The 99,573-nt window shown below is 65.9% G+C and carries 92 protein-coding genes, 1 tRNA gene and 2 pseudogenes (1 of these 95 only partly in view); 53 read left to right on the forward strand and 42 right to left on the reverse strand.

Going from position 1 to position 99,573, the window contains the following annotated elements; genetic code table 11:
- The 3 genes from ACFOM8_RS02510 to ACFOM8_RS02520 all read left to right on the forward strand — a co-directional run.
- Positions 1–34: the 3' end of a hypothetical protein gene (locus ACFOM8_RS02510; RefSeq protein WP_377758995.1), read on the forward strand. It extends 179 nt beyond the left edge of the window; only the last 34 of its 213 coding nucleotides appear in the window; the start codon falls outside the window, past its left edge; its stop codon occupies positions 32–34.
- A 99-nt stretch (positions 35–133) separates the two neighbouring features.
- Positions 134–2,131, forward strand: coding sequence for an acetyl-CoA carboxylase biotin carboxylase subunit (locus tag ACFOM8_RS02515; protein ID WP_377758996.1), 1,998 nt, complete (start codon positions 134–136; stop codon positions 2,129–2,131).
- Positions 2,128–2,805: a hypothetical protein gene (locus ACFOM8_RS02520; RefSeq protein ID WP_377758997.1), complete on the forward strand. Its 678-nt coding sequence runs from the start codon at positions 2,128–2,130 to the stop codon at positions 2,803–2,805. The genes ACFOM8_RS02515 and ACFOM8_RS02520 overlap by 4 nt, the downstream gene beginning before the upstream one ends.
- A gap of 89 nt (positions 2,806–2,894) precedes the next feature.
- Here the strand turns inward: ACFOM8_RS02520 and ACFOM8_RS02525 are convergent, their stop codons facing one another.
- A complete protein-coding gene (locus ACFOM8_RS02525) occupies positions 2,895–3,398 on the reverse strand; it encodes a DUF4174 domain-containing protein (protein WP_377758999.1) in 504 nt (167 codons plus the stop codon).
- Between the two features lie 57 nt (positions 3,399–3,455).
- On the opposite strand from ACFOM8_RS02525, the gene scpA reads away from it, so the two are divergent.
- The 5 genes from scpA to ACFOM8_RS02550 all read left to right on the forward strand — a co-directional run bounded on the left by scpA (position 3,456) and on the right by ACFOM8_RS02550 (position 8,883).
- A complete protein-coding gene (gene scpA / locus ACFOM8_RS02530; protein ID WP_377759001.1) occupies positions 3,456–5,591 on the forward strand; it encodes a methylmalonyl-CoA mutase in 2,136 nt (711 codons plus the stop codon).
- A gap of 132 nt (positions 5,592–5,723) precedes the next feature.
- Positions 5,724–6,539, forward strand: coding sequence for a glycosyl transferase (locus ACFOM8_RS02535; protein WP_377759003.1), 816 nt, complete (start codon positions 5,724–5,726; stop codon positions 6,537–6,539).
- 1 nt (position 6,540) lies between these two features.
- Complete coding sequence (locus ACFOM8_RS02540; RefSeq protein ID WP_377759004.1) at positions 6,541–7,062, forward strand: hypothetical protein; 522 nt, start codon at positions 6,541–6,543, stop codon at positions 7,060–7,062.
- On the forward strand, positions 7,062–7,505 hold the full coding sequence (locus tag ACFOM8_RS02545) for a methyltransferase family protein (protein ID WP_377759006.1): 444 nt from the start codon (positions 7,062–7,064) through the stop codon (positions 7,503–7,505). Before ACFOM8_RS02540 ends, ACFOM8_RS02545 begins: the two co-directional genes overlap by 1 nt.
- Before the next feature lie 73 nt (positions 7,506–7,578).
- Positions 7,579–8,883 (forward strand): homoserine dehydrogenase, encoded by a 1,305-nt coding sequence (locus ACFOM8_RS02550; RefSeq protein ID WP_377759008.1) that lies wholly within the window; start codon positions 7,579–7,581, stop codon positions 8,881–8,883.
- 80 nt (positions 8,884–8,963) lie between these two features.
- Here ACFOM8_RS02550 and ACFOM8_RS02555 read toward each other — a convergent pair whose 3' ends face one another.
- The gene (locus ACFOM8_RS02555; RefSeq protein ID WP_377759010.1) at positions 8,964–9,587 is read right to left on the reverse strand and encodes a lytic transglycosylase domain-containing protein; all 624 of its coding nucleotides are present in this window, start codon (positions 9,585–9,587) and stop codon (positions 8,964–8,966) included.
- A 170-nt stretch (positions 9,588–9,757) separates the two neighbouring features.
- On the opposite strand from ACFOM8_RS02555, the gene ssb reads away from it, so the two are divergent.
- Positions 9,758–10,255, forward strand: coding sequence for a single-stranded DNA-binding protein (ssb, locus tag ACFOM8_RS02560; RefSeq protein ID WP_377759012.1), 498 nt, complete (start codon positions 9,758–9,760; stop codon positions 10,253–10,255).
- A 9-nt stretch (positions 10,256–10,264) separates the two neighbouring features.
- Here the strand turns inward: ssb and ACFOM8_RS02565 are convergent.
- From ACFOM8_RS02565 to ACFOM8_RS02575, 3 genes and pseudogenes are all read right to left on the reverse strand, one after another.
- A pseudogene (locus ACFOM8_RS02565) lies at positions 10,265–11,057 on the reverse strand (IS5 family transposase).
- Positions 11,058–11,210: 153 nt separating this feature from the next.
- Positions 11,211–12,503, reverse strand: a complete 1,293-nt coding sequence (locus ACFOM8_RS02570) for an NAD(P)/FAD-dependent oxidoreductase (RefSeq protein WP_377759014.1) — start codon at positions 12,501–12,503, stop codon at positions 11,211–11,213.
- Between the two features lie 14 nt (positions 12,504–12,517).
- A complete protein-coding gene (locus ACFOM8_RS02575; RefSeq protein WP_377759016.1) occupies positions 12,518–13,135 on the reverse strand; it encodes a helix-turn-helix domain-containing protein in 618 nt (205 codons plus the stop codon).
- Between the two features lie 93 nt (positions 13,136–13,228).
- Here ACFOM8_RS02575 and ACFOM8_RS02580 point away from each other — a divergent pair, with 93 nt between their 5' ends.
- The 4 genes from ACFOM8_RS02580 to ACFOM8_RS02595 all read left to right on the forward strand — a co-directional run bounded on the left by ACFOM8_RS02580 (position 13,229) and on the right by ACFOM8_RS02595 (position 16,330).
- On the forward strand, positions 13,229–13,990 hold the full coding sequence (locus ACFOM8_RS02580; RefSeq protein WP_377759018.1) for an ABC transporter substrate-binding protein: 762 nt from the start codon (positions 13,229–13,231) through the stop codon (positions 13,988–13,990).
- A gap of 107 nt (positions 13,991–14,097) precedes the next feature.
- Positions 14,098–14,706, forward strand: coding sequence for an amino acid ABC transporter permease (locus ACFOM8_RS02585; protein WP_377759177.1), 609 nt, complete (start codon positions 14,098–14,100; stop codon positions 14,704–14,706).
- The gene (locus ACFOM8_RS02590) at positions 14,703–15,437 is read left to right on the forward strand and encodes an amino acid ABC transporter ATP-binding protein (RefSeq protein ID WP_377759020.1); all 735 of its coding nucleotides are present in this window, start codon (positions 14,703–14,705) and stop codon (positions 15,435–15,437) included. The genes ACFOM8_RS02585 and ACFOM8_RS02590 overlap by 4 nt, the downstream gene beginning before the upstream one ends.
- 2 nt (positions 15,438–15,439) lie before the next feature.
- On the forward strand, positions 15,440–16,330 hold the full coding sequence (locus tag ACFOM8_RS02595) for a 2-hydroxyacid dehydrogenase (protein ID WP_377759021.1): 891 nt from the start codon (positions 15,440–15,442) through the stop codon (positions 16,328–16,330).
- An 815-nt stretch (positions 16,331–17,145) separates the two neighbouring features.
- On the opposite strand, the gene ACFOM8_RS02600 is transcribed toward ACFOM8_RS02595, so the two are convergent.
- On the reverse strand, positions 17,146–17,874 hold the full coding sequence (locus ACFOM8_RS02600; RefSeq protein WP_377759023.1) for a GntR family transcriptional regulator: 729 nt from the start codon (positions 17,872–17,874) through the stop codon (positions 17,146–17,148).
- Between the two features lie 113 nt (positions 17,875–17,987).
- On the opposite strand from ACFOM8_RS02600, the gene ACFOM8_RS02605 reads away from it, so the two are divergent.
- The 5 genes from ACFOM8_RS02605 to ACFOM8_RS02625 are packed head-to-tail and all read left to right on the forward strand — an operon-like array spanning position 17,988 to position 25,056.
- Positions 17,988–20,084: a TRAP transporter permease gene (locus ACFOM8_RS02605; RefSeq protein ID WP_377759025.1), complete on the forward strand. Its 2,097-nt coding sequence runs from the start codon at positions 17,988–17,990 to the stop codon at positions 20,082–20,084.
- A gap of 29 nt (positions 20,085–20,113) precedes the next feature.
- On the forward strand, positions 20,114–21,106 hold the full coding sequence (locus ACFOM8_RS02610; protein WP_377759027.1) for a TAXI family TRAP transporter solute-binding subunit: 993 nt from the start codon (positions 20,114–20,116) through the stop codon (positions 21,104–21,106).
- A gap of 7 nt (positions 21,107–21,113) precedes the next feature.
- Positions 21,114–22,469, forward strand: a complete 1,356-nt coding sequence (locus tag ACFOM8_RS02615; RefSeq protein ID WP_377759029.1) for a class-II fumarase/aspartase family protein — start codon at positions 21,114–21,116, stop codon at positions 22,467–22,469.
- Positions 22,470–22,471: 2 nt separating this feature from the next.
- Positions 22,472–23,890, forward strand: a complete 1,419-nt coding sequence (locus ACFOM8_RS02620; protein WP_377759031.1) for a class II fumarate hydratase — start codon at positions 22,472–22,474, stop codon at positions 23,888–23,890.
- On the forward strand, positions 23,890–25,056 hold the full coding sequence (locus ACFOM8_RS02625; protein ID WP_377759033.1) for a mandelate racemase/muconate lactonizing enzyme family protein: 1,167 nt from the start codon (positions 23,890–23,892) through the stop codon (positions 25,054–25,056). The genes ACFOM8_RS02620 and ACFOM8_RS02625 overlap by 1 nt, the downstream gene beginning before the upstream one ends.
- Positions 25,057–25,140: 84 nt before the next feature.
- Here the strand turns inward: ACFOM8_RS02625 and tnpB are convergent, their stop codons facing one another.
- The 5 genes and pseudogenes from tnpB to ACFOM8_RS02650 form a co-directional block, all read right to left on the reverse strand.
- On the reverse strand, positions 25,141–25,383 hold the full coding sequence (gene tnpB, locus ACFOM8_RS02630) for an IS66 family insertion sequence element accessory protein TnpB (RefSeq protein ID WP_377759035.1): 243 nt from the start codon (positions 25,381–25,383) through the stop codon (positions 25,141–25,143).
- Complete coding sequence (gene tnpA / locus ACFOM8_RS02635; protein ID WP_377759037.1) at positions 25,383–25,790, reverse strand: IS66-like element accessory protein TnpA; 408 nt, start codon at positions 25,788–25,790, stop codon at positions 25,383–25,385. Before tnpA ends, tnpB begins: the two co-directional genes overlap by 1 nt.
- 326 nt (positions 25,791–26,116) lie before the next feature.
- Positions 26,117–26,464, reverse strand: a pseudogene (locus ACFOM8_RS02640) (IS3-like element ISMtsp5 family transposase); the annotation flags it as partial.
- Between the two features lie 325 nt (positions 26,465–26,789).
- Entirely contained in the window at positions 26,790–27,905 is a 1,116-nt protein-coding gene (gene aroB / locus ACFOM8_RS02645; protein ID WP_377759039.1) for a 3-dehydroquinate synthase, read from the reverse strand.
- The gene (locus ACFOM8_RS02650; RefSeq protein WP_377759040.1) at positions 27,902–28,453 is read right to left on the reverse strand and encodes a shikimate kinase; all 552 of its coding nucleotides are present in this window, start codon (positions 28,451–28,453) and stop codon (positions 27,902–27,904) included. Before ACFOM8_RS02650 ends, aroB begins: the two co-directional genes overlap by 4 nt.
- A gap of 127 nt (positions 28,454–28,580) precedes the next feature.
- On the opposite strand from ACFOM8_RS02650, the gene ACFOM8_RS02655 reads away from it, so the two are divergent.
- The 3 genes from ACFOM8_RS02655 to ACFOM8_RS02665 are packed head-to-tail and all read left to right on the forward strand — an operon-like array spanning position 28,581 to position 31,164.
- Positions 28,581–28,745: a hypothetical protein gene (locus ACFOM8_RS02655; protein WP_377759042.1), complete on the forward strand. Its 165-nt coding sequence runs from the start codon at positions 28,581–28,583 to the stop codon at positions 28,743–28,745.
- Complete coding sequence (locus tag ACFOM8_RS02660) at positions 28,742–30,214, forward strand: hypothetical protein (RefSeq protein ID WP_377759043.1); 1,473 nt, start codon at positions 28,742–28,744, stop codon at positions 30,212–30,214. Before ACFOM8_RS02655 ends, ACFOM8_RS02660 begins: the two co-directional genes overlap by 4 nt.
- Positions 30,211–31,164 carry a site-specific tyrosine recombinase XerD gene (locus tag ACFOM8_RS02665; RefSeq protein ID WP_377759045.1) on the forward strand — a complete coding sequence of 318 codons (954 nt, stop codon included), beginning with the start codon at positions 30,211–30,213 and terminating at the stop codon, positions 31,162–31,164. The genes ACFOM8_RS02660 and ACFOM8_RS02665 overlap by 4 nt, the downstream gene beginning before the upstream one ends.
- Here ACFOM8_RS02665 and ACFOM8_RS02670 read toward each other — a convergent pair.
- Entirely contained in the window at positions 31,161–31,814 is a 654-nt protein-coding gene (locus ACFOM8_RS02670) for a phosphatase PAP2 family protein (RefSeq protein WP_377759047.1), read from the reverse strand. The genes ACFOM8_RS02665 and ACFOM8_RS02670 overlap by 4 nt on opposite strands.
- A 173-nt stretch (positions 31,815–31,987) precedes the next feature.
- Between ACFOM8_RS02670 and ACFOM8_RS02675 the strand changes: the two genes are divergently transcribed.
- The 3 genes from ACFOM8_RS02675 to ACFOM8_RS02685 all read left to right on the forward strand — a co-directional run bounded on the left by ACFOM8_RS02675 (position 31,988) and on the right by ACFOM8_RS02685 (position 34,881).
- Positions 31,988–32,893 carry a DMT family transporter gene (locus ACFOM8_RS02675; protein ID WP_377759049.1) on the forward strand — a complete coding sequence of 302 codons (906 nt, stop codon included), beginning with the start codon at positions 31,988–31,990 and terminating at the stop codon, positions 32,891–32,893.
- Positions 32,890–33,762 carry a lysophospholipid acyltransferase family protein gene (locus ACFOM8_RS02680; RefSeq protein ID WP_377759051.1) on the forward strand — a complete coding sequence of 291 codons (873 nt, stop codon included), beginning with the start codon at positions 32,890–32,892 and terminating at the stop codon, positions 33,760–33,762. The genes ACFOM8_RS02675 and ACFOM8_RS02680 overlap by 4 nt, the downstream gene beginning before the upstream one ends.
- A 99-nt stretch (positions 33,763–33,861) precedes the next feature.
- Positions 33,862–34,881 carry an LLM class flavin-dependent oxidoreductase gene (locus tag ACFOM8_RS02685; protein ID WP_377759052.1) on the forward strand — a complete coding sequence of 340 codons (1,020 nt, stop codon included), beginning with the start codon at positions 33,862–33,864 and terminating at the stop codon, positions 34,879–34,881.
- Here the strand turns inward: ACFOM8_RS02685 and ACFOM8_RS02690 are convergent.
- Both ACFOM8_RS02690 and ACFOM8_RS02695 read right to left on the reverse strand, forming a co-directional pair.
- Positions 34,878–35,234 (reverse strand): YigZ family protein, encoded by a 357-nt coding sequence (locus ACFOM8_RS02690; RefSeq protein WP_377759054.1) that lies wholly within the window; start codon positions 35,232–35,234, stop codon positions 34,878–34,880. The two genes, ACFOM8_RS02685 and ACFOM8_RS02690, sit on opposite strands and share 4 nt — an antisense overlap.
- Positions 35,235–35,289: 55 nt before the next feature.
- Positions 35,290–35,706 carry a Fur family transcriptional regulator gene (locus ACFOM8_RS02695; RefSeq protein WP_377759055.1) on the reverse strand — a complete coding sequence of 139 codons (417 nt, stop codon included), beginning with the start codon at positions 35,704–35,706 and terminating at the stop codon, positions 35,290–35,292.
- Positions 35,707–35,820: 114 nt separating this feature from the next.
- Here ACFOM8_RS02695 and ACFOM8_RS02700 point away from each other — a divergent pair, with 114 nt between their 5' ends.
- From ACFOM8_RS02700 to ACFOM8_RS02765, 14 genes are all read left to right on the forward strand, one after another.
- Complete coding sequence (locus tag ACFOM8_RS02700; protein ID WP_377759057.1) at positions 35,821–36,699, forward strand: metal ABC transporter substrate-binding protein; 879 nt, start codon at positions 35,821–35,823, stop codon at positions 36,697–36,699.
- Entirely contained in the window at positions 36,692–37,537 is an 846-nt protein-coding gene (locus tag ACFOM8_RS02705; RefSeq protein ID WP_377759059.1) for a manganese/iron ABC transporter ATP-binding protein, read from the forward strand. Before ACFOM8_RS02700 ends, ACFOM8_RS02705 begins: the two co-directional genes overlap by 8 nt.
- 73 nt (positions 37,538–37,610) lie before the next feature.
- On the forward strand, positions 37,611–38,462 hold the full coding sequence (locus tag ACFOM8_RS02710) for a metal ABC transporter permease (RefSeq protein ID WP_377759179.1): 852 nt from the start codon (positions 37,611–37,613) through the stop codon (positions 38,460–38,462).
- A complete protein-coding gene (locus ACFOM8_RS02715) occupies positions 38,459–39,286 on the forward strand; it encodes a metal ABC transporter permease (RefSeq protein WP_377759061.1) in 828 nt (275 codons plus the stop codon). The genes ACFOM8_RS02710 and ACFOM8_RS02715 overlap by 4 nt, the downstream gene beginning before the upstream one ends.
- 24 nt (positions 39,287–39,310) lie before the next feature.
- Entirely contained in the window at positions 39,311–40,624 is a 1,314-nt protein-coding gene (locus tag ACFOM8_RS02720; RefSeq protein ID WP_377759062.1) for a GH1 family beta-glucosidase, read from the forward strand.
- A 67-nt stretch (positions 40,625–40,691) separates the two neighbouring features.
- The gene (locus ACFOM8_RS02725) at positions 40,692–40,856 is read left to right on the forward strand and encodes a hypothetical protein (protein WP_377759064.1); all 165 of its coding nucleotides are present in this window, start codon (positions 40,692–40,694) and stop codon (positions 40,854–40,856) included.
- Complete coding sequence (locus ACFOM8_RS02730; protein WP_377759066.1) at positions 40,856–42,037, forward strand: vWA domain-containing protein; 1,182 nt, start codon at positions 40,856–40,858, stop codon at positions 42,035–42,037. Before ACFOM8_RS02725 ends, ACFOM8_RS02730 begins: the two co-directional genes overlap by 1 nt.
- Before the next feature lie 256 nt (positions 42,038–42,293).
- Positions 42,294–42,980, forward strand: coding sequence for a M48 family metallopeptidase (locus ACFOM8_RS02735; protein WP_377759068.1), 687 nt, complete (start codon positions 42,294–42,296; stop codon positions 42,978–42,980).
- A gap of 72 nt (positions 42,981–43,052) precedes the next feature.
- Positions 43,053–44,246 (forward strand): hypothetical protein, encoded by a 1,194-nt coding sequence (locus ACFOM8_RS02740; protein WP_377759181.1) that lies wholly within the window; start codon positions 43,053–43,055, stop codon positions 44,244–44,246.
- Entirely contained in the window at positions 44,243–45,598 is a 1,356-nt protein-coding gene (locus ACFOM8_RS02745) for a cytochrome P450 (protein ID WP_377759070.1), read from the forward strand. Before ACFOM8_RS02740 ends, ACFOM8_RS02745 begins: the two co-directional genes overlap by 4 nt.
- Positions 45,599–45,632: 34 nt before the next feature.
- Positions 45,633–45,708 (forward strand) — tRNA-Ala (locus ACFOM8_RS02750).
- Between the two features lie 529 nt (positions 45,709–46,237).
- Complete coding sequence (locus tag ACFOM8_RS02755; protein WP_377759072.1) at positions 46,238–46,471, forward strand: hypothetical protein; 234 nt, start codon at positions 46,238–46,240, stop codon at positions 46,469–46,471.
- Between the two features lie 45 nt (positions 46,472–46,516).
- Complete coding sequence (locus ACFOM8_RS02760; protein ID WP_377759074.1) at positions 46,517–46,948, forward strand: hypothetical protein; 432 nt, start codon at positions 46,517–46,519, stop codon at positions 46,946–46,948.
- Between the two features lie 104 nt (positions 46,949–47,052).
- Positions 47,053–47,643: a sce7726 family protein gene (locus tag ACFOM8_RS02765; protein WP_377759075.1), complete on the forward strand. Its 591-nt coding sequence runs from the start codon at positions 47,053–47,055 to the stop codon at positions 47,641–47,643.
- Here the strand turns inward: ACFOM8_RS02765 and ACFOM8_RS02770 are convergent.
- Positions 47,594–48,694, reverse strand: a complete 1,101-nt coding sequence (locus ACFOM8_RS02770) for a beta family protein (protein ID WP_377759182.1) — start codon at positions 48,692–48,694, stop codon at positions 47,594–47,596. The two genes, ACFOM8_RS02765 and ACFOM8_RS02770, sit on opposite strands and share 50 nt — an antisense overlap.
- A 449-nt stretch (positions 48,695–49,143) precedes the next feature.
- On the opposite strand from ACFOM8_RS02770, the gene ACFOM8_RS02775 reads away from it, so the two are divergent.
- Positions 49,144–49,278: a hypothetical protein gene (locus ACFOM8_RS02775; RefSeq protein WP_377759076.1), complete on the forward strand. Its 135-nt coding sequence runs from the start codon at positions 49,144–49,146 to the stop codon at positions 49,276–49,278.
- A 98-nt stretch (positions 49,279–49,376) separates the two neighbouring features.
- Here ACFOM8_RS02775 and ACFOM8_RS02780 read toward each other — a convergent pair whose 3' ends face one another.
- From ACFOM8_RS02780 to ACFOM8_RS02790, 3 genes are all read right to left on the reverse strand, one after another.
- Positions 49,377–49,907, reverse strand: coding sequence for a tyrosine-type recombinase/integrase (locus tag ACFOM8_RS02780; protein WP_377759078.1), 531 nt, complete (start codon positions 49,905–49,907; stop codon positions 49,377–49,379).
- Between the two features lie 227 nt (positions 49,908–50,134).
- The gene (locus ACFOM8_RS02785; protein ID WP_377759079.1) at positions 50,135–51,646 is read right to left on the reverse strand and encodes an NCS1 family nucleobase:cation symporter-1; all 1,512 of its coding nucleotides are present in this window, start codon (positions 51,644–51,646) and stop codon (positions 50,135–50,137) included.
- Positions 51,647–51,761: 115 nt separating this feature from the next.
- Entirely contained in the window at positions 51,762–53,171 is a 1,410-nt protein-coding gene (locus ACFOM8_RS02790; protein WP_377759080.1) for a class II 3-deoxy-7-phosphoheptulonate synthase, read from the reverse strand.
- A 143-nt stretch (positions 53,172–53,314) separates the two neighbouring features.
- Here ACFOM8_RS02790 and ACFOM8_RS02795 point away from each other — a divergent pair, with 143 nt between their 5' ends.
- Entirely contained in the window at positions 53,315–54,292 is a 978-nt protein-coding gene (locus ACFOM8_RS02795; RefSeq protein ID WP_377759082.1) for a GlxA family transcriptional regulator, read from the forward strand.
- 52 nt (positions 54,293–54,344) lie between these two features.
- Here ACFOM8_RS02795 and ACFOM8_RS02800 read toward each other — a convergent pair whose 3' ends face one another.
- From ACFOM8_RS02800 to ACFOM8_RS02825, 6 genes are all read right to left on the reverse strand, one after another.
- Complete coding sequence (locus tag ACFOM8_RS02800) at positions 54,345–54,794, reverse strand: F0F1 ATP synthase subunit epsilon (protein WP_377759084.1); 450 nt, start codon at positions 54,792–54,794, stop codon at positions 54,345–54,347.
- A gap of 9 nt (positions 54,795–54,803) precedes the next feature.
- Entirely contained in the window at positions 54,804–56,228 is a 1,425-nt protein-coding gene (gene atpD / locus ACFOM8_RS02805) for a F0F1 ATP synthase subunit beta (RefSeq protein ID WP_377759086.1), read from the reverse strand.
- Positions 56,229–56,246: 18 nt separating this feature from the next.
- Complete coding sequence (locus ACFOM8_RS02810) at positions 56,247–57,125, reverse strand: F0F1 ATP synthase subunit gamma (RefSeq protein ID WP_377759087.1); 879 nt, start codon at positions 57,123–57,125, stop codon at positions 56,247–56,249.
- A 12-nt stretch (positions 57,126–57,137) separates the two neighbouring features.
- A complete protein-coding gene (gene atpA, locus ACFOM8_RS02815) occupies positions 57,138–58,673 on the reverse strand; it encodes a F0F1 ATP synthase subunit alpha (protein ID WP_377759088.1) in 1,536 nt (511 codons plus the stop codon).
- Positions 58,673–59,239, reverse strand: a complete 567-nt coding sequence (locus tag ACFOM8_RS02820) for a F0F1 ATP synthase subunit delta (protein WP_377759089.1) — start codon at positions 59,237–59,239, stop codon at positions 58,673–58,675. The genes atpA and ACFOM8_RS02820 overlap by 1 nt, the downstream gene beginning before the upstream one ends.
- Before the next feature lie 469 nt (positions 59,240–59,708).
- Complete coding sequence (locus tag ACFOM8_RS02825; protein WP_377759091.1) at positions 59,709–60,539, reverse strand: class I SAM-dependent methyltransferase; 831 nt, start codon at positions 60,537–60,539, stop codon at positions 59,709–59,711.
- 58 nt (positions 60,540–60,597) lie between these two features.
- Between ACFOM8_RS02825 and gloB the strand changes: the two genes are divergently transcribed.
- Positions 60,598–61,344: a hydroxyacylglutathione hydrolase gene (gene gloB / locus ACFOM8_RS02830; protein ID WP_377759093.1), complete on the forward strand. Its 747-nt coding sequence runs from the start codon at positions 60,598–60,600 to the stop codon at positions 61,342–61,344.
- Positions 61,345–61,555: 211 nt separating this feature from the next.
- On the forward strand, positions 61,556–63,877 hold the full coding sequence (gene clpA / locus ACFOM8_RS02835; protein WP_377759094.1) for an ATP-dependent Clp protease ATP-binding subunit ClpA: 2,322 nt from the start codon (positions 61,556–61,558) through the stop codon (positions 63,875–63,877).
- A 195-nt stretch (positions 63,878–64,072) separates the two neighbouring features.
- On the opposite strand, the gene ACFOM8_RS02840 is transcribed toward clpA, so the two are convergent.
- The 4 genes from ACFOM8_RS02840 to ACFOM8_RS02855 are packed head-to-tail and all read right to left on the reverse strand — an operon-like array spanning position 64,073 to position 69,848.
- Entirely contained in the window at positions 64,073–64,717 is a 645-nt protein-coding gene (locus tag ACFOM8_RS02840; RefSeq protein ID WP_377759096.1) for an aminotransferase class IV family protein, read from the reverse strand.
- Positions 64,678–65,796, reverse strand: coding sequence for an aminodeoxychorismate synthase component I (locus ACFOM8_RS02845; protein ID WP_377759098.1), 1,119 nt, complete (start codon positions 65,794–65,796; stop codon positions 64,678–64,680). The genes ACFOM8_RS02840 and ACFOM8_RS02845 overlap by 40 nt, the downstream gene beginning before the upstream one ends.
- Positions 65,793–69,239 carry a transcription-repair coupling factor gene (gene mfd / locus ACFOM8_RS02850; protein ID WP_377759099.1) on the reverse strand — a complete coding sequence of 1,149 codons (3,447 nt, stop codon included), beginning with the start codon at positions 69,237–69,239 and terminating at the stop codon, positions 65,793–65,795. Before mfd ends, ACFOM8_RS02845 begins: the two co-directional genes overlap by 4 nt.
- A gap of 36 nt (positions 69,240–69,275) precedes the next feature.
- Positions 69,276–69,848 carry a hypothetical protein gene (locus ACFOM8_RS02855; protein ID WP_377759101.1) on the reverse strand — a complete coding sequence of 191 codons (573 nt, stop codon included), beginning with the start codon at positions 69,846–69,848 and terminating at the stop codon, positions 69,276–69,278.
- Positions 69,849–69,937: 89 nt separating this feature from the next.
- On the opposite strand from ACFOM8_RS02855, the gene hemB reads away from it, so the two are divergent.
- Together hemB and ACFOM8_RS02865 are read left to right on the forward strand one after the other, a co-directional pair.
- Complete coding sequence (gene hemB, locus ACFOM8_RS02860) at positions 69,938–70,942, forward strand: porphobilinogen synthase (protein WP_377759103.1); 1,005 nt, start codon at positions 69,938–69,940, stop codon at positions 70,940–70,942.
- Positions 70,943–71,056: 114 nt separating this feature from the next.
- Positions 71,057–71,692, forward strand: coding sequence for a lipid-binding SYLF domain-containing protein (locus ACFOM8_RS02865; protein WP_377759105.1), 636 nt, complete (start codon positions 71,057–71,059; stop codon positions 71,690–71,692).
- A gap of 158 nt (positions 71,693–71,850) precedes the next feature.
- Here ACFOM8_RS02865 and ACFOM8_RS02870 read toward each other — a convergent pair whose 3' ends face one another.
- On the reverse strand, positions 71,851–72,498 hold the full coding sequence (locus ACFOM8_RS02870) for a GntR family transcriptional regulator (RefSeq protein ID WP_377759107.1): 648 nt from the start codon (positions 72,496–72,498) through the stop codon (positions 71,851–71,853).
- 31 nt (positions 72,499–72,529) lie between these two features.
- Entirely contained in the window at positions 72,530–73,228 is a 699-nt protein-coding gene (locus ACFOM8_RS02875) for a M48 family metallopeptidase (protein ID WP_377759109.1), read from the reverse strand.
- Between the two features lie 111 nt (positions 73,229–73,339).
- Here ACFOM8_RS02875 and ACFOM8_RS02880 point away from each other — a divergent pair, with 111 nt between their 5' ends.
- Together ACFOM8_RS02880 and ACFOM8_RS02885 are read left to right on the forward strand one after the other, a co-directional pair.
- On the forward strand, positions 73,340–73,654 hold the full coding sequence (locus ACFOM8_RS02880) for an FYDLN acid domain-containing protein (protein ID WP_377759111.1): 315 nt from the start codon (positions 73,340–73,342) through the stop codon (positions 73,652–73,654).
- A 602-nt stretch (positions 73,655–74,256) separates the two neighbouring features.
- Positions 74,257–74,601 (forward strand): TA system antitoxin ParD family protein, encoded by a 345-nt coding sequence (locus ACFOM8_RS02885; RefSeq protein WP_377759112.1) that lies wholly within the window; start codon positions 74,257–74,259, stop codon positions 74,599–74,601.
- Between the two features lie 322 nt (positions 74,602–74,923).
- Here ACFOM8_RS02885 and guaB read toward each other — a convergent pair whose 3' ends face one another.
- Positions 74,924–76,372, reverse strand: coding sequence for an IMP dehydrogenase (gene guaB / locus ACFOM8_RS02890; protein ID WP_377759114.1), 1,449 nt, complete (start codon positions 76,370–76,372; stop codon positions 74,924–74,926).
- A 249-nt stretch (positions 76,373–76,621) separates the two neighbouring features.
- Here guaB and ACFOM8_RS02895 point away from each other — a divergent pair, with 249 nt between their 5' ends.
- From ACFOM8_RS02895 to ACFOM8_RS02920, 6 genes are all read left to right on the forward strand, one after another.
- On the forward strand, positions 76,622–77,776 hold the full coding sequence (locus ACFOM8_RS02895; RefSeq protein ID WP_377759116.1) for an OmpP1/FadL family transporter: 1,155 nt from the start codon (positions 76,622–76,624) through the stop codon (positions 77,774–77,776).
- 99 nt (positions 77,777–77,875) lie between these two features.
- Positions 77,876–78,736, forward strand: a complete 861-nt coding sequence (locus tag ACFOM8_RS02900) for an ATPase (RefSeq protein WP_377759117.1) — start codon at positions 77,876–77,878, stop codon at positions 78,734–78,736.
- A 4-nt stretch (positions 78,737–78,740) separates the two neighbouring features.
- Positions 78,741–79,667, forward strand: coding sequence for a homoserine O-succinyltransferase (locus tag ACFOM8_RS02905; RefSeq protein ID WP_377759119.1), 927 nt, complete (start codon positions 78,741–78,743; stop codon positions 79,665–79,667).
- A gap of 4 nt (positions 79,668–79,671) precedes the next feature.
- Complete coding sequence (gene ppk2, locus ACFOM8_RS02910; protein ID WP_377759120.1) at positions 79,672–80,550, forward strand: polyphosphate kinase 2; 879 nt, start codon at positions 79,672–79,674, stop codon at positions 80,548–80,550.
- A gap of 9 nt (positions 80,551–80,559) precedes the next feature.
- Positions 80,560–81,282 carry an SDR family NAD(P)-dependent oxidoreductase gene (locus ACFOM8_RS02915; RefSeq protein ID WP_377759122.1) on the forward strand — a complete coding sequence of 241 codons (723 nt, stop codon included), beginning with the start codon at positions 80,560–80,562 and terminating at the stop codon, positions 81,280–81,282.
- A 95-nt stretch (positions 81,283–81,377) separates the two neighbouring features.
- On the forward strand, positions 81,378–82,418 hold the full coding sequence (locus tag ACFOM8_RS02920; protein ID WP_377759124.1) for an ABC transporter substrate-binding protein: 1,041 nt from the start codon (positions 81,378–81,380) through the stop codon (positions 82,416–82,418).
- 81 nt (positions 82,419–82,499) lie between these two features.
- Here the strand turns inward: ACFOM8_RS02920 and metH are convergent, their stop codons facing one another.
- The 7 genes from metH to xdhA all read right to left on the reverse strand — a co-directional run bounded on the left by metH (position 82,500) and on the right by xdhA (position 93,708).
- Complete coding sequence (metH, locus tag ACFOM8_RS02925) at positions 82,500–85,226, reverse strand: methionine synthase (protein ID WP_377759126.1); 2,727 nt, start codon at positions 85,224–85,226, stop codon at positions 82,500–82,502.
- Complete coding sequence (locus ACFOM8_RS02930; protein WP_377759127.1) at positions 85,219–86,262, reverse strand: homocysteine S-methyltransferase family protein; 1,044 nt, start codon at positions 86,260–86,262, stop codon at positions 85,219–85,221. Before ACFOM8_RS02930 ends, metH begins: the two co-directional genes overlap by 8 nt.
- Positions 86,263–86,420: 158 nt before the next feature.
- Positions 86,421–87,854, reverse strand: a complete 1,434-nt coding sequence (locus ACFOM8_RS02935) for a mannose-1-phosphate guanylyltransferase/mannose-6-phosphate isomerase (protein WP_377759129.1) — start codon at positions 87,852–87,854, stop codon at positions 86,421–86,423.
- Between the two features lie 73 nt (positions 87,855–87,927).
- Positions 87,928–89,211, reverse strand: a complete 1,284-nt coding sequence (gene guaD, locus ACFOM8_RS02940) for a guanine deaminase (protein ID WP_377759130.1) — start codon at positions 89,209–89,211, stop codon at positions 87,928–87,930.
- A complete protein-coding gene (xdhC, locus tag ACFOM8_RS02945) occupies positions 89,199–89,939 on the reverse strand; it encodes a xanthine dehydrogenase accessory protein XdhC (protein ID WP_377759132.1) in 741 nt (246 codons plus the stop codon). The genes guaD and xdhC overlap by 13 nt, the downstream gene beginning before the upstream one ends.
- Positions 89,936–92,254, reverse strand: a complete 2,319-nt coding sequence (gene xdhB, locus ACFOM8_RS02950) for a xanthine dehydrogenase molybdopterin binding subunit (RefSeq protein ID WP_377759134.1) — start codon at positions 92,252–92,254, stop codon at positions 89,936–89,938. Before xdhB ends, xdhC begins: the two co-directional genes overlap by 4 nt.
- Before the next feature lie 2 nt (positions 92,255–92,256).
- On the reverse strand, positions 92,257–93,708 hold the full coding sequence (xdhA, locus tag ACFOM8_RS02955) for a xanthine dehydrogenase small subunit (RefSeq protein WP_377759136.1): 1,452 nt from the start codon (positions 93,706–93,708) through the stop codon (positions 92,257–92,259).
- Positions 93,709–93,822: 114 nt separating this feature from the next.
- Between xdhA and ACFOM8_RS02960 the strand changes: the two genes are divergently transcribed.
- The gene (locus ACFOM8_RS02960) at positions 93,823–94,716 is read left to right on the forward strand and encodes a LysR family transcriptional regulator (RefSeq protein ID WP_377759137.1); all 894 of its coding nucleotides are present in this window, start codon (positions 93,823–93,825) and stop codon (positions 94,714–94,716) included.
- A gap of 46 nt (positions 94,717–94,762) precedes the next feature.
- Here ACFOM8_RS02960 and ACFOM8_RS02965 read toward each other — a convergent pair whose 3' ends face one another.
- From ACFOM8_RS02965 to ACFOM8_RS02980, 4 genes are all read right to left on the reverse strand, one after another.
- On the reverse strand, positions 94,763–96,025 hold the full coding sequence (locus ACFOM8_RS02965; protein WP_377759138.1) for a urate hydroxylase PuuD: 1,263 nt from the start codon (positions 96,023–96,025) through the stop codon (positions 94,763–94,765).
- A gap of 3 nt (positions 96,026–96,028) precedes the next feature.
- Positions 96,029–96,382 carry a hydroxyisourate hydrolase gene (gene uraH / locus ACFOM8_RS02970; RefSeq protein ID WP_377759140.1) on the reverse strand — a complete coding sequence of 118 codons (354 nt, stop codon included), beginning with the start codon at positions 96,380–96,382 and terminating at the stop codon, positions 96,029–96,031.
- A gap of 186 nt (positions 96,383–96,568) precedes the next feature.
- Positions 96,569–97,909, reverse strand: a complete 1,341-nt coding sequence (locus tag ACFOM8_RS02975) for an 8-oxoguanine deaminase (protein WP_377759142.1) — start codon at positions 97,907–97,909, stop codon at positions 96,569–96,571.
- A 74-nt stretch (positions 97,910–97,983) separates the two neighbouring features.
- On the reverse strand, positions 97,984–99,462 hold the full coding sequence (locus tag ACFOM8_RS02980; protein ID WP_377759143.1) for a nucleobase:cation symporter-2 family protein: 1,479 nt from the start codon (positions 99,460–99,462) through the stop codon (positions 97,984–97,986).
- Between the last annotated feature and the right edge of the window lie 111 nt (positions 99,463–99,573).

Consider the following 99,573-nt stretch of genomic DNA (forward strand, 5'->3'; position numbering starts at 1 on the left):
CGTCCTGTGCGACGACGTCGGCCTGTGCCAGTGACCGTCTGATCCCGGCGCGCCCGGCGCGCCGCGGCCTGCCTTTCGCCGCCCGGGGCCCTGCGCCCCTGGGCGGCTTTTTCATGCCTGGCCGGGGGGAGCCATGTTCAAGAAAATCCTGATTGCCAACCGGGGCGAGATCGCCTGCCGCGTCATCAAGACCGCCCGCAAGATGGGCATCGCCACCGTCGCCGTCTATTCCGACGCCGACCGCAACGCGCTGCATGTGAAAATGGCCGACGAGGCCGTCCATATCGGCCCGCCCCCCGCGAACCAGTCCTATATCGTGATCGACCGGATCATGGACGCGATCCGCCAAACCGGCGCCGAGGCCGTCCACCCTGGCTATGGCTTCCTGTCCGAGAACATGAGGTTCGCCGAGGCGCTGGAGCGCGAAGGCGTGGTCTTCGTCGGCCCGCCGTCCCCGGCAATCGAGGCCATGGGCGACAAGATCACCTCGAAGAAGATCGCGCAGGAAGCGGGCGTGTCCACCGTTCCCGGCTACATGGGCCTGATCGCGGATGCCGAGGAAGCTGTCAGGATCAGCGACCAGATCGGCTATCCGGTGATGATCAAGGCCAGCGCGGGCGGCGGCGGCAAGGGGATGCGGATCGCCTGGACCGCGCAAGAGGCGCGCGAGGGCTTTGAAAGTTCCCGCAACGAGGCCGCCAGCAGCTTCGGCGACGACCGCATCTTCATCGAGAAGTTCGTGACGCAGCCGCGCCACATCGAGATCCAGGTTCTGGCCGACAAGCACGGCAACGCGGTCTATCTGCACGAACGCGAATGCTCGATCCAGCGCCGCAACCAGAAGGTCATCGAGGAAGCGCCCTCGCCCTTCCTGGACCCGGCCACGCGCCGCGCCATGGGCGAACAGGCCGTGGCCCTGGCGAAGGCCGTGGGCTATACCAGCGCCGGCACGGTGGAATTCATCGTGGACGGCGCGAAGAACTTCTACTTCCTGGAGATGAACACCCGGCTGCAGGTGGAACATCCCGTCACCGAGCTGATCACCGGCATCGACCTGGTGGAACAGATGATCCGGGTCGCGGCGGGCGAGCCGCTGCCCTTTGCGCAAGGCGACCTGACGATCAACGGCTGGGCGATGGAAAGCCGCCTTTACGCCGAGGATCCGTATCGCAACTTCCTGCCCTCGATCGGGAGGCTGACGCGCTACCGCCCGCCTGCCGAGGTCGCGGACGAGGCTCATGTCGTGCGCAACGACACCGGCGTCTTCGAGGGCGGCGAGATCAGCATGTTCTACGACCCGATGATCGCCAAGCTGTGCACCTGGGCGCCGTCGCGCGGCTCGGCCATCGAGGCGATGCGCGTGGCGCTGGACGAGTTCGAGGTCGAGGGGATCGGCCACAACCTGCCCTTCCTGTCGGCGGTCATGGACCATCCGAAGTTCGTCGCGGGCGACATCACCACCGCCTTTATCGCCGAGGAATACCCCGAGGGCTTCGGCGGCGCGGTTCTGCCCGACGACGAGCTGGCCCGCGTGGCGGCGGCGGCATCGGCCATGCATCGCGTGGCCGAAATCCGCCGCACACGGATCAGCGGACGGCTGGACAACCACGAGCGCCGCGTGGGCGAGAACTGGGTGGTCTTCGTCGATGGCCGGGAAATCCCGACGCGGATCCGCGCCGACCGCGACGGCGCCACGGTTGCCGTGAACGGCCGCGACCTGCGCGTCGAAAGCGGCTGGAAGCCCGGCCAGACCCTGGCGCGGCTGGTGGTCGATGGCCGCCCGCTGGTCCTGAAGGTGGACAAGATCCCCGCCGGTTTCCGCCTGCGCACCCGCGGCGCCGATCTCAGGGTCCATGTCCGCCGCCCCCGCACCGCCGAGCTGGCGCGCCTGATGCCGGAAAAACTGCCGCCCGACACCTCGAAGTTCCTGCTGTGCCCGATGCCGGGGCTGGTGGTGAAGGTGAACGTGGCCCCCGGGGACGAGGTGCAGGAAGGCCAGGCGCTTGCCACGGTCGAGGCGATGAAGATGGAAAACATCCTGCGCGCAGAACGCCGGGGCGTCGTCAAGGCGGTGAATGCCGAGGCGGGCCAGAGCCTCAAGGTCGATGACGTGATCATGGAGTTCGAATGACCTTTGCCGCCACCCTGACCGACCCGCGCGTCGTTGCCGCCATGATCGGCGGCGCGGTGGTGGCGGGTGGCTGGGTGGTGACGCATCTTCTTAGCGCGCGGCGGGACCGGGCGGCGCGGGCCGAACGGGTCCGCGACGTGCAGGGCGCGCTTTACGCCGAAATCCGCGTCCATGTCGCCACGCTGAAAGGCCAGAACCTGCCCCGCTATGGCGCCGAGATCGAGGCGCTGATCCTGAAGGGCGGCGGCTATTTCCCGGTGATCCCGACCGAGCACAACGACCGCCTGTTCGCCGCCATCGTCGAGGACATCCACGTCCTGCCCTTCCGGGTGGTCGATCCGGTGGTGCAATATTACAACCAGCTTGCCACCATCGGCGCGATGATCGCTGATCTGCGGAAACTGCGGCTGGACCGCATCGACCCGAGCCGCGCGGCGCGGATGTATCGCCATTACATCGAGATGAAGATCGAGGCGATCGACCTGGGCGAGGAAGCGATGGCCTATCTGCTGGCCCATCTGACCGGCGGCAGCGAGGCCGTCGCGCGCCTGAGCGATTCGCGTCAAAAAGCCCGCCTTGAGGAAACCAAAGCGGGCGTCGCATCGTGGATCGAGGCCGAAAAGGCGCGGCTCAGCGCCGGGAATAGCCCGGCATCGGGCCGGTTCGGCCAGTGATCGGGCGGGGGTTGTAGGATGTCGTGCTCATGTCGAACCTCCTTGTCCTTGGGCCTGAATATAGGCGGGGCCGCTTCGGTTTTCAATGCTCATGGCACCAGCCCCGCCCGGCCGATTTCCTGGCGGCGCAAGGGCAGCTTGTCGATGGCCCGGCTGATCTCGCGCACATCCCAGGGCAGTGGGCGGCGCTGCTTCACCTGGCCGTCCTTGTCGATGATGACCAGCGAAAAGCCGCGCGGATGCAACTGCTGCCGCCAGGCGCTGTTCGCACCCGGGTCGCTGTCGACGATCACCACCACGTCGCGGTCGACCAGGGCCGCGCCCCCTGCCTCCAGGGCGCGCATCTGTTCGCGGAAGGCCGGATCGTTCGGCGTATCGGCAAAAACCGCGACCGGGCGGGCCGTCCACAGGAAATCCGCCGGATCGGTGTCGGACGCAGACAGGATGCGCAGTTCGGGACGCGCGGGTTCCGGCTCGGGCGCCGCGACTTCCTCGGGGCTGGCAGGCTGCGCGGGGGCCGCCGGCGGAGGAGCCTCGCGCGCCGGGCCCATCCCCGCGATCAACATCGCAACCATCAGCATTTTCAACTTCATCGGCACCCCTTCCTGCCTTGAATATAGGGCGGCGCGCGCCGTGCGAAAGGATCGAACATGACGAAACCCACGCTGGACGATTGGCGAAAGCTGGCGGCAAAGGAACTGGGGGGCAAGGATCCCGACAACCTGACCTGGAACACGCTGGAAGGCATTCCGGTCAAGCCGCTGTATACCGAGGCCGATCTGGAGGGCCTGGACCACCTGGGCAGCCTGCCCGGCATCGCCCCCTTCACGCGCGGCCCGCGGGCCACGATGTATGCGGGTCGTCCCTGGACCATCCGCCAATACGCGGGCTTTTCCACCGCCGAGGAATCGAACGCCTTTTACCGCAAGGCCCTGGCCGCCGGGCAGCAGGGCGTGTCGGTGGCCTTCGATCTGGCAACCCATCGCGGCTATGACAGCGATCACCCGCGCGTGGTGGGCGACGTGGGCAAGGCGGGCGTCGCCATCGATTCGGTCGAGGACATGAAGATCCTGTTCGACGGCATTCCGCTGGACCGCGTGTCGGTGTCGATGACCATGAACGGCGCGGTGATCCCGATCCTGGCGAACTTCATCGTCACCGGAGAGGAACAGGGCCATTCCCGCGCGGTGCTGTCGGGCACGATCCAGAACGACATCCTCAAGGAGTTCATGGTCCGCAACACCTATATCTATCCGCCCGAACCCTCGATGCGGATCATCGCGGACATCATCGAATACACCTCGAACGAGATGCCCCGGTTCAACTCGATCTCGATTTCCGGCTATCACATGCAGGAAGCGGGCGCGAACCTGGTGCAGGAACTGGCCTATACGCTGGCCGACGGGCGTGAATACGTGCGCGCGGCCTTGAGCGCGGGCATGGATGTGGACCAGTTCGCGGGGCGGCTGTCGTTCTTCTTCGCCATCGGCATGAACTTCTTCATGGAGATCGCCAAGCTGCGCGCGGCGCGGCTCTTGTGGCACCGGATCATGTCGGAGTTCAACCCCAAGAAGGCCGGCAGCCTGATGCTGCGGACGCATTGCCAGACCTCGGGCGTCAGCTTGCAGGAACAGGATCCCTACAACAACGTGGTCCGCACCGCCTACGAGGCGATGTCGGCGGCGCTTGGCGGCACGCAGTCGCTGCACACCAACGCCCTGGACGAAGCCATCGCCCTGCCGACCGAGTTCTCGGCCCGGATCGCGCGCAATACCCAGCTGATTCTGCAGGAGGAAACCGGCATCACCCATGTCGTCGATCCGCTGGCGGGGTCCTATTACATCGAGAGCCTGACCGCCGAACTGGCCGAAAAGGCCTGGGCGCTGATCGAGGAGGTCGAGGAACTGGGCGGCATGACCAAGGCCGTCGCCACCGGCATGCCCAAGCTGCGGATCGAGGAAACCGCTGCCCGCCGCCAGGCCCAGATCGACCGGGGCGAGGAGGTGATCGTCGGCGTCAACAAGTACCGCAAGGACCGCGAAGACCCGATCGACATCCTGGACATCGACAACATGAAGGTCCGCGACGCCCAGATCGCCCGGCTGGACCGGATCCGCGCCACCCGCGACGAGGCCGCAGCTCAAGCCGCCCTGGCCGAGATCACCCGCCGCGCCCGCGAAGGCGGCAACCTGCTGGAGGCCGCCGTCGAGGCCGCCCGCGCCCGCGCAACCGTCGGAGAGATCAGCATGGCGATGGAAAGGGAATGGGGCCGCCACCGGGCCGAGGTGAAGACCCTGGCCGGCGTTTACGGCGCGGCCTACGAAGGCGACGAGGGCTTCGCGCAAATCCAGCGCGACGTGGAGGCATTCGCCGAACAGGAAGGCCGCCGTCCCCGGATGCTGGTGGTCAAGATGGGCCAGGACGGCCACGACCGGGGCGCCAAGGTGATCGCCACGGCATTCGCCGACATCGGCTTCGACGTGGACGTCGGCCCCCTGTTCCAGACGCCCGAGGAAGCGGCCCAGGACGCGGTGGACAACGACGTGCATGTGGTGGGCATCAGTTCGCAGGCGGCGGGCCACAAGACGCTGGCCCCCAAGCTGATCGAGGCGCTGAAGGCCCAGGGCGCGGGCGACATCCTGGTCATCTGCGGCGGCGTGATCCCGCAGCAGGACTACGATTACCTGCGGCAGGCGGGGGTCAAGGCGATCTTCGGGCCGGGCACCAACATTCCTTCGGCTGCCGCCGACATTCTGCGGCTGATCCGGGAAAACCGCGCCGCCTGAGTTTTGCGTCCCGCGACGGCCGGGGGGCTGTCTGCCCCCCGGCACCCCCCGAGGATATTTGTGCAAAGGTGAAGGACATTGCCTTGGCCCGGCGGCTGTGAAACCCTGCGGCCGACAGCAAGGGGAAAGCAGATGGACGCGCCGGACATCAAGCAGATCATCTGCATCAAGTGGGGCACGAAGTTCGGGCCGGAATACGTCAACCGCCTTTACGGGATGATCGGGCGCAACATCACCCCGCCCTTCAGGCTGTTCTGCTTCACCGACAACGCGGCGGGTTTGCATCCCGACATCGCGGTCAGGCCGCTTCCGGTCTTCGACTATCAGGCCCCCGTCACGAACCGGGGCCAATGGCCCAAGTCGCGGCTGTGGGGCGATCTGGGCGACGTGACGGGCGTGGTGCTGTTTCTGGATCTGGACGTGATCATCACCGGCAACCTGGATCCCTTCTTCACCCATGGCGATCCCGACGACACCATCCTGGGACGCAATCCCAATACCCCGTTCGAGAAGCTGGGCCAGACCTCGGTTTATCGGATGCGGGTGGGCAAGCTGAAACCGCTGCAAGACATCTTTCGCGCCGATCCGCAGGCGGCGGCGGACACCTATAGGTTCGAGCAGCGCTTTGTCACCCGCAATGCGCCGGGGGGCGTCAAGTTCTGGCCGCGCGGCTGGCTGGCGCATTTCCGCATGCACTCGATCCCGCCTTTCCCGCTGAACTATGTCCGCGAGCCGAAGGTGCCGCGAAACAGCCGGATCGTGATCTTCGCGGGTCATCTCAACCCGCCCGAAGCCATCGCCGGACGCTGGAGGGACGATCACGAACACCGACCACCGCTGGATCACCTGCGCGCCGCCTTCGGAAGCGGGCGCCGCGAAAGCCTGTCCCGGCACCTGCGCCATTATCTGCTGCCCGCGACATGGGTAAAGGATCTGTGGCGCGAATAGCATGAGCGGCCGACCCGCCCCCGTTCGCCTGACCGACGACATGGCCGCGGCCATCGGCCATGCGGTGTCGGGCTTCGGCTTCCTGGAGGAAGCCTTGAAGCGGGCGATCTTTTCGCTGACGCGCAAGGAACTCGGGGACGACTCGGATGGCAAGGCCTGGCAACGGTGGCTGCGCCGGATGGAGGATATTGCCGACGACACGCTTGGCACGCTGATCGACAGCTTCGTCGCGGCCGTGAAGGATGCGGGGATCCGCGACCACCCCCTGCTGGCCCGGGAGCTGGGCGCCATCCGCCTGAAGCGCAACCTGCTGTGCCATGCGTCCTGGCGGCCCGGCACAAGGCCCGGCCACTGGCACCCGACCTTTGTCAACACAAAGGGCGAACGCTATCCCGACGAGATGGACCCGGCCGCCGTTCTGGCCATCCATGCGGACACGCTGCGCGCCGCGCGCGATGTCCTGTCCATCATGCGCGGCACCGGCATCGACGGGAAATGGGCGGGCGACGGGGGGCAGGACTGATGCGGCTGACGGCGGATCATCCCCCGATCTGGCTTGCCGGTCTTGGGCTGGCGGGATGGGCCGTGGGCCGCGTGGCGCCGCATGGGCCAGACCGGCTTGCAGCGGCGGGCCCGCCCGTGGTCCTGGCCGGGGTGGCGCTGATGATCTGGGCCGTCCTGACCCTGGTCCGGGCGCGGACCACGGTGGATCCGCATGGCCGGCCAAGCCGGCTGGTCACCTCGGGGCCGTTCCGGCTGTCGCGCAACCCGATTTATCTGGCCGACGCGCTGATCCTTGCCGGAGCCTGCCTGGCCTTTCATGCCCCGCTTGCGGCCCCGCCGCTGGTCGCGGGCTTCGCGGCGATCGTCTCGGCCCGCTTCGTCGCGTCCGAGGAACAGCGGCTGGCCCGCGCCTTTCCCCAGGCCTTCGCGGCATACCGGCAGCGAACGCGCCGCTGGCTGTGACCGCGGGCTTTCGCGCGTTGCATGACGCCGCGGGCCACGCTAACAGCAGGCGACCTTAAGACAAGAGGCTTTCATGTCGTCCCCCCTTCGCCCCGATCCCTTGAGACTTGGCATCGCCGGGCTTGGCACCGTCGGGATCGGTGTCGTCAAGATCGTCCAGAAACACGCCGATCTGCTGTCGCGCCGGACGGGCCGCCCGGTGGCGATCACCGCCATCAGCGCCCGCGACAGGCGCAAGAACCGCGATGCCGACCTGTCGGGCTATCGCTGGGAAGACGACCCGATGGCCGTGGCGACGGCCGGGGACGTGGACGTCTTCGTCGAACTGGTGGGCGGCGACGCGGGGGTCGCCAAGGACAGCATCGAGGCCGCCCTGCGGTCGGGCAAGGATGTGGTGACCGCGAACAAGGCGTTGCTGGCCGTCCACGGGCAGGCGCTTGCAGAATTGGCCGAGAGCCTGGGCCGCACCCTGCGCTTCGAGGCCGCGGTGGCGGGCGGCATCCCCGTCATCAAGGCGATGACGGAGTCGCTGGCCGGAAACGAGATCCGCCGGGTCATGGGGGTGATGAACGGCACCTGCAACTATATCCTGACGCGAATGGCCAGCGCCGGACTACCCTACGAGGCCGTGTTCGAGGAAGCCCGCCAGCTAGGCTATCTGGAGGCCGATCCGACGCTGGACGTGGGCGGCATCGACGCGGGACACAAGCTGGCGATCCTGTCGGCCATCGCCTTCGGCACGCAGGTCAACTTCGACGCGGTGGAAATCGAGGGGATCGAGCGCGTCAGCATCGACGACATCCGCCGCGCCGCCGACATGGGCTATCGCATCAAGCTGCTGGGGGTGGCGCAGATGACGCCGCGCGGGCTGGAACAGCGCATGTCGCCCTGCCTGGTGCCCGCAGACAGCCCTCTGGGGCAGCTGATGGGCGGCACGAACATGGTCGTGGTCGAAGGCGACAGCGTGGGCCAGATCGTGCTGCGGGGGGCGGGCGCGGGCGAAGGCCCGACCGCCAGCGCGGTGCTGTCCGACATCGTGGAGATCGCGCGCGGCGTGCGGCTGCCGGTCTTCGGCCAGCCTGCGGCCGGCCTGAAGGCGGCGCAGCCCGCCCGGACGGCGGTTCCGGCCGCCTATTACATCCGGCTGGAGTTGCAGGACAAGCCCGGCGCGCTGGCCAAGGTGGCGACGGTGCTGGGCGATGCGGGGATTTCCATCGACAGGATGCGCCAATACGGCCAGCACAGCCCGGACAGCGTTCCGGTCCTGGTGGTGACCCACAAGACCACGCCCGAGGCCATCGACTTCGCCATCGAGGCCCTGCCCCGCACCGGCGTCCTGGCGGGCGATCCGGTGGAACTGCGGATCGAGGAAGTCTGACGAAGAAAGGGGGCGCTCGCGCCCCCTCTTGGCCTGCGGCCAATTCACCCCCGAGGGTATTTGGACAAAGAAGAAGCTTTTCAGCCCCCGGCGATGATCCGCACATAGTTGCGGGTTTCACGGTAGGGCGGGATGCCGCCGTATTTCTGGACCGCGCCAGGCCCGGCATTGTAGGCGGCCAGCGCCAGGTTCCAGTTGCCGAACTGGTTGTACATCATCCGCAGATAGCGCGCCCCGCCCTGAAGGTTCTGCACCGGATCATGCGGGTTCACGCCCAGCTTGGCCGCCGTTCCCGGCATCAGTTGCGCCAGGCCCGTTGCGCCCTTGTGCGACCGGGCGCGCGGATTCCAGCCCGATTCCTGCTGGACAAGGCGCAGGAACAGATCCTCGGGGATGCCGTAGCGGCGCGCGGCTGCCCGGGCATGAGGGATGAAGTCGCTGCGCTTGCCGCGATAGGCGGGGATGTTCGCCGACAGCTGGATGTCGACCGAACCGGAGCTTCGGCCCCGGGGTTGCAGGCGGGCCGATTGCTGGTATTGCCCCGCCAGCCGCGAATCCATCAGCCGGGTCTGGCGGGCGAATTGCTCGGCCCTCGATTTCGATGAACTGCCCGACAGGCGCAATCCCTCGGCCCCGGCAGGCAGCGCAAGGCCTGCGATCAGCATCGCGCACAGACCCGCCTTGATGGTTGGGAAAAACATCATCCCCGTCCCTCGTTGTTGTGGGTTTTGGAGGGACTATACAGAAATCCATCCGCATCGCCAGCATGGCTTTTGGGCCAGTCCACCGGCTTTCGGCGGTTAAGCGCGCATTTGCATCGGGCATGGCGCTGCGCTAGACCGTCATCAAGAACACATATCCAAGGAGCCCGCTCATGGCAGGCAGCGTCAACAAGGTCATCCTGATCGGCAATCTGGGCCGCGATCCCGAAATCCGCACCTTCCAGAACGGTGGCAAGGTCGCCAACCTGCGCATCGCCACGTCCGAACAGTGGAAGGACCGCAACACGGGGGAACGCAAGGAACGGACCGAATGGCACAGCGTCGCCATCATGTCCGAAGGCTTGGTCAACGTCGTTGAGCGGTTTCTGAAAAAGGGCAGCAAGGTCTATGTCGAGGGCCAGCTGGAAACCCGCAAATGGCAGGACCAGTCCGGCCAGGACCGCTACACGACCGAGGTGGTGCTGCGCGGCTTCGGCGGCACCTTGCAGATGCTGGACGGCCGCGACGGCGGCGGTGCGGGCGGCGGCGGCCGCGACGGCGGCGGCTTTGGCGGCGGCTACGAGGATTACGACCGCGGCGGCTCGCCCTCGGGCGGGGGCGGCCAGGGGGGCGGCGGCCGCAGCGACTACGACGACGAGATCCCGTTCTGACGGGTTAGGTCATGTTGACAAATGGCGGATCCATAGTCGGGTCGGCGTGATGTCGATGAAGCCGAGAAAGCTTTCGGCGGTCTTGTTATAGCGCGTTGCGACCCGCCGGGCGTTCTTAAGCTTGTTGAAGCAGCGCTCGACCAGATTGCGGAGGCGATAAAGCGAGCGATCCACGCCGATGCGCCTCTTGCGCATCGGCATCACGGGCAGAACGTTTCGTGGCTTCATGCCCTCCCTGATCTTGTCTGCATCGTTGCCGCGATCTGCGAGCAGCACGCTCGGGCGAGGCGGATTGTCCGCCATCACCAGGTCGAAACCGAGATAGTCCGACGTCTGGCCCGGCGTGATCTCTGTCCTCATGGGAAGCCCGTGTGCGTTGACGAGGAGGTGAATCTTGGTCGTGAAACCACCTCGAGAACGCCCGAAACCCTGGCGCAGAGTCCCCCTTAGCACCCGCTGCCTGATGGTGCGCGCGGATGACGGTGCTGTCGATCATTTGCAGGGCATTTGGCACTGCCCCGCTTTGGTTCAGGGCCTCCAGGATGTCCTCGCAGAGGCCCGCGAGTGTCCAGCGCCGGAATTGTCGGTAGACGCTCGACCATTTGCCGAACTCGGTCGGCAGGTCTCGCCATGGTCCGCCGGTGCGGGCGATCCAGAAAATGCCATCAAGGACGAGGCGATGGTTGGTAGGCCTGCGCCCGTTCGCGTCACGGACAGCACGAATGAAATGTTCAAAGAACACCCATTTCTCGTCCGACATGAGGTCTCGTGCCAAGCAGGTCTCCTTCGCAGATACCAGCATGAATCATGACCAGATCCGGACGCAGGAGGACGGCGCCCTTGCGGATCTAGAGGCGTTGTCGCGCTTGGCGGTTTGTCTCCGGTCCCGAAGCCCCATGAAGATGATCTCGATGCGGCTGCACAATTTGTCGCACAGGCAGGCCCCGGGTGACGACTATCTCCCCAGACGGTCCTGCAATCGTGACCACGCCACAGTAGCGATCACGGCCGGCTTTCGGAGAAAGTGGAACGGAATGGGGCGCGGCGGAGTCACGGGATAGTCCAGTTCGCCCTCCGGCGTGCCAGTTGCCCAGTCTGCAAGAACCTTGCCCATAGAGGATGCGACCGCGACACCGCGCCCGTTGTAGCCCATCGCCGCCATGACGCCCGGCGCGACAAGGTTCAGGTGAGGATAGTGATCCGCGGTCATGGCGACGTAACCGCCCCATGCAAAGCGCCAGAGAACTTCACGCAGCTGGGGATAGAGCTTGATTGAGGCGTCGCGCAGGACCTGCATCTGCCGATTCGTCGCCGCGGCCGAATAGTTGCCGCGCCCGCCCATGATGAAGCGCCCTGCCGCATCCTTACGAAAATAGACGAGGAGCCGGCGGCTGTCCGAGGCTGAGTGGCCTTGAGGCAAAATTCGACTGCCTATCTCAGGGGGCAGGATGTCGGTCGCAACCTGGATCGAGCGGATCGGGACGACCGTGCGGTCCATCGGAGGGACAACGGACGATGTATAGCCGTTCGTGCATACCAGCACCTTGCGGGCCAGAACCTGACCGCCTTCGGTGCGGAGCAGGTGATCAGATCCGCGCACTTCATGTGCAATGACGCGGCTGCCCCCATGGATATCCGCTCCGGCCCGAATTGCGGCATCGGCCAAACCCAGCGCATAGTTCAGCGGATGCAGGTTACCCCCGCGCTCATCGATCATTGCTCCGCGATAGAGTTCGGTGCCCAAAAGAGCCACTGTCATATCTCGGTCCAGCATTCGCAGCGGAGCCCCTCGCCGAGACCATTGCTCAACACGGCGACGGACTACCGCATCTGCGGTCTCATTGTGGACCGGCTGGATCCAGCCCGTTTGTTTGGCATCGCATTCAATGTTCAGGCGGGCGATGAGATCGAAGACGAACTGCCCTGCCCCGCCTGACATCGCCACCATGCGGCCGCCCACTTTCGGCCCGAACTGCGCCTCGATCGTATCGGGATCCTCCTTCAGCCCCGGATTGACCTGACCGCCGTTGCGCCCGGACGCCCCCCAACCAGGAGTGTGTGTATCCAGAACAACGACCCGTTTTCCTCGTTCGGCCAGATGGACAGCTGCGGACAGTCCCGTAAAGCCTGCCCCGATCACTGCCACGTCGCACTCAACCTTCCCTCGCAGGGGCGGGCAATCCGGCGCGGGATTGGCAGTCGCCGTCCAAAGCGAGTTGGCGATGACGGCTTCTTCGTTCTGGATCATCCTGAGGGTTCCTTTCAGTAGACGGCCGGTGTGACAACCCACAAGACCTCGGCGGCCTCGCTGTCTTCGCACCAGAAGCGGATCATGCACGTAGCTTCAAAGGCAAAACTGTCTCCAGCGGTCAGACGGCGGGTATCGCCATCAACCTCGAGCATCAGATGGCCCGACAGAACGGTGCCGCATTTTGCACCACTGGGATGATTGTAGGGCGTGTCGCCGGTTGAGCCACCCGGCCGGATCACCAGCCGCATCATCTGGATGCCGGTGCAGCTGTCGGGCGTCATCAGTTCCTTGATCATTCCCTTCGCGCCAAGATCCAGCACCCGCCGCTGATGACGCCGCACGACCAGATCGTCGACCTCGTCTGTATCGGCGGTATCGAATAGCCAGCCGACCGGCATCTCCAATGCGCTGCAGATCGCCCCAAGCGATCGCACGGAAGGCATGGTCAGCCCGCGCTCTACCTGGCTGATCAACCCGATCGAGACCTCGGCACGCCGTGCGACCTCTTTCAAGGAGAGACCACGAACCTTGCGCCGCCGCCGCAGCCTGGTGCCGAGATCGACCCGGCCCGTTTCATCTGCCGCATCCGCGGGCGCCTCGTCGGTAGGGATATTGGCCGGCAGGGACATGCGTTGACAACCCGATGTTTGTTCGACCACAGTGAAACAACCTGCACGAATTTTCAATCCAGATAAACTTGTATGGGCCGGGGAGGCTGACCAATGAACAAAGTGACTCAGATGATGCGCGGTGCCGTGCTGGCGCTGACCGCCAGTGTTGCCTTCACGGGGCAAGCCTTGGCGCAGGAAACCTTCAAGGTCGGCTCGACGCCGTCAGGCGTGCCGTTCACCTTCCTTGATGTCAAAACGAACGAGATCGACGGCGTGATGGTCGATATCATCAATGCAGTCGGTGCAGAGGAAGGCTTCTCGACTGACATCGAAGCCACCCAGTGGAGCGCGCTGATCCCGTCGCTGACCTCGGGCAAGATCGATATCATTGCGGCCGCCATGTATGCGACCGAAGAGCGGGCCAAAGTGGTCGCTTTCACGGATCCGGTTTATTCCTATGGCGAGGGGCTGTTCGTCCCCAAGGACGACACAACAGCCTATGCCACACTGGACGATCTTGAGGGCAAGGTCGTCGGGGCGCAGGTCGGCACCGCGTATGTCGCGCCGCTACAGGCCAATGACAAGCTGAAAGAGGTCAAGGTCTACGACACCATCGCTGACATCATGCGCGATGTTTCGCTGGGCCGAATCGACGCGGGCTTCGGCGACCGCCCGATCGTCGCCTATCAGCTGTCGCAGGGGGCATCCGACGTGCGCCTGGTGCCTGAATATGAAAGCACCATCGTCGGCAATGTCGCCATCGCGGTGCGTCAGAACGAACCCGAACTGCTTGCGCGCCTGAACTCCGGCATCGCCAAGATCAAGGAAGCCGGCAAGCTTGACGAGATCATCGCCGAGTGGGGCATCGAGTAACACCTGCCGGGGCGGCGATGATGACCGCCGTCCTACTCTGCTGCCACTGAACAGGACATTCGCCGATGGGATTTTGGGAACGGACTGCCGATTATCTGCCGCTGTTGATGGAAGGCGTATGGCTGACACTGGTCGTCACGTTCTTTTCCGTCTTGCTCAGCACGCTGCTGGGATTTGTCTGGGCGGTGATGACCTGGACCCGCATCCCGATCCTTGTGGGGATCAGCCGCGGGTTCGTGACGATCATCCGCGGCATCCCGATCATCGTGCAACTGTTCTACATCTATTTCGTCATGCCCGAGATCGGGATCAATCTTTCCGCCATGCAGGCCGGCATCATCGGGTTGGGCATCGCCTATTCGGCTTATCAGGCCGAGAATTTCCGCGCCGGGATCGAGGCGATCGACAAGGGCCAGATCGAGGCGGCACATTCCATCGGCATGACTGATCAACTCGTCATGCGGCGCGTGATCATTCCTCAGGCCATTCGCATCGTCCTGCCGCCCTACGGCAACACGATCATCATGGTCCTCAAGGACTCATCGCTGGTCTCCACCATCACGGTGGCCGAGCTGACCCGGCAAGGACAACTGATTGCAGCCTCGACCTTTGACAACATGACAGTCTTCACGCTCGTGGCGCTGATCTACCTGGCGCTCAGCCTGCCGCTGACCTTCCTCACCCGGCATTTGGAGAAAAGGTATTCGCAGGCATGATCCAGGTTCAGGATATACACAAATCCTTCGGCAAGCTGGAGGTCATCAAGGGCGTATCGTTCGACGTCAACAAGGGCGAGGTGGTCTGCATCATCGGCCCCTCCGGCTCTGGCAAATCGACGATCCTGCGCTGCATCAACGGACTGGAAACCTATCAGCGTGGAGCGATCCTGATCGAGGGTGTCAAAGTCGATCCCGCCGACCGCTCGATCACAAGCATTCGCACCCAGGTGTCGATGGTGTTTCAGCGCTTCAACCTGTTTCCACACCGGACCGCGTTGGAAAACGTCATGGAGGGGCCGGTCTTCGTCAAGAAGGTCAGCCGGGCAGAAGCGCGTGACGAGGCGGCAGAGCTTCTGGACAAGGTTGGATTGGGGGACAAGCTGGGGGCCTATCCAGGCAAGCTGTCGGGCGGGCAGCAACAGCGCGTGGCCATTGCACGCGCTCTGGCGATGAAACCAAAGGCGATCCTGTTCGACGAGCCTACATCGGCCCTTGATCCCGAACTGGTGGGCGAGGTGCTGGCCGTCATGCGGGACGTTGCGGCCGAGGGAATGACCATGGTCGTCGTCACTCACGAGATGGAGTTTGCACGTGCTGTTGCCGACCGCGTTCTCTTTCTCGAGGGCGGGGCGATCGTGGAGCAAGGCTCGCCGCAAGAGGTGCTGCGTAACCCGCAGCATCCTCGCACCCAGGACTTCCTGCACCGCGTCATTCATCCGATGGAATGATCATGGGCAAGCTGGTCTATGTGGATGCGACTCCGCACAGCGTGCGGCTGCTTCACGATCTGGATTGCCCTGATGACATGGTCATCCATGAAGGCGATCCCGAGCCGGAAAAGCTGCGCGGCCTGATCGCGGAGGCGGAGACCGTTTGGAATGGGCATACCTATATGGCTGCGGCCGATCTGGACGCAGCACCATTGCTGCGGCGGATCATCTTCCTGGGCACGGGCGCATCCTCCTATATCGACATGGAGGCCGCTCAGGCTCGCGGCGTCTCGGTAGAGACGATCCGCGGCTATGGCGACCGGGCAGTGGGCCAGCATTCCATTGCGCTTGCGCTGGGCGCGCTCCGCCAGATCGCGACAATGGACCGCAGCATACGCGCCGGGCATTGGGAGCCGCTCGCTGGACGGGAGTTCCAGGATCTCACATTTGGCGTCGTCGGCATGGGCGGGATTGGCCGCGCGACAGCCAAGCTGGCTGCTGGCCTGGGGTTCAATGTGGTGGGATGGAACCGCTCCCCCGTTTCTGAGGCGCCCTGCCCCCCGGTGCCGCTCAATAACCTGCTGGAGACCGCAGATGTCATCAGCCTTCATCTGGCACTGACTGCGGAAACGTCGGGTATAATTGATGCAACCGCGCTGGGTCGGATGAAGCGCGATGCAGTGATCGTCAACACTGCGCGCGCGGGACTCATCGACACCCCAGCGCTCGTCGCGGCCTTGTCGGAAAGTCGATTGGGCCATGCGGCACTGGATGTCTTTGATGAAGAGCCACTGCCTGCTGATCATCCCCTGTTGCTTCTCCCGAACGTGACCGTAACAGCACATGCCGGCTTCAAAACCGACGCAGCTCTGCGTCGGTTGCTGGCAGAAGCCTTGGCGCGGGTTTGGTAAGAACGCAGCCGGTTTGGCTTCGAAGCCCAATGCGGCCCGAATGATTTTCTCCAGGTTTTGGAGGACCGCCTCCACGACCTCCGTGAAGAGCATGGCGAAGGATGCCGCCGCCTGCATGCAGATCAAGCGCTCCTCCTCATCAGACCAGCACGGCTTCTTCTGCTCCTTTGTGCAAGCCATCGAGTGCCTCAAGATGTCCATTATCGGCCAGGCACATTATCAACCACCGACTCTCGCGGTTCTTTTCCAGCCCGTGATCATGGTCGGGTGGGCGAGACCACTATGGCCAACTAGCTTCTTTACGCGAAGATCGACAAGCTGGAGCGGTTCCCGCCCGATAAGTAGATCGGCACCGTGACGTGGAACGACGCCTTTAACTCCGGCCGTATCACGAGGGGTTCTGGAGTGTGGCGTGACATCCCTCTTCATCAGAGTTTTTGCAGGAAGGCGGCTTTGAGTACGAGTACGCCTTCATATAAGCGGGCGAGATGAGCCGCACTTCATGACCTAACTTGCCCATCTTCCGGCCCAAAAATGCGCGCCGACACAGTCCCCCTTTTCCCACGACTCAAGAGGGCGGCTGGCCAAAAAAATCCACGACCTTCGTACGCAGAACTCCTCGGCAAAGAATATTTCGTTCTGCACCGTCAGCTGTATGCATTTGGAACACATTCTTTGCCCGATCGAGCCCGACCGTGATACTTTTTAACATGACGGCTCTCCCTGTGAGTCGTTGCAGACCCAACTCGGCACAAAGATACCGTCGGCGGCTGGTCAGATGGTCGACGCCACAGAGTGTCTGCTTTGGGCATACCTTATGATCTTGCCTGCCGCTTCAGGGACATCCTGTAATCGAAACGGTCACCTGGATGTTGGCTGACGCTGATGTAGATTATCCGGCCGGCCGACAGGTAACGTCTGATGATCTCCAGCGTAGGTTCGCCTGGTTGCGCGGCAATAGCTCGTGCAATGCCGGCATCGAGCAGTGCAGGTCGAATGATTTGTTGTACTTCGTCCACTTCGGTCCCGTAGCGCTGCGCAATAAGTTCTGCGATCAGACCAGGAAAGGTTCCGATCTCCGACGCGACAGCCCCAAACTCTGTGGCAATGTAGTTATCTGTCCAGCAGATTGGCGGGGCCACCGCTCCTGGTTCGGTCCTTATCACGGAGACGTCGATCCAACGGCTTCCCGGGCGGCAACCAAGTGATCGCGCCAGTTCCTCATCTGCAACTACTTCCTTGGTACCCTGCACCTCGCGATGCGTTGCGGCTCCGAAATGCGCAAGCTCCTCCATCGTGCTGGTCGAGGCTCCATAGGCGCCCGGCTTCGTCGCACTAACGCGCGTTCCGACTCCCTTCTGCCGCGTTACTAAGCCCAGGGAGACCAGCCGGTTCAAGGCTGCGCGAGCGGTCGAGCGGCTTATCTTTTGCTTGGCCGCTATTTCCAATTCAGTGGGCAGCAAAGCGCCGACGGGGTGAACCCCTTCATGGATCTCCCGAATGAGCGCATCGGCAAGCTCCGCATAGATCGGTTGTTTCTGCATTGGTCTCTCTCTTGCCATGCCGATTCTGTCACGACGGTTGACTCACGGCAATGTGCCTCTGTATGACCGAACATATAAGTTTGTACGGACATACTCCAGAAGGAGGAGATACGATGCCGACAACCGAAGCAGACACAGTGGTTGATGCTGCTGTCGAAGACGCCGAGAAGTTCGACTTCGGTTCAAAGGTCAGGTCTCTCTCTGGATGGCAAAAAGCGATGATTGGCACCCTTTGCGTGCTGTACGCGTCTTTCCACCTGCTGGTGCTAAATTTTGTGCAGCTGGATGCTTGGGTATTTCGCGCGCTCCACGTCAACATCGCCGCAGTGATTGCCTTTGCACTTTATGCCCCCTTTGGCAGGCCGGGCGGGCGCATTCCGCCGCTCGACATCCTGCTATCAGTCTTCGCTCTGGCTGCGGCAGGTTACATCTGGTGGAACCTGGAAGGCCTGATCCTGCGCACCGGCGTCTTGATGACCGCGACAGACGTCGTACTTGCAACAGCAGGTATCGTGGTGGTGATCGAGTTCGCTCGACGGACAGCCGGGCTGGCGCTGCCCATCTTGGCGGGCATCTTCATCCTTTACGGCTTTGTTGGTCCGTGGCTGCCTGGCGTCTTGTTCCACCGCGGCTACGGTTTCGGCGAGTTCACCACCTTCGTCTATTCGATGGAAGGCATTTTCGGGATCACAACCGCTGCTGCGGCCCTCTACATCGTCCTCTTCGTGCTTTTCGCCGCTTTTCTACAGGTGTCGAAGGTCGGCGACTTCTTCATGAATTTGGCTTTCGGTGCCTTTGGCCAACTCCGGGGCGGCCCAGCCAAGGTGTCGCTCTTCGGATCCATCCTGTTCGGAATGATCTCCGGCTCGGGCGTGGCGAACGTGGTGGCCTCCGGCACCTTCACGATCCCGGTAATGAAGCGGGTGGGGTACCGGCCGGCAAGCGCAGGCGCCATTGAGGCGGCAGCATCGACGGGAGGGCAGCTTACGCCGCCCATCATGGGCGCGGGCGCGTTCATCATGGCAGAGGTCACGGGAATTCCCTACACTTCGATCATCACTGCTGCGCTGATCCCCTGCATTCTTTACTACTTCGCGGTCTATGTTCACATCGACCTCGAGGCACGCAAAGAGGGGATTGAGGGACTTCCCCGCTCGGAGCTTCCTGCTCTGCGACCGATGGCACGCGATGCCTTCATTCTCGCGCCCCTGGCCCTGCTTATCGTGTTCCTCTTTGCCGGGTTCTCCATTATCTCTGCTGGCTCCTGGGGCATTGCCATCGCTGTACTGGTCATGCTTCAGCAGCGGCTCGGCCTCGACACTCGCATTCACGCGGTGCCGGTCATTGCTGTGATTGCGACGGTGCTCTTAGCTCCAAACACGGCCGCAAACACTCACGGGCTGATCGCCACCGGTGCAGGTCTCGTAACCATTGTCGCGACAGCTATGATAAGGCGGAGGACGGCTGTTACTCCTGCGCTTCACGGCACCTTTGCCGATGTCCTGGAGGCGCTCTCGATTGGCACGCGGCAATCCTTGCAGCTGGCAGCGGTGTGCGCCTGTGCGGGAATTGTCGTTGGCGTCATTGGTCTGACCGGACTTGGCGGACGGTTCTCGTCACTGCTCCTGGGGGTGGCGGGCCAGAGTGAGTTTTTGGCCCTCGTTTTCGCCATGTTGATCGCGCTGATCCTCGGAATGGGTATGCCCACCACGGCCGCCTATGCCATCGCGGCATCGGTCGTGGCGCCCGCACTGACCCGAATGGGGCTCGACGTTCTGCCCGTGCACCTCTTTATTTTCTACTTCGCGGTGATCTCCACGATCACGCCACCTATTGCCTTGTCGGCGTTTGCCGGGGCAGCGCTTGCGGGTGCGGATCCTTGGAAGACTTCTTTCAAGGCTGTCCGCTACGGTTTGGCTGCGTTCATTGTGCCATTCCTGTTCATTCACAATCAGGGCGTGCTGCTTGAAGGCAGTATCTTCGAAATCATCCGTACCACCATCACTGCGCTTCTCGGCGTCTGGGCGCTTGCCACCGCCAGTGAAGGGTGGCTGGGCGGACGGCTTCCGGCGGTTATGAGGCTTGGCCTTGTCGCGGCAGCGCTCTTGCTGATCGCAGGCGACATCTACACCGACTTTGCCGGCCTGCTCCTCGGCGCCGTTATCGTTGCTGTGCGTCGGTTCGGCCGTCGGGCGGCCGGCGCGGCCTGACCGCAAACTGATCCAAGGGAGGATATACCATGATCAGACAAACCCTCATCGGGCTTTCCATCGCCGCCGTTGCCGGGAGCACGGCGCTTGCACAAGAAGCCGCTCGATCAGATTGGCCCAACACCGTTGTCATTGGAACAGCTTCGCCTGGCGGAACTCACGCGATCTATGGCCAAGGTGTCGCGAGCCTCATTTCTGAGCATGTTGGTGTTCCGGCCTCAACCCAGCAAACCCAGGGTCCAACCCAGAACCTTGTTCTGGTCCACTCTGGACGGATCGACATCGGTCTTACCACTATGGGACCGGCCTATGAGGCGCTACAAGGTGAACTGGATCTCGATCCCGGCATCAAATACGATGACATTCGCGCGCTCTTTCCAATGTATGTAACGCCCTTCCAAGGTGCAGCACTCGAGCGCAGCGGCATTAAGTCCTTGGGCGATCTTGCTGGAAAGACCGTTGGCGCTGGGCCGCGCGGAGGAACTGGCGGAACCTACTGGGCACGGTGGTTTGATGCGCTGGGCATAACCGTCAATGTGCAGAATGGCCCGTTGGGAGACCAAACCTCCCAACTCGCGGACGGCCGACTTGATGCCGTGACCACGGCCGCTGGACTGCCGATCGCCGCGTTCAGTGAGCTTGAGACGCTCGCTCCCACAGTCTTCTTCGGGCTGACCTCAGAGGAGATTGAAACGTTGAAGTCCTCGGTTCCCTATGCCCAAGAGTTCACGATCCCGGCCGGTACCTATTCGTCGCAAGCGGAGGACATCACAACACTTGCGATGTGGAACGTGGCCTTCGCCAGCTCCCAGATGTCGGAGTCGCTTGCCTACGAGATCGTCAAGGCGGTATTCGAAAACCAGGAAGACCTTGTCGCCACCCACGCCTCGGCATCCGAAACCCTGCTCGAGAACGTCACGGCCAACAGCTTCCTTCCCTACCATCCGGGTGCAGTCCGTTTCTATCGCGAGCAGGGCATTGACCTGCCTGAGGCACTCGTACCTGCAGAGATGACGGAGTAACCAGACCATGACTGCAGCTCCGGCCCGTGTCAGCGCCATCGATTCCCCGATATGGGGCAACAGCTTCGCAGATAAGGAGATGCGCGCGATCTTCGACGGCGATGCATATATAGCGCGCTGCGTAGAGACCGAGGTGGCGCTAGCGCGGGCGCAGGCCGGGTTGGGGATAATCCCCGTCGAGGCGGCCGAGGGAATCTCGGCCGCTGCAAAAACCTGTCAGTTCGACATGGAACGCTTGCGGAGCGAGACCGAGATCGTCGGTTATCCCATTCTGCCCATCGTAGAGCAGCTCGCGCCGGCGGCAGGGGAAGCGGGACGCTTCCTCCACTGGGGCGCCACCACCCAGGATATCATGGACACTGCCACGGTTCTGCAGCTCCGTGAGGGGCTTGCCCTGATTGCCCGGCGGGTAGACGCGGTCCGGTCCGCGCTCGCAACGCTTGCCCGCAAGCACCGTGATACGCCCATGGCAGGCCGAACGCACCTTCAGCACGCGCTGCCAGTGACCTTCGGCTACAAGGCTGCCGTCTGGCTATCCTCTTTGGACCGACACGCCCGGAGGCTAGAGGAGATCGCGCCGCGTGTGACGGTGGTGGAGTTCTCGGGCGCAGCGGGCACACTCGCCTCACTCGGCTCAAGGGGGCTCGAGGTGCAGGAGGCTTTGGCTGCCCAACTGGACCTTGGGGTACCCGCAATTACCTGGCACTCCGCGCGTGACAGCGTGACCGAGGCGGTGCAACTGCTGGCGTTGATCTCGGGCAGCTTGGCCAAGATCGCCTTCGACATCTCGATCATGATGACGACAGAGCTTGGTGAGGTTTCCGAGCCTTTCGTCCGGCATCGAGGTGCGTCGAGCACGATGCCCCAGAAGCAGAATCCGGTGTCTTGCGAGCTGATCCTGGCGAGTGCGAAAATTGTCCGCAATCACGCAACCTCCATGCTGGATGCTATGGTCCACGATTTCGAGCGTGCGACCGGACCCTGGCATCTGGAATGGTCGGCCATCCCAGAGGCGTTTGCTCTTACTTCCGGCGCGTTGGCACAAGCCGAGTTCATGCTCGGCGGTTTGGTTGTGCACCCCGCCAATATGGCGCGTAATCTCGGCCAGTCCCGCGGCCTTATTGTCGCTGAAGCAGTGATGATGGCGCTTGCTTCGTATACAGGGCGCAAGGAAGCGCACGACATTGTCTACGCCGGCTGTCGCCGTGCAGTGGAAGACGATGTAAGCCTTGCTGAGGCTCTGGGCACGATACCTGAGGTGGTCGAGGCACTTGGCATCGAAGAAATCGAGCGCCTGACGGATCCGCGAAACTATCTTGGAACCGCACCTGACATGGTGGACAGGATGCTTGCAGGACGATGAGCATGAGACTGGAAGCCGATGCGTTTGGCGACGTCGAAATACCCGCTGATCGACTTTGGGGAGCCCAAACACAGCGGGCCATCGCCACTTTCGGTGCTGGTGAACCTCGACTGCCGATTGCGCTGCTACGGGCCTTTGGGCTGCAAAAATCGGCAGCCGCACGGGCGAATGCCGTACTGGGCGCTCTCGATGAAGAGCGTGCGGCGCTGATCGTACGCGCGGCAGGGGAGCTTGCCGCCGGAGCGTTTGACGATCACTTCCCGCTTCCCGTCTGGCAGACCGGAAGCGGCACCCAGACAAACATGACGGCGAACGAGGTCATCGCCAACCGCGCGAACCAGCTTGCAGGCGCTCCGTTGGGCGGCAAGCGGCCCGTTCACCCCAACGATCACGTCAACCGCAGTCAGTCGTCGAACGATAGCTTTCCGACAGTTATGCATATCTCGGCGATCATTGAAACGGAGATGCATCTTCTTCCTGCGCTACGGGATCTCGCCGCAGCGCTTGAGGATCGGGCAGCCGCCTTTTCTGATCTCGCGCGTCTGGGCAGGACCCATCTCAATGATGCTGTTCCTGTACCGTTTTCACAGGGCTTTTCGGCGGCTGCGGTGGAAATCCGCAGGATTAGCTGCCGTATGGCTGATGCCGTGGCGGATCTTCATGATCTCCCCCAAGGAGGCACCGCGGCAGGAAGCGGATTGAATGCACCCGACGGCTTCGATGAAGCCTTCTGCAGGCACCTCCAGGATGCTACTGGTCGACCTTTCCGTGCCGCCGCGGTCAAAGTCGAGGCCATGGCCGGGCATGATGCGCTTGTTGCATTGTCAGCCACCTGTGAGGCGCTCTCTGTTGCCCTTACCAGGCTCGTGAACGACATTCGGCATCTTTCCTCCGGCCCGAATGCGGGGATCGGCGAATTGATCCTGCCCGATGACGGGCTCACCTCCTCGATTATGCCGGGGAAGCGAAACGCCACCCTTGGCGAAGCGCTGCTACAGGTGTGTCATCACGTATGTGGCAACCACACCTGCCTGACACGGGGTGCCGCATCCGGTGTGTTCGAACTGAACGTGTCTAAGCCGGTGATCATCCACGCGCTGCTTGGCTCCATCGCCGCCCTTAGCCAGAGCATCCCCCGCTTCACCTCGGGCTGCTTGGCAGGCATTCGCCCGAATAAAAGGCGAATTCTTGAAAATCTCGATCGATCGATGATGGCTGCTACGGCTCTGACTCCGCATCATGGTTATGACGTCGTCGCGTCACTGATACGGCGGGCAGAGGCTGACGGTTTGACGTTGCGGGAAGCGGCCATCCAGGATGGCCTGATGACCGTGGAAGAGTTCGACCGTCTTGTGGACCCTGTTCGCCTCGCACGGGGCGGTTTGGCCGTCGTACCCTCTATCATCAACAAAGAATCCTAATGAAAATCCTTCAGATCCTTGAATCGCCCTTGCCCATCACTTCTCCGGGCGCAAATGCCATGGTGGATTTTGCAGGTCTTACGACAACTGCGGTTGCCGTCGTTTCCGACCAGATGCGCGAGGGAAAACCACTTGTTGGCTTTGGTTTTGGCTCCATAGGGCGTTGGGCTGTGGGCGGCATTCTGCGCGACCGGATGATCCCACGCTTGGTGGCGGCAGACCCGGCGGATCTGAGGGACGACTGCGGCCTAGTAGATCCATTCCGCTGCTGGGATGTGGCCATGCGCAACGAAAAGCCCGGCGGGCACGGTGACCGTGCCTCGGCCATGGGTGCGCTTGACATGGCATTGTGGGACCTGCGCTCCAAAGCCGAGGAACTTCCGCTCTACCGGCTGCTTGCGAACCGCTTTCGCAGCGGTGTGGCTGACGCCGACGTCGCAGTCTATGCAGCCGGTGGATATTATGTCCCTGGTAAAGGTGTCGAAGCGCTCGTTGACGAGCTTAAAGGCTATCTGGACCTTGGATACCGTGAAACCAAGATCAAGATTGGTGCGGCCTCATTGGCAGAGGACCTGGCGCGGATCGAAGCTGCAGTCGCGACCATGGGAGGGGGCGACCGCGTAGCCGTTGATGCCAATGGCCGCTTTGATATTCAGACCGCGCTCACCTATGCCAAGGCGCTGGAACCATTCAAACTTCGCTGGTTTGAAGAGGCGGGCGATCCCCTTGACTTCCGGCTGCAGGCCGTTCTCGCAGAGCATTACGATGGTCCGCTGGCAACAGGAGAGAACTTGTTCTCCTCCCAAGACGCTCGCAATCTTCTCCGCTACGGGGGCATGCGCGCAGACCGGGACATTCTGCAGTTCGACTGCGGCCTTGCCTACGGTCTTCCAGACTACCTGCGAACCCTGGACATCATGCACTCGCATGGCTGGAGCCCCCGAAGTGTCCATCCGCATGGTGGGCACCAGATGTCGCTGCATCTTGCTGCAGGCCTTGGGCTCGGCGGCAACGAGAGCTACCCTGGCGTGTTTCAGCCGCTTGGCGGCTTTGCCGACAACTCGGAGATCAAGGACGGACGGGTAACACTGCCTGACGTGCCCGGCGTGGGATTGGAACTGAAGGGCGACCTCTGGAACTGGCTGAATGACACGTTCGATGCGTGATTGGACCTGTACCGGTTACATTCCCGTCGTCTGAGAGCGATGCTCACGAAGAGGAGACTGGATATCTGAGCGACATGTAGCAAATCATATGGCTTGCGCGAGACACCAGAGGCAGGTTCGGCTGTCGTCAGGCGGGAGGTGGGGGATCGTAACCATCCGACGTAGGCCGCGGTCGCCCTTGCGCCCGCGAAAGCAGAAGATCTCGCCCGCATGCGGATCGCGCCCGAGCCCCTGCTGAACCGTAAGTGCCAGGGTGTTCATGCCGCGCCGCATGTCCGTCACCCCGCCCGCGATCCACACACGCACCCCCGCCGGGAAGGCGATCATCAAGCGTCCAGCACCGGGAGGAGCCGGGCCAGCATCTCCGGGTCCGCAGTGGAAGGGAAGAGAAGCCGACGCCCATTCCGCAACACGATCTCAAGCTGGATATCCAGCGTATCACGCCGCGCCACTGAGGCCGTCGCGGGCACTGCCGCAGGCGCCTCTGGCGAAAGCGTCAGCGGGATGAATGCCGGCGTCTCGTCGCCAAGTTCACCGTTCCGATACTGCCGCCGCCATGTCGTCAGAAGAGAGCGCGAAACACCGTGCCGCCGGGCCGTCGCCGCAACCTGACGATGCCTCAGAAAGCTCTCCTCCACGATCCGAAGCTTGTCGGCATCGCTCCAGTGCCGCCGGCGCGGCACGTCCGCGGCAGACAGAACTTCGATTCCAGGTCTGAACGTATGGTCGGCCATAAGGTCGGACTTATCACCGACGCCGAAATCCCGTCAGACGGCCTCCACCGGAGGGATACGGAACAGCCAGGCGGAGGTGAAGAAGAACAGGATCTGGAAGATCGAGTTGAAAACCACCCGACCGGCGACCTACTGGTTGTCGCCTGCATTGCCGGGTCATAGCCAAGTCTCAGCGAGCGGCCGGTGTCTTGGCGGAGGAGATGAAAACTCGACCGCCCCTCTCCGCGCAATCTTGAGGGGTAGGCTGTGTAGACCAAAGGTTGCCTAGCCTTGCATATCCATCCAGCTAGCGTTGTTCTTTCCACAGAAACAGCACCATACGGAGCTTCCTCGATTGTGGCGAAGTGCCGAACCCAGAGGAGCTGCTCCTTCAGTGTCCGGATCGCTCGTTCGGCCACGCCGTTGCCCTCGGGCTGACGAACAAAGGCGGGCGAACTGGTCATGCCGAGGAACTGGATCTCGCGCTGGAAATTGCCCGACATGTAATTAGAGCCGTGGTCGTGGCGCAGCACGAGACCCTGGGCCACGCCAGGCCCCTCGAGTGCGCCGAAGTGCCTGGCCACGCCTTGCCGGATCGGGTCCAGCGCCTCCCAGCGGCTGGCGCTGGAGGCGGCGTGGATGCCCACAAATTCGCCCGAGCAGTGGTTAACCGCGACAAAGACGTGGGCATCACCAACTTTCGCTCATTGCTCGGTGCCGTCGACCAGCAGGTGCAAGGCTCCCTGATCAGTACTGTTCAAATGGTCGACGAGGCGGCCGGATCTTGCGCGACGGTCGCCCCAGTACCGAGCGCGACGATCCGACAAAACTTCCGGTTGGAGAGCAGAAGAGCGTATAACGCCTATGAAACTTCCGGATCTCTTCCCGTGGAGCCAATTCCCCAAGCGGGAAGAACTGCCGAAAGCTCAACAAAAAACCGGATGTTCTGTGACCTTCACCAACACATACACTTCGGCATACCCGTGAGTAATCCCGTTCTGATCCGGGACGGGCGCGCGCCTAGCGCGCGTCCCGCAGCACGGCGGCCAGCAGGCCGGGCCGCACTTCGTCGCTGACGAAAGCCTCGCCGATGCCGCGCGCCAGGACAAAGCGCAGGCGGCCGTCCACGACCTTCTTGTCCTGCCCCATCAGCGCGATCAGCGCCGCGTCGTCGGGCAGATCGCCCGGAATGTCGCGGATGGCGGCGGGCATTCCCATGTCGCGCAGATGCGCCAGCACGCGCGACGGCGCTTCCTGGCTGCACAGCCCCATGCGCGCCGACAGGTCAAAGGCCAGGGCGCAGCCGATCGCCACCCCTTCGCCATGCAGCAGCCTGCCGGAATAGCCGGTCGCGGATTCCAGCGCATGGCCGAAGGTGTGGCCCAGGTTCAACAGCGCGCGTTCCCCTTGTTCGGTTTCGTCGCGCGTGACGATCCCGGCCTTCATGGCGACGGAATGGGCGACCGCGTGCTGGCGCAGGGCCATGTCGTCGCGCAGGCGAGGGGCGTTCACCTCCAGCCATTCGAAGAAACCAGCATCCCCCAGCAGCCCGTATTTCGCGACCTCGCCATAGCCCGCCAGGAAGTCGCGCGGGGCCAGCGTGTCCAGCACCGCGATGTCGGCCAGGACCAGCGAAGGCTGGTGAAAGGCGCCGATCAGGTTCTTGCCGTGGGGGCTGTTGATGCCGGTCTTGCCGCCGACGCTGCTGTCCACCTGCGCCAAAAGGGTGGTGGGGATCTGCACGAAGCGCACGCCCCGGCGCAGGATCGCCGCCGCAAAGCCCACCAGATCGCCGATCACCCCGCCGCCGAAGGCCACCACGATGTCGCGCCGCTCGACCCGCTGGTCCAGCAGCCATTCGACGCAGGCGGTCAGATGCGGCCAGCTTTTCGTCGACTCGCCTGCGGGCAGAACCAGCGCCTCGGACGCGATCCCCTCGGTTGCCAGGGCGGTCTGCAAGCGCGGCAGATGCAGCCCCGCCACCGTTTCGTCCGTGACGACGGCGACCCGGGGGCGGCGCAGCAGCGGCGCGATCTCGGCGCCCGCGCGGTCGATCAGGCCCGCGCCGATGCGCACGTCATAGGCGCGATCGCCCAGGGGCACATGAACGGTGACGGGTTCGGGATGATGGGTCATGGCGTCTCGGTCACAAGGTCGGGGTCGGCGGCGCGGATGGCGTCCAGAAGCCGGGTCGTGGCGGCATCGACGCTGTCGCCGGACCGGGCGGGAAAGGTCAGTTCGGCCAGGGCATAGGTCGGATCGCGTTCGGCCAGCAGGCGGGCCAGCGTGCCCCTGGGATCGGGGGTTTGCAGCAGGGGCCGCGTGCTGCGCTGGCGCACCCGGTGCCACAACGTTTCCAGATCGCAGGCCAGCCAGACCGACAGGCCCGCCGCCTTGATGGCCGCGCGGTTGCGGTCCTGCATCCAGGCCCCCCCGCCGGTCGAGATCACGCGCGGCGATTCCCTGAGAATGCGCGCGATCACCTGCGCCTCGCGGTCGCGGAAGAAGGCCTCGCCGTCCCGGGCGAAGATCTCGGAAATGGACATGGCCGCCGCCGTCTCGATCTCGACATCCGAATCGGTGAAGGGCACATGCACCCGCCGGGCCAGTTCCGACCCGAGCGCGGTCTTACCCGCCCCCATCATCCCGACCAGCACGATATGACGCCTCAGGCGCTGGCGCATGTCCGTCCCCCGTTTCTTGGCCCGACTGAATGGCGTGATCTTTCGGAAAATGCCATATATATTCCGGCCGAGCCGGCGGAAGACCGGTCCGAGACACGAAAAACAACGACGAACGAGGCAAAATTCGATGCGGCTGCTCAAGGTTCTGGTGGTGCTGATTCTGGCGGCGGTGATCGGTTTGGCCGGTTACGCCTATTTCGGCGACATGCAGCCGGTCCGGTCCGAGGTGCGCAGCCCCGTCAGCGGCGCCCCTGCCCCAGCGCCCGCCGCAAACGGGGCGGAGGCCGAGTGACGGGCCGCCGTTCCCGCCTGCTGCCGCTGGCCCTTGCGGTTGGCCTGTGCGGCCCTGCCGGGGCCGAGCCGCCGCTGTCGGCCAGCGACTGGCTGTCGGGCAGCGTGCGCGGACCGGACCGCGAAAGCTCGGCCTGGCGGCCCGGCGACAAGCCGCCCCCCGGCCTGCCCGGCGCGCCCGGTCCCAAGCCGGTTGCCACCACGGGCGCGGTGGGATCGGTTCAGGTCACGCGCCTTGGCAACGGCAATCCCGACGCCGCGGGCCTGATGACGCCGCGCAAGGCGGGTCTTCCCCCCACCCTGTGGCAGGGCAGCAGTCCCGCCGTGCTGGCCGACCTGATCCTGCGCACTCCGGCGCGGCTGCCTGCGATGAACGCGCTGCTGAACCGCGTTCTTGTCACGCAGTTGATCCCGCCCCCGGCGGAACCCGGCGCGCCGCAGGGAACGCTGTTCCTGGCCCGCGCCGACCGCCTGCTGGATGCGGGCGCGCTGGACCGGGCGCAGGCCCTGCTGATCGCCGCCGGGCCCAGCGACCCCGAGATCTTCCGCCGCCTGTTCGACATCGCGCTGCTCAAGGGGGACGAGGGGCGGGCCTGCGACATCATGAACAACACCCCCGGCATCGCCCCCAGCTTTGCCGCGCGGATCTTCTGCCTGGCGCAGACGGGCGATTGGGCCGCCGCCGCGATCAGCCTGCACGGGGCGGAAAGCCTGAACCTGCTGGACCGGCGCCAGGCGGTGCTGCTGACGCATTTCCTGGACGATGCCTATGTGGACAGCGACCAGGCGCTGCCCCCGTCCGACCGCATGACGCCCTTGGATTTCCGCATCCGCGAGGCGATCGGCCAGCCGCTGCCCACCTCGTCCCTGCCCATCGCCTTTGCCCATTCCGACCTGCGCCCGATGAACGGCTGGAAGGCCCGCCTGGAAGCGGCCGAGCGTCTGGCCCGCGCCGGGGCCATTCCGCCCGCCACCTTGCGCGCCCTTTACAGCGAACAGAAGCCCGCGGCCTCGGGCGGGGTCTGGGAACGCGCCGGGGCGATGCGCACGCTGGAAGCGGCGCTGGCGGGCGGCGATCCGTCGCCGGCCCTGCCCCAGGCCTTTGACGAGTTCCGCATGGCCGGCATGGCCGACGTGCTGGCCGCCATGATCGCCGCCGACCTGCCGGAAGGCGGCACAACAGGCCGGCCGGCCGAGATCGCGGCATGGTTGCGGCAATGGCAGGGCCTGCCGACCCCCGTGCCGCTTGTGCTGGATCCGGCGCTGAAGGCCGACCCGGCGGCGGCCCCCGGCACCCACAAGGGCGAGGCGCTGCTGAACGCCATGGCCGATGTGGACGCGGGGCTGGACGGCGACCTGCCCCGCGCCGGGCGCGGCCTTGCCGCCCTGCGCGCGCTCGGGCTGACGGCCGAGGCCGATCTGGCGGCCGCGCAGCTGTCGCTGTTGCCGGTGATGCGGCAAGACCCATGATCGCCGACCATCGCGCCATCTCGGCCTTTCTGGACGCCAAGGCCGCCGAATCCGGCTCTGCCCGCAACACGGTGCTGGCTTACGGCCGCGACCTGCGCGACCTGTCGGACTGGCTGGCCGCGCGCGGGCTGGCCCTGGCCGACCTGACCCGCGAACGGGTCGAGGATTACTTGGCCCATTGCGACGCCCAGGGCCTGTCGCGGGCGACACGGGCACGGCGCCTGTCGGCGATCCGGCAGTTCACGCGTTTCGCGCTGGAGGAAGGCTGGCGCGACGACGACCCCGCCATCCGCATCAGCGGGCCGGGCCGCGCCCGGCGGCTGCCCAAGACCCTGGACCGGGCCGAGATCGACGCCCTGCTGGCCGCCGCCCCCCAGGTCGGGCGCACGGATGCCGAACGGTCCCGCAACCTTTGCCTGATCGAGCTGCTTTACGCCACGGGGATGCGCGTCAGCGAACTGGTGACCTTGCCGGTCGCCGCCTGCCGGGGCGATCCCAGGGTGCTGCTGATCCGGGGCAAGGGCGACAAGGAACGCATGGTGCCGCTGACCCCGCCCGCCCGTCGCGCATTGTCGGCCTGGCTGGCGGTCCGCGACAATGCGGCCAGGGACAGCGCGCTTGGACGCCTTGTCGCGGGCAAGGGCGCGCGCTGGCTGTTTCCCGCCCCCGGCGCGGCAGGCCACATGCCCCGCCAGACCTTCGGGCGGCTTCTGAACGACATGGCGGTGGCCGCCGGCCTGTCGCCGTCGCGCGTGACGCCGCATGTCATCCGCCACGCCTTCGCCACCCATCTGCTGGAAGGCGGTGCCGACCTGCGGTCCATCCAGACCCTGCTGGGCCATGCCGACCTGGGCACGACCGAGATCTATACCCATGTCCTTGACGAGCGGATGCGCGATCTGGTTCTGACCCATCATCCCCTGGCGCGCAAGGGCGGCATGGCAGGCTAGAACAGGAACCTTGCCGCCCGGACGGCAAGGTCCCTGGCGCCATCGAACATGGTCGCGAACTGGAACGTCACCAGAAACAGCAGGGGATATTCCATTTCCGGCCGGATGGTCCAGTTGCGGCGTTCGCGCTGTTTCTGAACGATGCGCGCCAGAACCGGCATCACGGCAAAGGCGATCACCGTCCCGACGATTGCGCCCACCACCACGTCGCTGAGAAAATGCATCCCGAAAAGAACGCGCGCCGCGCAGACCAGGAACGCCGCATGCAGAAACAAGGCGATGCCCGCACGACGCGAGATCAGGAAGATGCATCCGGCAAGAACAAAAAACATGACGGCATGGTCGCTGGGCATCGAACTCCATTCCTCGAGAAAGACCGAGGTTTGGACCTCGGCGCCCATGACCTCCGCCGTGGCGAGGGGACGTGGCCGGAACGGCATGAAATTCGCCAGAAGCCGCCCTGCAAGGATGGCGACCATCGCGGTCAGCAGGGTTGCGATCAGCCGGGAATGCTTTCCGGGTTGCCCATCGTTCCGAAACCACAGATACCAGAAGACGGCAGCCGGCACCGCACCCTTGACCAGGCCGTTGCCCACAAAAGGCGCCATGATGCCGCGGACCAAGCGCGATTGTTCAGTCCAGTCGATCACGTTTCTTGAAATGGAAAAGTCGATTTCTGCCAATGTGCCGAACAAGGACGACATTCCAACCCCAGCAATATCAAATTCGCTTCTGACACAAATATGTTACAGAACTGTTTACCTCCACGGCAACAAAGAATGAGTTTTTCCGTTAACGACTGCGGCCCAAGCGGAGCGGGCGCATGAAACCCCAGCATCGCCTTGAACCGGCAGGGGATCTGCGCCCCGCCGGCACGCAAACGACCGGGATCATGCTGCTGCTGGCCGCGATCCTGGGCTTCACCATGATGGATGCGACGGCGAAGCACCTGACGCAGACTTATCACCCTGGCCAGGTCGTCTGGGCGCGTTTCGTCGGCAACCTGCTGATCTTCGCGCTTATCTTCCGCGCCGCCATGTTCCCGCTGCTGCGCACCCGCCGCCCCGGCCTGCAATTCGCCCGCGCCCTGATGCAGCTGGGTTCGGTCGGGCTGTTCTTTTCCTCGCTCCAGGTGATCGGCCTGGCCGAGGCGACGGCGATCATGGACCTGAACCCGGTGCTGATCACGCTGGGCGCGGCGCTGTTTCTGGGCGAAAGGATCGGCCCGCGGCGGCTGGCGGGCATCGGCGCGGCCCTGATCGGCGCGCTGATCATCATCCGTCCCGGCATGGGCGTCTTCCAGCCCGCGGCCCTGCTGCCCCTGGCGGGGGCCTTCACCTATGCGGCGGGCGCCCTGCTGACGCGAATGGCGCGCGCGGATTCGGTCGCCACATCGGTCATGTGGTCGGCGGTCGTGGGCAGCGCGCTGACCTCGCTGGTCGCGCCCTTCGTCTGGCAGCCCATCGCCCCGTCCGACCTGTGGGCCTTTGCGCTGCTGGGCGTCTTCGGCACGCTCAGCCAGTATCTGCTGGTCCGCGCCTTCGCCACGGCCGAGGCGGGGGTGCTGGCGCCCTTCGGCTATACCGGGTTGATCTGGGCGGGGCTGTGGGGCTGGCTGCTGTTCGGGCAGCTTCCCGATCTCTGGACCGTGGCGGGCGCCGCCCTTATCGTGGCGGCGGGCCTTTATGTCTGGTCCCGAGAAGCCCGCGCGGCACGAAAGACCCCATGAGCCAGCCCGATACACCGCCCCTGTCCGACCGCATCGCCAACGCGGCCTTCCTGTCGGTGATCGGGCTGGCGCGCCTGCTGCCCTATGACAAGCGCATTCCCGCCGTGGGCTGGCTGTTCGCGCATGTGCTGGCGCCCCTGGCCGGGTGGCGCCGGCGCATCCGGGAAAACCTGGCGCTGGCCCGTCCCGACCTGACGGCGGAGGAAGTCAGGGCGCTGACCCGCGCCGTTCCCGACAATGCAGGCCGGTCCGTGGCCGAGATCTATTCGGGCGAGGAATTCACCCACCGCATCCACGACGCCGACCCGCTGGAAGGCCCCGGCCTGCCCGCCCTGGAGGCCGCGTTCGACGCGCAGCGCCCCGTTATCGTCGCTTGCGCCCATTTCGGCAATTACGACGCCATGCGCGCGGCCCTGGCGGGGCGCGGCTGGCCGGTGGGCGCCCTGTACCGCCCGATGAACAACGAGGCGTTCAACCGCCACTACATTCCCGCCATCCATGCCATTGCGGAACCCCTGTTTCCGCGCGGACGATCGGGCCTGACCTCGATGCTGCGGTTTCTCAAGGGCGGCGGCTGGCTGGCGCTCGGCTTCGACCAGTATGATCGCCATGCGCCGGAACTGTCCTTCTTCGGCCTGCCCAGCCGAACCGTGCTGACGCCTGCGGAACTCGCGCTGCGCTATGACGCGCTGCTGGTGCCGGTGCATGGCATCCGCCGCCCCGACGGGCTGCGGTTCCGCGTGCGTGTGGGCGAACCCGTCGAGCACGGCGAACCGGCGGCGATGATGCAGGCGCTGAACGACGATCTGGAAATGCTGGTGCGCCGGCACATGGACCAGTGGTTCTGGGTCCACCGCCGCTGGAAATGACAGGAACGCACAACCGCTGCGCATGCACGCGCCTTGCGGCGCGGTCGGGTCGGCCCCTACATCGCAGGCGACGCGCATCCTGCGCATAAAGGGATAACCATGAAGAAGATCGGCTTTCTGTCCTTCGGCCACTGGTCGCCCGAACGCGGTTCCCAGGTCCGCACCGCCCGGGACGTGCTGCTGCAATCCATCGACCTGGCGGTGGCCGCCGAGGAACTGGGCGCGGACGGCGCCTATTTCCGCGTCCATCATTTCGCCCGCCAGCTTGCCTCGCCCTTTCCCTTGCTGGCCGCCGTCGGCGCGCGCACCAGCCGGATCGAGATCGGCACCGGCGTTATCGACATGCGCTATGAAAACCCGCTCTACATGGTCGAGGACGCGGGCGCGGCCGACCTGATTTCCGGCGGGCGCTTGCAGCTCGGCATCAGCCGGGGCAGCCCGGAACAGGTGGTCGATGGCTGGCGCCACTTCGGCTATCGGCCTGCCGATGGCGAAAGCGACCAGGACATGGCCCGCCGCCATACCGAGGTCTTCCTGCAACAACTCGAAGGCAAGGGCTTCGCCCGCCCGAATCCCCGCCCGATGTTCCCGAACCCCCCGGGACTGCTCAGGCTGGAGCCGCATTCCGAAGGGCTTCGCGACCGCATCTGGTGGGGCTCGGCCTCGGACGCCACGGCCGAATGGGCGGCGCGGATGGGCATGAACCTGCAAAGCTCGACCCTCAAGGTGGACGAATCGGGCGAGCCGTTCCACGTCCAGCAGGCCCGCCAGATCCGCGTCTATCGCCAGGCCTGGGCGGCCGCGGGACACGAACGCACGCCGCGCGTGTCGGTCAGCCGGTCGATCTTCGCCCTGGTCAGCGACATGGACCGCCGTTACTTCGGGCGCGGCGGCAAGGACAGCGACCAGATCGGCAACATCGACAACTATCGCGCCGTGTTCGGGCGCGGCTATGCCGACGAGCCCGACCGCCTGATCGAGCAACTGCGCGAGGACGAAGCCATCGCCGAGGCCGACACCCTGCTGTTGACGGTGCCCAACATGCTGGGGGTCGATTACAACGTCCATGTCCTCGACAGCATCCTGCGCCACGTCGCCCCGGCGCTCGGCTGGCGCTAGCCCAGCCCGGTTTCGCGCAGATACAGCCTGACCGCGTCCGCCACATGGCGGAAGCGGTCGCCGCCCAGCTGCCTGCCGCCGTACCACCGCGTCACGATCACCACATGATCCCGCAGCCCGGCGCGGTCCAGCATTTGCAGGATCAGCGCGCCCGCGCCCGCCTCTCCGTCGTCGTCCTTGACCGGCTCGCCCGACAGGATCGCGGCCCAACTGTTGTGCGTCGCCTTGGCGAACCGCTTGTTGCGCTTCAACCCGGCCAGCAGCGCCTGCGCCTCGGCCCGGCTGGCCGCCGCCCCGCCCGACACCGCATAGCGCGACCCCCGGTCCGAGATGATCTTGTCGAAGACCTGCATTCACCTTTGCCCAAATATCCTGGGGGGATCGCGAAGCGATGGGGGCAACGCCCCCTTAGCCCCGCCGCCGCACATACAGCTCCAGCCGGTGGTGGACGATCTCGTATCCCATTTCCGCCGCGATCTCGGCCTGCAACCGCTCGATCCGGTCGTTGATGAACTCCATCACCTCGCCCGTGTCCACGTCGATCATGTGGTCGTGGTGGCGCTGGTCGGCGGCCTCCCACCGGGCAGGCTCGCCCTGGAACTCCAGCTTCTCGATCACGCCCTGGGTCTGCAATGTGGTCAGGGTCCGATACACCGTGGCCAGCGACACGCCCGCCCCCGCAATCTCGGCCCGGCGGTGCAGTTCGGCGGCGTCGGGATGATCCTCGCTGCCGGCAATGACGCGCAGCAGCGCGGCGCGCTGCCGCGTCACCCGCACCCCCGCGTCGCGCAGGGCCTGTTCCAGCCGTGTTGCCCGGTTCTCCATGGAACCTCCATGCCGCATCCCGCGTTCAGTTGCAACTAATTCTCATCTATTGACAGTTGCGAATCGCTCTCACATAACTTGGGCATGAACCACAGTTGCCGGAACCCCAAGCTGATGACACTGCCGCTGGCTGCGGCCCTGGCTGCCTGCCTTGCCCTGCCCGCCCATGCCGAACGGCTGAAGGTCGCGACCACCTTCACGATCATCGCCGACATGGCCCGCAATGTCGCGGGCGACGCGGCCACGGTCGAATCGATCACGAGACCGGGCGCGGACATCCACAACTATCAGCCGACCGCTGGCGACATGGTGCGGACCTGGGACGCGGGGCTGATCCTCGCGAACGGGTTGAACCTCGAATCCTGGTTCCAGCAGTTCATCGACCAGTTGGGCGATGTGCCCGTCGCGGTGGTGAGCGACGGCGTGCAGCCGATGTCGATCACCGGCGGGGATTACGACGGCAAGCCCAATCCCCATGCCTGGATGGCGCTGGAATCCGCGCTGATCTATGTGGACAACATCGCAGCGGCGATGGCCGGTGCCGATCCCGCCAATGCCGCGTCCTACCGGGCCAATGCCGAAGCCTACAAGGCGCAGATCACCGCAACCATCGCCCCCCTGCGCGATGCCGCCCGTTCGCTGCCCGCCGATCGCCGCTGGCTGGTCACGTCCGAAGGCGCGTTTTCCTATCTCGCCCGCGATTTCGGCCTTCGGGAACTTTACCTTTGGCCGATCAATGCCGATGCGCAGGGCACACCCCAGCAGGTGCGCCACGTGATCGACGTGATGCGGGAAAACGACGTGGGCGTGGTGTTCTCGGAATCCACCGTGTCCGACCGCCCCGCCCGCCGCGTCGCGGCCGAAACCGGCGCGGCTTACGGCGGTGTTCTTTACGTGGACAGCCTGTCCGAGGCGGACGGCCCCGTCCCCACCTACCTGGACCTGCTGCGCGTCACTTCGGAAACCATCGTGAACGGATTGCAGCATGACTGAAGGGATCGAGGTCAAGGGCCTGACCGTCGCCTACCGCAACGGCGTGACCGCCCTGCGGGATGCCGGCTTCACTGTCCCGCAAGGCTCGGTCACCGCCCTGGTCGGCGTCAACGGCGCCGGCAAGTCGACGCTGTTCAAGGCCCTGATGGGCCTTTTGCCCCATGCCTCGGGCCAGGTGCGCATTCTGGGCCAGACCGTCGAGCAGGCGCTTGCGAAAAACCTCGTGGCCTATGTCCCGCAGGCCGAGGAAGTGGACTGGACCTTCCCCGTCCTGGTCCAGGACGTGGTGATGATGGGCCGCTACGGCCATATGGGCTTTTTCCGCCGCGCCCGCCCCGTCGACCGGCAAGCGGTGGACGCGGCGCTTGCCCGCGTCAACATGGCCGGCTTCCGCAGCCGCCAGATCGGCGAACTGTCGGGCGGCCAGAAGAAACGCGTCTTTCTGGCCCGCGCCATCGCGCAAGAGGCGCGCGTGATCCTGCTGGACGAACCCTTCACCGGCGTGGACGTGCAGACCGAACAGGCGATCATCGCCCTGCTCAAGGACATGCGCGACGAAGGCCGGGTGATGCTCGTGTCCACCCACGACCTCGGCTCGGTCCCGGAATATTGCGACCGGGTGGTGATGGTGAAGGGGACGGTGCTGGCCAGCGGCCCGACCGAGACGACCTTCACCCCGGAAAACCTGCGCCATGCCTTTGGCGGCGTGCTGCGCCATTTCGTGCTGGGCGGCGCGGCGCTGCACGACGACGCCGACCAGCGCAGCCTGGATGTCTTCACCGACGACGAACGCCCGGCTGTCTTTTACGACCAGCGTGCCCGCAGGAAGGACGAATGACCCAAGCCTGTTCACCTTTGTCCAAATATCCCACGGGGGTGCGGGGGTGTGAAACCCCCGCATGCGACGCCTGATGTGGGAAACCCTGCTGATCCCCTTCACCTACGGCTACATGGCGAACGCCATCTGGGTTTCGGCCCTGGTGGGCGGCGTCTGCGCCTTTTTGTCGGCCTATCTGATGCTCAAGGGCTGGAGCCTGATCGGCGATGCCCTTTCGCACTCCATCGTGCCCGGGGTCGCTGCCGCCTACATGCTGGGCCTGCCCTTCACCCTCGGCGCCTTTGTGTCGGGCGGGCTGGCCGCGCTGACCATGCTGTTCCTGAACAGCCGCACGGGGCTCAAGGAGGACGCGATCATCGGCCTGATCTTCACCGGCTTTTTCGGGATTGGGCTGTTCATGATCTCGCTGAACCCGGTGGCGGTCGATCTTCAGGCGATCACCATGGGCAACATCCTGGCGATCTCGCCTGGCGACACGGCGCAACTGGCGGCCATCGGCGGTGTGTCCCTGGCGATCCTGCTGGCGAAATGGCGCGACCTGATGGTGGTCTTCTTCGACGAAAGCCACGCCCGCACCATCGGGTTGCGCCCCGCGCGCCTGCGGGTGCTGTTCTTCACGCTGCTGGCGGCGTCCACCGTCGCCGCGATGCAGACCGTGGGGGCCTTTCTGGTCATCGCCATGGTGGTGACGCCCGGCGCCACCGCCTATCTGCTGACCGACCGCTTTCCGCGCCTGATCGCGCTGTCGGTGGCCATCGGCACGCTGACCTCGGCCATGGGGGCCTATGTCAGCTTCTTCCTGGACGGCGCGACGGGCGGCATCATCGTGGTTCTGCAAACGCTGATCTTCCTTCTGGCCTTCGCCTTCGGCCCCACCCACGGCCTGCTGGCCAGCCGCCGCCGCATCCGCGAGGCCGCTCGATGACCTGGCTCACCGCACCCTTCGCCTATCCCTTCATGGTCGAGGCGATGCTGATCACCGTCATCGTCAGCCTGCCCGCCGCGCTGCTCAGCTGCTTTCTCGTGCTGAGGGGATGGGCGCTGATGGGAGGCGCCATCAGCCACGCGGTCCTGCCGGGGATCGTGCTGGCCTATCTGGCCGGGATCCCGCTGCTGATCGGGGCCTTTGTCGCGGGCATGATCTGCGCCCTGTCGGCGGGCTGGCTGGACGCCAACAGCCGGGTAAAGCCCGACACCACGCTGGGCGTCGTCATGGCGGGCATGTTCGGCCTGGGGATCGTGATCTATACGCAGTTCCCAAGCGACGCGCACCTGAACCATATCCTGTTCGGCAACATCCTGGGGGTGGGGCGCGACGACTTCGTTTCGGCCGGGTCGATCTCGGCGGTGGTCGGGCTGGCGCTGGTCCTGAAATGGCGGGACTTCGCGCTTCTGGTCTTCGATCCCGTGCAGGCGCGCGTGGCGGGGCTGCCGACGGCCTGGCTGCATTACGGAATGCTCGCGATGATCTCGGCCGTCGTGGTGGCGATGCTGTCGGCCGTGGGCATCATCCTGTCGGTAGGGTTGCTGATCGCGCCGGGGGCCATCGCCTTTCTGCTGACCTCGCGGTTGCAGGCGATGCTGGCGCTGTCCGTCGCGATTGCCGCCGGGTCAAGCCTGGTCGGCATCTGGGCCAGCTTCTGGCTGGACAGCGCGCCCGCGCCCACTATCGTCGTGGTGATGACCGCGCTGTTCGCGCTGGTCTTCTTCTGGCGGCAAGCGGCGGGGGACCGGACCGCCGCAACCTGACGCCGCAACCTGACGGAGGACGCGATGCTGCCGGACCGCACGACCTTCCCCCGGGATTTCACCTTCGGCGTGGCGACCTCGGCCTATCAGATCGAGGGGTCCGCCCATGGCGGCGCAGGGCCTTCGCATTGGGACACCTTTGCCGCCATCCCCGGCACCATCGCGGATGGCGGCAACGGCAGCCTCGCCTGCGACCATTACCACCGCTGGCCCGAGGATCTGGACCTGATCCGCGAGGCAGGTTTCCAGGCCTATCGCTTTTCGACATCCTGGGCGCGGGTCATGCCGGACGGCGCAACGGTGAATGCCGAGGGTCTGGATTTCTATGACCGGCTGGTGGACGGAATGCACGAGCGGGGCCTGGCGCCGCACCTGACCTGCCATCACTGGGAACTGCCCGCGGCATTGGCCGACCTTGGCGGCTGGCGGAACCGCGACATCGCCGGACGCTTCGCCGACTACTGCGCGGTGATCCACCGCAGGCTCGGCGACCGCTTGGCCAGCACCGCCACCCTGAACGAGCCCTGGTGCATCGCCTGGCTGTCGCATTTCCTGGGCCAGCACGCGCCGGGCCTGCGCGACATCCGCGCGGCCGCCCGCGCCATGCACCATGTGCCGCTGGCCCATGGCGCGGCCATGGAGGCGCTGCGGGCGGAGGGCGCGCGAAACCTCGGCATCGTGCTGAACTTCGAGACCGCGCAGCCCGCCGACGCCAGCCCCGGCGCCATCCGCGCGGCCGAAGTCCAGGACGCCATCTACAACCAGTGGTTCATCGGCGCCCTGACGGGCCAAGGCTATCCCCTCGCGGCGCTCGAGGGGCTGGAGCCGCACCTTCCCCGGGACTGGCAGGCGGACATGGCCGACATCGCGCGGCCGCTCGACTGGCTGGGCGTCAATTACTACACCCGCCGCCTTTATGCGTCAGGGGCGGGCCCCTGGCCGGGGGGCGAGGCCGTGGACGGCCCCCTGCCCAAGACGCAGATGGGATGGGAAATCCGCCCCGAAGGCCTGACCGAGTTCCTGACCCGCCTTGCCCGCGACCATGTGGGCGACCTGCCGATTGTCGTCACCGAGAACGGCATGGCCGAAGCCGCAGGCCCCGACATCGCCGCCGACCCCGGCCGCATCGCCTTTGTCGGCGATCACCTGCGCGCCGCGCGGGCGGCAATGGACCAGGGCGTCAACCTGCGCGGCTTCTTCTATTGGTCGCTGCTCGACAATTTCGAATGGGGTTGGGGCTATGGCCCGCGCTTCGGGCTGGTCCATGTCGATTACGAAACCATGGCCCGGACCCCCAAGGCCAGCTGGCACGCCTTCCGCGCCATGCTGCGGGGTTAGCGCCTTGGTTGCGCGCACCCCGTCCAGCCGCTATCTGAAAGCCTCAACGGATTGCCAGGGGGCCACCATGATCGTCATCGCCGCCGCCATTGTCGGGGCCTTCCTGGGCTGGCGCCGGGCCGGGCAACTGGGGGGTCTGCCGCGCGACCGCGCGCAATACGCGGCGGGTTTCGGCATGGCCTTCGCGCTGGCAGGGTTGTTCGCCACCGTCATCCTGGACCGGATGATCTGATGTTCGTCCCCTTTCTCGACAGCCTGCGCCGGCAAGGGGTTCCGGTCTCGCTGCGGGAATGGCTGGACCTGATGGCGGGGATGGGGGCCGGGGTCGCGGACTGGACCGTCGATGGCTTTTACCACCTGGCGCGCCTGGCCCTGGTCAAGGACGAACGCCACATCGACCGCTTCGACCGCGCCTTCGCCGAGGCCTTTGCGGGACTGGAAACCATTCCCTTGGAGGCCCTTGTCACCGAACAGGCGATCCCCCGCGAATGGCTGGAAAAGCTGGCCGAGAAACTGCTGACCGACGAGGAAAAGGCGCAGATCCAGGGCGCCGGCAGCTTCGAGGAGCTAATGCGCAAGCTGCGCGAACGGCTGGCCGAACAGCAGGGCCGCCACCAGGGCGGCAGCAAATGGATCGGAACGGGCGGCACCTCGCCCTTCGGCGCCCATGGCTACAACCCCGAAGGGGTGCGCATCGGCCAGGACGAATCCCGCCACCGCCGCGCGGTCAAGGTCTGGGACAGGCGCGACTTCCGCGACTTCGACGACGGCGTGGAACTGGGCACCCGCAACATCAAGGTGGCGCTGAAACGCCTGCGGCAATGGGCGCGGCACGGCGCGGCGGACGAACTGGACCTGCCCGCCACGATCCGCGCCACCGCCGACCACGGCTATATCGACGTGCAGACCCGGCCCGAGCGGCGCAACGCGGTCAAGGTGCTGCTGTTCCTGGACGTGGGCGGGTCGATGGACGATCATATCCGCGTCGTGGACGAGCTGTTCTCGGCCGCCCGGGCCGAGTTCAAGCACATGGAGCATTTCTATTTCCACAACTGCCTTTACGAAGGCGTGTGGACCGACAACCGCCGCCGCTGGACGGAACAGACGCCTACCTGGGACGTGCTGCACCGTTTTGGCCGGGACTACAAATGCATCTTCGTGGGCGACGCCTCGATGTCGCCTTACGAGATCGCCGTGCCGGGCGGGGCCAACGAACACTGGAACCCTGAACCGGGCGAGGTCTGGCTGCGCCGCGCCGCCGAGACCTGGCCCGATCATGTCTGGCTGAACCCCGTCCCGCAGGCGCATTGGGGTTACACCCAGTCCATCGCCATGATCGGCCGGATCTTCGAAAACCGCATGATGCCCCTGACCCTTGAAGGGCTGACGCAGGCCATGCGGACCCTGGGATGACCCAGGATCGCTCCGCACCGCCGACCGTATCGCGGGCGGGTCCGGCCTGCCGCAGCACCGCCCCGCCTTGGCGGCGGCGCGGGCCAAGGCGCCCGGACCGCGATCAGCCTGCTTGCGGGACATCCGCCGGCCCGAGGCTTCGCGGGGGCGAAAGCGCCGCACGGGGGCGCCGGCCGGGGGGCACGCGGCTGACGATTGCGTGGCGGGTTCCGCGGATGGGCTGGCGCCGGGGTCGCGGCCTGCCCATATAACGGTAATGCTGAAGTTCACGCCGATCATCCTGCTGATCCTGTATCTGGCCGCCGTCTGGTTCTTTTCCCTGTGGCGGCTGAAGCAGGATCTCGACCAGCGATCGACGCCCCTGAACCACCCGCGCCTGACGCCCATGCTGGCACGGCTGGGCCGGGCGATGGACCTGCCTCCCGTCCGCGCCCATGTCTACGAGGTCGAGCCCGTGAACGGTCTTGCCGCCCCCGACGGGCGCATCTTCCTGACCCGAGGCTTCATCCGCAAGCTGGACGCGGGCGAGGTCACGCCCGAGGAACTGGCCAGCGTCATCGCCCACGAGCTGGGCCATGTCGCCCATGGGCACGCGCGGCGGCGGATGATCGACTTCGCGGGACAGAACGCCATCCGCATGGCGCTGGCCGGGGTGCTGGGCCGCATCGTCCCGGGCCTGGGCGTGTGGATCGCGGGACTTGTCGCCGCCGCCGTCGCGGCCCGCCTGTCGCGCGACGACGAATTCGAGGCCGACCGTTTCGCAAGCGCCCTGCTGATCCGGGCCGGGCTTGGCACCGGGCCGCAGATCTCGCTGTTCCAGAAGCTCGACCGGTTGACCGGCGGCCGCGCGGGCCAGGCCCCCGCCTGGCTGCTGTCCCACCCGCCGGTGGCCCGCCGCATTGCCGCCATCCAGTCGCAGGAAACCCGCTGGCGGCAAGGCTGAAGGCGCGGGACGGATTGCGCTTGCGACACCCCGAGGTTGTCCTATGCTGCGCCCGCACCACTGGACAGCATGATGACGCGCCCCTTCCGCCGCCGGGTTCTGTATCTTCCCGGCTTCGATCCGATGCCTCCCCGGCGCTATCGCGAGATGTATCGCCGCGAATCGCGAAAGCAGGCGCGGATCAGCGGCTACGACCTGATCATGGAACGGCCCGCCCGGGGAACGCCTTTCGGCTGGCAGACGCGCGCGCGCTTTCCCGACGGGCGGGCCGAGACGCGGGCCGAGGTGCTGGTCTGGTCCGATCTGGTGCAGGCCTCGATGCGGACGGGCATTCTGGCCACCTATGCCCAGATGCTGCGGACGGCATGGATTTATGTCGGTTCGGGCGCGTTGCTGCGGCTGATGCGGCTGCGGCGGGGTCCGGTGCTGGCCGCGCTGTATCCGGTGGCGGTGCTGCTGCTGCAACTGCTTGGCGCGGTTCTGGCCGCGCTGCTGGCGGGGTGGGCCGTCGCGGATCTGACCGGCCTGTTCTGGCTTGCGACCGCCGTTGCCCTGGCCGCCGCGTGGGGCGCGCTGGTTCTTGCCAAGTCCCAGGACCACCGGCTGTTCGCGCATTACCTGATCCACGATTATGCCTTCACCGCCAGCCTGCGGGGCGCCTATCCCCCGGCCCTGGAAGACCGCCTGGCCCGGTTCACGCAACGCCTTTCCGACGCCCTTGCCGAAGATCTCGACGAGGTTCTGGTTGTCGGCCATTCCTCGGGCGCCTATCTGGCGGTGTCGCTGCTGGCCGATGCCCTGCGCCGGGGGCCCGGAGGCACCGGCCCCGCGCTTGCGCTGCTGACCCTGGGCCATGTGGTGCCGATGGCGGCCTTTCTGCCGCGCGCGCATCGCCTGCGCGCCGACCTGGCTTTCCTGTCCGAGCGGCCGGACCTGTTCTGGCTGGATGTCACCGCGCCCGGCGATGCGTGCAGCTTTGCGCTGTGCGACCCGGTGGCCGCGACGGGCATGGCCGGGCCGGGGCAGCGCTGGCCGCTGGTGATCTCGGCCGCCTTCACCCGGACCCTGTCGCCCCGCCAGCAGCGCGCCTTGCGCCACCGCTGGATCCGGCGGCACATGCAATATCTTTGCGCCTTCGAACGGCCGGGCGATTACGACTATTTCGCCATCACGGCAGGGCCGCGAACCCTTGCCGACCGCTTCGCGGACCGCCCCCATTCGCCCGGTCGGATCACGGCGCCCCTTGCCGCCGCGGGACTGCGATGATTCCGCCCCGTCCCACCACGACCGAAGGCCGGAGCGGCGTCCTGCGCCTTGCCCGCGCCTTCCGCCGCGACCTGCTGTCGGCCCTGCCCGAACGCCTTTACCGCGCCTGGATGGCAGAGTTCCGCAGCCCCCTGATCCACAGCTTCGTCTGCAACGACCCGGCGCTGGTCCGCCTGATTCTGAAGGACCGCCCGGACGATTTCCCCAAGTCGGACCGGCTGCGCGCCGGGCTGGCGCCGCTGCTGGGCGAATCGGTCTTCGTCACCGACGGCGCGCAATGGGCCGCGCAGCGCCGCATCATCGACCCCGCCTTCGAAGGGGGGCGCCTGCACGACAGCCTGCCCGCCATCCTCGCCGCGGCCGACGCCACCGTGGCCCGCCTGCGCCCCGGCGAGCAGGACATCGAGCCCGAATGCAGCCATGCCGCCGCAGACGTGATCTTTCGCGCGCTGTTTTCGATGCCCATCGAGCACCGCATCGCGGCCCGGGTGTTCCGCGCCTTCCGCGCCCATCAGGATGCGCAGCCCGTGGTCAACCCCGCCGCCCTGCTGCCCTGGCCGCGCTGGCTGCCGCACCCCCATTCGCGCCGCACCCGCCGGACCGCGGCCGAGATCCGGGGCCTGATCGCCACCCTTGTCGCGGACCGCATGGAGGCGATCCGCGACGGCCGCGCCCCCGACGACCTAGCCACGCGGATCATGACCACGCCGGATCCGCAGACGGGCCGCTGCTTTTCCGCGCCCGAGATGGTGGACCAAGTGGCGATCTTCTTCCTGGCCGGGCACGAGACCAGCGCCTCGGCCCTGGCCTGGGCGCTGTGGCTGCTGGCCGCCCATCCCGAATGGCAGAACGCCGTCGCTGCCGAGGCCTCCGGCCTGACGCCCGACATGGCCGGGCTCAACGCCCTGCGCACCACCCGCGCCGTCTTCCGCGAGGCGCTGCGCCTTTATCCCCCCGTTCCGATGATGGTCCGGCAGGCAGCCTTGCCGGAAACGATGCGCGACCGCCCCGTGCCCGCCGGGGCGCAACTGGTCCTGTCGCCCTGGCACCTGCATCGCCACCGTCGCCTGTGGGACCGGCCCGACGATTTCGATCCAGGCCGCTGGACCCGCCCCGAGGGCAAGGCCAGCGCCCGCGACGCCTTTATCCCCTTTTCCGCAGGCCGGCGCGTCTGCCCCGGCGCGGGCTTTGCCATGGTCGAGGGCGTTGCGATGCTGGCCCGCATCGTCGCGGCCTTCCGCCTCGAGCCGGGGACCAGGCCTCCCGTTCCCGTCGCCCGCCTGACCGTCCGCGGCCGCGACGGCATCGCCATCCGCCTGACGCCGCGCGAAAACCTCTCGTCCCCCGCTTGACATTCCCTCGTCATGGGACAAAAAGGGCGCCAGTGGGGCCGTAGCTCAGTTGGTAGAGCGCGTCGTTCGCAATGACGAGGCCAGGGGTTCGATTCCCCTCGGCTCCACCAGACCAATCCCATTACTTCATTGAAACTATTGGACAATCTTCTTTCAGATTTCCGCTGTCCCGCCAAAAAACCCACCACCAGGTTCTTCGGCAGCCATTTGCTTCCCCCCAGCCCTGCATGACTGCGCGATGGGTATTTGGTGGGTCTTGTTGGAAAGAGATGCTGGACACAGCATGGAGTAACACTGGGCGGGATTGGCAATAAGGCAGCGCGACTTGCCGTCCTAATTGCGATGTCAAGGTTGGACAGACCTGCGCTGCCGAGACCGGGGGGCACCCCTGGGAGTGGGGGCATCGATCAGGCAGGGGGTGGGGGTAAAATCCGGCGGCGCTGATCCTCTACTCGTGTGCCCCTCGGACGCCACGCAAATTTTTCCTATTTTTTGTGAAAATAATGCACACTGGCCATAGGGCGGATGCCAGCCCTGTGTGAAGTTTGTTCATAGTTCTGGGGTGATGCGATGAAGCGATGGCCATATGGGCTTGCTGATCGAACGGTTCCTGATCTGAGTGAGGGCGAAGCTAGGCTGATGGTCGAGGCGCACTATGGCCGCAGGCTTGGAGAAACGCCTGTAACTCGCGCTCTCGTCTTTGGTTGGGGTTCCTGTGCGGTGCTCTATTTTCTGAACTCCACTGGCATGGCGCAGATCAGCGAATGGGTCGGTCTGGGCGTCGGTTTGGCAGTGGGGCTTGGGTTCTACTGGCAGGGCCGTGCCAAGCAGAAGGAAATGCGCGCCGATCTTGAGCACCTGCTGGGCCGCTGATCTTCGTGCATCCTCTGCGCGGCTGCAGCGGGCGCATATGGCGCTATGACAGATCAGCCCCGCCAAGCGCCCCGTATTTCGCCCAAGGTTCGAGAAGCCATTGAGGCGCGTGTCTGCAAAGGCCTTTCGATTGCCGCCGCGGCCGAGGAGGCCGGTCTATCTCGCACAGGCTTTGCCAAGGCGCTGCAGCGTCCTGCGGTAGCCGATCTGCTCAGCCAGACCCAGGCGCGCTTTGTGGCGGAGGTGAACTCCAAGCGTGCGCTTCACCGGGCCCGCGCGCTGGATGTCGCATTGGATCTACTGAACAGCGACAAGACAGACGACAGGGTGAAGGTGAAGTTGATCGAGATCCTGCTTCAGGATGGGAAGGCGCCGGCAGTGGCGGTCCACGTCGATGCCAGCACCAATATTGGCGGGGGCGGCTATGAGTTCGTGCGGCCAGGGGCGCGGATCGTGGATATCGAAGGCGGTCAGTAGATCACGCTTCCGCGTATTGACCTCTATGGCAGTAAGCGGTGACAACCCTGAGACAAAGCACTATAGCGCGGCGCGATCGAAACCGCGAACCAACAAGGGCAGAAATGCGCGACAAGGACGTCAGAGATAGCGTGTGGCGAGTGCTAAATGCTCAGCATGCTGGCGACGCTGACACGCTGATGCTGGATGAACTGGGCATTCTGAACGGCGCAACCCGCATCGATATTGCGGTGATCAACGGCCAGATAGAAGGCTTTGAACTGAAGAGCGAGCGCGACACATTAGAACGCCTTCCAGTCCAGCGCGATCTTTACAACAAGGTCTTGGACAGGATCAGCCTTGTGGTTGCTGAGAACCACCGTGAAGCAGCAGAGAAGTTGATCCCTGACTGGTGGGGGCTTGCTGTGGCCAGCAAGTGCGCGGACGGCGTTGAACTCACACGCGAGCGACTGCCGGAAATGAACCCCGTTCTGGATGCTGCCACGCTTGCATCTCTCTTGTGGCGGGACGAAGCGTTAGCAGTCTTGGAGCGCCATGGTGCAGCACGCGGAGTAAAAAGCAAGCCCCGCGAGGCTCTGTACGAGCGCCTTGCAGAGGCGCTGGACCTCGACGTAATACGTGCCGAGGTCCGTACCACCCTCAAGACTAGGGCTGGTTGGAGAGTTGATCGACGATTTCAGCGATGTGGTGGTTGACGCCAATCGTCACCCACGTCTCCAAATTACCCTGACCCTCAGTGCGGCGGTGGATACGCATGATCCTCCCGTCTCCGAACGAAAAAGGCTCCCCCCGATACTGCGGCATGGCTACAATTGTGTCGGCATGTCCAAGGAACTGGGCAAATCCTTGGCTACCGCGCGTCCGCGTTCCTTGGCCCCGAATGAGGATCCAAGTATCCTCGAAGGTGTAGCGTACACTGGCAGTGGGGTTCATCGTCCTAGGATCCAGCCCCTCCTCAACTGCGATCGGGTGGATCGTCGCATAATCGCCATAGCTGACAGCCCGGCCCGCTACATCCCTGTTCGAAAGCCATACAGGCCACTCATGCCGCTCTATAACGTGGGTGCCAACAGTGAAACCGGAAAGGTTCTCGGGAAAAGACCCAGAAACCAGCGCAAGCTCTGCCCAGTCAGCAACAAAAGGTACCGCCGCCAGGGCGCCACGGGCTGTTATAACCGAGCGGCCGGTGGTTGAGATATAACTCATATCAACCACGAAGTCCGCGCCAGCGGGTTGCACATGGCATTCGCCTAGCATGTCCCGCACGACAATACCGATATCCGGTTCTGCAAGATCATCTGGTGTCATGCGAAAAACAGGCCTGACGCCAAAGTCTATGCAAACCGATGCAACTGCTCTCACAAAGTCATCATCGCTTTCCCAGCGCAGCACAGGCCTAGCGAGCACCCGCTCGCTGATAGTGGCAAGGCTATCGAAGAAATGCCGCACAGGATGGACGCCGCCGGCGCAACGCGCGTCAGGGGCAATATCGCCGAGGTCAACTGCTGCAGCGTAACCAGCCCATGCTGAGTTCAGCCTTTCAGCATCCTGCACAATGCGCTGATCGAAGGCTCCATCTCTATTTCCACCGGGTGGGGATTGAACGCATGAGAAGCAATGTTCAGCAGAGGTATTGTGGCTGCTTTTTGGTGACTTTCGAGGTTCGCAAGAGCTGTTTGCTCGCCCCGCTTGAAGCGCAGTATTGGTCGGTAAGGCATTGATGTTCTCAGAGAATGATTCGCTAATCTGCTTACAGTGCTCAGAAGATCAGAGAAGCGAGACTGATTGCAAATGTAATCAGGCACTCTATCACAATCGCTGCAGGCGAGTTGGCCAGCAACGCAGTGAGTGGTTCAACCAAATCGTTGCAAGCAGCTAACCGCAGTAAAGCTGCATTGTACGACGGTTCTAAAGCTGCTTTTTGATACGAACAGTTGCCAGCCGTGAAACTGGCTCACGCCTCGTACATGTGCGGACAGCCCAATAAATGCTGTCCTTCAGCGCCAGTGCTGCTGTCGCCTAGTAGGCTAAGGGGTGGAGTTCCTCACGGGCAGCGGCATCAGTCACGGATTTTCATGGGGTCCAGATGAATGACGAGAAGCTGCTTGCCGCTATGAAAGCTGCCCAAGCCACGGGATGGTGGATAGCCAAGCAAGATCGCTGTTGCTATCGATCACATCATCTCGGTGCGAGAAGTGGCAGACGATGCGGGCACCGAAGTCAAGCTGACTGATGGCACATTGATCAACGTGACTGAGCCTTACAGCGACATCATCGACAGCCTCATCGAAGTCGGGCTTTCGCTCGGTTCGGATAAGCAGACGCAATAGGCGAAGCTGCTGTGGTACGGGTGCAGCACTGACGTGCAGCCCTCAGGCAGTGACGGTGCCCACGAGCACTACGAGACCCTCAGAGTGCCAGTAGGCGCCTAGCCTTTGCCCTTCGCCCAATCCATGACGGTCCCAAGGCGCTGCTTGAGGCGCTTTGCTGTCTCAGGCTTGGAGGTCCAAATCGGAGAAAGGATTTCGAGGACGTCACCGCTGCTGATGGTGTCGATCGGCCGCGATCCGATCTTTGGGACGGCATAGGCTTCGACTGTCGCAAGCCAAGTCTCTGCATGCTTCTTGTTCCGCCAAGTGGGGAGCAGCGCTTCGTGGACAGTCTTGGCCGCGTCGTGGAAGGTCGGAATACCCTTGGCGCGCTTACGCTCGGCTAGAGGATCGCCCCCCTGCCGGGCAGACTTGCGATGCGAGCGGGCCAGATCGCGCGCCTCTGCAAGTCCGACGACATTCACCGAACCAAGGCCCATTTCGCGGCGCTTGCCATGAACCAGCGTGCGGAGGATCCACGACTTGGCGCCAGTAGGTCCGATCCGCAGGTAAAGGCCTGGCGTATCGTCATCGGAATACATGCCCGGCTCCTTAAGTGCCGCGATCGACTTTACCGAGAGCTTGGGCATGTCCTGTCCTTCTGTCCTGTCCCGCCATTTGTCCCACCAGTAATAGCCAGACGATGAGAAAACGAGATAGACGAAGGGATAGCACCACAGACATTTTAGTCAAATATTGCTGGACTTGTGGAGTTATTGATGGAGCACGAGAGAAGGTAGTTCGGTAGACTTCGGCTCCACCAATTTCAGGACATGTCCGTTGGTTTCGGGGCGCGATCCACACCGCGCCCTTTCCGTCAGGCCCGTGCCTCCTGGCGCCGCAGGGCGTGGTAGACCGCACCGCCCACGGCCACGCCGAAGAACCAGCCATAGGTGCCCCACCAGGCCGGCAGCAGCGTGGTGAAGGTCGGCAGGATCGACGAAAAGACGATGCCGATGCCAAAGGCGACAAAGGCCTTGGAATGCCAGCCGCTGCCAAAGCGGAACTCTCCGTCTTCCTGATAAAGCGCCGCGACATCCAGGCGGGATTTGCGGATCAGGTAATAGTCCACCATGATGATCCCGAAGATCGGACCCATGGTCGAACCGATGAAGTTGACGAACTGCGCCGCTCCGGTTTCCCACGGCGCCCAGGGAAACAGCGCCAGCGAGATCAGCGCCGCGATGTAACCGCCGCCCTTGAAGGAAATCCGCGAGGGAAACGTGTTGGAAAAATCGAAGGCCGCCGAAACGAAGTTGGCCACCACGTTGATCCCCAGCGTCGCCACGGCAAAGGTCAGGGCCGCCAGGATCGCCAGAAACAGGCTGTCGAACTTGGCCGAGATCTGTTCGGGATGGATCAGCACCTCGCCATACACCGCATAGGCGGCGGTGGTGGTGACGCCCGCGACCAGGCAGAAGGCCAGCAGGTTCACCGGCAGGCCCCAAAGGTTGCCCTTCATCAGCGCGCGTTCGTCGGTGGCATAGCGCGAAAAGTCGCAGAAGTTCAGATAAAGCGCCGCGAAATAGGTGATCCAGGTGGCGGCCACGGCGGCCAGCGCGGCAAAGCTGACGGGGGCTGCGGTGACGCCCGCGTCGCGCGTGGCGGCGATCAGCACGTCCTGCGGGATCTCGGATCCGAAGGAGAAGGTGCCGGATTTCGCGACCAGATACACCGCCAGAACCAGCATCACGATCCAGACGGCCGGACCGGCCCAGTCCTGGAAGCGGCGGACCGTCTCCATCCCGTTCTGGATGATCAGAAGCTGCGCGCCCCAGACGATCAGGAAGCAGATGAAGGTCAGGGTGGAATGGCCCAGCATGAAGCTGGTCTGGTGGAACTCCAGCAGCGCGGGGCTGCGGACCAGCAGGGCCACCAGGGCGCCCGCCGCGGCGGCGGTCTGCGCGCCGTACCAGAAGCAGGCGACGACCGCGCGGACAAGCGCCGGGACGTTGGCGCCGAAGGTGCCGAACGAGGCGCGTGCCAGCACCGGAAAGGGAACGCCCGTGCGCACACCCGCATTGCCCACCATGGTCATCAGGACAAAGATCACCAGCGACCCAATGCCGATCGCCAGCACGAAGTTGACGAAGCTGCCGCACAGCAGGAACAGGCTGGCGGCGAGGTAATAGCCCCAAAGGCTGTGCACGTCCGAGGTCCAGACGTTGAAGATCGAGAAGGCGCCCCATTTGCGTTCCCGCGCGGGGGCCAGATCCTCGTTGTAAAGTGCGGGCGATGGGTTTTGTAGCTGCATGAAGACCCTCGTTTCGGGGCTGCCGGGCGGGTGCCATGGCGACAGGCTGCGGTTCCGATGGAACCACAGCATCATGCATCGCGGATTTGTGGGAAGATTTATCGGCGCGGCGCGGCAGGAAAGCTGAACGGGCGCGGCAAATCGGCATCAAGTGAAACAGCCGCCAGGGGAACCGGCGGCTGTCCGGGTTCTATCCCGCCAGGGCGCTTGGCTGGGCCTGGACGGCGGCTTCGCGGCGGTTGCGCAACTCCTCGGCCACAAGGAAGGCCAGTTCCAGCGACTGGCTGGCGTTCAGGCGCGGGTCGCAGGCGGTGTGATAACGGTCGGACAGATCCTCGTCGGTCACGGCGCGGACGCCGCCGGTGCATTCGGTCACATCCTTGCCGGTCATCTCGAAATGCACGCCGCCGGGGATGGTGCCCTCGGCCTTGTGGACGGCGAAGAACTCGCGCACCTCGCGCAGGATCGAGTCGAAAGCCCGCGTCTTGTAGCCGGTCGAGGACTTGATGACGTTGCCATGCATCGGGTCGCAGGACCAGACGACATCCGCGCCCTCGGCCTGCACGGTCTGAATCAGGCGCGGCAGGTGGTCGCCCACCTTGCCCGCCCCGAACCGCGCGATCAGCGTCAGCCGCCCCGGCTCGTTGTCGGGGTTCAGCCTGGCCATCAGCATCTTGAGGTCTTCCGCCGTGGTGGTCGGACCGCATTTGAGACCGATGGGGTTCTGCACGCCCCGGCAGAATTCGACATGGGCGCCGTCCACCTGACGGGTGCGGTCGCCGATCCAGATCATGTGGCCCGACCCCGCGACCGGCAGGCCGGTGGTCGAATCGACGCGCGCCAAGGCTTCCTCGTATTCCAGCAGCAGCGCCTCGTGGCTGGTGTAGAAATCGACCTTGGACAACTGATGCGCCGTGTCCGAGTTCACGCCCGCCGCCTGCATGAAGGCCATGGCGTCGCCGATGCGGTTCGCGATGTCGCGGTATTTCGCGGCCTCGGGCCCGCCCACGAAATCGGCGATCCAGCTTTGGACGCGGTGCATGTCGGCGAAGCCGCCGGTGGAAAACGCCCGCAGCAGGTTCAGGGACGCCGCCGCCTGGGTATAGGCCGCCAGCATCCGCTGCGGATCGGGAATGCGCGAATCCGCCGTGAAGTCGAAGCCGTTGATGATGTCGCCGCGATACGAGGGCAGCTCGACCCCGTTCATCATCTCGGTGGGCGCGCTGCGGGGCTTGGCGAATTGCCCGGCCATCCGGCCGACCTTGATCACCGGCATCTGCGCCCCCCAGGTCAGCACCACGGCCATCTGCAACAGCACCTTGAAGGTGTCGCGGATGTTGTCGGCGCTGAATTCGGCAAAGCTTTCCGCGCAGTCCCCGCCTTGCAGCAGAAAGGCGCGGCCCTGGGCGGCCTGCGCCAGCTCGGCCTTCAGGCGGCGCGCCTCGCCCGCGAAGACCAGGGGCGGATAGCGGCGCAACTGCGCCTCCACGGCCTCCAGCGCGGCGGGGTCGGTATAATCCGGCATCTGGACGCGAGGATAGGCGCGCCAGCCGGCCTTGTCCCAGCTTTGGGTGGCGGTCTTGCGGTTCTCCTGCGTCATGGCACGGACTCCTTTGGAAATGATCGTGACGGTATAGACGGGATGAGGGCAAAGGAAAAGCCGGACTGCAAGGCCCCTGCTCCCTCTTGCGGCAGGCCGGATTCCCTGATGATGTCGTTCGATCACGCGCAAAGACAGCCCCCATGCCATCCGACAAGCCCCGCCGCTTCACGTTCCTGCTGCTGGATCGTTTCACCATGCTGCCCTTCACCGCGGCGATCGAGCCGTTGCGCCTGGCCAACCGCGCGGCGGGCCGGACGCTGTACAACTGGCGGCTGGTCGGGCCGGGCAAGGACCACGCCACCTGTTCGAACGGGGCGCAGGTCGTGCTGGACGCGACGATGGACGCGGAAACCGCGGCAGAGCGCGACGACGTGGTGATCGTCTGCGGGGGAACCGACATCGCGCGGGCGGCCACAAAGCCGGTGCTGAACTGGCTGCGCAAGCAGGCGCGCGGCGGCGCGACGGTGGGGGGCGTCTGCACCGGCGCCTGGATCCTGGCCGAGGCCGGGCTGCTGGACGGGCGCAAGGCCACGATCCATTGGGAAAACCACGACGGCTTTGCCGAAGCCTTTCCGCAGGTGGATCTGTATCGGTCGATCTTCGTGAACGACGGCAACCGGCTGACGGCGGCGGGCGGCACGTCCTCCATCGACCTGATGCTGCACCTGATCGCCGAGGCGCATGGCGACGCGCTGGCGACCGAGGTGGCCGACCAGATGCTGCACACCGCCATCCGCACCGACCAGGACCGCCAGCGCCTGTCGATCCCGACGCGGATCGGCGTGCGCCATCCCCGCCTTGCCGCCGTGATCGCGCGGATGGAGGCGAACCTGGAGGAACCGATCAGCCCCGCTCGGCTGGCAGCCGACGCGGGCATGTCCACCCGGCAGCTGGAACGGCTGTTCCGCCGGTATCTGAACCGCAGCCCCAAGCGGTATTACATGGAAACGCGGCTGGCGCGCGCGCGCAACCTGCTGATGCAGACCGAAATGTCCATCATCGAGATCGCGCTGGCGTCGGGCTTTTCCAGCCCTTCGCATTTCTCGAAATGCTACCGCGCGTTTTACGGCAGCACGCCCTATCGCGAACGGGGAACCGGGGCGGCAGCTTCGGCATAGGAAAACCCCGGCGCGGGGTGCCGCGCCGGGGTTTGTCGCGGTCCCGGACCGATCAGTCCGGGAAGTTCGCTTGGTTCGGATCCAGGCCGATATGGGTGCCCATGGCCTCCATATCCGCCAGCAGCTTGGCCGCGGCGGTGACCACGTCCTCGCCCGCGGCGTCGCGCTTGGCCTCGGCCGCGCGGCGGTTGCGGTGCGCATCGGCCATCATCTCGTTGAAGATCTCTTGCGTGATCTCCTCGCGGCGATGGCCGCGTTCGGCCAGAAGGCTGACCGAGTCGCCGTTGATCTCGACAAAGCCGCCGGTCACCGCGAAGTCGGTCGCCGATCCGTCGGCGCCGATCACCGTGACCAGCCCCGGCCGCAGCGTGACAATGGTGGGCGCATGGCCGGGCATGGCGGTCAGGTCGCCATCCGTGCCCGGCAGGCGCACCTCGCGCACGGGAACGGAGACAAGGCTCCGTTCCGGCGACACGAGGTCGAACTGCATGGTATCGGCCATCTCGCCCCCTTACGCGGCTTCTGCCGCGAGACGCTGGGCTTTCGCCTTCACCTCTTCGATGTCGCCGACCATGTAGAAGGCGGCTTCGGGCAGGTGGTCGTATTCACCGGCGACCACGGCCTTGAAGGACGCGATGGTTTTTTCCAGCGGCACCTGGACGCCGTCGGATCCGGTGAAGACCTTCGCCACGTCGAAGGGCTGCGACAGGAAGCGCTGGATCTTGCGGGCGCGCGCCACCGTCAGCTTGTCCTCCTCGGACAGTTCGTCCATGCCGAGAATGGCGATGATGTCCTGCAACGACTTGTATTTCTGCAAGATCCCCTGCACGTCGCGGGCCACCTGGTAATGCTCCTCGCCGACAACGGCCGGGTCGAGGATCCGGCTGTTCGAGTCGAGCGGGTCCACCGCCGGATAGATCCCCAGTTCCGAGATCGCGCGCGACAGCACCGTCGTGGCGTCCAGGTGGGCGAAGGTGGTGGCGGGCGCCGGGTCGGTCAGGTCGTCGGCCGGGACGTAGACGGCCTGGATCGAGGTGATCGAGCCGTTCTTGGTCGAGGTGATGCGTTCCTGCATCGCGCCCATGTCGGTGGCCAGCGTCGGCTGATAGCCCACGGCGGACGGGATGCGGCCCAGCAGGGCCGACACTTCGGAACCCGCCTGCGTGAAGCGGAAGATGTTGTCCACAAAGAACAGAACGTCGGTGCCGGTGGCGTCGCGGAACTGCTCGGCCACGGTCAGGCCGGTCAGGGCCACGCGCATCCGTGCCCCCGGAGGCTCGTTCATCTGGCCGTAAACCAGGGCCACCTGGCTTTCCGCCAGGTTGTCCGGCTTGATGACGCCCGATTCCACCATCTCGTGATACAGGTCGTTGCCCTCGCGGGTGCGTTCGCCGACGCCCGCGAACACGGAATAGCCCGAATGCACCTTGGCGATGTTGTTGATCAGTTCCATGATCAGAACCGTCTTGCCCACCCCGGCGCCGCCGAACAGGCCGATCTTGCCGCCCTTGGAATAGGGGGCCAGCAGGTCGATGACCTTGATGCCCGTCACCAGGATTTCCGACGAGGTCGCCTGCTGCGCGAATTCGGGCGCGGGCTGGTGGATCGCCCGGCGCTCGGTCGCGTCGATCGGCGCGCCTTCGTCAACCGGCTCGCCCACGACGTTCAGGATCCGGCCCAGCGTCACGTCGCCGACCGGCACCGTGATCGGGCCGCCGGTGTCGGTGACGCGCTCGCCGCGGACCAGACCCTCGGTCGAGTCCATCGCAATGGTGCGGACGGTGTTCTCGCCAAGATGCTGGGCCACTTCCAGGACCAGCTTCTTGCCGTTGTTGGTGGTTTCCAGCGCGTTCAGGATCGCGGGCAGGTGATTGTCGAACTGCACGTCAACGACGGCGCCGATCACCTGCGTGATTTTACCGGTGGCCTCTGCCATGTGTTTACCCCTCAGGTGTCAGAGCGCCTCGGCGCCCGAAATGATTTCGATGAGTTCCTTGGTGATCGCGGCCTGACGCGAGCGGTTGTACTCGGTCGTCAGACGGTCGATCATCTCGCCCGCGTTGCGCGTGGCGTTGTCCATGGCCGTCATCCGCGCGCCCTGTTCGGAAGCCGCGTTTTCCAGAAGCGCCGCGAAGATCTGCGTCGCGACCGAACGCGGCAGCAGGTCGGCCAGAATGGCATCCTCGCCGGGTTCGTAATCGTAAAGCGCCGAGGCCCCGCCGGTCGCGCCGCCTTCGGGCATTTCGGCCGGAATGATCTGGCGCGCGGTCGGAACCTGGCTGATCACCGATTCAAAGCGGTTGTAGAAGATCGTCGCCACGTCGAAGTCGCCCGCCTCGAAGCGGTCCAGCACGTCGTCGGCGATGGCGCGGGCGTTTTCATAGCCCACGCGCTTGACCTCGGCCATGTCCACATGGCTGACGAACAGGCTGCCGTACTCGCGCTTGAGCTGCTCGCGGCCCTTTTTGCCGACGGTCAGGATCGCGACCTCTTTTCCCTCGCCGCTCAGGCGGTCGGCGTGCTGCCGGGCCAGCTTGACGATGGTGCTGTTGAAGCCGCCCGCCAGGCCGCGTTCCGACGTCATCACGACCAGCAGATGCTTGCGGTCCGCGCCCGTTCCCGCCAGCAGGCGCGGCGCCGACGCCGAACCGGCCGCGTTCGCGGTCAGCCCGGCCATCACCGCCGCCATGCGGTCGGCATAGGGACGCGCGGCTTCCGCCGCGTCCTGCGCCCGGCGCAGCTTCGCGGCGGCGACCATCTGCATCGCCTTTGTGATCTTCCGCGTGTTCTTGACGCTTCCGATCCGGTTCTTGAGATCCTTGAGACTGGGCATCTATTCCCCCTCTCAGGCGCGGGTCTTGTTGTATGCGTCCAGGGCCGCCTTGATCGCTTCTTCCAGCTCGCCCCCAACCTTGCGGTCGTTGCGGGTCATGTCGTCCAGAAGATCGGCCTTCTGGTTGCGCAGGAACTGGATCAGCCCGTCTTCCCAGGCCACGACATCGCGCACCGGCACGTTGTCGATATAGCCCTTGGTCCCGGCATAGATCACGATCACGATCTCGGCGTTCGTCAGCGGACGATACTGCGGCTGCTTCATCAGCTCGGTCAGGCGTGAGCCGCGGTTCAGCAGGCGCTGCGTCGCGGCGTCGAGGTCCGAGCCGAACTGCGCGAAGGCCGCCATCTCGCGGTACTGGGCCAGTTCCAGCTTGACCGGGCCGGCGACCGATTTCATCGCCTTGGTCTGGGCCGCCGAACCCACGCGGGACACCGACAGGCCGGTGTTCACGGCCGGACGGATGCCCTGGAAGAACAGTTCGGTTTCCAGGAAGATCTGGCCGTCGGTGATCGAGATCACGTTTGTCGGGATATAGGCCGACACGTCGCCCGCCTGCGTCTCGATGATCGGCAGCGCGGTCAGCGAGCCTGCGCCGTTGGCCTCGTTCAGCTTGGCCGAACGCTCCAGCAGGCGGGAATGCAGATAGAACACGTCGCCCGGATAGGCTTCGCGCCCGGGCGGACGGCGCAGCAGCAGCGACATCTGGCGATAGGCCACGGCCTGCTTGGACAGGTCGTCATAGATGATCAGCGCGTCCATGCCGTTGTCGCGGAAGTATTCGCCAATGGCCGTGCCGGAATAAGGCGCCAGGAACTGCATCGGCGCGGGGTCCGAGGCGGTGGCGGCGACAACCGTCGTATAGGCCATGGCCCCGGTTTCTTCCAGCTTCTTGACCAGCTGGGCGACGGTCGAGCGTTTCTGGCCCACGGCGACATACACGCAGTGCAGCGTCTTCATGCCGTCGTCTTCGCGGCCGTTGTAGTTCAGCTGGTTCAGGATGGTGTCCAGCGCGATGGCGGTCTTGCCGGTCTGGCGGTCGCCGATGATCAGCTCGCGCTGGCCGCGGCCCACCGGGATCATCGCGTCCACGGCCTTGAGGCCGGTCGCCATCGGCTCGTGCACCGACTTGCGCGGCATGATGCCCGGGGCCTTCACGTCGGCGATCCGGCGCTCGGTCGCGTCGATGGGGCCCTTGCCGTCGATGGGGTTGCCAAGCGCGTCCACGACGCGGCCCAAAAGGCCCTTGCCGACCGGCACGTCCACGATCGAACGGGTGCGCTTGACGGTGTCGCCTTCGCGGATCGACCGGTCGTCGCCGAAGATCACGATGCCGACGTTGTCGGTTTCAAGGTTCAGCACCATGCCCCGAACGCCGCCGGGGAACTCCACCATCTCGCCGGCCTGCACCTTGTCCAGGCCGTAGACGCGGGCGATGCCGTCGCCGACGGACAGCACCTGCCCGACCTCGGCCACCTCGGCCTCCTGGCCGAAATTCCTGATCTGATCCTTGAGGATGGCCGAAATCTCGGCAGCCTGGATTCCCATTATCCGACCTCTTTCATAGCATTCTGGAGGGAAGCGAGCTTCGAGCGGATCGAGCTGTCGATCATCTGCGAGCCCAGCTTGACGATCATGCCGCCGATGAGGCTTTCATCGACGCGCGTGTTCAGTTTGACGATCTTGCCCGACTTCTGCGCCAGGGTGTCGCGCAGACGGGCCTGCTGATCGTCGGTCAGCGCGACGGCGCTGGTCACGTCGGCCGTCACCTCGCCGCGTTCCTCGGCGATCAGCGCCTGCAACTGGCGCACCAGTTGCGGCAGCACGAACAGCCGGCGGTTCCTGGCCATCAGTTGCAGGGTGTTGGCCAGCACGGGCGAAAAGCCCATGCGCTCCGACAGCGCCGCAATGGCGGCGGACTGCTGGTCGCGGGTGTAGATGGGCGAGGAGATCAGGGCGCGCAGATCCGCGCTGTCGTCCAGCGCCGCGCGCAGATCGGCAGTCTGCTGGGCCAGCGCGTCCAGCCCCCCTTCCTCCCTGGCGATGTCGAAGACGGCCTGCGCATAGCGCCCGGCGATGCTCTGGGACATGGAAACAGAGTTGGCCACGGTCATCCTTTACGGTTTGCGCAAACCCCGCCGGCGGGCCGGGCTTTTGTCCGGTCTGTCGCGGGGTGCGGGTCGCATTCGCACGGCCTTCAACGGGCCGTTATGAAATCTGCGGCGTCTCTAGCAGGTGAAATCGGCCCGGGCAACTGGCTAGCGCGCGGAAATGAGAAGGATTGCGACCTTCGGATCCCGCAGGCATCCCGCAGGCATCCTGCACCGGCGGCAACCCGCCGCCGGACCCAGGAACACCCGGAGCGGGACGGTTTCTTCGCAGGTGCGGCATGGACAGCGGGAACAACCCGGCGCGACCCTCCAACCTTGCGGTTGGCGAGGCACGCCGGGCGCTACTCGCCACGAAACAAGACGGGTATTTTCCGCTTCGGCACGAAGTCGGGTTCGGCGAAACGGACGACTTGTCACCAATAGGCTACCAGGTACAGCCTCCGTATAGGCGGTTTCGCTGCGGTGCGGCAGATCACCTTATGGACAGGTCGGGGCCGATTCGGGCGTCCGCCGCGGGGTTTTCTTGCAGATGCTGCAAGTTCTGCCCCGCAGGCGCGCGGGTCGGACGCGGCCTGACCACGCCGTCCAGGATTTCCAAGGGGCTCGGCACATGGACGCGCAGTTCGGGGCCCAAGGGGGCGCGGACCTGCTTGAACAGCTCGATCAGCACGACGCCCGCGATCAGCACCCGGCTGATGCGCGCGCCCGTGCGTTCCCACATCTGCGCGCTGCCCAGCCAGAAGCGCCGGTCCGAGGGCGGGATGTAGACGGCCGATCCGTGCCAGTCCGGCACAAAGCCCGCGCGGCGCGCCTGCGTCTCGATCTGACCGGTGGTGTAGCTGCGGCCGAAACCGAAGGGGGTGCGGTCGGACGCCGCCCACAGCCCCGCGCGGTTCGGCACCATCACCATCATCCGCCCGCCGGGACCAAGCACCCGCCAGGCCTCGGCCAGCAGGGCCGCCGGGTCGTCGCTGGTTTCCAGCCCGTGCAGCATCACCAGCCGGTCCACGCTGCCGGTTTCCAGCGGCCAGGCGGTCTCGTCGCACAGGACGCTGTGGTTGGGCATCCCCGCCGGCCAGGCCATCACGCCCTGCGGCCCCGGCATCAGGGCCGTGACGCGCCGGGCGATGTGCAGATAGGGCCTCAGCATCGGGGCGGCGAATCCGAAGCCCGCCACGTTCATGCCGGTGCAGCCTGCGGGCGGCCATCGCGTCACCAGCCGGTCGCGCAGGATGCGCTGCACCACGCGCCCAAGCGCGCGCTGGTAGTAGAAGCTGCGGAGATCCGCGATATCGTGGTGCATTGCGCCCCGGCCCGGCTTTTGACAGGCTCGACCTCATCACAGGAAAGGGACTTTGCCAATGCCGCTGGAACTGGTCACGCTGCGCTGCCTCAAGGACAACTATGCCTATCTGCTGCACGGCGACGAGGGCACGGTCCTGATCGACGCGCCCGAGGCCGCGCCCATCCTGCGCGAGCTATCGGCGCGGGACTGGACCCTGTCGGCGATCCTGCTGACCCATCACCACGCCGACCACACCGACGGCGTGGCCCAGATCGTAGGCGAAACCGGGGCTATGGTCATCGGCGCGGCGGCGGACGCCCATCGCCTGCCGCCGCTAGATCTGCGCGTCAGCCCCGGCGAGCCGCTGGAGGTTCTGGGCGAGCCGGTCGAGATCATCGACGTGCCCGGCCACACCATCGGCCACGTCGCCTTTCACTTCCCCGGATCGGGCCTTGCCTTCACCGCCGACAGCCTGATGGCGCTCGGCTGCGGCCGCCTGTTCGAGGGCACGGCCGCGATGATGTGGGACAGCCTGTCCCGGCTGAACGCCCTGCCCCCGGACACGCTCATCTGCTCGGGCCACGACTATTGCGCGGGCAACGGCGCCTTTGCGCTGTCGGTCGATCCCGGCAACCAGGCGCTGCGCGACCGTCTGGAGACGGTGCAGGCGGCGCGCCAGCCCTGCGCGCCCGCCCCGCTGGCGCTGGAACGCGGCACCAATCCGTTTCTGCGGGTTGCGGCGCTGCGACCGTCGCTGGGCATGGAAAACGCCCCGGACGCCGAGGTGTTCGCCCGGTTGAGGGCGATGAAGGACGCCTTCTGAGGACAAGCGAAAAGCGCCGGTCCGGGGACCGCGCTTGAAATTCGCCGGGCGGCGCATCACATCTGCCTCAACCGTGGGAAAATCGTGGCATCCGCGTGAAAAAGCACTTGATGCCGGGCGAATTCCACCAAATCTTAACTGTATCGTGACAGTCTGGGCAGGTGGGTACAAGATATGCCTATACCGCCAGTCGACTGGACAGGAGACGACCGTGCCAAGTTTCTCGACTTCCCTGGAACAGGCCATTCACCAGGCGCTTGCCCTGGCAAACGAACATCGACACGAGCTTGCCACGCTCGAACACCTGCTGCTGGCCCTGACCGAGGAACCGGACGCGGTCAAGGTGATGCGGGCCTGCAATGTCGATCTGGATGAGCTGCGCAAGCTGCTTGTCGACTTCATCGAGGACGATCTTTCGACGCTGATCACCGATGTCGAGGGGTCCGAGGCCGTGCCGACCGCCGCCTTCCAGCGGGTGATCCAGCGCGCCGCGATCCATGTCCAAAGCTCTGGCCGGCAAGAGGTGACGGGCGCCAACGTGCTGGTCGCGATCTTTGCCGAACGCGAATCCAACGCCGCCTTCTTCCTGCAAGAGATGGACATGACCCGCTACGACGCGGTCAACTTCATCGCGCATGGCGTGGCGAAGAACCCGTCCTTCAACGAGAACCGCAAGGTCGTCGGATCCGACGAACCCGAACAAAAGCAGGCCGAGGCCGCGCCCGAGGCCAAGGACGAGACCGCGCTCGGCAAGTATTGCGTCGATCTGAACGCCAAATCGAAAAAGGGGGACGTGGACCCGCTGATCGGCCGCGAGGCCGAGGTCGAGCGCGCGGTCCAGGTTTTGTGCCGCCGCCGCAAGAACAACCCCTTGCTGGTGGGCGATCCCGGCGTGGGCAAGACCGCCATCGCCGAGGGTCTGGCCCTTAAAATCACGCGGGGGGAAACCCCGGACGTGCTGGCGGGCGCCACGATCTTCTCGCTGGACATGGGCGCGCTTCTTGCGGGCACCCGCTATCGCGGCGATTTCGAGGAACGGCTGAAGGCCGTGGTGAAGGAGCTTGAGAACCATCCCGACGCGATCCTGTTCATCGACGAGATCCATACGGTGATCGGCGCGGGCGCGACCTCGGGCGGGGCGATGGATGCGTCCAACCTGCTGAAACCCGCGCTGTCGGGCGGCAAGCTGCGCTGCATGGGGTCCACGACCTACAAGGAGTTCCGCCAGCACTTCGAAAAGGACCGCGCGCTGAGCCGCCGTTTCCAGAAGATCGACGTGAACGAGCCGTCGGTGGCCGACACCATCAAGATCCTGATGGGGCTGAAGCCTTCGTTCGAAAAGCACCACGACCTGCGCTATACCAACGAGGCGATCAAGTCGGCGGTGGAACTGGCCAGCCGCTACATCAACGACCGCAAGCTGCCCGACAGCGCCATCGACGTGATCGACGAGGCGGGGGCCGCCCAGCACCTTGTCAGCGAAAGCAAGCGCCGCAAGACCATCTCGCCCAAAGAGATCGAGGCCGTGGTGGCCAAGATCGCCCGCATTCCGCCCAAGAACGTCAGCAAGGACGATGCCGAGGTTCTGCGCGACCTGGAAGCGACGCTCAAGCGCGTGGTCTTCGGCCAGGACGCCGCGATCACCGCGCTGTCCTCGGCCATCAAGCTGGCGCGGGCTGGCCTGCGCGAACCCGAAAAGCCCATCGGCAACTACCTGTTCGCCGGACCTACGGGCGTCGGCAAGACCGAGGTCGCGAAGCAGCTGGCCTCGACCCTGGGCGTCGAACTGCTGCGCTTCGACATGTCGGAATACATGGAGAAGCACGCGGTTTCCCGCCTGATCGGCGCGCCTCCGGGCTATGTCGGCTTTGACCAGGGGGGCATGCTGACCGACGGCGTGGACCAGCATCCCCATTGCGTGCTGCTCTTGGACGAGATCGAGAAGGCGCATCCGGATGTCTACAACATCCTGTTGCAGGTGATGGACCACGGGAAGCTCACCGATCACAACGGTCGGCAGGTCGATTTCCGCAACGTGATCCTGATCATGACCTCGAACGCGGGCGCCTCCGACATGCAGAAGGCCGCGATCGGCTTTGGCCGCGACAAGCGCGAGGGCGAGGATACCGCCGCCATCGAGCGGACCTTCACGCCCGAGTTCCGCAACCGCCTGGACGCGATCATCAGCTTTGCCGCGCTGTCGCGCGACGTGGTGGTCCATGTGGTCGAGAAGTTCGTGCTGCAACTGGAAGCGCAGCTGATGGACCGCAACGTCCATATCGAGCTGACCCCCGAAGCCGCCGACTGGCTGGCCGAAAAGGGTTACGACGACAAGATGGGCGCCCGCCCCCTGGGCCGCGTGATCCAGGAAAACATCAAGAAGCCGCTGGCCGAGGAACTGCTGTTCGGCCGGCTGACCAAGGGCGGCGTGGTCCGCGTGAAGATCGAGGACGACAAGCCCGTCTTCGACATCACCGGCCCCGACGCCCCCCGCATCGGCAAGTCCAAGACGCCGCTGCTGACGGCGGATTGATCGCCGGACATGACCTTGAAGCCCCGCCCGGCTCTGCCGCGGCGGGGCTTTTCTTTGCCCAGCGATGGGCTTGTATCCCTCCTTGCAAGGCTGCTTGCAGGCAACCAGCGCAGCGGCGCCTTCGTTGGTGGAAAGGTGGCGTGCCGAAGGCACAGCGTTCCGGCCCCGTCGATGGGGGCGGGAACGCCAGCCCGCTCAGTCGGGGGGGACCAGCCGCGCCGGGATCAGGCCGCGCAGGGCGTTGCCCATGAACAGATTCCCAGCTTCCAGGTCGCTTGGCAGAAGCCGCGCTTCCCGCGCCTCGCCTGCTTCGATCAGCGACCTGCGCAACACGCCAGGCAGCAGCCCGCAGGCCAGCGGCGGCGTCGCGAACCGGCTCCCCCGCCGCAGGAACAGGCTGGTGATGGTTCCCTCGCAGATCTCCCCGCGCTCGTTCAGCAGGATCGCCTCGTCGATGCCGTCCGGCAGCGCGGCGCGGGCCGCGTCATAGACCGGCCGGTGCGAGGTCTTGACGCGCAGCCAGGGATCGGCGCTGTCCAGCCGCAGGGACGAGATCGCCACCCGCCAGAAACCCGGATCGGGCGGCAAAGGCTGATGCGTGGCGCCGACCGCCCCCGCCGCATCCACCGTCAGCCTTATGCGCAAGACCCGCCCGCGCGGCAGACCGGCCAAGGCGGCCTCCACCTGCGCCTCGTCCAGGGGAAACCCCACCGCCGCGCAATCCCGCCGCAGCCGGTCGAGATGCAGCGGCCACAGCGCAATGCGGCCGTCCGTCTCGCCGCGCATGGTTTCAAAGACGGTCAGCCCCTCGGGGACAGGTCCAGAAATGCGGCCTTGCACAGCGCCTCCTCCCATTCCGATCCGGCGCGGCTGTCATGGGTGATGCCGCCGCCGACGTTCAGCCGCAGCCGGTCCGGCGCAACCATGACCGGCGACCTGATCGCGACCGAGAACCGCATCGGCCCCGCCGGATCCGCCCAGCCGATGGCGCCGCAATAAACGCCGCGGGCCGCCCCCTCCAACTCGGCGATGATCTCCATGGCGCGGATCTTGGGCGCGCCGGTGATCGAGCCGCAGGGAAACAGCGCCCGCAGGATGTCTGTCAGGCGCGTGCCGGGGGCAAGCCGGCCTTCGACGGTCGAGGTCATCTGGTGAACCGTCGCATAGGCCTCGACCTGGAACAGCCGCGGCACATGGACCGAGCCCGGCACGCAGACATGGCTGATGTCGTTGCGCAGCAAATCCACGATCATCAGGTTCTCGGCCCGGTCCTTGGGGGACGCGGCCAGCGTCTCGGCCGCTGCGGCATCCGCCTTGGGCGTCCGGCCGCGCGGGGCCGTGCCCTTCATCGGGCGCGTCGCGATGCGGCCGGTTTCATCGACCGCGAAGAACAGCTCCGGGCTGCGCGACAGCACCGCCGGGCCGTCCAGGGCGACAAAGGCCCCCTCGCCCACCGGCTGGCGCGCGGCCAGGGCCGCATGGACGGCAAGCGGGTCGCCCGCGACGTCGGCCTCCATCGGGAAGGTCAGGTTGATCTGGTAGGTATCCCCCGCCGCGATATAGCGATGCACCGCCTGGATCGCCCGGTCATAGCGGTCGCGCGTCCAAAGCGGACGGGCCGGGCCGATGACGACGCCCGCATGATCAGGCAAGGGAGGCGCGGGACGGGGCGCGTCGAAGACGCCCATCAGGATCAGCGGCACCTCGCGCGCCGCTGGCATCAGCCGCCGCAGCCGCGGCGCCAGCGCATAGCCCAGTTCATAGGACAGATAGCCCGCAAGCCAGCGGCCCGCCGAACGGGCGGCCTCGATCCGCGCCAGGGCCTGCTCGGCGTCCTCGGGGTTGTCGGCGCGGATCAGGTCCAGCGGGTCCGCGAACAGGGTGCCGCCGGGCAGCGGCCCTGCGTCGAAGCGGATCACTTCGCGGCCTTGGCCTTGGCCGCCAGATCGCGCGCGACGGCAAAGGCGCCCTTGATGCGGTCGGCGTCGGATTTCCAGTCGCGCGGCACGAAGATCCTGTTGTCGGTGATCTTGGCCTTGCCGCCCTGTTCGGTCAGGAATTCTACCAGACCGGCGGGGTTCGGGAACTTGTCCATGTGGAACTGGACGGTCGCCCCCTTCGGTCCGGCATCCAGACGCGCGATGTTCGCCCGCTTGGCCATCGCCTTGATGCGGGTGACCAGCAGGAGGGTGTTGACCTCTCGCGGCAGGGGGCCGAAGCGGTCGATCAGTTCGGCGGCGAAGCCTTCAAGCTCGACCTTGGTGGTCAGGCCGGACAGGCGGCGATAAAGCCCGAGGCGCACGTCCAGATCGGGGATATAGCTTTCCGGGATCGTGACCGGCACGCCCAGGTTCAGTTGCGGCGCCCATTCGTCCTCGGGCGTGCCCTCGATCTCGCCCGACTTCAGCTTGGCGATGGTTTCCTCCAGCATCTGCTGGTAAAGTTCGAAGCCGACCTCCTTGATATGGCCCGACTGCTCCTCTCCCAGCAGGTTGCCCGCGCCGCGCAGATCCAGATCCTGGGATGCGAGATTGAAGCCCGCGCCAAGCCCGTCGATGGACCCCAGGAACTTCAGCCGCCGCATGGCCTGGGGGGTCAGCGGCTGGCGCGGCTTGGTGGTCAGATAGCAATAGGCCCGCGTCTTGGACCGGCCCACCCTGCCCCGGATCTGGTACAACTGCGCCAGGCCGAACATGTCGGCGCGCCAGACGATCATGGTGTTGGCGGTGGGGATGTCCAACCCGCTTTCCACGATGGTGGTCGCCAGCAGCACGTCGTGGCTGCCGTCGTAGAAGGCGTTCATCCGCCCGTCCAGATCGCCCGCCGCAAGCTGGCCGTGGGCCACGATATAGCTGACCTCGGGCATGTTTTCCCGCAGCCAATGCTCGACCTCGGGCAGGTCGGCCAGGCGCGGAACGACAAAAAAGCTTTGTCCGCCGCGATACTTCTCGCGCAGCAGGGCCTCGCGCACGGTCACGCTGTCGAATTCGCTGACATAGGTGCGGATCGACAGGCGGTCCACCGGCGGCGTGCCGATCACCGACAGGTCGCGCACCCCGGTCAACGACAGTTGCAGCGTGCGCGGGATGGGCGTGGCGGTCAGGGTCAGGACGTGGATGTCGCTGCGCAGTTCCTTGAGCCGTTCCTTGTGGGCGACGCCGAAATGCTGCTCCTCGTCGATGATCAGCAGGCCGAGGTTCTTGAAGCGCACGCCCTTGGCCAGCACCGCATGGGTGCCGACGACGACATCGACGGTTCCGTCCGCCAGCCCTTCCCGCGTTTTCGCGGCGTCCTTGGCGGACACGAAGCGCGACAAGGGGCGAACGCAGATCGCGGTGCCCCGGAAGCGTTCGGCGAAGGTCTTGAAATGCTGGCGGGCCAGCAGCGTCGTGGGCGCCACGACCGCGACCTGCATTCCCTGGCTGGCGGCGATAAAGGCCGCGCGCATCGCGACCTCGGTCTTGCCGAAGCCCACGTCGCCCACGATCAGGCGGTCCATGGGGCGGCCAGCCGCCAGATCCTCGGTCACGTCCTCGATCGCGGACAGCTGGTCCTCGGTTTCGCTGTAGGGAAAGCGGGCGGCGAAGGCCTGCCAGTCGTGATCGTCGGGTTCCAGCACGGGCGCGGCGCGCAGCAGGCGTTCGGCGGCCACCCGCATCAGCTTGTCGGCGATCAGCTTGATGCGTTCCTTGAGGCGCGCTTTCCGGGCCTGCCACGCCCCGCCGCCAAGCCGGTCCAGCAGCCCTTCCTCGTGGCCGTAGCGGGACAGCAGTTCGATGTTCTCGACCGGCAGGTAAAGACGGTCGCCGCCCGCGTATTCCAGCGCCACGCAGTCGTGGGGAACGCCCGCGGCCTTGATCGTTTCCAGCCCGGTATAGCGTCCGATGCCGTGTTCGACATGCACGACCAGATCGCCCGGGGTCAGGCTGGTGGTGTCCTTCAGGAAGTTGTCGGCCTTGCGGCGTTTTTTCGCGCCGCGGATCAGCCGGTCGCCCAGCACGTCCTGTTCGGAAATCACCGCCAGCTTGCCAAGCGCCTGTCCGTCGGCCACGAAGCCCTCGTCCAGCGGCCAGACGGCAAGGCCGACCACGCCGGGCTTGTCGGGCAGGTCTCGGATGTCGCCGATGGGCTTGGCGCCCGCCAGGCCTTCGTCGGCCAGCAGTCCCGACAGGCGTTCCCGCGCACCGTCCGAGAAGGACGCGACGATCACCCGGCAATCCCTGGAAAGAGCCTTCACATGATCGGCCAAAGCCTTGAACAGGTTGACGCCTTCGGCCTGGCGTTCGGGCGCGAAATTGCGCCCCGCGCGGCCGCCCGCGTCCAGCACCCCCGGCCCCGGCGGCTGCGGCAGGACCGACAAGCGCAGCACCCGGTGGCGTGACAGCCAGCCGGTCCACTCGGCCTCGGTCGGGAACATCGCTTCGGGCGGCACGGGCTTGTAAACCGTGTCGCTGCGCCCCTTCGCGGCCATGGCGGCCTTTCGCGCGCCGAACTGTTCGTCGATCATGCCGCGCCGGGCGTCGATCACCTGGCCCACGTGGTCGTCCAGCGCGACCGCCGCGCCGGGCAGATAGTCGAACAGGCTTTCCATCCGGTCGTGGAACCAGGGCAGCCAATGCTCCATCCCCGCCGTCTTGCGTCCCGCGCTGACGCTTTCATAAAGCGGGTCGTTCGTGCCCCCGCCGTATTCGGCGCGATAGTTCTGGCGGAACCGGGTGATCGCGTCCTGATCCAGGATCACCTCGGACATCGGCGCAAGCTCGATCCGGGACAGCTTTTCCGTGGTGCGCTGCGTCTCGGCGTCGAACCGGCGCGCGCCGTCCAGCACGTCGCCGAACAGATCCAGCCGCACCGGACCGGATTCGCCCGGCGAAAAGATGTCGATGATGCCGCCGCGCACGGCATAGTCGCCGGGTTCGGTCACCGTGGGCGATTGCGTGAAGCCCATGCGCACCAGAAAGTCGCGCAGCGCCCCCTCGTCGATGCGGTCGCCCACGCGGGCGATGAAGCTGGCGCCCTGCACGACCGCGCGCGCGGGCACCCGTTGCAGAACCGCGTTCAGCGTGGTCAGCAGCACGAAGGGCCCCTTGACTGCCCCCTGCGCCAGTCCCGCAAGCGTGGCCATCCGCGCCGCCTGGATGTCGGACGAGGGCGAGACGCGATCGTAAGGCGTCGTGTCCCAGGCCGGGAAATCCAGCACGGCAAGATCCGGCGCGAAGAACGCCAGGGCCGCGCGCATGGCGGCCATGCGGCGGTCGTCGCGGGCGATGTGGATGACGGGCGCGCCGCGCGCGGCCTCGCGCGCGATCAGGGCGGCGTCATAGCCTTCGGGCGCGCCGGAAAGGATCAGATGTTCGGCCATGAGCGTGAGGTAAAGCCCCCGGCGGCGGAGTCAAGTTCAGAAGCCATAGGGATGGATCACCGACCACAGCGCCCCCCACAGCGCGGTGACGGCGACCGCCGCCATGGACAGGGCCGTGACCAGCCGCCGGTGGATCACCATGCGCCGGACCGCCTCGGCCGCCGCCTCGGGGATCGGGCGCGCGCCCCGCTCGGCCGCTTCCAGCAGCGGCATCAGGCGGCGGGCCAGGGCCACGCGCATCCAGAACAGCATCGCCAAGGGAAACAGCAGCAGGAACGAGGCCAGGGCCAGTTCCAGCGCATAGCCGATGCCCATGATCGCCAGCGAGGTCAGCGCAAAGCCCGTCAGCGCCAGAAACGCCACGCCCTCGGGCGCGCTGAGCCGCCAGCGCGGCAGCACAAGGGACAGCCAGTCCAGCAGGTGCAGCACGGTCGGGGAGTCGCCTTCGTCCGCCTGCACGGCCATGCGGGCGCGGCTGACGATCTCGGTGGGCACGCCGATCACGCTGCGGCCGGTCAGGGACCAAGTGCCGATCACCACGAGCCAGTACCAGATCGTGCCAAAGGACCGGCTGTCCAGAAAGCCGATCAGGCTGTCGAATTGAGGCACGCGGGCTTCCTTGTCCTTGGTCGCGGGCGACCTTAGAACGGCTGTTGCCGAAGGAAAAGCCGTCTCGCACCCCGGAAAGGAAGCCCGCCATGCCGACGCCGATCATCGCCCCTTTTCCCGCCTCGCGCCTGCGCCGCTTGCGCCGCACCCCCGCGATCCGCGCGATGGTGTCGGAATGCGACGTGACGCCCGCGAACCTGATCTGGCCGATCTTCGTGAGCGAGGTCGCGGGGGCCGAGGGCGAGGTGTCCTCGATGCCCGGGGTGGAACGGCTGACGCTGGACGGGGCGCGGCGGGCGGCGGAACGGGCGGCCCGGCTGAACATCCCGGCCCTCTGCATCTTTCCCCATTCCGACGGGGATCTTAAGACGGAAACCTGCGAGCGGGCTTGGGATCCCGACAACATCGGCAACCGCGCCATCCGCGCCGTCAAGGAAACCGTGCCGGATCTGGCGGTGATGACGGACATCGCGCTGGATCCATACAACGCCAACGGCCACGACGGCATCGTCGTGAACGGCGAGATCCTGAACGACGAAACCGTCGAGGCGCTGGTCCGCATGGCGCTGGTCCAGGCGGACAGCGGGGCGGACATCCTCGGTCCTTCGGACATGATGGACGGGCGCATCGGCGCGCTGCGGGGGGCGCTGGAACGGGCAGGCCACAAGCATGTGGCGATCCTGTCCTATGCGGCCAAGTTCGCGTCCTCGTTCTATGGCCCGTTCCGGGATGCCGTGGGCGCCTCGGGGCGGCTGGTGGGCGACAAGAAGACCTATCAGGTCAACCCCGCGAACCGGGGCGAGGCGATCCGCTGCGTGGCCCGCGATCTGGCCGAAGGCGCGGACATGGTGATGGTCAAGCCCGGCCTGCCCTATCTGGACATCTGCCGGGCCGTGAAGGACCAGTTCGGCGCGCCGACCTTCGCCTATCAGGTCAGCGGCGAATACGCGATGCTGGAAGGCGCCATCCGCAACGGCTGGCTGTCGCGCGATGCGATGTTCGAAAGCCTCTTGTGCTTCCGCCGGGCGGGCTGCGACGGGATCCTCACCTATTTCGCGCCCCTGGTGGCCGAGGCGATCGCGGCGCGCGCCTGACCGCCCGGCGGTCCGCCGCGTGCGCCCCTGCGGGACGGGTGACAGGCCGCCGGAAATCTTCTAGCATCCGCGCCAAAATGCCGGATCATCCGGCGCGACACAGCGGGGCACGTGATGAGCAGAGATTTCCAGGCCAAGATGGGCCGTCGCATGGTGCTGAAGGGCGCGGCGGGCACCGCCGCCCTGGCCCTGGCGGGGTGCAGCAATGCCGTCGGCACGAACGCGGCGGCGCAACTGGACGCGCGCGTGGACGCGACGCACAACTATCTGGTCCAGAACTATCCCTCGGCGCAGGCCCTGGTGCAGAACGCGCGCGGCGTTCTGTACATGCCGCTGATGACCGAGGCCGCGCTTGGCGTCGGCGGCGCCTACGGGCAGGGCGCGCTGCGGATCGGCGGGGCGACGGTGGATTACTATTCCGCCACCCGCGCGACCGTCGGCTTTCAGGCGGGCGCGCAGCAATATGCGCATGTGCTGATCTTCCAGACGGACGCGGCGCTGGCCTCGTTCCGGGCCTCGCCCGGCTGGCTGGCGGGGGCCAACGCCTTTTATGCGATCCCGCAGGGGGGCATGGCGCTTGGCGCGGACACGATCACCGCGCAACTGCCGGTCGTGGCGATGATCTTCGGCCAGGCGGGGCTGATGGCGGGGGCGTCGATCGAGGGCACGAAATACACCCGCGTCATCCCGTCCGAGATCCCGACGCTGGGCTTTGGCGGCATGGGCCTGCCGCAGATGAGGCGGGGCTGACTTGGCTCGAACCTGAACCGGCCTGCCGGGCGGGACAAGGATACGCGACCAGCGTTTGCCCGCCCGCCTGACCGGGCACCATCAGAGACGGTGCGGCCCGACCCGGCGACGCGGGTGGCGCGGTCACGCGGCGGCGAAGGCGATGGCCCTCGCCGTTCTCATCCCGAGGTCAAATGCCGCAGCCCGTGCGTGACATCGGCGCGCACCGCCAGCCGCAGGGCGGGTTCGTCACCCGCCCGCAGCGCGGCCAGGATCATGCGGTGGTGGCGCGGCGGCTCGTTCCGCTTCACCCGGCCGTAAAGCGCGCGCATGGTCGGCCCAAGTTGCAGCCAGATGGTTTCCAGCATCGCCAGCATCGCGGGCGCTTGCGCGCGCAGATACAGCATCCGGTGAAATTCCAGGTTGCAGCGGATATAGCCCACCGCATCATGATTTTCCACCGCGTCGGCGATGCGGGCATTCATCTGCGCCAGCCGGTCGATCAGCGCGAAATGCGCGCGCGGCAGCGCGCGGGCGGCCAGTTCCGGCTCGATCAGGGCGCGCAGGGCGGCCAGTTCCTCGATCCGGTCGTCCGACAGCGCGGGCGTGGTCACGCGCCCGGATGCCGACAAGGTCAGCGCGCCCTCCGCCACCAGGCGGCGCACCGCCTCGCGCGCGGGGGTCATGGACAGGTGGTATTCGCGGGCGATGCCGCGCAGGGTCAGCGCCTTGCCGGGCGGCAGCTCGCCCAGCATGATCCGGCTGCGCAGGTTGCGGTACAGCTTTTCATGGGCGGACGGGTCGGTGGGACGGGCGGACGCGTTCATGGCCCGCTTGTGATCACAAAATCCGCCTTCGTCAATCCCCCGCCGGATCGCGGAACTGCCAGACCATCAGATCAGACCCGTGCCGCCGCAGCCAATCGCGGTGGCGCGCATAGCCGGGCATCAGCCCCGCCACGGCCGCCCAGAAGCGCGGCGAATGGTCCATGTGGCGCAGATGCGCCACCTCGTGCGCCGCGACATAGTCCAGCACGGCGGGCGGGGCCATCGCCAGCCGCCAGGAAAACATCAGCCTCCCGTCCGAGGTGCAACTGCCCCAACGGGACCGCGTGTCGCGCAGCACGATGGCGCGATACGGGCGGCCAAGCGCCGCCGCATGGCGGTCGCAGGCGGCGCGCAACTGCTGCATGGCCCGGTGTTTCAGGAATGCCTGCGCCACCGGACCCGCCGGACGGCCGGCGGGCAGCAGCAGGGCATCGCCCGCAATCGCGGCGGCGCGAACAGCGGCGGGCGCCAGCACCAGCGGCACCCCCGCCACCGGCAGGGCGGCCCCGTGGCGGACGATGCTGGGCGCGGGCCGCCGTTCTGCCGCCTGCAACAGCCAGCGCGCCTTCGATTCCGCAAAGGCCGCGCCGTCGGACAGCGCCACATGGGCGGGCAGCGTCAGCACCAACGGCCCGCCGTCGCGCGGCACCCGCAGGACCATCCGCCGCGCCCGCGCCGACCGCCGGCAGGTGATCCGCATCCCGTTGCCGATGATGAACGCCTCGGCCATCCGCCTGCCCTTGCCCTGCCCCGCGGTCCCTGTCAGAAAAGCCTTTGACACCCCCCGGCACCTGTGGCAGGGGGTCCACCGATTTCCTAAACGCGGCGGAAGGAGAATGCCATGCCCAAAGAGGAATGGGGCACGAAACGCCTGTGCCCGCACTGCGCGACGCGCTTTTATGATCTGCGCGCCAATCCGATGACCTGCCCCGCCTGCGGGAACACGTTCACGCTGGAAAGCCTGACCGACTCGCGCGGGAAGACGCTTGTCACCGAGAAGACCGCCGTCCGCGACGACGATGACCTGGTCGACGACGACGAGGATCTGGGCGAGGATGCCGGCGAACTGGACGACGATCTGCTGGAGGAAGACGATGACGACGGCGACGTGTCGCTGGACGACATCGCGGATGTCGCCGACAACGACGAGGAATAAGGAAAAAGGCCGGTCCCGGGACCGGCCTTTTCGCTTCGGCGGCGCCGCAGGACGCCTGGCCTTGCCGTCTTGCTTGCAGCCAGCGTTCATCCCACGCACCCAACCCCGATGCTGCATCGGGAGCATGGAGTCGAGAAAGTCACCAAAGCCGCCCTGTTCAGACCTTGCCTGACGAAGCCGCTGCGTTCGCGCCAGATGGTCCCGTCTGCCCGCACCGTGAAAACTGCGGCGATGTCGACGACCTCATTGGCGTTCGCTGCAAGCCGTTCAGAAAGAACCCGAAAGGCGTGAGCGTCACGGCTTCAAGATGCGCGCGGAATGCCGCAAGCGGTTCACCCTGCGGATCGGCACGATCTTTGCGGAAAGCCGCGTTTCCCGGCGCACGTGGCTGCAAGCTGTTCACCTGATGGTGTCCGGCAAGAAGGGTATCAGCAGCCAAAAGCTTTGCCGTGTTCCGAACATCACCCACGCCAGCGCGCGGCTCATGTCTCACCGCAAGGCCGCGGAAGACCGATCGCCCTGCCGACACATCAAAGCCTTGATGCCAAGGTTGCCTTTTGCCACCTTATGGATCAGCGCGGCAGGTGGCGATGGGTCGATCCTTGAAACCTGCCGACGACATCATGGCTCTGGCCCGCCGCGAGACGGACCTGCACAGCCGGTCCGTGGCCGGGCAGATCACGCATCGGCTCAGGATCGGCCGGGCGATCGGACATTCGGGCCGGTTCGATCATGCCCGCATCACCGCAGCCCTTGAAGGCAAGCTCGACACGGCCCGGCTGAGCGAGGATGAAGAAGCGGCATGGCTGGACGCCTTCACCGGGACGATGGGCCAGCCTTCGGACACCGGGATGTCCTTCTTTGCGGAACGCCAGGCGCTTGGCCAGGGCGTCGGGCTGGATGCAGGCGGCAATCTGATCCACGCCCGGGACAATTCCGCCGCATGAGACCGACCCTTGTCCTGCTTGCCGGCCCAGATGGCGGCGGCAAATCGACCTTGTATCAGACCCGCGTCGCCCCAAGATTAGCCGGTTCTTTCGTCAATGCCGACATCATCCAGCGCGACGAGCTTCGGGACGCGCCGGCGGAGGCCTCCGTCCGCCCCCTACCGGCGGGTGGGCCGTCGCGACTGCATCGGTAAATCGGCAATCCTCTTTGGTTCAGCATCAATATGCATCAGTCGCGGGTGCCGACGTTGCCGTAAATCTTCAATGTCCAATGCCCGAGGCATCGGTCGGACACCAACATCGAAATCCGACAGCGCGTCGATCATCCAAGCCGATAGTTCGGGCTTTCCCGCGTGATCTGCACATCGTGGACATGGCTTTCCTTCAGCCCCGCGCCGGTGATGCGCACGAACTGGCAGTTGCGGCGCATTTCGGCGACCGTTGCGCAGCCGGTATAGCCCATGGCGGCGCGCAAGCCGCCCACAAGCTGGTGGATCACCGTTCCCGCCGGGCCCTTGTAGGGCACCTGACCCTCGATCCCTTCCGGCACCAGCTTGTCGGTGGCGGCGTCCTTCTGGAAATAGCGGTCGGCCGAGCCCCGCGCCATGGCGCCAAGCGAGCCCATGCCGCGATAGGACTTGAACGACCGGCCCTGGTACAGGATCACCTCGCCGGGCGATTCATCCGTCCCGGCGATGGCGCTGCCGACCATGGCGCAGCTTGCGCCCGCCGCGATGGCCTTGGCGAAGTCGCCCGAGAACTTGATGCCCCCGTCCGCGATGATCGGCACGTCGCCCGCCGCGCTTGCCGCGTCCATGATCGCCGTCAACTGCGGCACGCCCACGCCCGCGACGATCCGCGTGGTGCAGATCGAGCCCGGCCCGATGCCCACCTTGACCGCGTCCGCGCCCGCGTCGATCAGCGCCCGCGTGGCCTCGGCGGTGGCGACGTTGCCCGCGACCACCTGCACCTCGTTCGAGAACATCTTGACGCGCTCGACCGCCTTGGCGACGCCTGCCGAATGGCCGTGGGCGGTGTCGATCACCACCATGTCCACGCCCGCCTCGATCAGGGCCTGGCTGCGCTCGAACCCCTCGTCGCCGACGGTGGATGCGGCTGCGACCCTCAGCCGGCCCAGGTCGTCCTTGCAGGCCAGCGGGTTCAGCACCGACTGCTCGGTGTCCTTCAGCGTCAGCAGCCCGGTCAGCTTGCCATGGGCGTCCGTGACCAGCAGCTTCTCGATCCGGCGGGCCTTCATCAGGCTGATCGCCTCGGCCCGGTCGGCGGGCTCGCGCAGGATCGCCAGGTTTTCCGACGACATCATGGCCCGCACGGGGGTGCGGTCGTCGCTGGCGAAGCGCATGTCGCGGTTGGTCACGATGCCGACGACGCGGCCCATCTCGTCCACGACCGGAAAGCCGGTGACGTTGTAGCGGTCCTGGAAGGCCTTGGCATCGGCCAGGGTCTGGTCGGGACGCAGGGTGATGGGGTTGTAGACGATGCCCGACTCGAACCGCTTGACCCGGCGCACCTCGTCGGCCTGCTGCTCGGTTGTCAGGTTGCGGTGGATCACGCCCATGCCGCCGGCCTGGGCCATGGCGATGGCCATGCGGCTTTCCGTCACCGTGTCCATGGCGGAGGACAGAAGCGGGATGTTCATGGCGATGGCGCGCGTCACGCGCGTGGTCACGTCGGCGGTCGAGGGCATGACCGTGGATGCGGCGGGAACCAGAAGCACATCGTCAAAGGTGAGGGCCTCACGAATCTGCATAGGGGGTGTCCTTGCGGCAATTTCGTTTGGCAGTTTCCCCTTTCACGGGCAGCAGGGTTTGTCCAGTGCGCAGGGGCGATTTTGTTGCGCCGGGGCGGCGGGGCGGAACAACCGAAAGTTGCCCCAATGCCACGGGCGGGACGCGCGTTCCGTGCGAACGCCGCGTCATGTTGCGCTCTTAATTGATTCGTAGAACATCGGCGGTAAGTTGCGAGGCAAGCGGTCGCATGACTGCCAAGGGAGGAACCTATGAAAAAAATCGTGACCGGCGGTGCGCTTCTGCTGATCTCCGCATCCCCGCTCGTTGCAGGCGGGATCGAACGCGCGCCGCAGTCCTTGTCGGCTTTGTTCGAGGAAGGAAACTTTGCCGAATTGAGCTTCGGCGGCGTGGATCCGACAGTCGAGGGAACAGACATCGCGGGCTTCGACACGGGCGACGTGGCGCAAGGCTATGGCTTCCTGGGGCTGGCCTACAAGCACCAGTTCACCGGCAACCTGTCGGCTGCCATCATCATGGAGCAGCCGTTCGGGGCGGACATCCTTTATCCGCTGGCGCCCGCAGGATCGCCGGTTCTGGGCGGAACGCGGGTCGAGGTCAATTCGACCACCCTGACGGCGCTGGCGCGATACAAGTTCGACAACAACTTTTCGATCCATGGCGGGATCCGCGCCTCGAAGGCCGATGGCCGCGTGACCCTGAACGGGGCGGGGTACAGCAGGATCGCGCCGCCCTACAACCTCGAGATCGACGACGAATGGGGCCTGGGCTATGTCCTTGGCGCGGCCTACGAGATCCCGGAGATCGCCGGCCGCGTGTCGCTGACCTACAACTCGGACATCGAGCACGACTTCGACATGACCGAAACCGGCGATGTCATTCTTGCCGCGACCGGCGGCATCACGGACACGATTTCGGGGCAGTATACGGTCAAGACGCCGCGCAGCTGGACCCTGGAAGGACAAACCGGGGTGGCCGAGGACACGTTGGTGTTCGGGTCGATCCGCTGGGTGAAATGGTCCGAATTCATCGTCGACAACGCGGTCTTCCCGATCGCGACGCCCACTGGGGGAACGGTTCCGCTGGTCGAGGTCGAGGATACCACGACCTATACGCTGGGCGTCGGCCGCAAGATCACCGAGAACTGGTCCGGCTCTCTGTCGTTCACCTATGAGCCCAGCGAAGGCGACACGGTTTCGCCGCTGGCGCCCACCAACGGGCGCAAGGGTGTGACGCTGGCGGCCATCTACACGATGGACAACCTCAGGATCACCACGGGCATCAACTACACCCGGCTGGGCGGTTCCGACCTCGGCATCGGGGAAACCGGCAACAAGACCACCGTCGCCACGATGGAGGACAATCACGCCTGGGGCGTCGGCGTCCGCATCGGCTACAGCTTCTGAACCCGGACCGTCGCAACAACGGCAAGGCCCCGCCCCGGCGGGGCCTTTGCTTTCCGCGGCCCGCGCATTACCTATGCGCCCGAAACGAAGGGGCACCCGATGATCTATGGCAGCGGCAGCGAATGGTTGGGAACGGGCGCCAAGCGCGTTGTCCTGTTCGGGATGTCGGGCCTGGGCAAGACCTATCTGGCCAACATGCTGCGCGACGCGGGCGACTGGTTCCACTACTCGGTCGATTACCGCATCGGCACCCGCTACATGGGCGAGTTCATCGCCGACAACTTCAAGCGCGAGGCGATGAAGGTGCCCTTCCTGCGCGAGCTTCTGCTGTCGGACAGCATCTATGTCGCCAGCAACATCACCTTCGACAACCTTGCACCCTTGTCCACATACCTGGGCAAGCCCGGCAGCCCGTCCCGCGGGGGGTTGCCTTTCGACGAATACTGCCTGCGCCAGAACCAGCACCGCCGGGCCGAAATCGCGGCGCTGCTGGACACCCGCCATTTCATGGACCGCGCCCGCGACATCTACGCGATCCCGCATTTCGTTTGCGACAGCGGGGGCTCGATCTGCGAGGTGGTGGATCCCGACGACCCCGCCGACCCGGTGCTGTCCGCGCTGGAGCGCGATCTGCTTATGGTCTGGATCAAGGGATCGGACGCCCATACCGCCGAACTGGTGCGCCGCTTCGACCGCGCGCCCAAGCCCATGTATTACCAGCCGGAATTCCTGGAAAAGGCCTGGATCGCCTATCGCGTCGAAAAGGGCCTGGAAGAAAACGAGGTCAACCCCGACGACTTCATCCGCTGGACCTATGCCCGCGCCCTGGCGCACCGCCAGCCGCGATACGAAGCCATGGCGCGGCGCGGCGTCACCATCCTGGCCGAGGAGGTCGCCGGGGTCCGCAGCCCCGCGGATTTCGACGCCCTGATCGCCCGCGCCATCGACCGCAAGGAATGAACCCATGCCCATCACCCTGAACGAGAACCTTCCCGCCTACCGCATCCTTTCGGACGAAGGCGTGATGGTCATGTCTCCGGGCCGGGCCGCGACCCAGGACATCCGCCCGCTGCGCATCGGGCTTCTGAACCTGATGCCCAAGAAGATCCAGACGGAAAACCAGTTCGCCCGGCTGATCGGCGCCACGCCGTTGCAGATCGACTTCCAGCTGATCCGCATGTCGGACCACGAAAGCCGCAACACGGCGGCCGACCACATGGAAAGCTTCTACCGTCCCTTCCGCGAGGTCGAGGCGACCGGCGAGAAGTTCGACGGCCTGATCATAACCGGCGCCCCGGTCGAGCAGCTGCCCTTCGAGGACGTGACCTATTGGAACGAACTGACCCGGGTCTTCGACTGGACGCAGAGCCACGTCCATTCGACCTTCGGCGTCTGCTGGGGCGGCATGGCGATGGCCTGGCATTTCCACCGGCTGGACAAGCACCCCCTGGACCACAAGGCCTTTGGCTGCTTCCGCCACCGCAACCTGGCCCCGGCCTCGCCCTATCTGAGGGGCTTTTCGGACGACGTTCTGGTTCCCGTCAGCCGCTGGACCGAGGTGCGGCAGGCGGACGTGGACGCCCGCCCCGCCCTGCGCACGCTGCTGGCCAGCGACCAGTGCGGTCCCTGCCTGCTGGAGGACCCGGGGCATCGCGCGCTTTATATCTTCAACCACCTGGAATACGACAGCACGACCCTGAAAGAGGAATACGACCGCGACGTTGCGGCGGGAAAGGCGATCAACGTGCCGCTGAACTATTATCCCGACGACGATCCGGCGCGCGCGCCCTCGAACCGCTGGCGCAGCCACGCGCATCTGCTTTACGGTAACTGGATCAACGAGATCTATCAGACGACAGAATACGACATGTCCCGCATCGGCGAAGGATAAGCAGATGGCAGAAACCCCGGACCTGCCCTTGGTCGGCCAGATCACCGCCGCGCTGAAAGCCGCGCCGAAGGAGATCCGCAAGGCCCTGGAGGGCGCGGGCAAGGACGACATCCTGGACCCGACCTACCCTTATCGCGAGGAGATGGACCGCAAGGCCTACGACGCGCAGATGGCGCGGTTGCAGCTGCAACTGGTTCGCATGATGCATGACGTGGTGGCGACCGGCAAGCGCGTGGTCGTGCTGTTCGAGGGCCGCGACGCCGCCGGCAAGGGCGGCACCATCGAGCGGATGCGCGAGAACCTGAACCCGCGCTCTGCCAGCATCGTGGCCCTGCCGACCCCCACCAGCCGCGAGGCGGGCCAGTGGTATTTCCAGCGCTACGTGGACTGGCTGCCCGCCGCGGGCGAAATGGCGCTGTTCGACCGCAGCTGGTACAACCGCGGCGTGGTGGAACGCGTCTTCGGCTTTTCGACGGAACAGCAGCGCAACGCGTTCTTCAGGCAACTGCCGGGGTTCGAACAGATGCTGGTGGACGACGGCATTATCCTGGTCAAGCTGTGGCTGAACGTGGGACGCGCCGAACAGATGCGCCGCTTTCTGGACCGCGAAGCCGATCCGCTGAAGCAATGGAAGCTGTCGCGCATCGACGTGGACGGGCTGGCGAAATGGGACGACTACACGGCGGCGATCCGCGACACGCTGAACCTGTCGCATTCGCCGATCGCCCCCTGGACCGTGATCCGGTCGGACGACAAGCGCCGCGCGCGGCTCGCGGCGATCCAGACGGTGCTGGACGCGGTGGATTTCGCGGGCAAGGACGCCGAGGTGATCGGCATTCCCGACCCGGCGATCACCGGCGGGCCGGAATTGCTGGATGCGTAGGAGCGGGCGATGGAACTGAAGAACAGCCGGGCTGTCGTCACGGGCGGCGCCTCGGGGCTTGGGGCGGCCACGGCGGCCTGGTTCCGCGGGCAGGGCGCGGCGGTCGTGGTGCTGGACCGCCAATCGGGCGACGATCCCTGGCAGGTTCAGGCGGACGTGACCCGCGCCGACAGCGCGGCGGCGGCGATCGCGCAGGCCGTGGCCCTGATGGGCGGCATCGACATCTGCGTGAACTGCGCAGGCGTGGTGATCGGCGAGAAGACCGTGGGCCGCCACGGGCCGCATGATCTCGACTCCTTCCGCCGCGTGGTCGAGGTGAACCTGATCGGCAGCTTCAACGTGCTGCGGCTGGCGGCTGTGGAAATGGCGAAGAACGGGCGGGCGGAAAACGGCGTGATCGTCAACACGGCGTCCGTCGCGGCCTTTGACGGGCAGAAGGGCCAGGCCGCCTATGCCGCGTCCAAGGCGGGGATCGCGGGCATGACCCTGCCGCTCGCGCGCGATCTGGCGGGGCTGAACATCCGCGTCTGCGCCATCGCGCCCGGCATCTTCGCCACGCCGATGCTGCGCGGCCTGCCGCCCGACGTGCAGGACGGTCTGGCCGCCGAAGTGACCTTCCCGCCCCGTCTCGGCGATCCGGCGGAGTTCGCGCGCCTGGCGGCCCACATCGTCGAGAACGCTTATCTGAACGGCGAGGTGATCCGCCTGGACGGCGCCCTGCGCATGCGCTGATCAATGGTCCTTGACCGGCGCGCGATGCCCTTGCGCGACCGTTTGGCCGCCGCTAGCGTTCGACACAAACCCGCCCAACTGGAAGGCCCGATTTCATGCGCTTGCTGATCACCACCGCCCTCGCCTCTGCCGTCGCCCTGCCCGCGCTTGCGGCGGACCCGGAACTGACCGTCTTCGACTGGGCCGGGTTCGAGGAGCCCTCGATCTTCCAGGCCTATATCGACAAGCATGGCGACAGCCCGACCTACGCCTTTTATGGCGACGATGACGAGGCGTTCCAGAAGATCGCCTCGGGCTTCAAGGCCGACGTGGCCCATCCGTGCAGCCAGATGGTCAGCAAGTACCGCGACGCGGGCCTGATCGAGCCCTGGGACACCTCGAAGATCCCGAACTTCGACAAGATCGACCCGCAGTTCCTGCAATCCGAGGTCTTCAAGGATGCCGAGGGCGTCTGGTACATCCCCACCGACTGGGGCGCGACCGCCATCGCCTATAATCCCGAAACGGTCCCGGCCGAGGACGTGTCGACCCTGCAAGTGTTCACCGACCCGAAATACCAGGGCCGCACGTCGCTGCCGGATTCGTCGGACGACGTCTGGGCGCTGGCCTATCTGGCGACGGGCGTCACCGACTGGACCGACGTGACGGACGAACAGTTCCAGGCCGCCGCCGACTGGCTGCGCAAGGCGCACGCGAACGTCGCGGCCTATTGGGCGGACCCGTCCGAACAGGCGCAGCTGATGGCCTCCGGCGCGGTGGACATCGCCTGGTCTTGGAACGATGGCGTGGTCTACCTGCAAAACGACAACTATCCCGTGGCCTTCCAGCGGGCGCCCAAGGAAGGCTCGTCCACCTTCTTCTGCGGCTACATCAACCTCAAGGACGGGCCGGGCAACGAGGAGAAGGCCTATGACTTCATCAACGCCTGGCTCGAGCCCTCGGCCGGCAAGGCGCTGCTGGACACGATCGGCTATGGCCACACCTCGACCGAGGCGATGGCGACGATCGCGGACGAGCCTGCGGTGAAGGAAGGCCTGAGCGAGGTCGATGCCCCGATCCTGGCGCAGACCCCGAACGACCCGGCGCAGCGCGAAAAGCAGCTGGCCGAATTCGAGAAGATCAAGGCGGGGTTCTGATCAAGGCGGGGTTCCGATCAAGGCGGGGGACCAGTCCCCCGCACCCCCTGGGATATTTGGGCGAAGATGAAAGGGCGAGGCTTACGCGGCCTCGTCCTTTTTGCGTGGGGTATAGTTCAGGATCGGGGCCAGCCAGCGTTCGACCTCGGCCAGGTCCATGCCCTTGCGGGCGGCGTAATCGCGGGCCTGGTCTTCCTCGATCTTCGCCACGCCGAAATAGTAGCTGTCGGGGTGGCCGATATAAAGGCCCGAGACCGACGATCCCGGCCACATGGCCATGCTTTCGGTCAGGCGCACGCCGGTCGCGTTTTCCGCATCCAGCAGACGGAACAAGGTCAGCTTTTCGGTATGGTCCGGCTGGGCGGGATAGCCCGGCGCGGGACGGATGCCCTTGTAGGGTTCGCCGATCAGATCCTGCGGGCCGAAGGTCTCGTCCGCGGCATAGCCCCAGAGGTCCTTGCGGACGCGTTCGTGCAGCATCTCGGCCATGGCCTCGGCGATGCGGTCGGCAAGCGCCTTGACCATGATCGCGGCATAGTCGTCGTTCGCGCGTTCGTAGCGGGCGGCGATTTCGCTTTCCTCGGGGCCTGCCGTTACCACGAAGCCGCCCACATAATCGGGGCGGCCTTCGGGGGCGACGAAATCGGACAGCGCCACATTCGGGCGGTCGCCCCTTTTCGTCACCTGCTGGCGCAGCGTGTGCAGCGTCGCCAGCGGAGCCGAGCGGCTCTCGTCCGTGAACAGGCGGATGTCGTCGCCCACCGCGTTGGCGGGCCAGAAGCCCACCACGGCGCGGGGGTTGAACCACTTGCCCTCGACGATGCGGTCCAGCATCTCCTGCGCCTCGTGGAACAGGGCGCGCGCGGCCTCGCCCTGCTTTTCATCGTCGAGGATGCGGGGATAAACGCCCTTCAGTTCCCAGGTCTGGAAGAACGGCGTCCAGTCGATGTAGCGCGCGATTTCCGCCAGATCCCAGTCGTCGATGATCCGGGTGCCGGTGAACCGCGGGGGTGTCGCCCGATAGCCGGACCAGTCCACCTTCAGCGCATTGGCCCGCGCCGCGGCCAGCGGCAGGCGCCGCTTGGCGGCCTCGGCCCGTTCGTGGCGTTCGGCCACATCGGCGTATTCGGCGCGGATGCCATCGACATAGGCCGCTTGCTGCGCGGGCGACAGCAGAGACGACACCACCCCCACCGCCCGGCTGGCGTCGGTGACATAGACCGCCGCGCCCTTGTGATAGCGCGGCGCGATCTTGACCGCCGTATGGATCTTCGAGGTGGTGGCCCCGCCGATCAGCAGCGGCACCTGGAAACCCTCGCGCTCCATTTCCGAGGCGACGTGGACCATCTCGTCCAAGCTGGGGGTGATCAGGCCGGACAGCCCGATCACATCGACCTGCTGTTCCCGCGCGACCTCCAGGATCTTCTGCGCGGGGACCATGACGCCCAGGTCGATCACCTCGTAATTGTTGCAGGCCAGCACGACGCCCACGATGTTCTTGCCGATGTCGTGGACATCGCCCTTGACCGTGGCCATCAGGATCCGGCCCGCGGCCTGCCGGGTGCCGCCGCCATTCGCGGCCTTCTCGGCCTCCATGTGCGGCAGCAGCACGGCCACGGCCTGCTTCATCACGCGGGCGGATTTCACCACCTGCGGCAGGAACATCTTGCCCGCGCCGAAAAGGTCGCCCACCACGTTCATGCCGGCCATCAGCGGGCCTTCGATGACGTGCAGCGGGCGTTCGGCGGCCAGGCGCGCTTCCTCGGTATCGGCCTCGATATATTCGGTGATGCCGTTGACCAGCGCATGTTCCAGACGCTTTTCCACCGCCCATTCGCGCCAGGACAGATCCTTCTCGCGCCCCTTGGCGCCGCCCTCGCCCTTGAAGCGTTCGGCGATCTCCAGCAGGCGTTCGGTCGCGTCGCCGCCAGCCTGGGGCCGGCGGTTGAGAACCACGTCCTCGCAGGCCTCTCGCAGGTCCGGGTCGATCTGGTCGTAAACCGCCAACTGCCCCGCATTGACGATGCCCATGTCCATGCCCGCCTGGATGGCGTGGTACAGGAACACCGCGTGCATCGCCTCGCGCACGGGTTCGTTGCCGCGGAACGAGAAGGACAGGTTCGACACCCCGCCCGAAACATGGGCATGGGGCAGGTTCCGGCGGATCCAGCGCGCGGCCTCGATGAAGTCCACGCCGTAGTTGTTGTGTTCCTCGATCCCGGTCGCCACGGCGAAGATGTTGGGATCGAAGATGATGTCCTCGGGCGGGAAACCCACTTCCTCGGTCAGGATGCGATAGGCACGGGCGCAGATCTCGATCTTGCGGGCGCAGGTGTCGGCCTGGCCCTGTTCGTCGAAGGCCATGACCACGACCGCCGCGCCATAGGCGAGGCACAGCCCGGCCTGCTGTCGGAACTGCTCCTCGCCTTCCTTCATGGAGATCGAGTTGACGACCGGCTTGCCCTGCACGCATTGCAGGCCCGCCTCGATCACCTCCCATTTGGAACTGTCGATCATCACCGGCACGCGGGCGATGTCGGGTTCGGCGGCCAGCAGGTTCAGGAACTCGACCATGGCGGCCTTCGAGTCGATCAGCCCCTCGTCCATGTTGATGTCGATGATCTGCGCGCCGTTCTCCACCTGGTCGCGCGCGACCTCCAGGGCGGCGGCATAGTCGCGGTTGGTGATCAGCTTGCGGAAACGGGCGCTGCCGGTCACGTTGGTGCGTTCGCCGATGTTCACGAAGGGAATGTCGGGCGTCAGGACGAAGGGTTCCAGGCCCGACAGGCGCAGCAGGCGATCAGACATATTCGGGCACCTTTCGGGGACTGTATTGGCCGACGGCCTCGGCGATGGCGCGGATGTGGTCGGGCGTGGTGCCGCAGCAGCCGCCGACGACGTTCACCAGCCCCTCGCGGGCGAATTCGGCGACTTGAACGGCGGTGTCGTTCGGCCCCTCGTCGTACTGGCCAAAGGCGTTGGGCAGCCCGGCATTGGGATAGGCGCAGATGTTGGTGTCCGCCACGCCCGCCAGTTCCGCCAGATGCGGACGCATCGCGGATGCCCCGAGCGCGCAATTGAGGCCCACCGACCAGGGACGGGAATGGCGCACCGAATGCCAGAAGGCCGTCGGCGTTTGTCCCGACAGCGTGCGCCCGGATGCGTCGGTGATCGTGCCCGAGATCATCAGCGGCAGTGTCTGCCCATGCGCCTGCATCGCCTGGATGCACGCGAAGATCGCGGCCTTGGCGTTCAGGGTGTCGAAGATCGTCTCGATCAGCAGAATGTCGGCGCCGCCTTCGATCAGCGCCTGCGCCTGCTCAAGATAGGCGATGCGCAGGTCTTCGAAGGTCACGGCGCGATAGCCGGGATTGTTCACGTCCGGGCTGATGGATGCCGTGCGGTTGGTCGGGCCGATGGCCCCCGCGACAAAGCGCGGCCGCCCGTCCTGCGCGGTGGCGCGGTCCAGCGCGCGGCGGACGATGCGCGCGCCCTCGACGTTCAGGTCGCGGACCGCCGCCTGCATCCCGTAATCGGCCTGGGCGATGACGGTCGCCGAAAAGGTGTTCGTTTCCACGATGTCCGCGCCCGCCATGGCATAGCGGTAATGGATGTCCTCGACCGCCTCGGGCTGCGTGAGGATCAGCAGGTCGTTGTTGCCCTGCTGCGGATGGTCCGAATGGTGGCGGCAGGCATGCCCGGATCCAACGCCGGTATAATCGTCCTCGGCCAGACCAAGCTGCTGGATCTGCGTGCCCATGGCCCCGTCGAGGATCAGGATCCGTTCGGACGCCGCGCGGTCAAGCGCCGCGAAGGCGGGGGATCGGGAAAGTCTGCCGGTCATCGTGTCAACCCTTGCCAGGAAGGCGCAGATATAGCGGTTGACCCGGGCCACGGCAAATTCATAATCCTATACAAGATTATGAAGCTGCGGCATGTCCATTCACCTTTGCCTCAATATCCTCGGGGGGTCCGGGGGGCGAAGCGCCCCCGGCCTGCCGGTCACTCCGCGCTGCTGCGGGCGTAAACATCCTCGTAACGGATGATGTCGTCCTCGCCCAGGTAGCTGCCGGTCTGCACCTCGATCAGCACCATCGGCACCTTGCCGGGGTTTTCCATGCGGTGAACCGCGCCCAGCGGCACATAGATCGACTGGTTCTCGGTCACCAGGGTCACCTTGTCGTCCACCGTGACCCTGGCCGTGCCGCTGACCACGACCCAGTGTTCGGACCGATGCACATGGCTTTGCAGCGACAGCGCGGCCCCGGGCTTTACGACGATGCGCTTGACCTGGAAGCGGTCGGCCAGGGCCAGTGTCTCGAACCAGCCCCAGGGGCGGTGGTCGCGGGGAAAGGCGGTGGCCTGCTTGCAGCCCTTGGCCTTCAGCGCGGTGACGGCATGGCGCACGTCCTGCGCGCGGCTCTTGTCCGCCACCAGCACCGCGTCCGCCGTCGCCACGACGATCACATCCGTCAGTCCGATGCCCACCACCTGCAAGTCGTCGCTGTCCGACCGCAGCAGCACGTCATGGCAGTCGAGGGCGATCGCGTTCTCGTCCGTGACGACCCCGTTGTCCGATGGCGCTTCCAGCAGCGCCTCTCGCCAGACGGCATCCCAACCGCCCAGGTCGGACCACCGTTCGGAAAAACGCACCACGGCCAGATTTCCGGCCTTTTCCATTACGGCATAGTCGATCGACTGGTCGGGCAGGCTGTCCCAGGGCGCGCGGGCCAGACGCAGAAAGCCGATGTCGTTCTTGGCCTCGTCAAGGGCGGCCAGAACCGGGGCAAGGTATTCGGGGGCATGGGCGCGGAACGCGTCGATCATCACGCCGGCCTTGAACAGGAAGATGCCCGCGTTCCACAGGAAATTGCCCCCTGCCAGCATCTGCGCCGCCGTGGCCGCGTCGGGCTTTTCGACGAAGCGCGCCAAGGGCTGCGGGCCGTCGCCCTGCCCCGCCAGTTCGAGATAGCCGTAGCCGGTTTCCGGCCGGTCGGGGGTGATGCCGAAGGTGACGATCCGTCCCTGGGCGGCCGGCTCCATTCCCTGGCGCACGGCGCGCGCGAAGGCGGCCTCGTCGGGGATCACGTGGTCCGACGGCGCGACCAGCAGCAGGCTTTCGGGGTCTTTCGCGGCAACCATCAGGGCGGCGACCAGGATCGCGGGGGCGGTGTTGCGGCCCGAGGGTTCGATCACGATGGCGCCGGGCCGGATGCCGACCTGATCCAGCTGTTCCGCGACGATGAAGCGGAAATCGGCATTGGTCATCACCACCGGATCGGCGAAGTCGGACCCGGCCAGCCTGCGGGCCGACGCCTGGAACAGCGTCTCGTGTCCGATCAGCGGCGCGAACTGCTTGGGAAAGCTTTTGCGGGACACGGGCCAGAGCCGGGTTCCCGATCCGCCGGCCATCAGAACGGGGGTGATCTTGGTCATGAAGCGGTCCCTTGCACCTGGTTTCGCGCAAGGGATAGCCTGCCGGACCGCGGCGGAAAAGAGCGCGCCGCGTTCAACCTGCGGCTTTCATGGGCTGACCTGCCACATAGGTCTGGCGGATGCTGCGGTCGTCGCCCATGATCTGAAGGATGAACAGCTCCTGCTCCAGCGTCTCGGCCCGGTTGGTGCGCAGGGCCATGGCCGGCGTGGCCCGGGCGTCCAGCACCACCAGATCGGCCATGCTGCCCGGATCCAGCGTGCCGATCCGGTCGGCCATCCCCAGGGCCAGCGCATTGCCGCGCGTGATCCAATGAAAGGCCGACAGCGGCGTCAGCTTCTGGCCGCGCAGTTGCAGGATCTTGTAGCCTTCGTTCAGGGTTTGCAGCATCGAATAGCTGGTGCCGCCGCCCACGTCGGTGGCGATGCCGCTGACCACGCCCGCCGCGCGCAGGCCCGCCTCGTCGAACAGCCCCGATCCCAGGAACAGGTTCGAGGTCGGGCAGAACACTGCCCGGCTGCCGGTTTCGGCCATGCGCGCGATCTCTCGAGGGCGCAGGTGGATGGAATGGCCCAGCAGCAGCTTGGGGGACAGCAGGCCATGGGTTTCGTAGATGTCGAGGTAGTCGCGGGCCTGCGGATAAAGGTCCAGCGTGAAGTCGATCTCGTCCCTGTTCTCGGACAGGTGGGTCTGGATGTGGCAATCGGGATGTTCGCGGACCAGCGTGCCCGCCATCGCCATCTGTTCCGGCGTCGAGGTGATCGCGAAGCGCGGGGTGATCGCGTAACGCTGGCGCCCGGTGCCGTGCCAGCGTTCGATCAGCGCCTTGCTGTCGTCATAGCCGGTTTGCGGCGTGTCCAGCACCTCGGGCGGGGCGTTGCGGTCCATCATCACCTTGCCCGCGACCATCGCCATGTTGCGGGCATGGGCCGCGGAAAACAGCGCCTCGGCGGATTGGGGGTGGACGGAACAGAAGGCGACGGCGGTGGTGGTGCCGTGGTCCGTCAGCAGGGTCAGGAAAGCGTCGGCCATGGCGGGGGCGTGGCCTTGCTGGGCGAAACGGGATTCCTCGGGGAAGGTGTAGGTGTTCAGCCAGTCCAGAAGCTGCGCGCCCCAGCTTGCGATCACCTGCACCTGCGGGAAATGGATATGCGTGTCGATGAAGCCCGGCAGGATCAGGTGAGGGCGGTGGTCGATCTCGGGCAGGCCGGGACGGGCGAGGGCCGCGTGATCGTCCACGGCAAGGATGCGGCCATCCTCGACCAGGATCGCGCCGTTCTCGATGTAGCGGTGGTTGTCGGACGTGTCTTGGGGGTCGGCGTGAAAGCCCAGGACGCGGCCCCGTATCAGCTGTTGCATGGGTATTTTTTCAAAGAAGAAGCTGCGGTCAGCCGCGCGATCAGTTCGGCGGCGGTGAAGGCGGCGATCACGGCCGGGCGCTTGTCGTGGGTGAAGCCCGCCCCGATGGGGCAGACCAAGGGCGCGGGGTCGATGCCGCGCGCCCTGGCGAAGCGGGTGAACTGCGCGCGCTTGGTGGCGCTGCCGATCATGCCGACATAGGACAGGTCGGGCCGCGTCAGGGCCTCGGCCGCCAGCAGGAAGTCCAGCGCATGGTCATGGGTCAGGATGACCACGGCGCTGCCGGGACCGGCGGCGCGGATTCGGGATTCCGGCAGAGGGGTCAGGATCGTCTCGACGCCGGGTGCGGCCTGGGCCAGTTCCTCGGGGCGGCTGTCGATCAGGGTCGCCTTGACGGGCAGGGCTTGCAGCGCCAGGGCGAGCGCGCGCCCGACATGGCCCGCGCCGAAGACCAGCACGTCGGGGTGATCCTCGGGCGTGGGGCCTTGGCGGTCCAGTTGCAGAACCACCCTGCCCCCGCAACACTGGCCGATCTCGGGGCCAAGGGGGATGTCCATCCGCGCCTCGGCCTCGCCGCCCGCCAGCATCTGCCGCGCCCGGTCGATGGCCATGTATTCCAGTTGCCCGCCGCCGATGGTGCCCTCGACGCGATCGGGGCCGACGAACATCTCGGCCCCCGCGTCGCGCGGCGTGGACCCCAGGGCCGATATGACCCGGACCCGGATCATCGGCGCAGCGCCTCGATCGCCATCAGCACGCGTTCGGGCGTGGCGGGGGCATCCAGCCGCGCGGGTTGGCGGTAGTCGCTGAAGGAAGCCACGGCCATGTTGATCGCCTCGAAGACGCTGATGCCCAGCATGAAGGGCGGCTCGCCCACGGCCTTGGACCGCTTGATCGAACGTTCGCTGTTTTCCGACCAGTCGGCCAGACGCACGTTGAAGACGCGCGGCCGGTCGGAGGCCAGCGGCACCTTGTAGGTGGAGGGCGCATGGGTGCGCAGCCGGCCCTTGTCGTCCCACCACAGTTCTTCCGTGGTCAGCCAGCCCGCCCCCTGGACAAAGGCGCCCTCGATCTGGCCCTTGTCGATGGCGGGGTTCAGGGACCGTCCGACATCGTGGATCACGTCCGTCCGGTCGATCACGTATTCGCCGGTCAGCGTATCGACCGACACCTCGGACACGGCCGCGCCGTAGGCGTAGTAGTAGAACGGCCGCCCCCGTCCCGTCGCGCGGTCCCAGTGGATCTTGGGCGTCTTGTAGAAGCCCGCCGCCGACAGGTGGACGCGCGCCATGTAGGCCGCCGCGATCACCTCCTTGAAGGGGATCTCGTGGTCGCCCGCGCGGATATGGCCGGGAACGAAGCGCACCTCATCCTTCGGCTGCTGCCAGCGTTCGGCCACGAAGTCGATCAGCCGGGCCTTGATCTGTTCCGCAGCGTCAAGCGCCGCCATGCCGTTGAGATCCGTTCCCGAGGACGCCGCGGTGGCCGAGGTGTTGGGCACCTTCTCGGTGGTGGTGCGGGTGATCTTGATGTTGCCGATGTCGCACTGGAACGCCTCGGCCACGATCTGGGCCACCTTGGTGTTCAGGCCCTGTCCCATCTCGCAGCCGCCATGGTTCAGCGCGATCGAGCCGTCGCTGTAGACATGGATCAGCGCGCCCGCCTGGTTGAACCAGGTCGCGGTGAAGCTGATGCCGAACTTCACGGGCGTCAAGGCGATGCCCTTGCGGATCACGCCGCCCCCGTTCTTGGCGCGTTCGTTCCAGTCCAGCACGGCCTGGCGGCGGGCGTGATAGTCGCTGGAGGCCTCCAGCTCCTCGAAGATGCGCGGCAGGATCTGGTCGGTGACCTCCTGGTGATAGGGGGTCAGCTGGCCGTTTTCATAAAGGTTGCGCTTGCGCACCTCCAGCGGATCAAGGCCCAGGGCATAGGCGATCTCCTCGACGATGCGTTCGGCCACGATCACCCCCTGCGGGCCGCCAAAACCCCGGAAGGCAGTGTTGCTGACGGTGTGGGTCTTCATCGGATGGCTGCTGACGCGCACGTCGGGGTAGAAATAGGCGTTGTCGCAATGAAACAGCGCGCGGTCCGTCACCGGGCCGGACAGGTCGGCCGAAAAGCCGCAGCGGGCATACCAGTCGCCCCGGACGGCGCGGATCTTGCCGGTGTCGTCGAAGCCGACCTCGTAATCCACCACGAAGTCGTGGCGCTTGCCGGTGGCGGTCATGTCGTCGTCGCGGTCGGGGCGGATCTTGACCGCGCGGTTCCAGCGTTTCGCGGCGATGGCGGCCACGCAGGAAAACAGGTTCATCTGCGTTTCCTTGCCGCCGAAGCCGCCGCCCATGCGCCGCACGTTCACCACCACCGCGTTGTTCTGGCAGCCAAGCACATGGGCCACCATGTGCTGCACCTCGGACGGGTGCTGGGTCGAGACGTTGATCGTCACGTCCTCGTCCTCGCCCGGCACGGCCATGGCGATCTGGCCTTCCAGGTAGAAGTGGTCCTGCCCGCCGATGCTGAAGCGCCCCTTGACGACATGCGGGGCGGCGGCCATGCCCGCGTCGGCATCGCCGCGCTTCAAGGTCAGGGGGTCGGTGACATAACCCATGCCCGTGTCGCGCGCGACCAGGGGGTCCAGCGCATGGGGCAGCACGTCATAGGCGATGCGCGCCTTGTGCGCGGCGCGGCGCGCCTGGTCGCGGGTTTCCGCGATCACGGCAAAGACCGGCTGTCCCCAGAACTGGACCTCTTCCTCGGCAAAGATCGGGTCGTCGTTCTTGCCGTTGGGCGAGACATCGTTGACGCCGGGGATGTCCTTGGCGGTCAGAACCCCCACCACGCCGGGATGGGCCAGCGTTTCGGAAAAATCCATGCCGGTGATCCGGCCATGGGCGCATTGGGACAGCCCCAGATAGGCGTGCAGCAGCCCGTGCGGCTCGGCCAGATCGTCGGTGTAATCGGCGCGGCCGGTGACGTGCTTGACGGCGCTGTCGTGGATGGTGTCCTGATGCGCCTGGCCGCGGATGGTGGTTTCGTCTTTCATCTTTACGCTCCTACGGCCTGGGTCAGGCGGACGGGCAGGCCGGGTTCGGATTGCTCCAGCCAGAAGCGGCGGAACAGGTTGGCGGCGACCGTGCGGCGATAGTCGGCACTGGCGCGCCAGTCCGACAAGGGCGTGAAATCGTCCGCAACCGCGCGGGCGGCGGCCTCGAAGGCGTCGCGGGCGAAGGGCTGGCCCTTCAACGCGGCCTCGGCCCCCGCCGCGCGCTTGGGCGTGCCCGCCATGCCGCCGAAGCAGATGCGCGCCTCGGCGATGGTGCCATTTTCAACGCTCAGGCAAAAACCGGCGGCCACGGCGGTGATGTCGCTGTCGCGGCGCTTGCTGATCTTGTAGGCGGCGACACGGGCGTCCGGGCGGATGGGAATGACGACCTCCTCGACGAACTCGCCCGGCGCGCGGTCCTGCTTGCCATAGTCGATGAAGAAATCCTCGAGGGCCACTTCACGCCGCGCGGCGCCCTTGCGCAGCACGATCCGCGCCCCAAGCGCGATCAGCAGCGGCGGCGTGTCGCCGATGGGCGAGCCGTTGGCGATGTTGGCGCCGATGGTGCCCATGTTGCGCACCTGCCAGCCGCCGATGCGCAGCCAATAATCGTAGGCGGCGGGGATATGCTGGCGGATGAACGGCGCGGCCTCGCTGTAGGTGACGCCCGCGCCAAGCCGGATTTCGCCGTTCTCGACCCGCGCCGATTTCATCAGATGGCCGATGAACACCGCCGGGGAAATGTCGCGCATGAACTTCGTGACCCACAGGCCCACATCGGTCGCGCCCGCGACGATGGTGGCCTTGGGTTCGGCCTCCAGCACCGCGGCCAGGTCGTCCGCGTCGGCCGGGATGATGGCGCGTTCGCCGCCCTTGGTCAGTTCCACCCGATGCCCCCGCATTCCGCGCAGCCTGGACGCCACCCCTTCGCGTTCCACGGCCAGCGCGTCGGCGGCCTGACCGCCCGCGCGGCCCGCGGCAAGCGCCGCCTTGATGATCGGCTCGTAGCCCGTGCAGCGGCAGATGTTGCCTTGCAGCGCGGTCTCGATCTCGGTCACGCCCGCGTCGGGATTGCCCATCCACAGCCCATAAAGCGCCATCACGATGCCCGGCGTGCAGAAGCCGCACTGGCTGCCGTGGTGTTCCACCATCGCCGCCTGGATCGGATGCAGCCCGCCGTCCGGCCCGCGCAGATGTTCCACCGTCACCACGTGGCAGCCGTGGCAGGACGCCAGGAACCGGATGCAGGCGTTCACCGGCTCGTAGACCAGACCGCCGTCGGTCAGCCGTCCCACCAGCACCGTGCAGGCGCCGCAGTCGCCCTCGGCGCAGCCTTCCTTGGTGCCGGTCAGGCGGCGGTTGATGCGCAGGAAATCCAGCAGCGTGTCCGAGGCGCCGGCCTCGGTCAGTTCAACCTGCTGATCGTTCAGCAGAAAGCGCAGCGCGGGTGTCATGGCGTTCCTTTGTGGCTGTGGACCCGTCATCAAAGCTAAGCCGAAAAAAACGGTTGCGAAATCGGTGCCGACCCGGAAGACTTTACACGATTCCTTGAAAGCGGCCTATCACCGATGTCCTATCTTGAAAGCCTGCGCGTCTTCGTCCGGGTGGTCGAACTGGGTTCGATCACCGCCGGAGGCCGCGATTTGCGGCTTTCCCCGGCAGTTGCCTCGAATCGCATCAAGGATCTGGAAAACCGCTTCGGCGTGCGCCTGCTGAACCGCACCACCCGCAAGCTGACCCCGACCGAGATCGGCCGCGCCTTCTATGACAACGCCCGCCGCGTGATCGACACCCTGGACGAGGCCGAGGCGCTGGTTTCCAGCTTTTCGGGCCGTCCGCAGGGGGTGATCCGCCTGACCGCGCCCCTTGGCCTGGGGCGGCGGCTGATCGCGCCGCTGATCCCGCCCTTCTGCGCGGAAAACCCCGGCGTCGATTTCCGGCTGCGCCTGTCGGACCGCAACGTCAACATCGTGGAGGACGCCATCGACCTGGCCTTCTTCCTGGGCGAACCTGCGGATTCGGCGCTGAAATGGCGCAAGATCGCGGATTGCCCGCGCGTGCTGGTCGCCTCGCCCGATTACCTGTCGCGCCAGGGCACGCCGAAGCAGCCCGAGGATCTGGCGGATCACAACTGCCTGCTGCTGCGCTATCCCCGCAGCCCGGAATACTACTGGGTGCTGCAAGGCGACGACGGTCCGCAGAAGATGATGGTCGGCGGGCGGTTCGACACCGACGACGGCGACGTGCTGACCGCCTGGGCGCTTGGCGGCGAGGGGATCGCGAACCGGCCCCTTTATGAGGTCGCGTCAGACATCAAGGCCGGGCGCCTGGTCGAGGTCTTGCCCCTGAACCGCCCCCTGCCCGCGCAGTTCGGCGCCCTGACGCCGCATCGGCGCTTGCAGGATCCGAAGGTGCGGATGTTCGCGGATTTCGCGGTGCGGGAACTGAAAAAGCACTTCTGAAATGGAAAAGGCCCCTTGCGGGGCCGTCTCGACCTGACGGACGGTTCTACATCCCGGCCAGGCTCGCGCCTCCGGCCGCGCGGAACCAGCGGATGATCTGTTCGCGCTCCTGCGGCTCCATGTAGGTCACGTTGGCAGGCGGCATGGCATCGGTCAGCCCGGCCTGGACATAGATTTCGCGGGCATGCTTGGCGATGTCGCCGGAGGTCTCCAGGAAGACCCCTTTCGGCGCGTGATGGATGCCTTCGTATCCGGGCTCTCGCGCATGGCACATCGAACAGCGGCCCAGAACGGCGTCGCTGACCTGCTGGAACCCCTCGGCCTCGGCGAAACGGGTTTCGACCGGGGTCAGGGGACGCGCCTCGGCCTGCTCCAGCGTGTCCTGGTTCAGCCCGGCCGAGGACAGCCACATCACCATGATGAACAGCACCACCGTGACCGCCCAGGTCCACCACTGGTATCCCTGCCGGGCGTGCATGGTGTTGAAGAAATGCCGGATGGTCACGCCCATCAGAAAGATCAGCGCCGCGATCAGCCAGTTGTATTCGCTGGCGAAGGCCAGCGGATAATGGTTGGACAGCATCAGGAAGATGACCGGCAGCGTCAGATAGTTGTTGTGCGTGGACCGCAGCTTGGCGATTTTGCCGTATTTCGGATCGGGCGCCCGCCCGGCCTTCAGATCCGCGACCACGATCCTCTGGTTCGGCATGATGATGAAGAACACGTTGGCGGTCATGATCGTGGCGGTGAAGGCGCCCAGGTGCAGCAGCGCCGCGCGGCCCGTGAAGACCTGGGTATAGCCCCAACCCATCACCACAAGCGCCACGAACAACAGCAGCATCAGAACCGTCGGCGTCTCGCCCAGGCGGGACTTGCAGAGCGTGTCATAGATCAGCCAGCCAAGCGCCAGCGACCCGCCCGAGATCAGGATCGCCTGCCAGGTCGCCAGATCGGCCTTGACCGTGTCGATCAGATACAGGTTCGCGCCCGCCCAGTATGTGACCATCAGCAGCGCCGCGCCCGACAGCCAGGTGGAATAGCTTTCCCATTTGAACCAGGTCAGATGCTCGGGCATCTGCTCGGGCGCGACCAGGTACTTGTTGATGTGGTAGAAGCCGCCGCCATGGACCTGCCATTCCTCGCCATGGGCGCCCTTGGGCAGATGCGGCGCCTTTTGCAGGCCCAAATCCAGGGCGATGAAATAGAAGGACGATCCGATCCAGGCGATGGCGGTGATGACATGGGTCCAGCGGATCGCGAAGGCCAGCCATTCCCAGATGACGATGTGGTCGGGGATCAGGTGCAGCATGGCTCAGCTTCCCCGGTAGGTCGAATAGCCGAAGGGCGAGACCAGCAGCGGCACGTGGTAATGGTCGTCCTGCGACATGCCGAAGCGGATCGGGATCACGTCCAGAAAGCGCGGGCTTTCAGCCTCTACCCCGGTTGCATCCATCCAGGCGCCCGCATGGAACTCCAGCTCGTATGTCCCGGTCGCGAAATCCGCCGCCGGCAGGATCTGGCGGTCGGTGCGGCCGTCATGGTTGGTGCGCAGCCGCGCAAGCTCGGTCCGGCCGCCGTTGTCCAGACGGAACAGCACCACCTCCATCCCCTCGGCCGGGCGGCCGCGCGCGGTGTCCAGCACATGGGTGGTCAGGTATCCTGGCATTATCGCCCTCCCCTACATTATCGCTGTTTTCTTGATAACCGATCCTCTCGCGTTGGCACGAGAGGGACCGTAAGCAAGGTAGTCTTAAGATTTCGTAGAAAATCGGGCAGAAGGGCCCTTCACCTTTGGACAAATATCCTCGGGGGGAACGCGCGGAACGCGCGTGGGGGGCAGACAGCCCCCCGCTCACCCCGCCAGGCGCGCCACGGCCGTTTCGGCGCGGGCCCGCAAGTCGCGCGGATCGGCGGTCAGCAGCCGGTGATCGTCGACAACCGCCCTGCCCCCGACATAAACCGCGCGCGGCCGGAGCGGCGCGCAGAAGATCAGCGCCGCGACCGGATCCCATTGCCCGGCCAGCGGCAGATCCGACACGTCCCACAGCACCAGATCGGCCTGCATCCCGGGCTTCAGCGCGCCGATGTCGCCGCGCCCCAGCACCCGCGCGCCGCCCAGGGTCGCGATCTCCAGCGCCTCGCGCGCGCCCAGGGCGGCGGGGCCGTCGCGCAGGCGGGCGACCAGCATGGCCTGCCGCGCCTCCAGTCCCAGATGGCTGCAATCGTTGCTGGCCGATCCGTCCACGCCCAGGCCCACCGGCACCCCGGCATCCCGCATGGCGCGGACCGGCGCGATGCCGCTGGCCAGCCGCGCGTTGGAGCAAGGGCAATGGGCGACCCCCGTGCCGGTCCGGGCGAACAGGTCGATCTCGGGCGCGGACAATTTCACGCAATGGGCGTGCCACACGTCGTCGCCGGTCCAGCCCAGGCTTTCGGCATAGTCCCCCGGCAGCATCCCGAAATTGTCCAGAGAATAGCGGATGTCCTCGTCGTTCTCGGCCAGATGGGTGTGCAGGCGCACGCCCTTTTCCCGCGCCAGGATCGCCGCGTCGCGCATCAGTTCCCGGCTGACCGAAAAGGGCGAACAGGGCGCAAGCGCCACCTGCACCATCGCGCCCTCGGCGCCGTCGTGAAAAGCGTCCACCACGCGCTCGCTGTCAGCCAAGATCGCGGCCTCGTTCTCGACCAGGGCGTCGGGCGGCAGGCCGCCCTTGCTTTCGCCGATGGACATGGCGCCGCGCGTGGCGGTGAAGCGGATGCCGATGTTGCGCGCGGCCTCGATGCTGGCGTCCAGGCGCGCGCCGTTCGGGAACAGATACAGGTGGTCGGACGAACAGGTGCAGCCCGACAGCGCCAGTTCCGCCAAGCCCACCTCGGCCGACAGGCGGATGTCGTCGGGCGTCATCCGCGACCAGATGGGATAAAGCGTCCGCAGCCAGCCGAACAGCGCGGCGTCCTGCGCGGCGGGCACCGCCCGGGTCAGGGTCTGGAACAGGTGGTGATGGGTGTTGACCAGGCCCGGCGTCACGACGCAGCCGCCCGCCTCCACGATCTCGGCGCCCTCGCGCGGCAGGTTCTCGCCCGCCGCGACGATCCTGCCGTTTTCGACCAGAACGTCGCCGCCCCGGATCTCGCGCCGCGCGTCGTCCATGGTGACGACCACATCGGCGTTTCTGAACAATGTCTTGACCATGATCCCCGATCTTTCGTTGAAAACGGCGACGGTTGTGCCGTCGCCGCGTGAAGTCGCCGTCGGATTGTCAGCGATCAGTGATCGGCGACATGGCCCGCCGCCCGCAACTCTTCCTCGTCCACATGGGCCGCGCCGTTGTAGAACCAGTTCAGGATCACCGCCGTGATCGCGGCCAGCAGGATGCCGGAATGGATCAGCGGGTGGATCGCGTGGGGCATCCACTGGTTGAAGTTGGGCGCGACCAGCGGGATCATCCCCATGCCGACCGAAATGGCGACAATGAACAGGTTGTGCCGGTTGCCCGCGAAATCGACGCGCGCCAGGATGCGCACTCCGGTGGCCGCGACCATCCCGAACATCACCAGGCCCGCGCCGCCCAGAACGGTCGTGGGCAGGCTTTCGACCAGGGCGCCCATCTTCGGGATCAGCCCCAGCACGATCATGATCGCGCCGCCCGCCACGCACACGAACCGCGACCGGATGCCGGTGACGCCCACCAGGCCGACGTTCTGGCTGAACGAGGTATAGGGAAAGGTGTTGAAGACGCCCCCGATGGCCGTGCCCAGACCGTCCGCGCGCAAGCCTGCGGCCAGCGCCTTCTGCTCCAGGGGCTTCTTGCAGATGTCGGACAGGGCCAGGAACATGCCCGTCGATTCGATCAGCGTGACCAGCATGACCAGCACCATGGTGGCGATCATGATCGGGTCAAAGGTCGGCATTCCAAAGTGGAACGGCTTGATGACCGCGAACCATTCCGCAGCGCCGACCTTGTCGAAGCTCATCATGCCCAGCATCGCGGCGACGATGCCGCCCACGACGATGCCCACCAGCACGGCGATGTTCGACAGAAAGCCGCGGGCGAATTTCGACACCAGCAGGATCGTGCCCAGCACCAGCACCGCGATCAGGATGTTCTGGCCCGCCGCGTAAAGCGGGTTCTGCACCGTGGGCGCCAGCGCCACGCTGGAGGGCACGTCTCCCGCCGCGCGGGCGGCCTCCAGCCAGGCGGCGGCGGCGGGGTCCACGATCTTGGGGGCGGTGGGGCCGACTTGCAGCCCGAAGATCCAGTTGATGCCGATGGGCATCAGGCTGATGCCGATGGTCAGGATCAGCGTGCCCGTCACGACCGGCGGAAAGAACCGCAGCATCTTCGAGATGAACGGCGCGATGAAGATGCCGATAAGACCCGCCGCGATGATGGCGCCGAACAGCGCCCTTGCGCCCTCGTGACCGGGGGTCGAGGATGCGACCGCCACCATCGGGCCGACGGATGCGAAGGTCACGCCCATCATGACCGGCAGCTTGATCCCGAAATACTGGGTCGCCCCCAGGCTCTGGATGATGGACACGACGCCGCAGACGAACAGGTCGGCGGAAATCAGGAACGCCACCTCCTCGGGCGGCAGGGACAGCGCGCGGCCCACGATCAGCGGGACGGCGATGGCGCCCGCATACATGACCAGCACGTGCTGGAACCCAAGCGTCAGAAGCTTGGGGGCGGGCAGCACTTCATCGACCGGATGCGTGCTGCCCTGATAGGTTGCGTCAGACATTGCGGACCTCCCTTTCCACGGATGCCTTGTTTCGTTCAGATATCGACCTGGACAGCCTTTCCCTGCTGTTTGGCCAGTTCGACCACGGCGTTTGCGACTGCCAGATCCTGC

This window comes from Paracoccus angustae (assembly GCF_042648745.1).
Lineage (GTDB): Bacteria > Pseudomonadota > Alphaproteobacteria > Rhodobacterales > Rhodobacteraceae > Paracoccus > Paracoccus angustae.

What these genes read in the sequence shown, in the direction of transcription:
- ACFOM8_RS02515 (WP_377758996.1), top strand. Translation starts at nt 134, where the DNA reads ATGTTCAAGAAAATCCTGATTGCCAACCGGGGCGAGATCGCCTGCCGC.
- ACFOM8_RS02520 (WP_377758997.1), top strand. Translation starts at nt 2,128, where the DNA reads ATGACCTTTGCCGCCACCCTGACCGACCCGCGCGTCGTTGCCGCCATG.
- ACFOM8_RS02525 (WP_377758999.1), bottom strand. Translation starts at nt 3,398, where the DNA reads ATGAAGTTGAAAATGCTGATGGTTGCGATGTTGATCGCGGGGATGGGC.
- scpA (WP_377759001.1), top strand. Translation starts at nt 3,456, where the DNA reads ATGACGAAACCCACGCTGGACGATTGGCGAAAGCTGGCGGCAAAGGAA.
- ACFOM8_RS02535 (WP_377759003.1), top strand. Translation starts at nt 5,724, where the DNA reads ATGGACGCGCCGGACATCAAGCAGATCATCTGCATCAAGTGGGGCACG.
- ACFOM8_RS02540 (WP_377759004.1), top strand. Translation starts at nt 6,541, where the DNA reads ATGAGCGGCCGACCCGCCCCCGTTCGCCTGACCGACGACATGGCCGCG.
- ACFOM8_RS02545 (WP_377759006.1), top strand. Translation starts at nt 7,062, where the DNA reads ATGCGGCTGACGGCGGATCATCCCCCGATCTGGCTTGCCGGTCTTGGG.
- ACFOM8_RS02550 (WP_377759008.1), top strand. Translation starts at nt 7,579, where the DNA reads ATGTCGTCCCCCCTTCGCCCCGATCCCTTGAGACTTGGCATCGCCGGG.
- ACFOM8_RS02555 (WP_377759010.1), bottom strand. Translation starts at nt 9,587, where the DNA reads ATGATGTTTTTCCCAACCATCAAGGCGGGTCTGTGCGCGATGCTGATC.
- ssb (WP_377759012.1), top strand. Translation starts at nt 9,758, where the DNA reads ATGGCAGGCAGCGTCAACAAGGTCATCCTGATCGGCAATCTGGGCCGC.
- ACFOM8_RS02570 (WP_377759014.1), bottom strand. Translation starts at nt 12,503, where the DNA reads ATGATCCAGAACGAAGAAGCCGTCATCGCCAACTCGCTTTGGACGGCG.
- ACFOM8_RS02575 (WP_377759016.1), bottom strand. Translation starts at nt 13,135, where the DNA reads ATGTCCCTGCCGGCCAATATCCCTACCGACGAGGCGCCCGCGGATGCG.
- ACFOM8_RS02580 (WP_377759018.1), top strand. Translation starts at nt 13,229, where the DNA reads ATGAACAAAGTGACTCAGATGATGCGCGGTGCCGTGCTGGCGCTGACC.
- ACFOM8_RS02585 (WP_377759177.1), top strand. Translation starts at nt 14,098, where the DNA reads ATGGAAGGCGTATGGCTGACACTGGTCGTCACGTTCTTTTCCGTCTTG.
- ACFOM8_RS02590 (WP_377759020.1), top strand. Translation starts at nt 14,703, where the DNA reads ATGATCCAGGTTCAGGATATACACAAATCCTTCGGCAAGCTGGAGGTC.
- ACFOM8_RS02595 (WP_377759021.1), top strand. Translation starts at nt 15,440, where the DNA reads ATGGGCAAGCTGGTCTATGTGGATGCGACTCCGCACAGCGTGCGGCTG.
- ACFOM8_RS02600 (WP_377759023.1), bottom strand. Translation starts at nt 17,874, where the DNA reads ATGCAGAAACAACCGATCTATGCGGAGCTTGCCGATGCGCTCATTCGG.
- ACFOM8_RS02605 (WP_377759025.1), top strand. Translation starts at nt 17,988, where the DNA reads ATGCCGACAACCGAAGCAGACACAGTGGTTGATGCTGCTGTCGAAGAC.
- ACFOM8_RS02610 (WP_377759027.1), top strand. Translation starts at nt 20,114, where the DNA reads ATGATCAGACAAACCCTCATCGGGCTTTCCATCGCCGCCGTTGCCGGG.
- ACFOM8_RS02615 (WP_377759029.1), top strand. Translation starts at nt 21,114, where the DNA reads ATGACTGCAGCTCCGGCCCGTGTCAGCGCCATCGATTCCCCGATATGG.
- ACFOM8_RS02620 (WP_377759031.1), top strand. Translation starts at nt 22,472, where the DNA reads ATGAGACTGGAAGCCGATGCGTTTGGCGACGTCGAAATACCCGCTGAT.
- ACFOM8_RS02625 (WP_377759033.1), top strand. Translation starts at nt 23,890, where the DNA reads ATGAAAATCCTTCAGATCCTTGAATCGCCCTTGCCCATCACTTCTCCG.
- tnpB (WP_377759035.1), bottom strand. Translation starts at nt 25,383, where the DNA reads ATGATCGCCTTCCCGGCGGGGGTGCGTGTGTGGATCGCGGGCGGGGTG.
- tnpA (WP_377759037.1), bottom strand. Translation starts at nt 25,790, where the DNA reads ATGGCCGACCATACGTTCAGACCTGGAATCGAAGTTCTGTCTGCCGCG.
- aroB (WP_377759039.1), bottom strand. Translation starts at nt 27,905, where the DNA reads ATGACCCATCATCCCGAACCCGTCACCGTTCATGTGCCCCTGGGCGAT.
- ACFOM8_RS02650 (WP_377759040.1), bottom strand. Translation starts at nt 28,453, where the DNA reads ATGCGCCAGCGCCTGAGGCGTCATATCGTGCTGGTCGGGATGATGGGG.
- ACFOM8_RS02655 (WP_377759042.1), top strand. Translation starts at nt 28,581, where the DNA reads ATGCGGCTGCTCAAGGTTCTGGTGGTGCTGATTCTGGCGGCGGTGATC.
- ACFOM8_RS02665 (WP_377759045.1), top strand. Translation starts at nt 30,211, where the DNA reads ATGATCGCCGACCATCGCGCCATCTCGGCCTTTCTGGACGCCAAGGCC.
- ACFOM8_RS02675 (WP_377759049.1), top strand. Translation starts at nt 31,988, where the DNA reads ATGAAACCCCAGCATCGCCTTGAACCGGCAGGGGATCTGCGCCCCGCC.
- ACFOM8_RS02680 (WP_377759051.1), top strand. Translation starts at nt 32,890, where the DNA reads ATGAGCCAGCCCGATACACCGCCCCTGTCCGACCGCATCGCCAACGCG.
- ACFOM8_RS02685 (WP_377759052.1), top strand. Translation starts at nt 33,862, where the DNA reads ATGAAGAAGATCGGCTTTCTGTCCTTCGGCCACTGGTCGCCCGAACGC.
- ACFOM8_RS02690 (WP_377759054.1), bottom strand. Translation starts at nt 35,234, where the DNA reads ATGCAGGTCTTCGACAAGATCATCTCGGACCGGGGGTCGCGCTATGCG.
- ACFOM8_RS02695 (WP_377759055.1), bottom strand. Translation starts at nt 35,706, where the DNA reads ATGGAGAACCGGGCAACACGGCTGGAACAGGCCCTGCGCGACGCGGGG.
- ACFOM8_RS02700 (WP_377759057.1), top strand. Translation starts at nt 35,821, where the DNA reads ATGACACTGCCGCTGGCTGCGGCCCTGGCTGCCTGCCTTGCCCTGCCC.
- ACFOM8_RS02705 (WP_377759059.1), top strand. Translation starts at nt 36,692, where the DNA reads ATGACTGAAGGGATCGAGGTCAAGGGCCTGACCGTCGCCTACCGCAAC.
- ACFOM8_RS02710 (WP_377759179.1), top strand. Translation starts at nt 37,611, where the DNA reads ATGTGGGAAACCCTGCTGATCCCCTTCACCTACGGCTACATGGCGAAC.
- ACFOM8_RS02715 (WP_377759061.1), top strand. Translation starts at nt 38,459, where the DNA reads ATGACCTGGCTCACCGCACCCTTCGCCTATCCCTTCATGGTCGAGGCG.
- ACFOM8_RS02720 (WP_377759062.1), top strand. Translation starts at nt 39,311, where the DNA reads ATGCTGCCGGACCGCACGACCTTCCCCCGGGATTTCACCTTCGGCGTG.
- ACFOM8_RS02725 (WP_377759064.1), top strand. Translation starts at nt 40,692, where the DNA reads ATGATCGTCATCGCCGCCGCCATTGTCGGGGCCTTCCTGGGCTGGCGC.
- ACFOM8_RS02730 (WP_377759066.1), top strand. Translation starts at nt 40,856, where the DNA reads ATGTTCGTCCCCTTTCTCGACAGCCTGCGCCGGCAAGGGGTTCCGGTC.
- ACFOM8_RS02735 (WP_377759068.1), top strand. Translation starts at nt 42,294, where the DNA reads ATGCTGAAGTTCACGCCGATCATCCTGCTGATCCTGTATCTGGCCGCC.
- ACFOM8_RS02740 (WP_377759181.1), top strand. Translation starts at nt 43,053, where the DNA reads ATGACGCGCCCCTTCCGCCGCCGGGTTCTGTATCTTCCCGGCTTCGAT.
- ACFOM8_RS02745 (WP_377759070.1), top strand. Translation starts at nt 44,243, where the DNA reads ATGATTCCGCCCCGTCCCACCACGACCGAAGGCCGGAGCGGCGTCCTG.
- ACFOM8_RS02755 (WP_377759072.1), top strand. Translation starts at nt 46,238, where the DNA reads ATGGTCGAGGCGCACTATGGCCGCAGGCTTGGAGAAACGCCTGTAACT.
- ACFOM8_RS02760 (WP_377759074.1), top strand. Translation starts at nt 46,517, where the DNA reads ATGACAGATCAGCCCCGCCAAGCGCCCCGTATTTCGCCCAAGGTTCGA.
- ACFOM8_RS02765 (WP_377759075.1), top strand. Translation starts at nt 47,053, where the DNA reads ATGCGCGACAAGGACGTCAGAGATAGCGTGTGGCGAGTGCTAAATGCT.
- ACFOM8_RS02780 (WP_377759078.1), bottom strand. Translation starts at nt 49,907, where the DNA reads ATGCCCAAGCTCTCGGTAAAGTCGATCGCGGCACTTAAGGAGCCGGGC.
- ACFOM8_RS02785 (WP_377759079.1), bottom strand. Translation starts at nt 51,646, where the DNA reads ATGATGCTGTGGTTCCATCGGAACCGCAGCCTGTCGCCATGGCACCCG.
- ACFOM8_RS02790 (WP_377759080.1), bottom strand. Translation starts at nt 53,171, where the DNA reads ATGACGCAGGAGAACCGCAAGACCGCCACCCAAAGCTGGGACAAGGCC.
- ACFOM8_RS02795 (WP_377759082.1), top strand. Translation starts at nt 53,315, where the DNA reads ATGCCATCCGACAAGCCCCGCCGCTTCACGTTCCTGCTGCTGGATCGT.
- ACFOM8_RS02800 (WP_377759084.1), bottom strand. Translation starts at nt 54,794, where the DNA reads ATGGCCGATACCATGCAGTTCGACCTCGTGTCGCCGGAACGGAGCCTT.
- atpD (WP_377759086.1), bottom strand. Translation starts at nt 56,228, where the DNA reads ATGGCAGAGGCCACCGGTAAAATCACGCAGGTGATCGGCGCCGTCGTT.
- ACFOM8_RS02810 (WP_377759087.1), bottom strand. Translation starts at nt 57,125, where the DNA reads ATGCCCAGTCTCAAGGATCTCAAGAACCGGATCGGAAGCGTCAAGAAC.
- atpA (WP_377759088.1), bottom strand. Translation starts at nt 58,673, where the DNA reads ATGGGAATCCAGGCTGCCGAGATTTCGGCCATCCTCAAGGATCAGATC.
- ACFOM8_RS02820 (WP_377759089.1), bottom strand. Translation starts at nt 59,239, where the DNA reads ATGACCGTGGCCAACTCTGTTTCCATGTCCCAGAGCATCGCCGGGCGC.
- ACFOM8_RS02825 (WP_377759091.1), bottom strand. Translation starts at nt 60,539, where the DNA reads ATGCACCACGATATCGCGGATCTCCGCAGCTTCTACTACCAGCGCGCG.
- gloB (WP_377759093.1), top strand. Translation starts at nt 60,598, where the DNA reads ATGCCGCTGGAACTGGTCACGCTGCGCTGCCTCAAGGACAACTATGCC.
- mfd (WP_377759099.1), bottom strand. Translation starts at nt 69,239, where the DNA reads ATGGCCGAACATCTGATCCTTTCCGGCGCGCCCGAAGGCTATGACGCC.
- hemB (WP_377759103.1), top strand. Translation starts at nt 69,938, where the DNA reads ATGCCGACGCCGATCATCGCCCCTTTTCCCGCCTCGCGCCTGCGCCGC.
- ACFOM8_RS02865 (WP_377759105.1), top strand. Translation starts at nt 71,057, where the DNA reads ATGAGCAGAGATTTCCAGGCCAAGATGGGCCGTCGCATGGTGCTGAAG.
- ACFOM8_RS02870 (WP_377759107.1), bottom strand. Translation starts at nt 72,498, where the DNA reads ATGAACGCGTCCGCCCGTCCCACCGACCCGTCCGCCCATGAAAAGCTG.
- ACFOM8_RS02875 (WP_377759109.1), bottom strand. Translation starts at nt 73,228, where the DNA reads ATGGCCGAGGCGTTCATCATCGGCAACGGGATGCGGATCACCTGCCGG.
- ACFOM8_RS02880 (WP_377759111.1), top strand. Translation starts at nt 73,340, where the DNA reads ATGCCCAAAGAGGAATGGGGCACGAAACGCCTGTGCCCGCACTGCGCG.
- guaB (WP_377759114.1), bottom strand. Translation starts at nt 76,372, where the DNA reads ATGCAGATTCGTGAGGCCCTCACCTTTGACGATGTGCTTCTGGTTCCC.
- ACFOM8_RS02895 (WP_377759116.1), top strand. Translation starts at nt 76,622, where the DNA reads ATGAAAAAAATCGTGACCGGCGGTGCGCTTCTGCTGATCTCCGCATCC.
- ACFOM8_RS02900 (WP_377759117.1), top strand. Translation starts at nt 77,876, where the DNA reads ATGATCTATGGCAGCGGCAGCGAATGGTTGGGAACGGGCGCCAAGCGC.
- ACFOM8_RS02905 (WP_377759119.1), top strand. Translation starts at nt 78,741, where the DNA reads ATGCCCATCACCCTGAACGAGAACCTTCCCGCCTACCGCATCCTTTCG.
- ppk2 (WP_377759120.1), top strand. Translation starts at nt 79,672, where the DNA reads ATGGCAGAAACCCCGGACCTGCCCTTGGTCGGCCAGATCACCGCCGCG.
- ACFOM8_RS02915 (WP_377759122.1), top strand. Translation starts at nt 80,560, where the DNA reads ATGGAACTGAAGAACAGCCGGGCTGTCGTCACGGGCGGCGCCTCGGGG.
- ACFOM8_RS02920 (WP_377759124.1), top strand. Translation starts at nt 81,378, where the DNA reads ATGCGCTTGCTGATCACCACCGCCCTCGCCTCTGCCGTCGCCCTGCCC.
- metH (WP_377759126.1), bottom strand. Translation starts at nt 85,226, where the DNA reads ATGTCTGATCGCCTGCTGCGCCTGTCGGGCCTGGAACCCTTCGTCCTG.
- ACFOM8_RS02930 (WP_377759127.1), bottom strand. Translation starts at nt 86,262, where the DNA reads ATGACCGGCAGACTTTCCCGATCCCCCGCCTTCGCGGCGCTTGACCGC.
- ACFOM8_RS02935 (WP_377759129.1), bottom strand. Translation starts at nt 87,854, where the DNA reads ATGACCAAGATCACCCCCGTTCTGATGGCCGGCGGATCGGGAACCCGG.
- guaD (WP_377759130.1), bottom strand. Translation starts at nt 89,211, where the DNA reads ATGCAACAGCTGATACGGGGCCGCGTCCTGGGCTTTCACGCCGACCCC.
- xdhC (WP_377759132.1), bottom strand. Translation starts at nt 89,939, where the DNA reads ATGATCCGGGTCCGGGTCATATCGGCCCTGGGGTCCACGCCGCGCGAC.
- xdhB (WP_377759134.1), bottom strand. Translation starts at nt 92,254, where the DNA reads ATGAAAGACGAAACCACCATCCGCGGCCAGGCGCATCAGGACACCATC.
- xdhA (WP_377759136.1), bottom strand. Translation starts at nt 93,708, where the DNA reads ATGACACCCGCGCTGCGCTTTCTGCTGAACGATCAGCAGGTTGAACTG.
- ACFOM8_RS02960 (WP_377759137.1), top strand. Translation starts at nt 93,823, where the DNA reads ATGTCCTATCTTGAAAGCCTGCGCGTCTTCGTCCGGGTGGTCGAACTG.
- ACFOM8_RS02965 (WP_377759138.1), bottom strand. Translation starts at nt 96,025, where the DNA reads ATGCTGCACCTGATCCCCGACCACATCGTCATCTGGGAATGGCTGGCC.
- uraH (WP_377759140.1), bottom strand. Translation starts at nt 96,382, where the DNA reads ATGCCAGGATACCTGACCACCCATGTGCTGGACACCGCGCGCGGCCGC.
- ACFOM8_RS02975 (WP_377759142.1), bottom strand. Translation starts at nt 97,909, where the DNA reads ATGGTCAAGACATTGTTCAGAAACGCCGATGTGGTCGTCACCATGGAC.
- ACFOM8_RS02980 (WP_377759143.1), bottom strand. Translation starts at nt 99,462, where the DNA reads ATGTCTGACGCAACCTATCAGGGCAGCACGCATCCGGTCGATGAAGTG.